The following is a 115,343-nucleotide window of genomic DNA, read 5'->3' on the forward strand; positions in this document are numbered from 1 at the left end:
TATAACACTTATTAATTTTGGCACGGTGTCTGCACTACCACTAAGTAGGTATACAAATATTAGGAGTTGAATATGTTTGTAGTTATTTCAGTGGGTTTATCCCTATTAGTACTTGCGGCCCTGTTTCATTTCTCAAGGAAGAGACAAACAGCGTTATCACACAGGTTTGAAACCTTAGTTCTGCTTCGAGAGTTATTGTTGTTATCACGCAAACATCGCGCGGCAACGCATTACGCTCTAGCTTATAAATTGTCTAGCGACTCGATTCGTAAAGTGAACGAGATTTACGACAACATACTTGAGGTATCTGAGCTACTTCAGTCTCATGTCTCGTTCGATAGTCGCCCTATGTATCGTATCTTTCACCTCAAGCTCATCGCCATGCACAGTGACTGGCAAAACCGAACTTTGGTACGTAACCAATCAATTCATGGCAAAACAATTCGCCATAGCATGTTCTTGATGGATGAAGTGATGATCATCTGGCTGATTCAGTCTGAGCGTGAAGACATGAGCCGTGAATATCACATGAATTGGCAACAGATCTTAGACTGCATGGAGATATTGACCAAGCTGAGAATGTGTATACCTGATATGGAGAAGCCAGAAGAGTACGCGAGATTCAAATTCTACGCCTCTCAGACACACAGAAAACTTAACCAATTATCGATTATCTGCCCTATAAGCAGTGGGTCACCCATTTGCACACGTGCGATGCATGCACTTACCGAGATCGCATCAAGTACCGAAGCAAATCAACCGGCAGATACCATGTACGAATTGACAAGCGATATATCAACCGTCGTTTCAAAAGTGTACGACCAAGTATTAACGGACATTACCCGAAGCTTGTATCGACCTTTACCTGACATTAACGAAAAGGCGATAGACACCCGATTATCCGTACATCATTACATGTAAAGACTTCGTGAGAGGAGAGCGTGCTGGAACTCTGGATTATTGAGTTCAAATCCGATATCACCTTTGATATCGGATTTTTGTATTTATGGACTTTTAAATTTCTATCGCTATGTAACATTGCCTATAAAGTTTCAAACATCTCCAGACTTGATATTGTAAGTCAGAGGTGAATTAGCCGAACACTATTTGGGAAAATCGACACTGTCACTGGGCGAGATATCCTTCTTACTGGGATTCAAAGAAGCGAACTCATTTATTGGTGCCTACAGCAATTGGAAAGGGGTATCACCGGGTATCTACAGAGAACAGGTTCATTGATTTGTTCTCTGAGATTCATTCCAAACCAAAACAATGGCTCAGTCATGGCGCGAGCTAATCGATCGGCAGGTGTCCAGTTTTGACTAAGATGACCGTCTCTTCTTCCACATAAGGGAAATGCTCGCTCATGTGAGGGCTACGCATCCATGTGTGTTTCGGGTACTCGCCGTGTTCATCTTTGAAAGCGCCCGACAACACAAAGATCTCTTCACCACCAAAATGACGGTGTGGCTGAAAACGTTCGCCGACAGGCCACTTCACTAAAGCAACATGTTCGTGCTCAAACTCGTGCAGTGGCATGACTTGTAAGCCACCAATACCCGGAAGCCATTCCGTTTCTAGTGTATTGATACGAACTTGGGTTAAGTCTCTCGCATCAAACTGGTTGAGCTTAACCAAGATTGTGCAGCCATTTTTGCTTGATGGCGAATGCGTGCTGCCCGGCGGATTGCGGATATAAGTGCCCGCAGGGAAATCTCCGGTTTCATCAGAGAAGATACCCTCTAAGACGAAGATCTCTTCACCTTGCGGATGCGGGTGCTCAGAAAACGAAGATTCAGGATCGTACTTCACCACACTGGTCGTGTGACCCGATTCTTTCTCTTCCCTTTCTAACGGCTTACGCCATACCCCTTTGGCAGGGCTCGCGACCCAATCTAGTGGTTCGGTTTCTATAACCAGTCTCTTTGAAAAGTCCATGTTGAACATAGTGGCGACCTTACTCTTGTTATCGTTTTAGTTATTATTGTCTTTCTAGCTTCTATTCTACGCGAATACTCATCAAGGAGGCCATCTCGCTGCTATTTTGCCTGCGCGACAGCCACCTTAAAAGAATCCTAATTAATTGCGGCCAGCAATCACACCACCATCAACATCCCAGATTGCACCCGTTACCCAATCAGCACTGTCTGACAGTAAGAAAGAGATGCTATTGGCGATGTCTTTCGGTAAACCAACTCGACCAATTGGGTGGAACGCATTGAAACCTTCTAGTGCTTGGTCCACCTCTTCCGGCTTAATGAAAGATTCGTAAATCGGCGTTTTAACCACAGCCGGAGACACGGCATTCACACGAATGTTATGCTCAGCCAGTTCCATTGCCATGTGCTGGGTTAATGCGTGCAGGCCAGCTTTAGCCATTGAATAGGCAGAAGATGGCGTCGCTTTGATTGCTTGCTTACCCCACATAGAACCAACGTTAACCACACTGCCACCGCCATTCTTGATCATCAATTTGCTTATCGCTTGAGTGATGAAGAAGGTTGCTTTATTAAGCTGCATGTATTGCTCGTAATCAGATTCTTGGTGTTCAATAAACGCTTTAGGGTTGAAGTAACCTGCAGCATTCACAAGGTAACCAATACCTTCATCTAACGACTCAAGGTGTTCGATAAGGCGAGCCACACTCGCATCATCATAAAGGTTAGCTTGCCAACCTGAAGCGTGACCGAGCGATTGCAGTTCTGACACCGCTTTATCTAACTTAGTTGGGTGATTGCCGACAACCAACACATGGATGTTTTGAGCGACTAACTGCTTCGCTGTTTCAAAGCCCATACCACTTGTGCCACCGATTACGACTGCAATACCATTTTTAGTGAAGTTCATTTTGTTATCTCCTAAGTCATGTGAACGTGGTAATCTTAGGCTTTGAACTAACACTATGAATAGTAAGTACAAATCGGTTAGGTAGGTACTTATTGGTACATCTTTATGAAAAATCAGGAAAACTTTTTTTCAAGAAAATCAGCACCAGAGCGTTCCGCTCGTATGGTGGAAACCATCTATGGCTGTAAATGGCCGCTAACGGTTTACCAATTACTGGCAAATGGCATCAATCGCCCCGGTGAAATGGTGCGCTCGGTCGAAGGGTTATCGACCAAGGTATTGAATGAATGCTTGAAGCGAAATGTGGAGTTTGGGATTTTAGATAAGCAGATGTTCAACGAACTGCCACCAAGAGTTGAGTATCAAGTAACACCCTTTGGTGAGAAGTTTTTGCTGATTCTGGACCAACTGGAAAGCCTGCAAAACGAAATCGACGAGATGTAGCCCAAACCAGTCAAACGAATCGCAGACACAGTAAGCACACTTAGCTGACTGGCATTTGCTCGAAGCGACTTTTTACAAAATCAATGAAGGTTCGAATTCGGCTCGGTTGATAGCGGTCTCGATGGTAGATCGCTGAAAAGTCAACTTTAGGCACCACCCATTCTTCAAACACCTGCAACAGTTGCCCGTCATGGAGCTCTTGTAAGCAATAGATGGTAGGTACACGAATAATCCCGTTGCCTGATTTCGCACCCTGTACCAACACTCGTCCATTCTTACATTGCAGCCTGCCCGTCACATGCACATCAACCGTTTTCTTGGTGTCATCCAACGCTTGAAAACTCCACTTACGCACCGACCCCGTTAAGCAATCATGATGGATAAGATCCTTAGGGTGATTTGGCTTTCCTTTGCGAGCGAAATACTCAGGGCTCGCGAGTGTTCCCATTTCAATATCCAATAGCTTTCTTGCGATAAAGCCTGCATCTTCTAGGCTGCCCATGCGAAAAGCGATATCGAACGCATCTTCAATCAAGTCGACTCGATTACTACTGAAATCAAGGCTAATACTGATGTCTGGGTAGAGTTGCATGAACTCATTCACTAGATCCGCAATGATCACTTCCCCCAAATAACCGCCAACACAGTTTACTTTTATGTCGCCGCGCACTTCTTCGACATCGTCCACAGCAGCAATCAAGGCTTGGTCTATATTATCTAAGGCTTGTTCGCATCTCGCGTACAGGTCTTGCCCTGCGTGAGTCAGCCTCAAGGTTCGTGTGGTGCGGATAAACAGCGTTACACCCATCTGCTTCTCGAGGCTACTCACTTGGCGTGATACATGGGAACGAGACACATCAAGTTCCTCCGCCGCTTTAGTGAAGTTACCTAAACGAGCGATAAGCACGAAAGAACGAATATCAGATAGGTTAATTTGATTGAGCATGGTCGCCAACTTACTTGTGAAATTTGAAGATGATAAAGCTATAGAGTTATGACGCTATAAAGCTATAAACTGAACGCACTTATTGTTGCACTACAGCAACAGTGTTTCACGTAAAGCGCTATATATCAACAATGCTATTTTCCTTAATATACCTCCATCGCAACGAAGCAAGGCAACAAGCACTTGATTCGAATGCACTTAAACAATACGTCGTAGCCAACCGACGCAATTAAAGTACAGAGGAAATAAAATGAAAAAACTAATCGTAATTACAGGTGCAAGCTCTGGTATTGGTGAAGCAATCGCTCGTCGTCTAAGCGATGAAGGTCACCCTCTGCTACTTTTAGCTCGTCGTGTTGACCGCCTTGAAGCGCTGAACCTACCAAACTCATTATCAGTGAAAGTAGACGTAACAGACAAAGCGTCTTTTGATGCAGCAATCGCACAAGGTGAAGAGAAGTTTGGTCCAGTAGATGCGCTTATCAACAACGCAGGTTCAATGCTTCTTGGTCAAATCGATACTCAAGACGCTCAAGAGTGGAAGACAATGTTCGATGTGAACGTAATTGGTCTTCTAAACGGCATGCAGTCTGTACTTGCTCCTATGATGGAACGCAACACAGGTACTATCATCAACATCAGCTCAATTGCGGGTAAGAAAACATTCCCAAGCCACGCGGCTTACTGTGGTACTAAGTTCGCGGTACACGCTATCTCTGAGAACGTTCGTGAAGAAGTAGCAGCTTCAAATGTTCGTGTTACGACTATCGCACCAGGTGCTGTAGAAACTGAGCTTCTGTCTCACACTACATCTCAAGAGATCAAAGACGGTTACGATTCTTGGAAAGAAGACATGGGCGGCGTATTGGCAGCTGACGACATTGCACGCGCTGTATCATTCGCTTACCAACAACCACAGAACGTATGTATCCGTGAAATCGCTCTAGCACCAACTAAGCAACAGCCATAGGCCTTTGCTATTGCTACTAAATCAGCGATGAAATAAAAAAGCGCCGCGACTTAACAAGTCGTGGCGCTTTTGTTTTGATTCAATCTAATTGCTAGCGATAAGCGAGATTAGAACTCAACGCGATAAACGGATGTGCTACCACTCACTTCGTTGCCAACCGCAATAAAGTGGTTACCAGAACGGGCGAAATACTTGATTGACTCTGGGCCTAGGTCACCCGCTTTAGCGTTGTAAGTATCGTTATCGCAATCACCGTCTTCATCAACCTTGGTACACACTGGTTGTGTAAAGTCTCGGTTGTTCAAGTAGCTGATGAAACTTGCGTTTTTAGGCTGTGTTACGTCGTAAATCATGATGCCACCTTGGCGCTCAAGACCAATAAAGGCATAGTGCTTACCGTTAATCTTAGCCACTTCGATCGCTTCAGGCTCAACCCCTTTGTCATCACTGCGATCGTCGCCACTTTGGTTGTTATCATTGGTGCTATTGAAGTTTGCAGGATCTTGCTCAAGAACGATTCGAGCAAAGTCATCACCGCTATCAAACACTAGCTCACCTGACTCATCCCAGATAGAGAAAGAACGGCTACCGAATGCTTGAACTTTTTGGTCAGCTGCCAGTGTTCCTTGTGGATTAATCACCTTAAGACGAGCAAGTTGCTTATTGTCTTTGAGTGCCCCTGCCAATGGGTGGTTAGCATCAACGTCGAGCTTCTTGCCACGCACTTCATCGACATACGCGATACAAAAGTCTTTTTCTGTGGTGTAGTTTTCGGTGCCTTTATAGTCATCACCATCCCACTCAAACCCTTTATCATCACACACTTGTTGTGTCGTCTTAATGCCATATTCACGGCCATCACCTTCGTTTGCTGTCACAATGTAGGTGTGACCATCAACACTGTAGCTGGTGATGCTGTCTGGCATGTAAAGGCCTTCCAACATTGGATAATTTTGTAGGTTACCGATGTTTTTGTCTTTGTTTGACGCATCCAACTGAGCAGTATCCCAAGGTTTTCCGCCTAGTCCCAAAATCACATCCACTTCTGCACTCGCCACGTCAATCGCTGCCAATGCATTGTTTTCTTGAAGGGCAACGTAGAGCTTACCGTTATCCGCAAACGTTAGATATTCCGGTTCTAGATCTTGAGCCACAGTCGCATTAGGCGCTGAAATTCGAACCTTGCCAGTCAATTCTTCATGGCGAGGCTGACCTTGATTGAATGCCTTGAAATCAATTTGAGTCACTTTTGCTTGTAAAGGACCATTAGCTAAATCAACCAGCGTCACAGAGCCTTCAGGATCAATGCTGTAATCTGCATTCGGCTCACCTTCGTTTGCTGATGCGATGTAACGGCCGTCTTTCGAGAAGCTCACCATGTCTGGCAATGCGCCAGCAGTGTATGTGGTGATCAGCTCTAACGTGTCTGAACGATAAAGTACAATGATGCCGTTCTGTTGCTTGTCAGCATTTTCAATCGCGACAGCAACTAATCCTTGGTGAGTCGACACACTGTTCGCTGCACCGATATTAATACCCGAAGCCGCAGCGGCTGATTGAAGGTCGATAGAACCCTCAGATGTCGGTGTGCTATCAGCATTCATCGACAACACATCGACTTTCTGCGCTTGAGCGTTAACCACATAAAGCTTATCGGTACATGAATCGTAGCTGACGATTTCGGCTGCAGAAGTATCAAACGGAGCGTCAGCAATAGAACTGCCCACCAGAGTAAGCCCGGTAACTTCAGCATCACTTGCGATTGGCTGTTGGATGGATTGGCATTGAAGACTAAAAGCATCGAGTGATGCTTGAGATTATGTTGTCGGCTTTGAAGTTGATTGAGAACAACCAACTAAAGCCGAGCTTACTGCGATAGGTAGTAATAAAGTCAGCTTATTAAATTTACGATTCATATATCCTCCATAATTTGAATCGCGATCATAGAGGCCGCTTATGACAGTTATCTTTCCCTTTTGTTAACAATAGGTGACGACAATCAGTTCCTTTTACCCATAACAACAGCAAGTTGGAATGAGCATTCCATTAACAAGCAAGCAAAAAAAAGCGCCCAAGCTGGCTGGGGCTTGAGCGCCTTTAGTAAACTGAGTAGGTGGGTTAGAAGTTGTAACCACCACCGATCATGAATACCCATGGGTCGATATCAACGTCTGTTTTGAACGTGTCTGTAGCCGTTTTGTATGTCGCTGTAGTACCGATGTCTGCGTACCAGACCGATGCGTTTAGGAACCAGTCCTCATTGATCATGTAGTCAATACCAATGTTTGCAGCAAGGCCCCAAGAATCATCCAAAGACACATCCGTTAGGCCTGCATTTTTGCCGTTAGCATTCAATCCTTCGTCAAAGAACACAGTGTAGTTGATGCCTGCACCTACGTAAGGACGGAAGTCGCTGTTCGCTTCACCAAAGTAATATTGAACCATGAACGTTGGCGGAAGGTGTTTAGTGTCAGCAATTTTGCCTAGACCGTTAACAGAAATGCTGTGAGAAAATGGGCTTGCTGCTAGGACTTCAAAACTGATGTTGTCAGTGAACATGTAACCGAAAGTAAGACCAAGTTGAGTATCAGAATCAACTGAGAATTCTAGATCAGGGTTGTTAAGTACAGCGTCACTGCTGTCGTTTGGAGATACCGTTGCTGCACCTGCACGGATTATAAAATCACCTTCTTTATGAGCAAGAACATTCGTTGACATAAGAGCCGCAATAACCGCTATTCCACATACTGTTTTTTTCATTATTATTTCCTTTTGAGGGCTTATTCTTTATTGGTGAATGAGTAATCATTTCTTATTTTGCGTGCAAGGTAACATACAATAACCCTACTTTATTGATGGAAATCAATTTGTGAAAGGTTATGATTATTTGTGTAAATTTATATCGACCCGATCACTTTATTCCTTCATTTTATTGACAGTTTTGTAATGCAACTTTTCCGTGCATCATTTTGTTAACTCTGCCTTTTCACTTTGCTCGGATCTCTTTGGATCAAAATAGAGCAATCCAACATCCCGTACGCATCAATTTGGTGCAGTCTCGCAGAGTTCATTGTCACCTCGTTTAATATTCAATGAGTTACATTTGGCGTGGTGCTTGCAAGTCTATGTTCATAATCATAAATACATTGAGGTTCTGACTATGCAAGACACTCTAACAATCGTTCTGGCCGGCGGTGTTGGCTCTCGGCTTTCTCCCCTCACCGATAACCGCGCAAAACCTGCGGTACCCTTTGGTGGCAAATATCGAATCATCGATTTCACACTCGCGAACTGCCTGCACTCCGGACTTCGCCAAATTCTGGTACTGACTCAGTACAAGTCTCACTCTTTGCAAAAACACTTACGTGATGGTTGGTCGGTGCTTAACCCCGAGCTCGGCGAATACATCACCAATGTTCCCCCGCAAATGCGCACAGGTGACAGCTGGTATAGCGGCACTGCCGATGCGATTTATCAAAACTTGTATTTGCTGTCGCGTAGTGAAGCCAAGCATGTAGTAGTCTTATCCGGCGACCATATCTATCGCATGGATTACGCACCAATGCTCAAGCAACATAAGCAGAATGAAGCTGACTTGACGGTCGCCTGTATGGAAGTGTCAATTGATGAGGCCAAAGAGTTTGGTGTGATGGAGATAGACGAATCTCTGCAAATCAATAACTTTACCGAGAAGCCACGCTACCCCGCGTGCGTACCCGGCAGACCGACCCGAAGCATGGCTTCAATGGGAATTTACATCTTTGATAAAGAAGTACTGACACAGGCATTATTGGCAGACGCAGAAGATCCAGACTCAAGCCACGATTTCGGTAAAGACATCATTCCGAAGTTAGTCGGCAACAACAGCGTTTACGCGTATAAGTTTGGTGACGAAGAAGGACGCGTAACCCAAGACGCATACTGGAGAGATGTAGGTACAATCGACTCTTATTACCAATCGAATATGGACTTGTTGAAACCAGCCTCACCTATCGATTTGTACCAACCGGATTGGGCAATTCGCACCTATGATCCGCAACTGCCGCCCGCACGAACTATTGCTTCGGTCGAAGGTAACCAAGGGATTTTTATCAACTCGATGATCGCGAATGGCGTGGTGATTGAAGGTGGTTCAGCGCAAAACTCTATCTTCTTCCCTAAGGTAAAAGTCAGCAATGCCGCGATTGTGATTGATAGTATTCTGTTTGAAGACGTCGAGATCGGGCGAAACTGTCACATTCAAAACTGCATCATCGATAAGAACGTTAAAATACCGGATGGAACACAAATCGGCATAGATAGCCTTGCCGATGCCAAGCGCTTCCACATATCGAAACAAGGCGTAATAGTGGTGCCCTCTTCTTATCAGTTTGAAGAGTGATGCTTCACTTGAAATAGCTTATCTCTAAACCAACAAAGGCAGCGAATTCGCTGCCTTTTTATTTGCTTAGAAGATCTCAAGCAAAGCTTATCCGGTTAATAACCCAAGCTTTAGAATGGACCCAACTCAATCATTTGAGCGATCACAACCGAAACCAACGCACCCACTGACCAGAACAAGAATAACGGTAAGAAGAAGCGAACCCACTTGGTGTAAGGCACTTTTGCAATCGCCAGTACAGCAAGCAAGCCGCCATTGGTTGGGTAAATGTAGTTAGAGATACCATCGCCCAATTGAGAAGCCAACGCCGCAACTTGACGAGTTACTTTACCAATGTCCGCCAAAGGAATGATGATTGGCATGGTGATAACCGCTTGACCACTGCCCGACGGAATAAACAGATTAATCGCAGCTTGTGAGAAATAGATACCCGCCGCGGCTACAAGTTTAGAACTGCCTGAAATGATCTGCGCAAGATAGTAGATGATTGAGTCGACAATCTTCGCGTCTTCCATAATGGTCAACACTGAGCGCGCAAAGAAGATGATCAACACAGCAACCAATACATCGCTGACACCTTTGGTCCAATATTCACAAATCTTGTTGGGAGACAAACCCGCCACCAAACCTGGAATGATCGCCATCGCCACAAATGCACCCGCAATCTCGGTAAAGCCAAAGCCCATCGTCAGGGTACCGAAGATCATGTATGCGAACACACCTAAGAATGCGATACCTGCGAACTTTTCACGCGTGGTCAGTGTTTTCGCTTCAACATTTGATTCGTAGTGGTAACCCGTGCCGTGTAACAAGCCTTTGGTTGGGTCTTGCTTTACTTTGCGTGCATAACTCAACACATACCAAGCGCCCGTCAAAAGCATGAACATGCCAACAATAAAGCGATACCACATGCCCGAATACATAGGGAGTTCAGCAATAGTGTGTGCAATACCCGTGAAGAATGGGTTTGCCAATGCGGCCGCAAAACCTGCACAACTCGCGAGTAGGACAACACCAAGAGCCGTGATCGCATCGTAGCCAAGCTTGATACAGATAGGGATCATCAGCGAGATAAAAATAACATCAAGCTCACGCATACCAGTGAAGGTTACGTTGAAGAAGATCGCCGTCATGATCACAGGCGCAATCACGTACAAGCCTTGTTTCTTAAGCTTAGTGGTGAGCGCAACAACCGATGCGTCTAGCAGACCCATGTGTTTGATAATACCGAAAGCACCACCAACAAATACCACAACACCCATCACGCCAGAAGCGGATTTGAAGCCTTTAAAAAATGATTCGAAAAAAGAGGCTAATGTTGTTGGATTGCTCGCTAACAGTGTGTAGCTGTCTGGGTCGATAACCGTGCGACCATTCATGACCACTCGTTCAAATTCACCAGCAGGGATAAAGTAGGTTGCGATTGCTGCAACAATTACCATGATGACCAAAGAAAGAAACGGGTGGTTTACTTCTTTCTCTATCGAAGCTGTATTACCAGTTGAAGATGTATTGCCAGCTGGAGATGTAGGTACGGACGTAGATACCGTAGACGTCATATAGACTCCTTACTTGTCAGCAACCAAGAAGTACTTGGCCGCCAAGGGGGATTTTGGGGAAAACGAAACCCTTCACGCTGAACTGAGTTCGCGCTAATTAGGCTGTTTCTAAAAGGCCTTTGATAGATGGTGCTCTCAAATGTACATAGTGAAGTAGTGAGAACTACTCTCTTTGCGTCCGAGCAAAATGCAGATGTTCAGCCAAGTCAGGCCAAACTGAATGAGGTCATTACAAGCAGATAAACAGAAAAAGACTGTTTGGGTAATGCGTTTTTTATCAATTACAAAGACAAGCGGCGCATACTAGCACAACAGGCGGTAAAATGTCAGGAAAGCGTGATTTTTATCACACTTTATCGAACCATAAAAAGCGCCCTGTAAAACAGCGCGCTTCATCGATCATACAGAGAGGTAAATCTAAGAGATTATTTTGGTGCTAGTTCGTAGTTCTCTTGCATCTCATGAGGAGCAATCCCGTACTCATAGTCCGCTAAGTAGCCATCCTTATATACCTTCATTCCTTTTTCATCCCAGCTCACTTTAATCACTGCAGTTTTGCCATCTTTACTGCCCATCAGCTCTAACATTTCAGCATCGATCTTAATCGCTTTGATGGTTTTAATACGCTTAAACGGCTTAAATTCTGTGGTCGATGTTGGTAGCGAACCATAGCTGCTAACCCATGTATCCTTTGGAACCAACCATTGGTTGAAAACATCATCAACAATCGCTTTCGGCATGCTTGCAATAACTACATCGTCTGTCATTACGTTATTGGTTTCTAGCCTGTAACCACCCTTTCCATCTGAAACGTAGGTAGGAAAATCAACGCCAATTTCAGATTCAGCAGGCAAACGGCCTAACGTCACCGACTTCTTAACATACAGTTCTGCAGTATCAAATTGCTGCATGATCTCTGGAATTTTCTGAAACTCAACAGGCGCGGCAAAAACATTAAAAGCGAAAGAAAGTGAAGCTGCGATGGCAGCCAATTTAACAGGCATTTTCATGGTAACGGATCCAAGTTTAACGAAGTTGTTATGGTATCCCGTACTAACAAATACCTCAATAAACTGCAGCGGCTTATATTGCTAATTGTGATATTGAGTGACGAAATCATAAATAGTTACTTTGCCCTTTTCTCCTCAGCTCTACCCGCCTAGTTTCGCTGTTCGGCAGTTCCAACCTAAAAATCTTAGTCATTTTTACCGTACTATCAGCCTTATGTCAGTGGCGCAAAATGGTAAGTTCTGCATTCGAACAAAACTAAAATGAGACCTCGATCATCATTTTGAGGTTCTCATGAAGGCTATTTACATCATTGCTGCCGCGCTATTGCTGAGCAGTTCTTTGGCAAGCGCAAACGTGCACAAATGGAAAAATACCGAATTTCAGACCTACTCAGACAAAACACAGGTCAGGTTTCTATTGGTGAATCGTTACACCAAACAAGCCGACTACTACCTGCGAATTGATGACAAAGAATTTCCAAACAAGATCCAATTGACTGCCAATCAAGAGATTGAGTTGGATATCAATGTGAAGACACCAGCAGGGCAAACGACCAAGAAAAAGATCTGCACACGCATGGTGACGGACTCTCCGAACAGCTACGAAGTGTGCACCAACCTTAAATTCAAGCGCTATTAACCCAATTCAAACGGTACTAACGATGCAAAAAATCATCACAACGCTGCGCAGGGCTTTATTGACTGTCGTAGCACTGGCTGTCGCTTCATTGACCAGTCTTTCTATAACGAGCCCTGCAATGGCGAACCCGATACCGAGCATATCCAACCCGTCAGGAACCGACCGAGTTCGTACCTCTGAAGGGGCTTCGTGTGAGCAAGCCATTTCCACGGGCAAAACCGTTCAGCTCGGTACCTATGGCTCAACGGGTAATGAAAATAGCGACAGCTATTACAACAACTATTACTACCAGAATCAGGATGAAGCAGGCATTTACGCCGCTGTCACACTGCAGTTTGGTGGTGAGGATCGAGTTGACTGTCGTCGACTCTACGAGTTCGAGCTCCGTGAGCGAGAACGTTTAGAAGAGCTGGCTCAAGCGGAACATGAGCTCAAGCTATTACAAATCGAAGCAGAGAAATATCGCCTGTTGAAGATGAAACAAAGCAATACCACTTTTTCGGAGTAAAAGATGCTTAATAAAAAACCATTACTTGGCTTAGCAGCCATATCTATTTTTGCCACTGGATCGGCATTTGCACAACCTCCCGGTGATGGAGATGACAAAACTGGAGATGTCGTGTTCTCGGCATCGGTTGAATCTCAATGCGGTATAGAGGCTACAGAAGATAAAGCTGACCTAGCGTTTGGCGAAAATTACAATGATTCCCATGCGACTGTAAAACTAGTTAGCAACAGAAACGGAATTAAAGTTAGAGCCGAAGAGATAAAAATCGAGTCTTTTGACGGACAAATCCAAAAAACTGATGTCTTTTTCCAATCAACGGGGACCACAGAACTCGACCAATCCGCGATTGGGTGGGAGTCAGGTGTAGACATCACCCGTGATCAGATTCGTGAAGACAACAATATGAACCTATTCGCGCGTGTTGCGGTTGATGAAAGCAACCTGGATGCAAGTGACGATTACGAAGTGAAGACAAAATGGAAGATTGAGTGTAACTAAACATCATCTCTCCCACGGCAAGCCCTCTAATCACGAGGGCTTACTGACTTAGAGGCTTTATGAAAACCTTACTATTATTCTTATCGATCTTATTTATCGCGCCCTACGCTGTCAGCACCGGCTTCGATAGACAAGAAGTCGAACAGTTCAATCAAATATGTGTCGATGGTTCAGAGAATCACGAGCGCCGAATTTTTGATGCACTCTCAAATTCTGAATATATCGACTGGTCGAGTATCGAGTTAATCGACACGGAAAGCCGTGTTAACTACACCGATACCACAGTCGCAGCTAAGCAAAATGGGCGCGTCACTTGTGATCTGATTGTTGAGTACAAGTATCACCATGCCGACATTGTGCTGAGCTCAAGCTATCAGGTATCCCTCAAAGATCAGCAAACCATCAGCAATGTGGTAGTCACCGAACAAGCGGTCACGGACTTTATTGTCCGTGTTATGGTGAACTAACATGCTACGTTTTTTTATCACGTTCATTCTACTTAGCTTATCTAACTGTACGTTTGCATCCAATAATCACTCTACATTGAGCTTTAAAAAGCATGTGCGAGAGCGCTGTGGGTTAGAGGTGATTAACAACCAAGGTGAGATGAGCTTTGGTCAGGACTACGATGGCCGAGCGATCACGCTTAAGCTGGAATCCAATCGAAAAGATTCGCGATTGCTGCTCAAACTGCAACATATTGATCTAGGCTCAATTGATGAGTCTCGTATCTCAGAGCTCGTACGATTCAAAATCGAAACGCCCGTTCGTTATGAAGGTGACATCAATTATTGGCGTCAAGGGGTCGAATTTCCTAGCGAGCAACTCGCATCGAATAAAGAGGTCGCGATTCAAGCGCGTATCACTATCCCAGAGTCACAACTGACAGCGGGTGAGTTTCACTTCAATATGGAGTGGGCAATTGAGTGTCTATAAATTCACAACTTGAGCGCAGCTTTTTATCAAAACCAAAGATATTCCCTAAGTGACAAGTTCGGAATTATAAAACTGATAAAGAGAGATTCACTGGTATTGAGCGCTACGTTAGAGCAAATTATCAAGGATGGGGTATTTTTGAACATGTCTCGAAAACACGAAACATAATATGCGATCAGTTATTCAGACTTTCAAGGGAGGAAGGAGAGATTATTTAATAACACTGAAGTCAATCACACATGTGTACTTTCTCTATTGGTTAATCTATCCGATGTTTGCTACGTTTAAATGACACAGTCATTGGAAAGGTATGATTTATGAAAATAAACGTTCAAACACATCACGTATCAATTAACGACGACTCACGTAAAGACATCGAAGGTAAATTCGAAAAGATATCTAACCATTTTCCATCACTGATTAGCTGCGACATCATCATTACAAAAGAACATGGTCAACATCAGGTTGAAGTGTTCACCAACTACGAAGGTGTACGTGTAAACGCAAAAGCTACAGATGACGTTATGTATCCGGCTATCGCATCAGCGATTAAGAAGCTAGAAGCAGGCCTAAGTAACCGTAAGGGACAATTAAAAGCAGACCTACACGAGAAACCAACAAGTACCAAGCCAGAGATTGCTTCGGACATCATCCAAGAGATGAAATTGGTATAATTCTTCAAGTAGTTCAAGCTTACTAACGAATAGAAGCTTATAAAGAATTGCAAAGCCAGCACACGTTGCTGGCTTTTTCGATCTTGAGACACATAATCCCCTCTCGTTACCAAATCGCTATTTCAACTCAAATCCATATCCTCTTTAAATCCCTTAAGTCTCTGGTTGCTATAACAATCATCAATGGTATTTGATACAGTGATAAGCATAAATCTAGACCAAAACGGAATATTTGTTATGAAGAAAGTCGCGTTGATCCTTTTCCTAGCCACTCAATTAATGGCTTGTACTGAGGTTGGTAGTGAAGCTTGGTGTGCGGATATGAAAGAAAAGCCTAAAGGTGACTGGACGGCGAATGAAGCAGGTGATTTTGCTAAGCACTGTATTTTCTAAGCGCTCGCTTTCCGTTAAATAGAGTTAAATACAGAACACACCGCATAAAAAAACGACCGCTAGGTAGACCGAATTACCTAGGGTCGTTTGAGCTTTAAAATGCTAGATAGACAAGCTCTCAACTTTCACACGAAACACATGTCATAGAAAACATAGTGAACACCACACTCCTATTAGATCAGTTTGTTACGGATATGGATAACCACCGCTTCAGCAACGATAACCACCGCAAAAATACTCACTAATACCATCGAAACCTTTTGCCATTCAAAAAGGTTTTGCGCATCATTTAGCACCACGCCAATACCACCAGCGCCAACCAAGCCCAATACCGCAGATTCACGCACGTTGATGTCCCAACGGAATAACACGATTGAGTAGAACGCTGGCATCACTTGTGGCCAATACCCTTTCAGTAAGATACTCATCCACGAAGCTCCCGTTGCACGTAAAGCTTCGATAGGCCCCATGTTCACTTCGGCAATGGCTTCCGCTAACAGCTTCCCTACAAAGCCGATACTGCGAATTGCAATTGCCATAATGCCTGCGAGAACACCGGGGCCAAACAGTGCGATAAACAGTAACGCCCAAACTAGCGAGTTCACTGAACGTGAAGACACGAGGAAGAATTGAGCGATCCAGTTCAACGCTTTATTCGGTGTAATGTTTGGTGCGTTCAACAACGCCAAAGGAATCGCAAACACCAAAGTAAACAGTGTGCCTAATGTCGCGATGTGTAAGGTTTCAATCATCGCAGCGTGAATCGATTCTGGATAGAAGCCGTAGTCCATTGGCACCATTCGCTCGAACATATCTGCAAACTGAGCAGGCGCGTCATAAAGGAACTCAGGAATCACTTCTACCGTCTGCCAAGACCACACGATGGCGCATACAAGGCTAAGGTAAACAGCGAATCGAGCCACACGCTCGTTGGGTGTAAAGCGCTGCCACTCTCTATCGATAGATGCTGTTGTCATTAGAAGATTCTCCTAACAATGTTGGAAAGAAATTCACCGACAAGAATCAGTGCAATAATGGTGATCAAAATAGCGGCGACGAAGTCGTAATCAAAACGTTGGAAGGCAGAGAAAAGTGTCCCGCCAAGGCCGCCCGCACCTACGATGCCCACCATGGTTGAGTTGCGAAGATTGGAATCCAACTGGTAGCTTGCAAAGCCGATAAAGCGCGTGAAAACCTGTGGCATAACGGCATACAAAATCACACTAGTAAAACTAGCGCCTGTCGCTTTAATTGCTTCAACCGGTTTAAAGGAGATCTCCTCAATTGCTTCTGCAAACAACTTGGCGATAAAGCCAATCGATGCAAACACCAAGGTCAAAATTCCTGCTAGCGCACCAAAGCCCACCGCTTTCACAAACAAGATGGCGATAATCACCGGGTGAAAAGAACGGCACAAGGCAATAAAGCCACGAATTGGCGTTGATACGATTGACGGCATCATGTTTCTCGCGGCAAGCAAGCCTAAAAATAGTGAGATAACGATGCCGAAGAAGCTTGAGATGATCGCGATCTGTAAGCTTTCCGCTAACCCACTCAACAGTAAACTGGTACGCGAGAAATCAGGCGGAAACATTCGAGAGAGTAATCGCTCACTTTCACCAAAACCGATGATCAAACGATCAAACGTCAGCCCTAATGTCGAAAAGCTGTAGAACAGGTAAGCAATAATGCCAACGATGATCGCTCGATTCATCCATGACACCTTAAATGGATTTTCATGGTTCGCTGGCGATGTGTGTGATGAAACGCTTGGCGATGAGCTTGGGTTTAGTCCAGCCATGACTCACCCCCATAAATGATTTTCAGGTCTTCCTCTGAAATGCCTTCAGGACTGCCATCGTAATGCACCTTGCCATTACACATACCGATGATGCGTTTAGCATAACGCTTGGCTAGGTTCACATCGTGGATATTCACCAATACTGGGATATTTTTCTGCTCAGCGAAGGTTTCCATCAACTCCATGATCTCAACCGCGGTTTTCGGGTCAAGTGATGAGGTTGGCTCATCCGCCAATAAGATATAAGGGTCTTGCATTACTGCACGAGCAATACCAACACGCTGCCTTTGACCGCCAGATAAGCTGTCGGCACGTTGGTTTGCAAAGTCTTGTAAGCCAACAAACTCCAGTAGCTCAAACGCCTTTGCTAGGTCTTGCGCTGAATAATTACGACGCCACGCATTCCAAGCGGTCATATAGCCTAAGCGACCACTCAACACGTTTTCGATAACCGTTAAACGCTCTACCAAGTTGTACTCTTGAAAGACCATGCCGATATGACGGCGCTGTTTACGAAGTGCTTGGCCTTTTAGTTGAGTCAGGTCGGCACCATCAAAGATAATCTCCCCTTGGCTTGGGTCATTAAGGCGATTGATACAACGCAGAAGTGTACTTTTACCCGTACCTGATGGTCCGATAATCGCGATGATGCCAGGCTCATCGATATCAATATTAATGCCTTTAAGGATTGGCTTGCCTGCCACATATTCATGAAATAGGTTGTTGATCTTTATTCCGTCATAGCTTGCTACGGCCATACTGCATTTCCTTGTGCGAATTTTTGAATGATCTATGCCCTACCCGCGAGGGCATAGATTTTAATTAAGGTAAGTGTTCTGGGAGACCTAGGCTTGATATGAAACCTAAGTCTTCTTTGGAGCTAAGATCTTCTTTGGAGCTAAGAATTAGCCGTTGTTTGCTTGTTTCGCTAACTCAGCGGCTTTTTTCTTTGCACGTTTAGCGGCGTCTTTTTCAGCCAGTTTTTTCAAACCTGCTTTGGTGTAAGCCGTGCCCGTCGCGTGGGCGATATCACGAATCACGTCCCACTCTTCTTTGTAGCTGATTGGCGAGAAACGGTCTGCACCTTTGAATGATGCACTCATCTCTGGTGTGAAGCGGTAGCTGAAGAAAGCTTCGTTGATCTTCTCAACTAGCTCTGGTTTTAGGTTGTAAGCGTAACCGAAAGCAGACGTTGGGAAGCGAGGGCTGCGGTAGATAATCTTAAGCTCAGAATCATCAACACGGCCTGCTGCCACCATACGGTCGTACACATCAGATGCCACAGGTGCTGCATCATAGTCTCCGTTGAAGACACCTAGAATCGATTGGTCATGTTTACCTGAGTAAAGCACTTTGTAGTCTTCATCTGGTACTAACCCTTTAGCTGGGAATAACGCACGAGGAGCTAGGTTGCCAGAGTTTGATGATGCAGAAGTGTGTGCAACCTTTTTGCCTTTTAGATCAGCCATGGTGTTGATGCCGCTGTCTTTGCGCACAATGGTGATCAGATTGTAGCCTTGGAAACCAGACTCATCGCCTTTTACTGCAATTGGAACGTAACCCGCTAGGTTAACCGCGTAGCCAGTTGGGCCCGTAGAGAAACCAGCAACGTGTAAACGACCAGAACGCATCGCTTCTACTTGTGCAGAGTTCGAGTGCACCGTGTAGTAGATCACTCGCTTACCTGTGATTTTACTTAGGTGAGCTTGGAAGTCGGCAAACGCATCTTTGTACAGCGCAGGGTCCTCTACTGGTGTGTAGGTGAACACAAGCGTACTTGGGTCATTCCACTCATCTGGATTCTTTGGTGAATCTGCCACCAAGTCTTGGTTTTCATCACAGTATCGATCGTCTAACACACCACGGCTAGAGCAGTCGCTTGCCATAGCCATTGAAGGAAGTAGTAATGAGCTAGCGATTAACAGTCCTTTAACACTGATTTTCATATTCAAACCTTACTTTTACTTATTGTTGAAAGTCACCTTCACCATTGCAGCCTTTGTGCCATATTTTTATTTATTTAAATTCAACAGCTTAAATTAAAAATCAAGTTCAACAATCTATTTTGAGTCATTCATGTCCAACCCAAAAGCTTACATTTGGGTCATTTCTGTCCCATCAATTTTAGTGGTAAAAAAAGAGCCCGAAGGCTCTTTGGTTCACTGCTTTTTCTCTTATTATTCTTCAATAATCCAGATAGCTTAGGCGTCGCTGTCCATGCAGTTTGCGTAGTAAGTGACCGTTGCTGGCCAGTCACTGAATACGCCCATCACACCTACATCTTGTGCCAACACATCGAGCATTTTCATCATGTCGCCATCATTGTTGATGCCATCTTTCACGCTCTTGTAGTACCAACCGCCGCCTTGCGCTAGTGGGCCTGAACGTTCCAGAGTCCATGCAATAATGTCGAGGTCTGCACCTTTAGCAAGCTTGGCGTAATTAGACGCAACCAGTTCGTTATTCTCATCTAGATCAACCAGAGCAAACAGAGGCGGCGCGATGATGTTTACACCCGCATCGTGCAGCTCTTTCATGTTCTCAACAGAAGCGACAAAGTCCGCTTGCTCGTAAACACGGTCATCAAGATAAACGGCTTGTTTTCCGAACTTCGGTGTTTCTTTGATCCAATACTTCACATCATCCAGGTTGAATGACTGTAGGTAAGTCTCTGAAGGCTCAAAACCTGCCTCTTTCAGTTCATCCACCAGTTTTTGCGCGTACATTTCTTGGCTGAAGCCATTGAAAGGCATTTCAACCGCTGCCGATTTCAATTCAGGAGTCACTTTCACACCATGCTCTTTAAACAGCGCCGCACTTTCTGCGTGTGTCATCAGCGTACCGCTCTGGCTGTATAGATCCGTTCTCCAACCCGGAGTGCCGTTCATGTACTCTTCGACTGTGGTTGCTTTCGAATTCGCACCGTCCATTTTGCCTTTTAACGTCTTAAACTCCGCCAGCGTGAAATCGGAAGTACGACACTCAACCTGAGCGTCTTCACCTGTTGCTGGGTTCGCTGGTTTAAATGGAACTGAACACTTCTTAGCAAGTTCGGGATGCGCCAACACATCGGTTGTGGTGTGCAGGTCACTTTGAGAATGTCGACACACCAATTCCTTATCTTTAGTAAAAGTAACATCACACTCTACGACACCGGCTCCCATCTGAATCGCCGCTAAGTAAGATTCTTTGGTGTGCTCGGGAAACTGCATTGCAGCTCCGCGATGCCCAATAGAAAAATCGCTACGATGAAAAGGCCCTTCGCTACAACTCAGCAGCTTGGTTTTCAAAGGGCTCTCATCCATATTGTTAACTAAAAAGAGGGGACGAGGTCCTAGGTTTGCTGACTCTGTAGCTGCCCATGCCGTCATTGAGCTAACGCCGAGTATCAGAGCAATCGAACCTTTCAGTATTTGCTTCATGTTTGTATCTCCTTGCAACAAGCAATTATTTTTCTAATTTCCTTAATCCGGTCATTTCTACTTTCTGTGAGATGACCTCATGTGGGCTGATGCCACAATGTAGGGATTGCACGCTTTGTGCCAAATGTTAAAACTCTTTTATTACAATCACTTGAAACAGTTAATCATTCGACTAAATGATAAATGGGTCATTGTTGTCTTGTGCTTTTTTCTTCCGCTTTGTCTTTTGGTTTAGGTTTGCTCTTTGATCCTCAAGAACCAAGTTAGCGAGTTAAGCTTTAAAACTCTCTTTATCCAACTGGTGTTTCTTCATTTTTCGATAAAGCGTTTTTCGGGGCAGATTCAGCTTGCTTGATACCTCATTGATATTGCCTGAGCTCTCTATCAAGGCTTCGGTTAATACATTTCTCTCGTACTGCTCCATCTGCTTTTCAAAGGCAAAATCTTCCTCAGTCGATTCACAAATCGGCGATTGAAGATCAAAGCCATCGCCGACAATACCGAGCACAAATCGGTCGGCAACGTTACGTAACTCACGCACGTTTCCTGGCCATTCATGTCGACACAGCTGCTGTATCTGTTCGGGATAAATCGTCGATGGACGCGTCTTGTACTTGTGGCTTGCTTGAATCACAAAGTGGCGGAACAACACCTGAATGTCCTCTTTGCGTTGGCGCAGTGCCGGAAGGTTTAAGCTCGCAATATTCAGGCGATAGAAGAGATCGGCTCTGAATTCTCCAGATTCACTGAGGCTTGCGAGGTCAGCTTTACTCGCGGCAACCACCACAATATCGACAGGTATCAATTCATTGCCGCCAACACGCTCGATCACTCGTTCTTGAATCACGCGTAGCAACTTAATCTGCACTGCAATCGGCATGCTTTCAATTTCATCAAGAAACAGAGTCCCGCCATTGGCTTGTTCTATTTTTCCGATGCGTTTCTTATTGGCACTGGTAAACGAGCCCGCTTCATGACCAAACAGCTCACTCTCAATAATGCTCTCTGTCATGCCACCACAGTTTATTGCGACAAACGCCTTTGCCTTACGACGACTAAACTGATGCAAGGCGCGAGCAATCACCTCTTTGCCCGTTCCTGTTTCGCCGTTAATGATGGTGTCGACGCCAGTATGAGAGAGCGCAAGCACTTGTTTACGTATGGTGTCCATCGCTTGGGATTGACCGATAACCACAGATTCAATCGGTAGTTCTGTATCCTGATCGTCGTCCAACGTTGCAGGGCTGTTTTGCTGACACTGTGCCAACGCCAAATCGAGCTTTTCCACCAGCTCACTGGCATTGAGGGGTTTCTCCAGAAAGTCGAACGCACCCAACTTCATCGCCTCGATTGCCATCGGAATATCACCATGCCCGCTCATCAGTAATACAGGAACATTGGCTGCGCGATGTTGGATTGAGCTCAACAACGTAAGCCCGTCGACTTGTGGCATCCGAACATCACACAACACCACAGACTGACAGTTCGCTTTGAGGGACTTCAGGCCAAGGTTTGGGTCGGTAAAGCTAGTGACACGAAAACCCTCGAGTTCCAACATTTCGCTCACGGCTTCAACAACGTCGGTTTCATCGTCGATAAGAACTATGTGTTTTTCTGAAGTCATGAGTCTGTGCCTTTTGGTAGAGTGACGATAAAGGTGGTGCCTTGGTGTTCAACCGATTCGACGTGAATCGAGCCACCGAAGTCTTTAATTATGTTGTATGCGATAGACAAGCCGAGCCCGAGCCCTTTGCCTGTGGTCTTGCGGGTATAAAATGGGTCAAACAGATAAGGAATATCCTCTTCGGGGATCCCTAATCCGTTGTCTTTAACTGATATTTGAATGGTGTTCTGGTGTTCTTGAGTGGAGATGCTGAGCTGGGGCCGCTCCCTGTGTTCAACGGCATCCAACGCATTGCTGATCAAATTCACCAGCACCTGCTCCAAGCGAATGCTATTGGCTCGAACCATTTGATCGCTTTGTAGCGAATAATGAATCAACACCCTACTTTGCCGAGTTTCAAAGAGGTCGATCGCATCACCAATCACCTTATCTAATTCGACGTTATCTATTTTGCCATCGCTCTTACGCGAGAATGCCTTCAAGTGACGTGTAATCGCAGCCACTTTATCTAGTAAGATCTCGATCTTTTTCAGGTTCTCTTCTGCTCTGTCTGGCCTTTGCTTACCTAACCATAATTGAGCACTTCGAACGTGACTGTTTACTGCGGTCAGAGGTTGATTGATCTCGTGAGTAATACCCACACTTAACTGCCCCAACGCGGCCAGTTTTCCAGCTTGAATGAGCTCGTCTTGAGTAACACGCAGTTTGGCCTCGGCTAAGGTACGCTCTTCCACCTCTGCCTCCAATTTGCGGTTGGTTTGCTTGACGACTTTGGCTGTGGTTTGAAATACCTTTAGGTACTTCGCCATTTGCGTCACTTCATCTTTGCCACGAATCGCCACTTCGGTATCTAAGTGGCCAGTCGAAATCGCGAACATGTTGTCTTTCAGCTGTAATAGCCTTTCTAAAATACTCTTGCGCACATAGAACCATGAGATAGCCGCGGCAGCTAACACACTAAAAAGAGAGAGAAAAAGTGACAAACGTTGGTTCGATTGCAAAGAGTGTTGCGCCTGCTGAATCGACTGATCAATATTGCGGTTCACTTGGCTGGTATTACGCTCGATTTGCACCGTTAACTGATTCAAATGCTCACGGCTGTTTTGTAAGAAATATTGCTCTTGATAGAGATGGTCGAGCGCTTTGTTTTTCAGCCCGTACAAGCTGCTATCACTTGAGGCTAGGTTGTAAATCACGGTAAGTTGATGATCCAGTTCTGGAAAGGCACTTCTTAAATCGCCACTTATCCATAGCTGCCACCACTCTTCTCCAACCTGCTCGAGTCGTAAGCTGGTGTAATCCAGCTCATTAAAACTGGAATCGTTATACAGTTTTTCTACCAAGCCTAATTGGTAGTACAGCAGGGACTTTAATTGCGTGTATTGAACCTGCTCTTTGGCTGAATCAGGCAAGCTATCGAGTGAATCACTGGCTTGCTGCAATAGCGGGTAAAAGCCTTCGAGTAGATTACGAAGTTCTTGGTTGAGCTGTTCTGACTCAATTTCACTTTGATACAACAAGCTAAGGCTGTTGTTAACTTGGGCGATAAGATCTTTAAAATAGGAGTGATAATCCGGAAACTGAACCATAACGCTATTCATCACGGAAATAGCGTCTTCGATTTTTAGCATCGCCTGTTTGCGCTCTATATTCGATTCAGCGTCACCGAGCTGAGAAGAGGTTGTGATAATCACTCGCACCATATCATTAAGGCGAGCGGCATTATCTAGGGCCGGGATTTCACTCTCCTTTAGCTCAACAAGACGTTGGTTTAAATCATCGAAGGTAAAGCTGGAGACAACTGAGAGGAAGATAGTGGTCATCGATAGCATAGCTAACGCAAGTACCAAGCGCAGCTCAATACCTTTCCAACCAAACCACTTACGACGTGGGATTTTTATCGAAAACGGACGCTCGAAACTATCCTTATTTTCTACAACCTCGGAGACATGACTACTCACTCGCCCCACCTTCTTCTCATCAAATAATCAACAGGAACTGTCAATGATTCAATCAGTTAGGGTGTAAGCCTTACTTGGGCTTGCATCGAATAGCTTTAGTGAAACTATTAAATGAAGAGTAATCATTAACATTTCACATAAGATATCATAACAATTGTTTTATAAAGCTTGAGCTGTCTGTTTTGCGATAATAGAAAGTGACCGCACCGACAGAAACGTGATTACTTTATCAATACGCACTTAAATTATACGAATAGCACTCTCCATCAAGCAGTCAAAACCTACGATTATTTAATAAGTTAAGGTCTAGAGATCGAAAAATCGCACAAGTTTTCACTCATACGATTTCATTTATGTCATGTCATGTCCATCGATTAAACGGGCTCAACGAACTTAGAGAATGATCATCCCATCTAGATAATTCAGTGCAGGCGAAACATCTTTCCCAAGTAATACAGGGCCGTCGAGGTCGACAATTTCAGATTGGACAGCAATTGGCAGCGCTGCACGCATCGCTAATGAGGTCCCGAGCATACAACCCGACATCAGAGTGAAACCGAGCTTTTTGGCTTCTTCTGCGAGTGCTAATGCCTCTGTTAAACCGCCCGTTTTATCTAGCTTGATGTTGACCATTTCATACTTACCTACCAACGATGACAGTTGTGAAGTGGTATGGCAGCTTTCATCAGCACACAACGGAATCGGATGCTTGATGTGTGCCAGCGAGGCATCATGCTGCTGTGGTAAAGGCTGTTCGATCATCGCAATGTCAAACTCAGCCAGTTGATTAAACAGCTCTTCAAGGTTCAGCCCAGTCCATGCTTCATTGGCATCCAGTACAATTTTAGCCCTTGGAGCAGCTTCTCGGACAGCGCGTACACGCTCTACTACTTGCTCACCATCAAGCTTCACTTTTAGAAGTTTCGCACCATTCGCCACATAATCACGAGCTTGTGTTGCCATCGCTTCTGGTGCGCCAATCGAAACTGTCATTGCGGTAACAATCTGCTTAGGTAACTCGAACAAGCTATTCGGAAAGATCTGGTCGTTCTGCTGCGCTTGATAATCCCAAAGCGCACAATCGATAGCATTACGCGCAGCCCCTCCAGTCAATGAAGACTGAAGATGATCTCGTAATTCTTCAGGACCGGTCATACCACGCTCAAAAGCCGTTTCAAGAGAGCTAGAAGCTTGTTGAATTTGCGCCAACACAGACTCGGATGACTCACCATAACGTGGGTAAGGTGTACACTCACCTTGCGCTTGTTTACCATTATGCTCGATGTAAACGCGAACAACATGACACTCTGTTCGGCTGCCTCGAGAGATGCGAAAAGGCGTTTGCATCGCGATAGTAATAGGTTCTGCTGTAATCTTCATAATTTCACTCGGTTGATGTTCGCTTTAACAAATTGAAACGTAGAAATGATGAATCGTTAAAGTGAATGTCGCAAATGATCAGTTATATGTTGTACACCAAATCGCACTGGGTCTGTCACTGGCACTTGATAAAGTGTGGTCCATTCTTGGCACAATGTCTCAGCCTCTTCAATGCTAATCGCCGATGTGTTCAGACAGATACCCACCAGCTTCACATCTGGATTAGTCAGTCTCGCCGCTTGCAAATTAGCGTCAATCGTCTGTTCTATCGTTGGTAATTTAGCATGCGGAAGATTGCGAATATGTAGTCGCCCTACTTCATGGCATAACACCAAAGCATCAGCTTGCGCACCATGCAATAAACCCAAACTTACACCCGCAAAAGATGGATTGAACAAAGAACCCTGCCCTTCAATGATGTCCCATTCGTGGTCGGAAAAATCGGGGCTGATCGCTTCAACTGCGCCAGAAATGAAATCCGCCACCACAGCATCAATTGAAATACCGCTGCCTTCAATCAAGATACCTGTCTGCCCTGTCGCTTTGAATTGAGCCAAAGTGCCCGCTTCTTTTAGCGACTTTTCTATCGCCAGTGCAGAAAACATCTTGCCTACCGAGCAATCGGTTCCGACAGTGAGCAGGCGCTTCCCTTGGCGGGGCTTGCCATTACCAACGTTTAGAACACCATCAAAATGGCGCACATCATGAAGCTTAGCCAATCCTCGCTGCTGCATGTCAGCAAGCGGTGAAAATTCACTCAAGCGCTGGTGCATGCCCGATGCAATCTCAAATCCCATTTCTGCAGCTGCCAGTATGGTTGGTTGCCATGACTCAGGGATCACGCCACCCGGGTTTGCTGTGCCAATCACGAGCGTTTTCGCCCCCTGCGCTTGTGCCTGCTGCAAGGTCAGATCCATTAAACCAAGAGAAACGGTCTGTTCTGTTAAACGTAATTGACCAAGACAAATTTCAGGGCGCCATTGGTAAATACCACGAGCGGTTTTTGCAGCCAGAGGGTCAGTAACATCCCCAAGAAAAAGAAGGTAAGGTTGAGCGATAGACATGAGCGTTCCTAATTAATAAGTCCTTGTATGGATTTACTTTAATTAAGAAACTGAGCACTGCCGAATGCCTATTTATCGCGTGCCTATAACATGATGTTATGGGTAGTAATCGGAGACAGTAAACTAATCAGCTAACAGCACTTAAGCTAGTAACACGAGTGCTGCAGCGCTGAAATGAACTGCTTAGCTGCAATCGACTGTGGCGTATGTTCAGCGCATAGAGTCGATACTGAGAATGGAATAGCTGGCTGCAGTGGTAATACGCAAACGGAGTCGTCGTTTTGGTATTGCTCTGCCGTCCACGGATCAACGATCGCAAAGCCTGCTTGGTGCTTGACCAGTTCCGCCGCAGCGCTGTATCCACGTACTGATATGGGGTGGTGATAATGCTCATCGCGTGCAATCAAGCTTTGATGGAGCAGCAAACCCAGTGGATCACGACTATCAAGCCCGATGATTGGCAACGGATAATTGATCAGGTCATCAAGGGTAAATTCTGTCGGTAACAGATCAACGGTGTTGGATGGAACCAGAACCTTAAGTGATTCGGTCAATAACGTTTCAGCCAATATCGCAGGCGGCGCTTCGTCTCCAAATGCGATAGCGATATCGAGCTCATGCTTCAATAAGCCAGCACACAGTTCGTCGCGATTGGCAGTCAGCAATTCAAAAGAGAGCTCTTGTTTATTGGAATATTGCTCGCGAGACATTTTGGCGATCACTGGAGTCAGCAATTTGGTCGCCAGAATTGGCGGTGCGCCAATACGTAGATGCTGATGACCTTGCTTTACTTTGTTGGTCAAAGACCGAAATTGGCCTAATTGTTGGTAGACCTTCTCCGCTTCTGGTAACAAGGTTTTCGCTTCAACCGTTGGCACCAATCGCCCTTTGACACGCTCGAACAAGCCAAACCCCAACTGCTGCTCGGTGTGCGCCAAAATGCGCGTCACATTAGGCTGGGACACATGCAAACTACGTGCAGCCCCAGATACGGTTCCGGTCTGCATGATGGCGTAAAAGACTTCCAGTTGTCTTAGGTTCAAATTGATGTCCTTTGGTTCACCGAACAGGTTTAGGGCTTGGATTCAGTTGTATTAGCTAAGCTGTCTATCTATCAACTTAGCTGTCTACATGAATTTATTTTAGTAACTCAGCTATCGTAGGTTGAAGCACCTCAGCCCAAGCTTGGTAAGCTTTAGCATTCAAGTGCAAGTCATCGCACGAGTACTCATTCGACAACAGCTTATTAGGTGACAATACTGAATTCACATCTAAGAAAGCAATGCCTTGTTGAGAACAGTGCTCGCTTATTTTGCTATTGAGTAGTTCCACCGAAGGGTTCAAGCTTTGTAGTTTAGACCCTACATAAAGCGTTGATTGCACCAATATTCGAATATCGTTTTCTTGCCACACCTTAAGCATATCAATGTAGTTCTGGTATATATGCTCGACATCGTAACCTTGCGCTAAATCGTTTATCCCTGCCATAAAACATACCAGCTTTGGTTTCACGTTTAATGTGGTATCAATGCGACGCAGCATGCCGGTTGTGGTATCCCCCGCGAGGCCGCGATTGACCATAGAGATATCACGGAAAATATCCGCCCACGGAGCCCATTCAGTGATCGAATCACCAAACATGACTAAGTCTGCATTCGGAGAAAAATGACGATGATTATCTGATGTCATAATGTAACGGCTCATGCTGTGGCCTCGTTGCTGGATCTCAGACTGAAGAGCAACCGCCTTGAGGATTTCACTGTCCGGTGTGGAGCTATCGAACTGAGCCAATAACCCTTCGATGTGAGGCTTAAAAGGACTAAGACGCGTGCTCAGTTGATGATGTTCTTTAAGGGAAGATAGCTTCTCTAACAATACGTACAGAGAGCTGTTTTGACCAACTTCTTGGAATAACTGATATAGATCGAGGACAGGGTGCTGGTGTAGCGCGGCAAGTAATTGCTTGTCTTCCATGGTGTTATCTAACCCTTCAATTATCTGGTGATGAACCCAAGATAATATCCGATTGCGTACGGGATAGATAACACTAGAAGCAGAGAATTACTTTTCTTTGATTAGCAGATGATTTCGGTTATCACGGCTTTTCTTAATCAGCTCGTTGCTCTCGTCCATTTCATCAGATTTAGCAAGGCGATCGTAAAGCAGCACATTCACAGTCGCTGCCAAGTTCATGCAGCCAACTGTTGGAACGTACACAACGTGATCCGCTCTATCAGCAACGTCTTGAGAAATAGAACCATCTTCAGGGCCAAAGATATAGATAGCGTTTTTTGGGTGTTTAAAACGCGGCAGTGGTGTTGCACCTTCAGCTAATTCAACACAAACGATCTTAGTTTCTGGATCAAGATTGTCTAAAAACGACTCAACACCAGTCAGCGGGATAGTACGCGCGGCACTCTTGGTATCAGTGTGAAATTTTGCGGCTTTTTCGTAGCGTTGCCCTGTGTATTTAACTTCGTCGACTTGGTAACAACCAGCCGCACGCATAACAGCACCAACGTTTGTCGGGCTCTTTGGGTTAGTTAAACCAATAGTCACATGGCTTTTGTTCATGAATCTTTCTCACTTAACGAATAGACATAGCAGGGTGCTACAAAGCGTCGCATTCTAACAAAGCAGCGTCGAATTCAAAAGCATCGATACAAACTCACTTTTTCGCGCTTAAGCCTCTAGTTGCAAGGCTTCTCACCCAAAAAATCTAACCGTCATCATATTTATAAAACAAAAATACTCTAGGGTAACAATTAAACAACAAGCCCATTTACATTTTGAAACCACATTAATAATGTGTTGAAAATTGCATGAGACAATCACACAGGAAGCGTGACATGACCCTAACCATCAAAAACCGCCTTTATATTCTCTCTTTCATTCCACTGCTACTGATGGCAATCGGGATGATGAGCGTGACGTATATGAAGAGCACCGAGCTAACCGCACAACAAGTAGAATCGACGCGTAGCAATATGATGGCGATGAAAGAAAAGGAACTCAAAGCGTATCTGCAAATGGCTCAATCTTCTATCAGCCCGTTCTTGGAAAGAGGTGCAACATTAGAAGAAGCTTTACCGACATTAAGAACACTCGAATATGGCGAGTCTGGCTATATTTTTGGTTATGACTCGAAAGGTGTTCGAGTCGTTGTTGGGCAAAACAACGATGGCATTGGTAAAAACTATTACGATCTGCAAGACAAAAAAGGTAATTACCTGATTCGTGACCTCATCAAGAACTCGAAGCTTGGTGAATTCACCACTTACTACTTTCCAAAACTTGGTCAATCTGAAGCCCTACCTAAGCTCAGCTACTCGATATTCATCCCACAATGGGATTTGATGCTGGGCACCGGTTTTTATACTGACGACATTGATGCGGTCATCGCAGAAATGAAAGAGAGCTCGAATGCGGCACTACAAAGCTCACTGACTGCCATCGCTATTTTCTGTGGCTTAATCGCTCTTGTGGTTGCCGTGTTTGCAGTCGCAGTGAACCGCACCATTATGAAGCCACTTGAGCAGTTTGACCGTTCAATCAGCGCGTTTGCGAGTGGTGAAGCCGATTTAACCGCGCGAATGGAAACCTTCAAAGCACCCGAGTTCACTAAGCTCAGCGAGAACTTCAATGCCTTTGTAGCCAGCCTGCAAACCATCATTCGCAGCGTAAGTGATGTAGGCCAGCAAGTGGTAGCCGAAACATCTAGCATGTCTTCTCGTGCAGCGCAGGTCGACGAAATTGCTACAGGCCAACGTGAAGAAACTGAACAAGTTGCAACAGCGATGACTGAGATGACAACGACTGCGCAAGAAATCTCAAGCAACGCAAGCCAAGCCGCGGATTCAGCGAAGCTTGCTGAAGGCAACGCAAAAGAAGCGCAGCAAATCGTAAACGCAGCTGCGGACTCTGTTGCAGGACTTGCTAGCGAAGTGTCAGAAGCCAACACTGTGGTATCGCGTTTAGAAGGCGATGTGCAGAACATATCCTCTTCGTTGGCGGTGATTCAAGACATCGCAGAGCAAACTAACCTACTTGCATTGAATGCCGCAATTGAGGCTGCTCGTGCTGGTGAACAAGGTCGTGGTTTTGCAGTAGTAGCAGACGAAGTTCGCAAGCTGGCAAGCCGAACTCAAGAAAGCACTGGCGACATTCATAAGATGATTGAACAGCTAAAAGCCGCTTCAGACGCCGCGGTAAAAGCAATGGATTCAAGCCAAAACCGCAGTGCTCAAACTGTAGAAGAAGCAAACGCTGCTGCCGCTGCACTGGCGAAGATCCAAGAGTCGATCGATACCATCATGGACATGAACTCACTGATTGCTACAGCAACCGAACAACAAAATATTGTCGGCCAAGAGATATCTCAGCGCATTGTCGTGATATCCGATCAAAGCTCGCAGTCAGCAGCATTGGCAAACCAAAACCGTACAGGTAGCCAAAACCTCAACAGTCGTGCGAATGAGCTTTACCACTTGGTGGATCGTTTCACAGTCTAATATCCCTATATCTTTACCTTCTAAAACACTTCGGGCTTCAGAATCCCCATTCTGAAGCCCGAATTTTTAAGCGCTCTGCTCCAACACATTAAAAACATCTCTCCAATTAACTTCCTATTTATCATAAGCTTTGAGTGCCAATTTACAGAAGTCGGTTAAACTTAGTGAATTCGCAAAGATCATCGATACGAAGATAGGTAGGTAACATGTTTAATTCAGATAAGAAGAAGGTTCGCGATTTACTGATCGCCACTCGCTTTGGCGTATCTGCTTCAGAGATGAAGACCATTATTGGTGTTGAGCAGAACAAAGCGATGAAGTGCATTCTTCAACTCAAAGAGGAAGGCGAGGATATTCATACACTTGGGGAAGGCACCAACCCAGAAGAATTGGTTTTGTATTCAATCGGAGAGATTGAACCTTAAGCGAGTTAAATTTTAGTCTGAGTTTTAGCTTCGATACACGTGCTGTTAAGCGGACAGTCTTGACAGAGACTGTCCTAAATTCTGTGTAACTGTCTAGACTTAAGCCTTAAAGGCTAAGGATGGATAGTATGGATAAGAAAGCACTTGAAGCTTTTGCTCGTGAAGCAGCTAAATCAATTAAGACAGAATCTGATCTTGATGACTTCCGAAAAATGTTAACCAAGGTGACTGTTGAGACAGCATTGAATGTTGAGCTTGATGAGCACCTTGGCTACGAAAAACACTCCCAAAACCCAGCTCCAACTCACGTAATGGGTATACCAGCAAGTCTATTATCACTGATGATGGTGAAGTGCCGATAGACGTTCCTCGTGACCGTGAGTCAAGCTTTGAACCAAAGCTGGTTCGCAAGCACCAAACTCGTTTCCAGTCGATGGATGACAAAATCTTAAGCCTCTATGCTAAAGGCATGACGACCCGAGAAATCGTAGCCACATTCAAGGAAATGTACGATGCGGATGTCTCACCAACCCTTATATCTAAGGTGACGGACTCTGTTCTAGAGCAGGTTGTTGAATGGCAATCTCGCCCATTAGATGAAGTCTACCCAATCGTTTATCTCGACTGCATTGTCGTTAAAATCAGGCAAGATAAACAAGTCATCAACAAAGCTGTTTATCTTGCGCTAGGCGTGAACATGGAGGGTCAAAAAGAGCTGCTTGGCATGTGGTTGTCAGAGACGGAAGGTGCTAAGTTCTGGCTTGCTGTGCTAACAGAGCTACAAAACCGCGGAGTAAAAGACATTCTCATTGCTTGTGTCGATGGTCTGAAGGGCTTTCCTGATGCCATTAATGCCGCATTCCCAAATACTCAGATCCAGCTCTGTATCGTCCATATGGTGAGAAACTCAGTTAGGTATGTACCTTGGAAAGATTATAAAGCTGTGGCTGCCGATCTTAAGAAGATCTATCAGTCGAAGACAGAAGATGAAGCCTTGCTAGCGCTAGAGCAGTTCTCAGATAAATGGGATGGCAAATACCCTCAGATCAGCCGCTCTTGGACAGCACATTGGAATAACCTGAACACGCTCTTCAACTACCCAGAAGATATTAGGCGAGCAATTTATACGACTAATGCCATAGAATCACTTAATAGTGTTATTAGAAAAGCGATTAAAAAGCGTAAGCTGTTCCCGACAGATGAATCGGCAAGGAAGGTGATCTTCTTAGCGATCCAGGATGCCTCCAAAAGATGGACGATGCCAATTAGAAACTGGCGACAAGCCCTGAACCGCTTTATGATTATGTTCGAAGACCGATTAACTGAATATATGTAACCCCGACAGTTACACAGAATTATTTACAGGGTCTCTTGACACTTTGGCTTGGGGTTACAAAACTGCTGTCCATGATCGACCAGCAAGCCATGATAATGGCCGTACCTTTTTGTATTCAAAGGGATTGTGCTTTCCATTAAAGCTCGAAACTTCTCATACGATTTAGGCACATCGAGTCCGTTGCGAGTGAAGATCCTTCTTGCGTACGCATCAATCACAAAAGACGGCTTACCGATCGCATAAACTAGAATCGCGTCAGCCGTTTCGCCACCAATTCCTTTTACTTCCAATAACTCTTTTCGAAGCTGATCTTTATCCTGATTACGAACCACCGACATATCGTATTGGTACTTCGAAAACCATTCGGTCACAGCCTTTAATTTAATGGCTTTCTGATTGTAATAACCACTGGATCGAATCTTTTGGGCAAGCTCATCAAGGTCCATTTCAGCAACTGACCTTGGGTTGCATTGCTCACCTAAGTTAATAAGTGCTTTCTCTGCGTTCTTCCAGTTGGTGTTTTGAACCAAAATTGCGCCTAAAACGATCTCGTAAGGATCATTCCTTTGCCACCAATCAAAATAGCCATAATGCTGTTCGAGTGTATCGAACACACTAAGTATCAACTCACTTTGACTTGCTGAATGACGCTCAATTTCGGTCATAGAATTAGTCCAATTGCTCAGAAAGGAAGTCGACGAGCAAACGAACCTTTGAAGATAGGTTACGGTTCTGAGGGTATAACGCCCAGATCCCCTCTTTATCGTCTCGGTAATCGGATAACACCTCTACCAACTCACCAGAGTCAAGGTCTTCACTCACGTAGTACTCAGGAAGTTGCACCAAGCCGATGCTCTGCTTCGCAGCATCCAACAAAGCTAAACCACTATTACACTTGATGCGCCCATTAACGCGAACCGAACGAAGACGACCATTTTCTTTAAAACGCCAGTGCTCAAAGCCACCGACCAAACACTGGTGATGGCTTAACTCAGAAAGCGTATGCGGCTCGCCATAACTCTCAATATATTCAGGACTCGCACACACGTAGAGTTGTCGTTGGGAGAGCTTCTTTGCCACAAGGCTTGAATCTTCTAAGCGACCAAGACGAATCGCTACATCAACGCCAGAATCGATAAGGTCGAGCTTTTGGTTGGTTAGCATTAGCTCTAATTCTACTTGCGGGTGAAGCTTTAAGAATTGATGAAGTATCGGGGCGAGCTGACGTTCGCCATAAGTCACGGGCGCAGTCACCTTCAACAAACCTTTCGGTGTCGATTGCATCTGCGTTACGGCTAATTCTGCAATTTCTAAGCCCTCGACTAACAACTTACATTGCTGATAATAGAGCTGCCCGGCTTCCGTTAGAGAAACTTTACGAGTCGTTCGATTAAGTAGTTTTACCGCGAGGCGCTCTTCAAGATTAGCCACCCTGCGACTGATTTGAGCCACTGACGTAGCAAGCTTCTGCGCCGCACCAGTAAAGCTCTCACGCTCTGCTACTGCAACAAACTCACTTACCCCTTCCCAATTGGCCATGCCTTTACCTTATATTGAACGATGGTTACTCATACAGTGTATTGAAATTACAAATTGCTGTCACCTTGCTTGATATGCTTTGCGCATAAATCTTCGCCACCTACAATCGTTCAAAATCATTCCAACCAACTGCTGACATTTCTCATTATTCCTTACCGAACACTAACAAAATCGTCGTCTCCCCTGACACTCCTCCTACCACTTTATTGATATGTTGGTTCTGTACCGGAACACAGGTACATCAACACAGTAAGGTACTCCTATGAAAAAATTAATCATACTTGCATCAACTCTTGTACTTAGCACAACAGCGTTCGCAGCAACCAAAACAACGATTCAAGAAACAACGCTAAAATCTGATACATTTGTTACTGAAGCGGAAGCATACGATGCAGGAACTAACCTTATGGATGAGTTAAGCGCAAAGACACCTTTTGAGCTTTCTAGAGAACTGCCACAGTTCCAACAAACAACAAAATACGATTCGTTCAAGATTGATGACGCAAACATGGAAGTGAAAAAAATCACTAACATGAACGGCGATGTTCATTACCAAGCGAACGTAAAAGTTGACTACCGTTACACATACAAAGAAGGTCGCAGCAGCTAACACTGAATGATTGATTAGGTTCAAAACCGTTCACGCATTCAAAAAGAAAGCCCGCACTCATAGAGTACGGGCTTTTTTTCGTTAAGCGCTGATTAATGGAATCCAAAACGAGCAACCATTATTAGCTCATGTTCGTCAGTCTACTTTTGAAGATTAAACTTCAAACTGAGACACAAGGCTATCAAGCGCTTCACATTGTTCTGCTAGTGCCATACACGCGTTCTCTGCGCTACTTGCCATCTCAACCATTTGCATGGTGCTTTCTGCGATGCGTTGAACATTCTTGTTCACTTCTTCAGATACTTGAGATTGCTGAGAAGCTGCCGTGGCGATTTGTGTATTCATGTCATTCATCTTACCGATCGAATTACGAATCTCACTCAAAGAAGACGCCGCCGTACCCGCTTGAACAATGGTTTTCTCGCCGCTGGCTTTACTCTCGTTCATCACGCCAACTGCATGTTTTGCGCCTACTTCTAAGCGCTCAATCATAGATTGGATTTCGCCCGTGCTGTCTTGAGTTTTACTCGCAAGCGCACGAACTTCATCCGCAACCACAGCAAAGCCACGCCCTTGTTCACCCGCACGTGCCGCTTCGATTGCTGCGTTTAGTGCTAGTAGGTTTGTTTGCTCAGCAATGCCTTTGATCACACCAAGAATAGACGCAATGTTCTTCACGTCGGTATCCAGTTCTTGAACCACTCCGCCCGCATTCTCGATATCTTGCGCAAGGCGTTCAATCGATGTCACGGTTAAGCCAAGCGTAGTATCTGCCGACTCCACTTCATGGTTCGCCACATTACTTGCTGTTGCCGCGTCTAATGCGTTACCACTCACCACTTCACTGGTTGCTTGCATTTCATGAACGGCAGCCGCGACCACTTCACTTTCTCGCTGTTGATTAGACGAGAATTCAGCAACACTTTGCGTTAGTGATTTGATGTTTTCCATCTCTGAGCGAACCGCATTCGATGTGAAAATCACTTGTTCTACGGTGACATGGATCTTGCCAACAAACTGGTTGAAGGCAGAACTCAAACGAGCAATCTCGTCATTACCTTCAACCTTCATTCGTTGAGACAGATTACCGTCACCCGAAGCGATTTCATTCATCGCTTTTTCAACGTTCTGAATGGGTTGAATAATGAAACGGTTCGACAACCACATCGCGAAAATTGCAGCAAATACAGCGACAGCCATACCGACTTCGATGATCAACTTACTTGATTCGATAGAGTCATCGGCTTGCTGACGAAGCTCTTTCTGTTTTAGTTCAATCAGCGTTCTGATATCACGCAGTTGCTTACGAATAATCGCAAACTCAGCGTCTAACGCTGGCGAGTAATCAATGTTGTATTGGTGCGCGTTCGCAGGGTCTGCAAACATAGGCTCGTGCAGCGAAACCCATTTACTCATTGCGTTAACTAGCTTTGATAGCTCACCACGAGAGGAAGGATCCAACACACCTGCTCTGTAAAGCGTTTCAACGCTCTCAAAACGAGGAACCGCTTTATAAGCGTTGTCTTTAAATTCGAACTTTTGGTACTCAATCGCTGCCTGATCTTTAGCAAGCAGCAGACCTTGTGCCGAAGCGATTATTTGGTAGATATCGCGGTAGCCGTCTTCTAGGTTATCTAGAACCGGTTGAACCACATTATTGAGCTCGTTATTAATCGCAGCTTGAGCATTTGATCTGATAACGTTGAGCACGGTAACGGTAGAAAAAACAATCACAATCACCAACAGCGGGATCGCGATTTTACTCTTAATCGAAAGATTATTGATATTCATTGGGATTAATAACCACACTTCAAATAGGGATGCGCGCGCAATATACAGCACACATATGAAATCCCGCTAAGCTTTTGTGAGCTTCATCTCATAGCAAACGATACCGTAAAATCGTGTGATGTTTTTTCAATCAAAGGTTAACTTTCGACGGCTAAAATACTCTCGGATTTAGACTTATTTTCCGCTGATACGCGCAAATACTGGAGAAGTGTTAGAAATAACACCATAATGTAGGGCTCTAAAATAAGTAGGTAAGAACATGAAAATTTGTGGTGTTGAAATCAAAGGTAACGATGCAGTCATCTGTCTTCTTTCTCTGTCAGACGGCGTATTTAACATTCCTGATTGCCGAGTTTCTAAGGTTGCGATTAGCGACGCAAACGACACACAGAATATGAAAGACTTTCAATTCTCTTTTGCAAAGTTAATGGAAGATTACCAAGTAGAAAAAGTTGTGATTCGCCAACGCCAAACTAAAGGCAAATTTGCTGGCGGTGGTTTCGGCTTCAAACTTGAAGCAGCAATTCAACTAATCGACGGCCTAGATGTAACTGTTGTGTCTCCAGCTGAAATCAAAGAAAGCCTTAAGCGCAACCCTCTTATGATGAAGTTCAAAGAGACCGGCCTTAAGCAATACCAAGAAGCACCTTTTACAACGGCTTACGCTTGTTTGATGAAGCGCTAATCATCAATTGCTAGCAAAAAAATTGAGTAAAAAAAGAGCCTGCATTGTGAAGTGACCCCGTAAAGTTGGACATTTCTGTTAAGCGGCTTTCAAGGCCTGAGTTCGATATTCCATCGGAGTCAGGCCTTTTAGTTTCGCTTTTATACGTTTGGTATTGTAGTACTCGATGTATTCTTTAATTTGCTCTATCAGAGCATCTGCATCTTCAAAGCTTTGGTTGTGATACATCTCTGTTTTGAGTAAAGCAAAAGTTTTCAGCAACAGCATTATCCAAGCAGTTACCTTTTCTCGACATGCTTTGCGTTAACCCACTCTCCGCTACCTTTTTCTGATAGTGTCGATGACGATATTGCCAACCTTGATCGCTATGTATAATTGGCTTTGAGTTGGGTTTAAGCGTAGATATAGCCTCCGTCAGCATATCCGTGACAAGCGGCAAACAAGCATTTTTGGCCACTCTATAAGCAACCACTTCCTGAGTAAACAAGTCGACAACGGGAGACAAGTATACTTTCTGCTCTTTGACTTTGAACTCCGTGACATCAGTTACCCATTTTTCATCGGGTTGAGTCGCACTAAAATCTCTTTCAAGCACGTTAGAGCAGTTGTTCCAGACTCACCTCGGTATGAACGATACTTTTAATCCTGACCGTCGATTTAAGGTTGAGCTGAGCCATAAGCCTTTGAACCGTTTTATGATTGAGCACGAACCCCTGATTTTTAATTCCAAGTGAATACGGCGGTAGCCGTATCGGCCCTTATGTTCATGATAAATTGACTTTATCAACTGCAGCTCACGGTTCGTAGCTATTTGGGCGCTTGCTTGTTTGAGCCTGATAATAAAAGACACTTTTTGCCAGCTGTAGAGTGTGCAGTAAGTGCTTCAACGGGTACTGGCCTTTAAGAGTTAGAGCTATGACCGCTTTTTCTTTGTTCGACGGTTTTTTTCCTGCTCCAACTCTTCCAACTTTTTTAGAACGGCATTCTCGGTTCGTAAGTAGACCAACTCCTCTTTTAGCTCCTCAAGTGTCATTTCATTATCAGGCTTAGTGGTACGTTGAGGTTGCTGTTTCATTGAGGGTCTTCCTTTCTGGCGCATTTTGAGCCCCTTGATACCGAGCTCATTAAATCGTTTGAGCCAGACAGAGAGTATCCCAGGGATGAGAGGTTTAATACTGCGCTAGTGTGCGTGAGAGACCATTCATTCGTCCACATTAAATTCAATGCTTTTCGTTTTGTCTGAGCAGTAGCAGCATGCTTAGTTGGTAAAAATGAAGCAGTGCCGTGGATGGCAAACACTTGAGCCCAATACCGAACCTGTCTTGACGAAATTGAATATTGTTTGGCTAAGTAGAGAGATGACGTGCCATCTAAGTATTGCTTAGCAATGATACATTTTAGCTCTCGGCTATATTTGGACATAAAAAGACCCCCAATAATTGGTGTCCAACTATTGGGGGTCAGTTCATTGTCAGGCTCTTTTTTGTTTTAACGATTCAAAGCCGCTTGTCTTCGCAACTTGACCAATTCTGGCTTCTTCACCACCAAATAAACCGCGGCGGCAGACAACGCAAAGCCCATTGCGCCATAGATGTCGAACGACTCACCAAAAATAAGCCAAGCTTGAATCGCGGTTGTCGGCGGAACGAGATAGAATACCGATGCCACACTTGAAGATGCACCGTGCTCTACCATGTAAAGCAACAGTAAGATGGCAACACAAGACAGAACGACCACCAGCCAAATTAGAGTCAATGTAAATTCTACCGTCCAGTTCACTTGCATAGTTTCGTAGCGCATCGCAAAAGGCAGAAACAGCGCAGCTGACGCCAAATATTGCACCATCGCACCGCCGACCATATCTGTGCCCTGACAAAAGCGCTTCTGATACAGAGTGCCACAGGTAATACCAACCAAAGAAACCAAACACAACAATGTCGCCAAGCCTTTTTGGTCGTCAGACTGCCATTCAATATTGCCCATCAATACCAAGCTAATCCCGATAAAACCAAGGGCTAAGCCTACCCATTGTGCGAAATTAAAACGCTGCGAAGTGCAGCTGATCATAATCAATGCGGTGAGAATCGGTTGTAAGCCAACAAGTAGAGAACTCAATCCAGCAGGCATCCCCATATCAATCGCCAGATAGGTTCCACCAAGGTAGAAACCATGAATCAAAATACCAACCACACAAGCATGGAAAAATGCTCGACCACGAGGGATACGACGTTTAAGGATTGCAATCAAAACCAAGAACAGCGCCACGTTGGCCACCATCCTAAGTGAAAGTAACGTCGCGGGTTCGGCGTATTCCACGCCAAGACGTGCGCCAACAAAGCCTGACGACCACAATACTACAAACACGAACGGAATCATTTTAATCAGCATTACAAACCTCTGGTCAACTCTTCATCAATGCTGTTACCTTAGTTGGGTACAGATAACTAATAAAGATACAGATACAGATACAGATATAACACTTTAAATGGTTACAGATTGAGTGTGAGCTACGAAGGAGAACAACGTGGAAGAAGAAGTCAGCGGCAATAAATATCTTGCTACCGAACAACATATTAAGGCTCAGATCGATAAAGGGCTCTTTCACCCAGACGACCGTCTCCCCTCTATCCGCCAGTTAAGTGAACAGCTTGGTGTGAGCAAAAATACCGTGATTCGAGCCTATCAAGAGTTGGAGGCTACGGGTTGGGTGTACTCGGTTCCCAAGTCGGGTTATCGCGTTAAAGCACCCAACACCACAAGTTGGGATGCGCCTAGTCAACCTCAAAAAGTTGACCTGTTGTCTGTCACCAAATCGGTACTCTCTCGTCCGAAAGGCCGTATGAAGTTGCTTGCTGGCTCTGCTCACCCGAACATTAACAATCCCGCTATCCGGAGCTTGTATGCCGAGATCGGTCGCCACAGTCGTTTGCAAACTCAGCTTCCTGGTTATTACCAATTGCCCCCCGGAGACGAGCAATTAGTAAAACAATTGTTAAAGATCACCCATGATCTAGGTGTTCCCGCAGGATCGAAAGAGATTGCGATAACTCACGGTGCACAACAGGCGATCAGCTTAGCGTTACGAGCATTAACCAAACCGGGAGACATCGTGGCGGTAGAGTCACCGTGTTACTTCGGCAATTTATTGTTACTTGAGTCACTTGGTTTGCAAGCCCTTGAAATACCGAGCAGTGTTAGCCACGGAATCGATATTCCTTCACTACAAAGCGCCCTAGATAAATGGGAAGTGAAAACGCTACTTTTGACACCCAACTTTACCAACCCGACAGGCTCAAGAATGCCTTTAGCCAATCGAAAAGCGCTGTTAGAAATAACCGGATCTTTGCCAATTATCGAAGATGATGTGTTCGGTAGCTTGGCGTTTGATGCACCGATTGCGAGCTTAAAAGAACTGGATGACCAAGACCGAGTGATCTACGTGAACTCACTATCCAAGACTTTGGACTCTCGCCTTCGTGTCGGCTGGCTGCTTTCGGGGCGTTATCAGCCCTTAGTCGAGAAGTATCTGCTATGTGATAACATGGGCAGCTCAAACCTCATGCAATCCGCGGTCGGGCAGTTTCTCACGACAGGCAAATACCGTAGTCATTTGTCTAAGATGAAACGACTCTATCAAACCAATCAAAAGCAATTCCAAAGCCTATTAATACAAGCATTGGATAGCTACCCGCACCTTGTCGGACGCTACCACTTATCCAAACCGGAAGGCTCATTTCTCGTAACCGTTCACCAAGGCAACTTGACTTCTCATGACTGAGAGGAACGATACTACAGATTAAAAACGTTCGGGTACGGTTTCTTCTCAACAACAGAAGTGATGATTTCACTCAGAACTGACATTGCTGATAGACCGCGCTTTTTGCAGGTTTCGATAAGTGTATGAATACGGCTACGGAATTTATCGCCTGCATCTGAGGTCGTTCCGAAGCTGATTTTCCTTTGAATGACAAAACCTCTAATACATCGTTCAGCTTCATTATTGGTTAAGGGGATTGATGTTTTCTTGAGAAAAACCCACAAGCTCTCTCTATGTTTGAGCAGTAACTTGCATCGGCCCCGATACCGCTTGACCATGACATCTGTCCCTTTGCTCAACCAATGATCGAACGATTTTTGTAGCCTGTGCATTCGCCGCAAGTACAGTGAATAATCCAATTCACCTTGCTCATAACGATGCCGAGTATGGAAAATGGCGTTCGTTAACAAACAAAGATGTTTACCAATATAAGCAGTGTGGCCACCGCCACTATAATCCGCCATTTGCTGAAGGTTGCGCTTCACATGTGCCCAACATAACTGATGACGGTCTGCGGCTATCCAGTTATAGCTTGGACACTGGTCGCTCACCACAATGCCTGCATAGTCTTCATCAATGACCTTTTTCGCTGAGGAGGTCGAGCGCGAATAGAGTATTTGTTCATAGACAAGGTCATCACTTGCCACTAACCAACACCAACGCAGGCTCGTTTCATCATTTCGGTGATGAGAGGTTTCGTCAGCATGAATCAAAGGCGCTTTCTTTAACGCCTTTTTTATCGCTTGATGCAATGGCGTTAACATTGAAGCGACTTTCGTTTGCGCTTCACTAATCGCGCCGACCGAAAAGGTTGTGCCAAGCTGTTCTTTGAGCAGTGATTGGATTTTCCGAACACTGAGGTGATATTGCCCCGCAAGAACCCCAATGTAACTTAATAAGTTCGGCCCTATAATCCCTTGAGATGCATCGTCAGGCTTTTGAGCCTTTACGGTTTCTTTGCAGTGCCGACATTGACCTGAAAACAAACGGTATTCGGTGATATCGACAGTGGGTTTTGGAATATCGAAGACCTGATGGCGATAGTATGGCCCACCTTGTACCTCAATGTCAGATTGAGCGCAGCAAGGACAAGTTTCAGGGAAACAGTCAATAATGACATCCGTTTTCTTTAACGGTGAGAGCTTTCGTTGATGCCCTGTGTGGCCTTGTTTAGCTCCTCTCGAATTGCGACCACCAGAGCTTTCAACTTTTTCCGGTCATGGCGATCTTTAGGATTGTCTGATGAAGGAGATTTTGAAGAGTTTTTGGAGCTAGTGGTTAGCTTATCTTCATAATGTCGGAGCTGTTCCCACAGCTCATCAATAAGCACCTTAGCCTCATTCAAACCGAGACTTCAGGTGGTGCTTCTTGGTATTTAGGTGCTTTTTTTCTAGTCATGAAACTATGATGGCTTCCTAGAAGGATCACTCAATACTAAAAGTGGGATCAAGTGCGTAATGTCACACTTTTTGTGTCAATAGGGTTTGGTGAACACTTACCATTTCTCAACTGGATAACACTGCCAGAATCAGTCGACAGCTATGCCGTCTATCAGGATTGCTTGAAACACAAACTGGGCATATTACCCGGCACTGTGTTTGGCACACACGACCAATACAAACATTGCCTGCGCTTCACCGTTGCCAACATCGAAGAGAGCAAAGATTGGAAAGAAGGGATAGTGATGTTAGCGAAGTTAATCGCGAAGCATGTACATTAGATATTCCAATATTCGACTAATATTCTCAGCCCAGAGTTAATAGCTTTGACCTTACTAACATATTAAACACTAGAGATTCGCTACACTCGCAGCCTTTCTATGCTTGGCAGAGTTAAAACGTGGCAACAATAAAAGATGTAGCAGCACTTGCAGGGGTTTCAACAGCAACGGTTTCTCGTGTATTAAACCGTACCTGCTATGTTGAACCCATTACGCTAGAACGTGTAGAGCGAGCAGTAAAAGAGCTTAATTACCACAAAGACGCCCGTGCAACCGCCTTGGCAAGTAGAAGCAGCAATACACTTGGGTTGCTGACGGGTAACCTTGCGGATCCATTTTTTGCCTTAGTCGCAAAGAGTGTTGAGGAGGTGGCGAGAACCAACGGGTATCAATTGGTCGTGGTAAGTGGCGGACACAATGCTCAGCGAGAAAAAGAAGGCCTCGACTTTCTGATCAGTCAAGGCTGTGAAGCGATGGTCATCCATTCAAAGATGCTTGATGACACTATATTACTGCGTTACTCCGCTCAATTACCTTCAATGGTTTTACTCAACCGTACGATCGCTCAAATATCGAATCGCTCGGTTTGGGTAGATAATCAACTCGGGGCTCAAGTATCGGTGGAGCACCTCATCGAATTAGGTCATCGAAAAATTGCCTATGTCTCGAGCGACCTTCCAATCCAAGACCGAACAGACCGTTTACAAGGCTACCAAGAAGCCATGAAAGCGGCCAATATCGAAATACAACCTAATTGGATCATCAACCAAAACTTTAGTGAATCAGGTGGTGAAGCTGCAGGTGACATCTTGGTAAGCCAATGCCCAGAGGTCACAGCCGCAGTCACCTTTAATGATGTTATGGCAGCTGGATTAATGACGAGTTTACAAGATCAAGGTATCTCAGTTCCCAACGATATTTCAGTCATCGGCTTTGATGACGTTTTGCTCGCTCGTTACCTTTACCCTCGGCTAACCACCATGCACAACCCTATCGACGAGATGTCGACTTACGCGGCTAACCTTGCAATTAAACTTAAAGCAGCAGGATACGCACCTCCCAAGCAACATAGATTCGAAGCAACACTGGTTGAAAGGCAAACAGTTAAGCCAATCAAGCACTAAAATGAGACAAAATGTGACCAAAATCTCATGTACACATCTCATGTAACCGCTTACATGAAAACAGCTTTGAAGTCGCACTTTCGATTTCATAGCAGGCTTATTATCCATTCCGAACAAACCCTACATTCACCTGAGGACAACAAATATGAATAACTCAAAGCCTCTACCATCGTTCGGATTAGCATTAGCGCCTATAGCCGTTATGTTTGCGCTGCTTGCTATTGGATACGGTGTTTTAGGACTTCGCATTGAAGTTCTGCTACTCATTTCTGCGACTTTCACAGCATGTATTGCTTGGAAGATGGGCTACAACTGGGATGACATCATCAACGCGATTGTTGAGAAACTTGCAAAAGCGATGCCTGTTATCTTGATCTTGGTTTCAGTGGGTGGCCTTATCGCCAGCTGGATGATCAGTGGCACCATCCCTTACATGGTTTACTGGGGGCTAAAAGTCATCAGTGCTGAATACATACTCATTGCTGCCTTTTTTGTTACTTCTGTTGTCTCTGTATGTACTGGTACTTCTTGGGGCTCTGCAGGTACCGTTGGTGTTGCACTGATGGGCGTTGCGGCGGGTTTAGATGTGTCACTGGCGGCGGCGGCCGGCGCCGTTGTTTCTGGCGCATATTTTGGCGATAAGATCTCGCCTCTTTCAGACTCAACGAACTTTGCACCTGTCGTTTCAGGCACAACCTTATACGAACACATTCAACACATGCTTTACACAACCCTACCGGGCTTTGTTATTGCTTCTGTTGTCTTTTTCTTCGCAGGCCAAAGTGCCGATATCTCCTCAGTTGGCGAGCCAGAAAAAGTGACTCAAATTCTAGCTGGGTTAGATAGCCTTTATAATTTCAATATTCTTCTGATTATTCCGCCAGTGATGATTCTTTGGGGGGCATTAACCAAAAAGCCTGTTCTGCCACTGATGTTAGGTGCGTCTGCCCTTGCGATCATATTAGGTATGGTTCTACAAGGTTTCTCTCTACAACAAGGTTTCCAAGCTTATGTCGACGGCTTTAATGTCGCTCTGTTTGAAGCAAAAGGCACGGCGATTGATGGCCTAATTCCTGATGTGTCTAAGCTGCTAAACCGTGGTGGTTTGTTCTCAATGATGAGCACTATCCTACTGGTTTTCTGTGCGTTCTCTTTCGCAGGTATTTTAAGCTTAACCGGTGCACTGAATGTGGTACTAGGTCGCTTCTTACATATGATTCACTCAACAGGACAACTTATCGCATCAACAGTGATCGCGACTATTACCGTAGTTTTCACGACATCAGATGGCAAACTCGCGCTTCTTATCCCAGGTGAATTGTTCCAAAACGCTTACCGTAAAATGGGGCTAGATACTAAAAACCTATCAAGAACCATCGAAGACGCAGGCACTATTATTGAGCCACTGGTTCCTTGGACAGCTGCAGGTATTTACATGGCAAGTACGCTTGGTGTAGCAACGTTAGACTACCTACCTTGGGCTATCCAATGTTACACCGGTGTCGTTTTCGCTCTGATTTATGGCTTCACTGGGTTTGGTATTGCACGCGCAAAGCCTGAACAGTCAGAAGACTCCGTAGAAACTTCTCTAGCTCACAGCACTAAGTAAGGCTCACATCTTATGATTTCTTTCGACAATACGATTAGCCGCCGAAATACAGGATCGGTAAAGTGGGACTTTATGGAGCAGAAGCTAGGACTGGAAGGGTCTGACTTGTTGCCTATGTGGGTGTCTGACTACGATTTCCAAGCTCCTCAGCAAGTTCTCGACCGTTTAGCTCAAGATATCGCTCATGGTATTTTTGGGTACTCAGAACGTCAGGATAACTATTACCAAGCTGTGATTGATTGGTTTAGAAACCAACATGACACTGAAATAAAAAAAGAGTGGATAACCACGATACATGGTGTGTTACCGGGTATCGCAATGGCACTGCAAATGCTCACTCAAGAGAATGACCAGATCGTTATTCAAAGCCCAGGTTACGGTTCATTTCGTAAGATCGTCGAACTGAATAACCGCAAAGTTCTAAACAATCCATTAATCGAATCTGATGGTCACTACCAGCTTGATTTTGCTCACTTGGAAGACTGCTTTGCCAGTGGAGCAAAGGCGTTGATCTTCTGTAATCCTCATAACCCAACAGGCAGAGCATGGAATGAAGAAGAGCTAACGCAAGTTGCCGAGCTGTGTAGAAAACACGATGTGTGGCTGATCAGTGATGAAATTTGGAGTGACCTAACGCTAACACCTAATGAATTTCATTCGACATTAAACTTACCAAGTTCGCTAACCGACAAACTTATTGTGGCGACTGCAGCCAGTAAAACGTTTGGCTTGTCATCATTGAGAATCTCAAACTTCATCATTCCAAATTCGGATTTGAAGGAGCAGTTTGTTCGCCGTTTGGATGCTCATGGCATGGATTGCTTCAATAGCCTATCAATGTCAGCGGCAACCACGGCGTATCAAGAGTGTGAAACTTGGTTAGCGGACTTAAAACACTACCTGCAAGACAATATAGAAACGCTGAACGGATTCATAAAAGCTGAATTGCCTCATATTCGCTTCACGAAACCCGAAGCAACGTATCTTGCGTGGCTAGATTGCCGTGCAATGAAACTAAGTGATGCAGAGCTAGAACGTAAACTCATTGCAGCTGGTATTGTACCGAGTATGGGTTATGCCTTTGGCGAAGAAGGTTCAGGGTTTATTCGATTAAATCTAGGATGTCCTGCTGAAGTATTAGCAGACGCATTAGTAAGACTTAAAGCGGCATTAGCTCCAAATAGATAAGCAATAAGAAAACATAACCCAATCAATACCACAAAGCCCCACTCAATCGAGCGGGGCTTTCATCATTCTTGTCTCTTACTTAATCAAAGGTGGATTAACCTTCCCAAGCAAACTGTTCGAATACTTTGTCTACGGGTGTTTGAGCAACATGGTTTACGTAGTTACTGATCACTTTCTGTGACAGGCCAAGAATCACTTCTAAAACTTGCTGTTGGCCGTAACCCGCTGCGAAGAATGCTTCCATTTCGTTTGCTGGCACATTGCCGCGATTACGAACCATGCTCAGTGTGAAGTCGTGCAGAGCTTGCAGCTTTTCTGTTGGCATTGCGGTGCGATTACGCAGTGCTTCAGTGATCGCAGGATCAACCTTCATTGAATGTGCAATGCCTGTGTGCGCAGGTACACAGTAGTGACATTCGTGTTCAACGTTAATAGTTTGCCAAACAACCGTTAGCTCTTCAGCATCGAAAGATGAGTCACTAAACGCTTGATGAAGCTGAGTGTAAGACTTAAGTGTGTTTGGAGATTCAGCTAACACACCCCAGAGCCCCGGAACTCTACCCATCTGCTTTTTAGCGCCTTCAAGAATAGGTTTGCTTTGCTCTGGCGCGGTTTCTATTGAATGAATTTTGAAGTTGCTCATTGTTCTATCCCTATCAATTTATGATTCTAAAATTGTTCAATCACGGAGCAATTATTGAATGTTCTCCGCTGGTGTGAAAACAATATAGATCGAACCAGAACGATCGTTCAAGTATTATTTTGAACATTCGTTCAAAACTTACATTAAAGCATGACGAATATCTTCTACTCATAACAAGAAAGCCCAACAGGCAATGCCTGATGGGCTTTCTCTTTTTCTGAATTTTTATTGCGAGCGGTTACCAGTATTCGGCGTGAGCCAAAGCTATAACACAGCTCGACCGTTCACTCGTCACTCTGATTTCACTGCCAGTTAGCGATTGACCAATCCAACCATGAGGGTAACTCAGCTCAAATGGTGCAGGGATCTGCTCAACCGTGATGCTTTCAAAACCTACTTTTGAATAGTAGCTCGGATCACCGTACGTCACTGCAAGTTCGACACCCTGTTCTTTTAGAGTATCTAAGCCATAGTGAATCAGCTTTTGACCAATACCTCGCTTTTGAACTTGAGTGCTCACCGCTACTGGTGAAAGCAAGTATGCCTTCGTTTCATCATCAAATGTAAGCGGAGTAAAGATAATCGCGCCAACAATCGTACTATCCAACTCACTAGAATCATCTTCCGCGACAAAACAAAGTAGTTCTGCCGAATCCGTGGTCGTCAAAAGATCATTGGCAAGCTTACCAATAGTTTTACCTTCGCTCTCACCTTCTGAATCAGTAAAGGTTTGAGTAAAAAGTTGAGTGATCGTTTCGATCTCGCTTGAATCATATTGTCTAAATTTCATGGTGTTCTTCACTTATTGTACTTTCTTCAACACAAAGAAGTGATAATCAAAATCACGCTTGGCAGAGCCTTGAGGATCTTCAGAGGGTTCACTCTTAGGTTTGTTGTTATCGAAAAATTGTCTAATTTCATTGTCGCAATCTGCGAGTGCTTTTGAGTTAGGCATCGTCGTTTTCAAGACTTCGACTTGCTTCTGGAGAGGCTGATAATAAGCAAGCCAGCCGGCATCACTCATCGCAAATTCGTCCAAGACTTGATAGCCCGCCGCTTTTGCATGTTTGATACGCTCAGAAACCGTCGTCATATCTGGGTACTCTTTCTGCCAGAATGCTTTGATTTGTTTGCTTGGGTTCTCGGTGTTCCACGCCAAGTCATTGACGACCAAGATGCCATCATCAGTCAGTAGCTTTCTCCACTGCTTTAACGCCTTCTGAACACCCATGATGTAAGCGCTACCTTCAGACCAAATTAAGTCGAACGACTTCGCCTCAAATGGTAAATCCATCATGCTTGCACACACAGTTTTTAGGTTGCTTTCTAAGCCAAGAGCCTGTGCTTGCTGAACCAGAATATCTAAGCTTGGTTGATCATTGTCTAACGCTGTTATTTGCACGTCCGTTTGATGTTCAACTAAGGCTTTCGCTAACACCTTAGTCGCGATACCTTTACCACAGCCGATCTCAAGCACATATTTAGGTGAAAACGGAACTTGCGACAACGCCGCTAAGGTATCTTCAATCGTTCCTGGGCCTAAGCGCTCTAAATCCTCAAAGATCACACCAAACTCAGCCATGTATTGATCATGTTCATTCATGTCTTTCGATAACCACTTCAATCGCAAAGCCTGTTTCTCATCAAAACCCTGCTTAATTAACCAATCGAGGTGTGCATCTGGCGCAAGCTTATCCATCGACTCATGCCACTCTTCTAAGCCACTTTCACCAAGCATTGCGGCTAATAGGTCACGTGATTGCTGCTTTTGCAGTAGCTCTTCATCCAACTGCTTGAGTCTGTTTTCCAACAAGCTGCGTTCGATCTTTGCATCTAAGCAGGCTTGGCACTCTTTAAGTGTCAACCCACCCGCTTGCAGTTGCTGTAACAAGCGAACACGTTGCAAGTCCTTCTCAGAGTAGAGACGATACCCATTGTTCTGACGTTGAGCTTCAATCAAGCCTAACTTGCCGTAATACAACAATGTTGAGCGACTCAGCCCAACTAATTCCGCCAGTTCAGAGATACGATACATGTACTTCCCCTCTCATTTCGGTAGCTAAGATAAACTATGAAGCTGTAGTCAGGTCAACAACCTTTTAGAGATTTTTCTCGTCTTTTCCTTGTTCAGCTTCAAATTGGTAAAGTGCTCTGAGCGTATCTTTTAACCACAGAATAAGGGGATTATAGGCGTTGCGTTTATGCCAGATCATGGTGAAGGGGATCAGCAGCTTGTTAGCATTCTCTTCATCTAGGGGGATGGGCAAGCAGGTAAGGTTAGGGTGAAGTTGCTCTATGTAACGTCGACAATAATTGGGCACGACAGTCATCATGGTGTGATTTGATTGAGCCGCCATAAACAAAGATTGCTCAAAACCTGCGAGCGTAAGGGCGATATTTCGCTCTAACTTCAAGTCGGTAAGCACTTCATCCAATGCCCATTTTTCGCTTTTTTCCCACACAATATTGATATGAGAGTATTTAAGGAACGCCTCAAGATTCCACTCTTCCTGTAAGGCTGGGTGATCTTTTCTTAGATACACGACGGGCAAATCATGGAATAAAATCTCGAAGTCGATGAAGTACGGCAGCGCGTCTAGAGATTCTTTCGAACGCGGGTGGCTTTCTCGCCCTGAAAAACCAATATCAGATTCTCCACGCACGATAGAGTCTATCGAGTCATAGTCCCAATTTCGCACTTTGATCTTTGCATCTGGATAGCGTTGATACACGCTTTGCGTCAGCTCGTTAAGCATGATCAGTGACAGAGGGGATTCGGCCTCTAGATTCAAACGCACATCTTTTGGCGCATCGTCGCCGCGAGTCGTAAGAATTTGGCTGCCAATCTGCAGCCAGTCTTGAAGATCCTTCACCATGCTTAGCGCAAGTGGTGTCGGCGTTAAACCTCTTGGTGTTTTCACAAACAGAGGATCATCGAACCAATCTCGAAGCTTGGTCAGTGATTTACTCACCGTTGAAGACGTGACATTTAGCTTTTTGGCAGCTTTTGAAACACTCTGCTCTTGCAACAACAATTGCAGAGTGAACAATAAATTCAAATCAAGACGAGCTAGTGGCTTCTTCATAATCACTTTTAACTTGGGAAGGACCTACCCATAGTATTAGAGCAATACTGATAACTCCACCAGCAGCAAGTATAAATACCAACATATTCAATGCACTGAACCCGAGCACACCCATAAACCAGATAAACAATGCCGAGGTACATACCTGAGAAACGCCCAATATCGAACTCGCGACGCCTGCTCGTTGTGAATAGCAACTCAATGCTTGGCTCATTGCAACACCAAAACCGAGCGAGAAACCACCACACACAAAAGCAAAACCTAACAGCGTCACATAATGCCCTAACCCACCATTAACCGATGCAAGCAGTAAGACAGCCGCTATGACAAAGCATGTTTGAGATGTCAGCATCAAGCTTTTCTGCTTAAACACATTCAGGGCAAACGGTGCTGAAAACGACACCAACATGCTAACCAGTGCTGTGAGCGCCATAATATAAGAGTACTGACCACGGTCGAAGCCAAGCTCAGTCATGATCAACATTGGAGATACATTCACGTAAGTCAGAATCGCCGTCACACCTAAGCTAGTGATGATCACTCGGCTAATAAACAAGGGATCTTTGAACGTTTCGGTTGAAATGGAATGAGACACAGAAGCTTTGGTCACTTCAGAGTCTTGACCATTCGGCTTGGTTTCTTTTAGCACTAACACCGAGAGAAAACACACGATAACGCCCATACTCGCCATCGTCGTGAACAGGCTCGGCCAAGGATAAACAGTCATAATTAAGTGGCCAATCACGGGCGCAATCACTGGTACGATGCAGGTAATGCCGTTCATCATCGACAGCACCTTGGCACGCTTTTGGTCGTCTAACACATCTCGCAAAATAGCGAATGCCACCACATAACATGAACCCGCACCAACGCCTTGGAAAAAGCGTACCGCAAGAAACGGTTCCGCGCTGGTCACAACCCCGCCTAACATCGAAGAGATAGCAAAGATAATCGCACCAAAAATCGCAACAGGCTTTCTTCCTACATTGTCGGCAAATTTACCAGCGAACAACATGGTGGTTGCCATACCTGCAAGATAGATGGAGAACGCGACATGAAGCTGCGCCTCTGAGGCATTTAGATCAGCAGCGATTTGAGGCAAGCCCACCAAATACAAATCAATCGCCGTTGGATACAAGAGAACAAGCGCGAAACTACAAAACAAAAAACGATACATAACACCCCCACATAATTGGTGTGAGGATAATAAGAGCAAAACGCTAAACGACCGAGTGGCATCTACGACAACAGATCTTTCCATTTACGACAAATCATCAGTACATGAACAAAGTAACATTCAAGGGTTCATAAAAAAGCAAGCATCTGAATCGATTTTGATGAAATTACAGCGTGGCCTAACCAGTGATAAATTAGCAAATATTGAGCAGTCAGAAATTTACAGACGTTATAAAAACGCTAAAACAATTAAGGAAAGACATACTTCAATCAGCCTCTCATATTCACTGTAAATTTCTACTTAAATTTTTTAGAAAAATTCAAAAATAATTAGAAATTAACCCCTAACTTTACTGAGTAATTTGTTAGGCTTGGCAACAAATATTTACAATCCAACTAAAAATTAATTGGATACTTTGAGGTTGCTATCTTGAATATGAAATTATTCGGCAGTTCTTTGATTCTTTCAGGAACTGCATTAGGGGCTGGCATGCTTGCCATTCCCATGGTGTTGGCCCAATTTGGCTTCATGATCAGCTCAGTGCTGATGCTACTTATCTTTATCGGCACCACTTACTCTGCACTCCTATTAGCAGAAGCATGCACCAAAACCAAAGACAACAGTGGCATGAGCAGTGTCGCTTACCTAACTCTGGGCAGCAAAGGTAAACACTTTATCAATGCTCTCTTTTACCTACTTCTGGTATGCATGCTCATCGCTTATATCTTAGGTGTTGGCGACATCATTCATAAGCTACTGCTCGATGTTGGAGTCGATGTATCGGCATCCGTTGCGTATACCATTTTCAGCCTATTGATGGGCGCTATCGTCGTCTCGGGTAAATCTTATATCGACAAACTGAACCGCGGGTTATTCATCTTGATGGTAGTCATGCTGTTTATTGTGATTGCTTCTCTATTTAGCAACATTCGCCTTGATTACCTGACGCAAACTAGCAACTACACAGCCAACGACGTGGTTCAATACAGCGCCGTTATCTTTACTAGCTTTGCCTCTATGGTGGTGATCCCATCACTGGTTATCTACAACCGAGAAGCGACTCAAAAGCAGATCCGCAATATGATTCTGTTAGGCTCTGTGATTCCACTCGTGTGCTATCTCACTTGGTTGTTTGCGATTATCGGTAACCTTGGCACAGATGCGATCAGCCAGTTCCACAACATTTCAGAACTGATTTCAGCGTTTAGCGGACAGTCTGCTTGGTTGAAAGTGGTGATTGCGCTGTTCTCAGCATTAGCTTTGGTGACTTCTTTCCTTGGCGTGTCGATGGCGCTTTACGATCAAAACAAAGATGCTGTAACCAACAATAAGCTAATGGCTTATGCTTTGACCTTTGTACTGCCTTTAGTATTGGCTGAGTTGTTTGCTAGCCAGTTCGTCAGCATGCTCGACTATGCAGGCATGGTGTTGGTGTTCCTAGCTATTTGGGGACCACTCGCAATGGTAGTTAAGGTTCGTAGACCTGACTTCCCTCACCTACAAATCGAGGGCAGCTACACAGCAGCAGGTGGCGACACCGCACTAATGGCGACATTCGGTTTTGGCGCGTTGATTTTCGTGTCCTGGTTTATGGGCTAGAGCTTATGGGTTTGCCCAAACATTTCTGATAAAAAAGCCCGTGAATTCTGAGATTCACGGGCTTTTCAGTTTTTACTAAGGCAGCTCTAATCGAACTGCCTTTGGGCTGCTTTAAAAGACTAGCTCTTAAACGTACTAGCGATCTCTTTCAGTGAAGCCGCCAATTCAGCTTGCTCTTTGGCAGTTGCTGCAATTTGTGTTGCGCCTGTGGTCGACTCTGTCGACTTCTGTTCTACCGCCATGACGTTTTGTGCAATATCTTGAGTCACCACCGCTTGCTCTTCTGTTGCTGTAGCGATCTGTTCCGTCATGCTGAAGATCTCACTTATCGAAGCTGAGATACTTTGTAAGGTTTGCTCGACCTCTTTTGAATCTTGTACCGCGTTTGATGACATCTTCTTACTGTTATCAATCACGTTGAACGCGGTCTGCACATCTGATTGTAGAGAACTGATGAAGCCTTCAATCTCCAATGTCGATTCTTGCGTACGCTGAGCCAGTGTACGAACTTCATCAGCAACGACCGCAAAGCCACGGCCTTGCTCACCAGCTCGTGCCGCTTCAATCGCTGCATTCAATGCTAATAGATTGGTTTGTTCTGCTACCGACTTAATCACATCAATCACACTGTTAATGTTATTGCTGCTCTCGTGCAGATGAGTAATTTTTTCGGCTAGGTCATTAATTTCAGATGCTAGTTTTTCGATAGAGTGATAAGACTCTTTAACCGTACTCAAACCTTCTTGCGACTGCTCATCGACCATCTTAGCGGAGCTTGCTGTCTGCTGAGTTTTCGCAGCTACTTCATTTACTGTGGCCGACAACTCTTCCGTTGCCGTCGCAACCAAGCCGATTTGATCTTGCTGTTGAACTAGCGTGTTCGAGTTGTAATGACAAGTTTGCGAGGTTTCTTCAGCAGCTGAAGCTAATGTCAGGCTCGATTGAGACAGATTGTCGATAACGTTCGAGAACTTCTCTAGCGTTTCGTTCAGTGCCGAAGAGATCTGACCAAGCTCGCTGTCACCAACGTACTTAGCACGAACAGTTAGATCGTTGTCATTACGAACTTTAGACAACATCACCGTCAGGTCTTTTACTCTCATCGTTAGGTCACTGATCGCCTTAAAGCTCACAAAGGTTGCGAACAAAGTAATCAAAACAAACAGACCAATACTCATCATCATCGCAGACTGTGCCTGTGACATTTTTTTCTCGGTTAGCGCAATCACTGATTCTGCTAGGTGGTTTTCTGTTTTCTTTAGCTGAACAATACGAGCGGTAGATTGTGAGAACCAGTACACAGGGTCGACATCAAAGCCGCTCGTCTTAGATTCAGCCAAGCTACGAAGCTTTTCGACTTCTGCCACTGAGCGGTCATTTAACTGTTGCTCGAAGAAACGAACGTTCGCTGGATTGCTCAACACTTCAAAGTTCGAGAAATAGGTATTTTGCTCTGTCACCAAAGAGATGAATTTCACCAGCATACCCGGGCCAAATTCATTTTTAGAAAAGGTGTTATTTAGGACAGCACGTTCAATACCCGCTCGCTCTTTACCTTGCAAAAAGTTGTAGTAAGCGATGGTTTCTGTGGTGATGGTAGCATCGGAACTTAGCTCAGCAATTAACGCCGATACACTCAGCAGCTTTGCATTAAGTTTGGTGTAATAAGCCAAAGCTTCAGAAAGCGGAATCGATTGAGAATCCACTCTATTTCGAATCGTTGTTATCTGATTAAGACTTTGGCTTATCTCTGTGTTCAGGCGGTTGATCTGTGGCAGGTTGATATTGGCAGACTGCCAGTAATCATTTCTTTGGTTACGTCGGTTGTCGGCGTTGGTTCTCTGTGCGGCTAATTCACTGACGAACTGGGTACCTTGAGAGCCAATAAAGCCAGCAGTCATGCCTCGCTCTTTTTGCAACTCATGCACTAATTCACTGTACACCACCGACAGGCGTGTTAGTTGATTTAATGAGGACATTTCAGTCTTAGTTTCTACGCCTTTGGATATCGCAGAAACACTGAGCCAGAGAAACCCTAAGATCGGCAAAATAAGCAAAGCGATGATTTTTTGCTTAAAAGACATATCGGTTAATTTCATTTTTATTTCCTAGCGGCTAACGAATCTTTATTTGTCGTGTAATTAGACACACTTCTAAAACGGTGTACCTTTACTGAGATCATAATAATATTTAGTTTTATCAATTACCGTGCCATATCGGACGGTAATCAATAACGCTAGCATTTAACCTTACTGAATTCATTGACTTGTCTATAAAACTGTTAGCTATGCAACTTTATAAAACACAAAAAATGTACAACAACATTTTCCCGACGCAAGTGACTGAAAAATGACAGTTTTTAATAACCCTAAAGGGGTATTCGAGTACCCACAATCCCCTCTGTATTCACTATATATTCAGCACCAACTATGTATAATGCCGGGCTCAAAAAGTTAAGAATTCAATTAACGTAGAAGCAGAATTAGAGGTTTTTATGGACTGTCCCGCTTGCGAAGAACACATTGGTTGGGAATGGGTGGAAGAAGAAGCAATCGAACCCAACGAAGAGTTCGATTGCCCTGAGTGTGAAGAAACGCTGATGTACACAATTGATGAAGGCACCTATTACGGCGCGCAACATAAAACCGTCGAGGTTGTCGATAACTAGTCTAAACCAGACTCGTTATTTAGGTGGGCAAAGTGCTCTTTCAGGTAGTGCGTTCCCACACTTGGTGCAATGGCATCACTTTCCATTGCACTTAAGAAAAACTCCGCAGGCCCAACTCGACTCTCCGGCAATCGTCTTATCACGCTCAATACTAGCTTTCTTATCCAATCGGGAATATAAGTGATTCGCGCCGTTTTGCCCTGAGATTGAAAAGCGATTTCTGCAATTTGTGTGGTACTGAAAGTATCAGGACCGCCCACATCGAGCTCTTTTTCAACGTTAGGGAGTGATGCCAAGATAAAATCGGCCAAGTCCCTACCATGAATTGGGTTCAACCGAACGTCTCCAGAGCCAAAAAGGTACACTCTGCCTGATTGAGCCATGTTGTAAAACTCTTCGATGTCGACAAAAAATCCATTCGGACGAATCACACAAGGCGCTAGCTGTCCTGATGCCAATAAGCGACGAGCAAAGCGTTCTTTTGCTTCAAGTAAGCGCACATTTTTAATCACGTTCGCCTTAAATGCCGACACATAAACAAACTTTTTAACACCTGCTCGTTCAGCTTCTTCTAACAAGTTTAGGTTCGCTTGATAGTCGACATCCATGTAACTCAGCCCCTCTTTTTGACGTGTGATACCAACACAAGAGATAACGATATCAATCCCGTCACAACACCCTTTCAGGCTATTAGCGTCGGTCACTTGCGCGATCTGAATTTGAGAGTCATCCAAACCGAGATCCTTTAATTTGGTAGCAGCGCGAGCAAGGGCTTTGAAATCAGCATCACAGGTTTGGAGTGCTTCGATAAGGTGGCGACCTAAGTATCCTGTTGCCCCTGCCACTAAAATTCGGCTTTTAGGCTTATTCGTTACGTTCATTTATAGATAACCTCATTTATTAAAAAGCCTCATTGATTAGACAGCTTCGTTTTCCGGACGATAAGGTTCTTCTCGTAGAATATGGCTGATCAATAACTTCAGATAGAACACAGGTAAGAACCACTCTAATCCTACGGGTGATTCCACAACATAAAGTGATAAGATCAAGCTCAGTGTATACAGAATTAAAGCAACTGGACGTTGTAGATAGAGTGCTGTTTTCAATACCAAGGCACACGCCAACATCATGTAACCACCGGTCACTGCTACCCACATCAGATTCAAATCCAAGAACAGCCAGCTGAATACTGTTAACTGAATGAAGTGAATGGCGATAAAGGTCATGTGTTGCTTAAAGCCTTCCCCTTCTCTGTGAAACCAGCGCTTGGCACTTGATGTCGCGTTAGTGATCACACCACCCAACATGTCGATGGTTAACAGAACTGCTGCTAGGTATTGCCCCCAAGACCAGCCCAACTCGGCATGATTGGCATACGCGGCAATCAACGCACCCGCTATAAACGGTATGTACAGTTGCAGGTGCTTCTCAGCAGATGTTGCACCCGGACCAATAAATTTATCTAGCCCACCTAAGAAGCCCGCTCTGAATGGGGGGATGTTCCAGTCAATTCTCATAGTTACCTCGGATAATCGTCGTCTGATTTTTATTTAGAGCACTTGGTCTTTTTAAATTAGATCGAAGTTTAACCACTATAAAGAATTATTTTGACCACTTGGACTAATTTAAACTAAGATGACACTCATCAGCTGCATTAAGCTATTGCTTCAGTTGCCTAAATTGACTGCACCTTCAACCAATGAACTGCGAGGAATACTCATGCCAAAGATCGTCGATCATGACCAAAGACGCGAAGAGATCGCACTGAAAGCCGCAGGTGTGTTTTTGGAGTTTGGTTATAAAGAACTGGGAATGAGACAGTTATGCTCACACCTCAACATGAGCAAAAGCGCGGTTTATCACTATTACAAAAGTAAAGATGAGCTGTTCAAGGCTGCGACCGAAGCGATTGTTCGACACGATAGCGGTAACCTCGCCGACTTGCCTCTAGCTGTGGATGCAACCACTGAGCAGAAGATTGAAAACTTCGTCCATATCTTTCAGGCGATAGAATCACGTCACTTCCAAGAAATGAAATTGGTCTTTGATTACATTGATGTGATTGGTCAAGAAGCTGTGGCTGAAGATGCCAGCATCGAGATCGCCAACAATAAGTATCAACAACTGCTTGCCCAATACATCAATGCCGAAAATGCAGTCGAGCTATATAGCATCCTCATCGGTCTGCTGACACACCAAACCTTATGTGGTGGAAAGCTTGAACCTGAGTATGTACGTTCCGTGGCAAGCAAATATTTAACCTAACCAGCCTTTCAACAAAAGAACATAGCTATACAGTATCAAAGGCTTAGTTGCTTTAAGATGTTCAAATAAGATCGTTTACCCTCAAGCGGATCTAATCACCGCTTTACTAGAACGAACGTTCAGCATAAAATATTGAACATATGTTCAGATTAATGAAGTAGATGCTATGGCCAAGACCGCGAAGTTCGATAGACAAGACGTAGTAGATAAAGCAACGAACCTGTATTGGGAAAAGGGCTTTCACGCGACATCTATGCGTAACCTGCAAGATGTGATTGATATGCGTCCGGGTAGCATCTACGCGACGTTTGGCAGCAAAGAAGGTCTGTTTAAAGAGACGCTTGCTCGCTATACCGAACTTGGCATCCTCAACCTGAACCGCTTTCGCAGCGAGACAGACTCTCCAATCAAAGCACTCGAAAGCTTCGTCAAACGTGCTGTAGTCGAATCAAAACAGAGCTCGCCAAATGGCATGTGTATGCTGGCAAAAACGGTCGCAGAACTGACTGATGAGCACGCTGAGTTATTAGAAGAAGCGAAGAAATCACTGAAGATCATGGAAAGTGAATTCGCCAAGCTGATTACCGAAGCGCAAGAGCTAGGTGAGATAAGTAAAGAGCGTGAACCGACTCAACTTGCTCGACATGTTCAGGTACAAATCGCAGGCCTACGTACCTACGCGAAAACCTGTGACGACATCGATTTGCTTAACTCAATGGTTGAAGACGTATTTAAGTATCATCCTTTCTAAAAGCTGAGCTCATTTTGAAGCCATACAAAAAGACTCCACTGTTAGCCTAAAGCACTAGAGCGGAGAGCGCTAGAGCGGAGTCTTTTTAGTTTTGACCTAGTTAACTTTATAGATGATTAACTTTGCGGTCTAACGATTACACCTTTCTCATGATCAACGCCTGCGCATTAAGCATCGCCTCTTTGGTGCTGACATCTAACGTTTTGACGTTCGCAAAGCGCTCGACTTCTTTAATCGCCACATCGTGCGCGAAGATCACCAACCTCGCCCGTTCGATGTCTTTTGGTGTGATGCGATTACCAATCCCGTTAGCACCTTGTGTCTCGACTTTAATCCTAACTCCAAGATGATGCGCCGCTTTTTCCAGAGACTTAGCCGCTAGGAAAGTGTGAGCAACACCAGATGGACAAGAAGTGATCGCGAGTACGTCCGCTTGCCCTTCTTCTGTTACCGAACCACCTGCAAACTGGTTGGCACTCGCCTCACCTTCAACTACATTCTTTTTCAGCAGTATCACGATCAAAGCCGTGGTGAGAGCACCCGTCAGTGTGCCAATGATGTAGCCAATCTTGCCATCAACCACAGGCAGAACAATCCAGCCTCCCCATGGTGCATGGTTTACCACATGGAACATGAAACCAACCACGTTACCGACAATACCACCAGCTACAACTGCAGGTAGAACACGTGCAGGGTCGGCAGCAGCAAATGGAATCGCACCTTCACTGATGCCGATCATTCCCATGATGCCTGCTGCTTTGCCCGCTTCGCGTTCGTCTCGTTTAAACTTCTTCGGCGATATAAAAGTAGCCAGAGCCATGCCGAGTGGTGGCGTACAAATTGCTATCCCAACACCACCCATCAACCAAGGTTGGGTGTTTACCTGAGTTTGAGCAAACAACGTAGCGACCTTGTTGATTGGGCCGCCCATATCAAAGGCCGTCATCGCGCCTAAAATACTGCCGAGCACCATTTTTCCAGAACCTGCCATACCAGTGAGCATTTGGTTCATCTCAAGCATCACTTGAGCTATCGGAGAGCCAATCACCCACATCACGGCACCACAAGTTACAAAGGTGCCGACTAGCGGGTAGATGAAGATAGAGCTCAGCGAGATCATGCTGTCTGGCAGTTTGATCTTCTTAAGCAGATTCACCACAAAGCCAGCGAAGAAACCGACCACAATCGCACCGAGAAAGCCGGTGTTGTATTGATTCACTGCAACCCAAGAACCAATCATACCTGGCGCTAAACCCGGCTTGTCGGCCATTGAGTACGCGATGTAACCGCCGAGTACGGCGGTAAACAGCGTTAAGCCTGCGATGCCCATCTGTGCGATGTCTGCCAGAATACCGCTCTCTGGTACTGCGCCATGACCAGACATCATCACAGACAAAGACAACAACACACCGCCCGCAACCACGAATGGGATCATGTGCGAAGTGCCATATAACAGGTGTTCTTTAAGGCGATTGAGAGATTGTGCCCAAGGACTGATCGGCTCAACGTAAACTTCATGATGGTTAGAGGCGTAGCTATCGAAGGAATCTGAATTGGCTTCAAGAAACAGCTCTTGAGCTTCCTCAACCGACTCGACTGCCTTTAATTTTGTAACAAAGCCATCTTCGATCAATTTGGTCGAGATCTGAGCTAATACCTCGATATGGTGGTCGTCGTTGTTGTCTGGTGAAGCGAGCATAAAGAACACGTCGGACAGTTCACCGCCATCAGCACCATAATCAATACCCGTTCGACTGATGCCTACCGCCACAGCAGGTTTAGCAACCGCAGTACTTTTCGCATGTGGAATCGCAATACCATCATCAAAGCCCGTATTACCAATGGCCTCACGCTTCCAGATATCATCAAGGAATTCACTCTTATTGGAGAGCTTACCGGCACGATCGAGCAGTTCGACAAGCTCTTCAAATACCGCCTGTTTAGAGTCTGCTTGTAGTTCCAAGCAGATAATCTCGCGCTCGATAATGTTAGTGATATCCATGGTCTATTCTGCCTCGCCTGATTTCAGACTGAAGTAATTAGGTTCTTCCGACCTAAATTAAAATTTCGATGTTAATAAGATGAAAAGATTAACGGTGTGAAGACACTCAATATATAGGACGAAAGGTGCATTAACTGGATTATTGTAACCAAGAACTCAGAGTGTGACTTTCACCTTGGAATAAAAAACGCCAATCCATAAAATCCACAGAACCCATAACAATATCGCCCCTCCCCTATGCGAACTTTCCATACTGGTTTCCCATGCAAGGTAGCTTCTGTCTGAAAGGTAGCTTATGTAAGGTAACAGGGACGAGATTAAGCCGAGAATAATAATGAGAATTGTAGCGGTAACTGCGTGCCCTACAGGCATCGCACATACTTATATGGCAGCTGATGCTCTAAATAAAACAGCCCCTAAGTTCAACGTTTCAATCAAGGTTGAGACGCAAGGCGCTATGGGTATTGAAAACTTACTGACAGCCCAAGATATTACCCTCGCAGACAAAGTGTTGATCGTCTCTGATATAGACATCGAACAACCAGGCCGATTTGACCCAGCTAAAACCGTATTTGTTCCAATGGAAGAGGTGTTGTTGAGTGTCGATAAAGTCTTTATTAAGCACTGTCGAACTTAAACTTTTGATGAACGAATACCAGATCACCTTCTTCGTTAACGATCCTGCCGCGAACTCACATGTCGCGCAGCCGCTGACTCGCTTAGCGAAGAAGTTCAAAAGTACCATTCGCATTATCAACATCACTCAAAATCGAACAGCCGATCTCTCCAAATCCGTCGCAATGCTGCAAGTAGGTTTACTTCGTGGTGATTTATGTCAGATCACCGCGGTCGGTATTGATGCAGAACTGGCCTGTTTCGTTCTTAAAGATGTCATTGCCGAGCACTACGCCATGGTTGGGTCGCAAGTGAACCATGAGTTTTCAAACGATCTAATCCAGCGTATGCCTCAGATATGCCCACCTTGTGATATCAAATGGCACCACGCCAAGGCGCAAACTCAACTGACCAAATTTGAGTGCTTGAAAGGCCTCGCTCACCTTGTTTATCCAGAAGATCCAGATGAATTGATTCTGGCATTTATTAAACGAGAAGAACGCTCCTCTACATGTGTGTCACCAGGGATCGCTCTGCCCCATGTGATGTTTGAATCGACTCAAGATCTCTCGATTGCCGTTATTGTTAGTGACAACCCGATTGACTGGGCCTCACGTATTGGTGAAGTACACGTTGCTATCGCTTTGGTATTGCCAACCAAACCACTGCGTGAGCATATTGTGGCGGCGACCAACCTAACTAGGAACCTACTTCACGATCAGGTCAATGAGCGTTTGCAAAAGACCCGAAGCAGCGTCGACCTGCAGGCTCTGTTGATGTACATCTCGTCTCGCCTTATCTAATTTTTCCTTCTAATTCACCCCATCTAATTCAACTATTCTGGTTAAGCTCAAAGAATCCATTTATCTCCTGTTATGACACTTATCCAATCCTTCTATTGCTCATTTGCTCATTTGCTCATTTGCTCACAAAATAAAAAACGGCTGAGCATTAGAGCTCAACCGTTTTATGTTTAATTACTTGTGTAACTGGTTAGCGAACTTAGGCAGTTTTCTTCGCTTGTTTCGCATCCTCAACTGAGTCGTCTACGGCTTTCACTAACAGCAGACCAACGATGAACACGATACCGCCACACAGTACGAACATCATTCTTCCCCAGAATGGGTTCGGTAGAGCAAACATCGCCATCACGGCTACACCAGACACTGCGATCAGAGAACCCAGCATGTGACGTTGTTTGTTATCCAGTTTCTTCTGTGCTGTTGACTCAGAAACCAATGGTGTCGCTAAGTTGTTGAAGAAGGTATCGACATCTTTCTGACGAGACGCTTCCAGTGGTTTGTAGAACAGAGTCGAAAGAATGAAGAAGCCAGCAGTAAAGGTTAAGTGTGCAATCAGGCCTACTGCTACTTTTAAGTCAGACCATTCGCGGCCTGTTAGAGGCTCTAGGTTGAACCAGTTCTGTAGCATCTCAGCGGTAATCACGAAACCAACGATGTAAGACACAATCGCACCGACCACTAGCGTACCCCAACCTGCCCAGTCCGGAGTCTTCTTAAGGAAGAAGCCACAGAATGCTGGAATGGTCATTGGGAAGCCGATTAATGCACCCACGTACATCATTGTGTCGAACAGACTTAAGCCTTTTAGCGAGTTGATGAACAGCGCGATAAGGATGATGGCAAGACCGAAGAAAGTAGACATCAACTTAGACACAATCATCAGCTCTTTCTCTGTCGCGTTTGGACGAAGAATCGGTTGGTAGAAGTTGATTACAAAGATACCAGAGTTTCGGTTTAAGCCTGAGTCCATAGAAGACATAGTTGCCGCAAACATCGCTGCGATTAGAAGCCCCACCATACCCGCTGGCATGTATTGCTCTACGAAGTAAAGGTAAGCGAAGTCGCCTGCTTTAGAACCTGCATCTGGGTAATGTGCAGCAAGATCAATGCCTTGCCCTGCCACGAACCAAGGTGGCATGAACCAAATGATTGGACCGATTGTCATCAGAATACACGCCAACAGTGCCGCTTTCTTCGCGTTCTTAGAGTCTTTTGCCGCTAGGTAACGGTAAGAGTTCAACATGTTGTTGGTGATACTGAACTGCTTGAAGAAGATGAAGAATGCCCAGATTCCGAAGATGCTTACGTAGTTCAGGTTGTTACCAGAAACGAATGATGCACCTTCTTCTACAGGGAAGTCGTTAATGATCTCAGTAACGCCGCCACCTTGCACGATAGCAACAGCTGCACACGTTACGGTTACTGCCATGATGATAACCATCTGCATGAAGTCAGATGCGATAACCGCCCAAGAGCCGCCAGTCACCGACATGACTAATACTACAAGACCCGTCAGAATGATGGTTGTTGTCATATCAAAGCCAAAGATGCCCGATGCGATAATCGCCAAACCGTTGAGCCAGATCCCCGCAGAAACAATACTGTTCGGCATGCCAGACCAAGTAAATACTTGCTCGTTAAAGCTACCAAAACGCATACGAATCGCATCAATAGGAGTTACTACTCTCAATTGACGGAATTTCGGAGCGAAGTAAAGGTAGTTCATCAGGTAACCAAATGCGTTCGCTAGGAAGATAATGGCTACCGCCAAACCATCAGCATAAGCTTTACCTGCCGCACCAGTGAAGGTCCAAGCACTGAACTGAGTCATAAACGCAGTTGCGCCAACCATCCACCAAAGCATGTTACCGCCCCCGCGGAAATAGTCACTGGTTGTACTGGTGAACGTTCTAAACATCCAACCTATTGCGATAAGGAAAAGGAAATAAATTCCTACGATCAGAGTATTGAGTTCCATGTATAAGTCTTCTTTATGATGAATATCTGGAGAGCATATTATCTATAGAATTTTTAATTTGTAGTATTATAAGTCAAGGTTGTGATAGAGCGTATAAACCTGAATATTTGATTTCGAGGTATGAATTACTCGCTAATAAATAAAGAATAAGCCGACGCAAAGTAAACATTTAAAATCAACAACTTAAAAACACTTCAATCAATAAACCAGACGACAATAATGAGATTTTATCGTCTCGATAAGTGGTTTTTAATTTACTTAACATTCATTAAATGCATCGCGTTGATACATCAACTTTCACACGTTTAATTCAATTAATAGAGAGCAAAAAAATAATAAGCAACTCGCAAAACTAACCCTTAATATTATTAATTGGAGTTACTTAGTGAAACACGGTAAATAGAAAAACTAAGCTTAGGTATGAAGCGTAGGAATAAACGGAAGAGGAGAACACAAAGCAAATGGATCACCACAGCTCGGAGTCAGCAATGATGATCTAGTCATACAAATTTCGGTCGTATAAGATCTGGTCAGAAAAGGTAATTTGAAGGGATATTAGATTGAGCCACGATATTCAGTCGGCGTTCTTCCGGTGCGATTCTTAAATACTCGACAGAAGTAGTTCACATCCTTAAAGCCGCAACGTAATGCCACTTCATTGAGCTTGAAGTTGTACTTTTTGAGCATGAACTTGGCACGGTCGACTCGCACGCGGGTGATGTATTCTGCCAGTGTCATGTGACCTTGTTGACGGAACATTCGCGACAAGTGATTGGATGAAATGCTAAAGCGTGAGGCAATGCTGTCTCGGGTGATTTGGCGGTGGAAGTTCTCTTGAATGTAGATACAAATCCCCTGATACACATCCTGCACTCGGCTATGAGATTTCTCGACAGGCGCATCCAACATCGTCTTGCTGTATTGAAGCAGCGCTTGCAGTAGCAGTTCATCCATCGGCTGCTTGTTACTCTCTCTCGCAAGTGAGCTGAGCGCCTCTAGAATGTTATCAATCGCAAAACCCGAGCGAGTCTGAATACTGTGCTTTTGAATATCGTAGAAGCTCTCTTCCCCTTTGCGCTTGCTCACCAAGCTTAAACCAAGCTGACGACGACCAAACAACATACTCAACACCGAGCAATCAGTATCCCAATTCGGCTTATTCCAACAGTTAGGTGGGATGAAAATTGCATCTCCGGCTTTGGCAATAACGTTGGTGATCTTGCGATCATGACTCTCCATTTCATTAATATACTCTCCGTCTAGCACCAACTCTAAGCGTGGAAAGTTCACCTGATAACTGCACGCTGGAGGCGTATGAAAATCTCCAGCAAACCAGATGTTGTGAAACGGTTCTCGCTCATTTAATACAGAGGAGATTAGGTCATGAAATATCATTTTTAAAACTCTTATGGGCAGCAATAAGGCTACGGGAATAGATATACTCCTTAGTGAAACATAGTGCTATTGAGCAAAATCACAATTTGAGATCTAGGTTACAAAAATCCAGTTTTAGAAATAAATTTCCAGTACAGCAACTGATGAAGCACGTTATTTCCTGGATAACGAAATACGCCGAAGCCCTTATAAATAAAAGCCCCAAGGCATGATAGGTCTTGTCAACACAAGCCTAAAAACGACCACTCGACCGATCAAAATCACACTCCATTTATAACGCAACAATCATCCAGTAAATGCATTTTTTCTTCACTACAGAAGCTAAGCCATAGATTCCAAAATACCCCTAACAAAATAAAAATAGAGTAGGGGTTCATTATGATCACAACATTGATCAATCAAGATTTGATTAAGCTTTCGCTTAGCGCTGATTCAAAAGAAGACGTATTTAAAGAGCTGATAGACGTACTTTATGCGCAAGGTCGAATTTCAGACAAAGCACAGTTTCTTGCCGACATTAAGGCGCGTGAAGAACAAGGCAACACAGGGTTTGAAGAAGGCATCGCCCTGCCACATGCGAAAAGCGCTGCGGTGATCAAACCCGCGGTTGTTATCGGCGTCCATAAACAGGGCATCGAATACGGCGCCGATGACGGTCAGCCATCAAAACTGTTCTTCATGATTGCCTCTCCTGATGGCGGCGATAATCACCACATCGAAGTATTGGCAGAGCTTTCTTCAAAACTGATTGAAGAAGGCTTTATTGAAAGCTTTACGAATGCTCAATCTGAACAAGAAGCATTAGAACTGCTGCTTAGCAAACCTGAGCCTTCAGAAACGGAAACCAACGTTGAGAAACAAGGCTTCATCATTGGTGTGACAGGCTGCCCAGCTGGCGTTGCGCACACTTATTTGGCAGCTGAAGCGCTAGAGAAAGGCGCGGCGGCTCTTGGCTACGACATCAAGGTCGAAACTAACGGTTCTATTGGTGTTAAAAACAGCCCGACTCAAGAAGAGATCGAACGCGCCGACGCGATTGTCGTGGCTTGTGATAAACAGGTCGACATGGCTCGCTTTGCCGGAAAACGCGTCATCAGCACCAACGTAAAAGCACCAATCAAAGACGCACAAGGCTTGATTAAGCAAGCGCTCAACGCACCTAGTTACCAAGCTGAACAAACGCCGACCAACCAATCTGTTGCAGAAAAAGCCTCACAAGCACGTTCAGACCTTTACCGTTACTTGATGAATGGCGTATCTCACATGATCCCATTCGTCGTGACTGGCGGCCTATTGATAGCCCTTGCACTGGCGATTGGCGGCGAGCCAAGTGAATCTGGCATGGCGATTCCTGCTGGCAGCATGTGGAACCAAATCCTAGAAGTGGGCGTGGTTGCCTTCACATTGATGATCCCAATCTTGGCTGGCTACATTGCTTACGCGATTGCTGACCGCCCCGCTCTAACCCCAGGCTTGATTGGCGGTTGGATTGCGAACAACGGCTCTTTCTATGGTGCTGACGCAGGTACTGGCTTCATTGGCGCAATCATCGCAGGTCTATTAGTGGGTTACTTCGTTAAATGGATCACCTCGTTTAACTACCACAAATTCGTTCAACCGCTTGTGCCTATCATGATAGCTCCGATCACTGGCTCTTTGTTCATCGCAGGTCTGTTCATTTTTGTTATAGGCGCACCTATCGCTGGGCTGATGGATGCGCTTACTGCACTACTAACGAGCATGAGCACAGGCAACGTGGTTCTACTAGGCATCGTACTGGGTGGTATGGCTGGTTTCGATATGGGCGGCCCATTCAACAAGGTGGCATTCTTATTCTCGGTCGGCATGATTGCCAGCGGTCAAACTCAGTTCATGGGTGCAATGGCGTGTGCAATCCCTGTCGCTCCACTGGGTATGGCGATCGCAACCAGACTTGGTCGTAAGTTCGACCTGTTCGAATCTTCTGAAATTGAAGCGGGTAAAGCAGCAGGCGCGATGGGCTTAGTAGGTATCTCTGAAGGTGCGATTCCTTTCGCGGCTCAAGACCCTATGTCGGTTATCCCTGCCAACGTACTTGGTTCAATGACTGCAGCGGTTATGGCGTTCTCATTTGGCATCACCAACAGCGTTGCACACGGTGGTCCAGTGGTCGCTCTACTTGGCGCAATGAACTACCCAATGCTGGCGCTTCTGTGCATGGCATCAGGTGCGGGTGTAACTGCGGTTACTTGTATCGCGCTTAAAAATCTACGCAAAGCCAAGCTAACGACAGCTGCGGCTTAAGCCATTTCAATTCCAATGGCTTGAGCCCTTCGACTCTCCTTTTTTAGTAGCTGACACTTTAGTTGCAAATAGGCCGAATAGAGCTCAAGCCATGTTTCCCTTCACGGTGATTTCGATGTCTGATTTTTCTTTAGCGAACGACTCGTTCGTACAACGCTTTTTCTACCCTATGACCAACGTGATTCAGAACTACGCATGGGGTAGCCCTTCTTCGTTTAGCCAACTGTTTGGTATTGATAACCAGTCTGGTGAGCCGCAAGCGGAGATCTGGATGGGTGCTCACCCTAATGGTTGTTCGATGGTGACTGACAATGGGCAGCAGACCACGTTGTCGAACCTGATTTCTAAGAACCTAAACCTGTTTTTAAGTGAGAAAGTCGCGAGTCGTTTTGGCGAACTGCCGTACCTATTCAAGGTGTTAGCAGCAGAGAAAGCACTCTCTGTTCAAGTTCACCCAAACAAGCAACAAGCCGAATCTGGCTATGCTCTAGAAGAGCAGCAAGGCATTCCGATGACGGCTGGCAATCGCAACTACAAGGATCCTAATCATAAGCCTGAGCTAGTGTATGCATTAACCGACTACACCGCGATGAATGGCTTTAGGTCGATTAGCGAGATCCTTGAGCACTTCCATTACCTCGATATTCCAGAGCTGCATTCGATGGTCAACGATCTCGCGGGCGATCAAACGCCTAATGGATTAGCGAGCTTCTTCGCGAGCTTATTGTCGTTGCAAGGTGAACAAAAAGGCATGGCGCTGACCATGCTGCTGATGAAGGCGAAGCTTTCGAATACACCAGTGTTCCAGTTGATTTCAGAACTGGAAGATCAATACCCAGGTGATGTCGGCTTGTTCGCCCCGCTGCTATTGAACGTGATTACCCTAAAACCGGGGCAAGCCATGTATCTTGATGCCGAAACACCCCACGCTTACATCAAAGGCACGGGCTTAGAAATTATGGCGAACTCAGACAATGTGCTTCGCGCAGGATTAACGCCTAAGTATATGGACATTAATGAGCTGGTCTCTTGTACTCGATTTAATGAGAAGCCTGCAGATAGGTTGTTACTAAACCCGATAGAGCAAGGTGATGTGATGGAATACCAAATTCCAGTCGAAGATTTCAAGTTTTCTATCGTGCAAAATTCGCATCAGCGACAGATCACTACCGAAGGTGCCGAGATCCTATTGCCGCTCGACGAATCTATGGTGCTCACTCATCAATGTGGCGAAACCTGCGTGATAGAGAAAGGCCAGTCGGTTTTCATTCCCGCTTATGCTGAGAGCTACAAACTGGATTGTGCTGGACGTGTCGCGCGCGCTTACAGCTAGCTCCCTTAGAACTCAGTACAAAGTCTTACTGCCCTGCTCATGCGGGGCATTTTTGTTTCTGAGGGGGTCGCTCGGCGTGTCAAAAACCTAATCAAAAAACGCCATCGAATATGACCCATCTCACACTGCATTAATGATGCAAATCACACTTAGTTTTGCTGGATACAAATGTACAGTGAAGGGCTTTTATTTGCTATTTCGCGAATCGGGTTAATCCATTAATTTTAATTCAAGAACTTCAATAGTGAATGAGTTAATAAATGATCACACAGCTAACCAACGTCAACTTAATTAATAACAACCTTCAAGCAAATAATAAAAAAGAACTGTTTGAAGAATTGGCAGGCATGTTATTTAAGAACAACCGAATCAGTAATAAAGAAGCCTTCTTGGCAGACATCGAAATTCGTGAATCTCAAAGCATTACCTCAATGGACGGCATCGCTTACCCACACTCAAAAAGCAAGGCGGTAACTGAGCCTGCCATTGCCGTCGGTGTTAAGCGCGAAGGCATTGAGTATGGCGATGAAGATGGCATCAATCCAACCGTATTTTTTATGATTGCCTCACCCGATAACGGTGCTGACCATCATATTTATGTACTACAAGAACTATTTGGAAAATTCAGTGATGAATTTATTCAAGATATCCATAACGCAAAAGACGAACAACAAATCCTTAATATTTTAATTAATTCATAAGGCGTAGAAAATTATGAGCACCCTAACAACTCAAGCTACGAATACCAATAATAAAAACAGTAGTAGCGACTTTAAAAAAATCCTTAGTACCATGAAAGGTCACCTGCTGTTCGGAACCTCACACATGTTGCCTTTCATCGTAGCCGGTGGTGTTCTACTGGCTTTAGCGGTCATGGCATCAGGCAAAGGTGCGGTTCCAGCCGACGGTTTGCTGGCAGACATCTCTAACATCGGTATCAAAGGCCTTGTTCTTTTCCCACTCATTCTTGGCGGCTTTATTGGTTACTCCATTGCAGATAAACCAGCACTAGCGCCAGCAATGATCTCATCAGGCATCATGGCTGACATGGGCGGCGGCTTCCTTGGCTGTATCGTGGCTGGCTTTATCGCCGGTGGCGTGGTGTTCCAACTTAAGAAGATCCCGCTTTCTGCAAACATGACCGCGCTAGGTGCTTACTTCATCTACCCGCTTCTAGGCACGTTAATCTCTGCAGGTATCGTATTGTGGGGCATCGGTGAACCAATCAAACTGTTCATGTCTTCAATGAACGAGTTCCTAGCTTCAATGGCTGGCGCGTCTAAGATGGTTCTGGGCACAATCCTTGGCGGTATGACTGCGTTTGATATGGGCGGCCCTATCAACAAAGTGGCAACCCTATTCGCTCAAACTCAAGTAGACACGCAACCTTGGCTAATGGGTGGCGTAGGCATCGCGATTTGTACTCCACCTCTAGGTATGGCTCTGGCGACTTTCCTATTCAAAAACAAGTTCTCTAAACAAGAGCAAGAAGCAGGTAAAGCAGCAGCAATCATGGGCTCTATCGGTATATCTGAGGGTGCTATCCCATTCGCAGCGAATGACCCAATGCGCGTTCTTCCTTCAATCGTAGCCGGTGGTATCGTTGGTTGTGTGTTTGGCTTCATGACAGACGTTCTATTGCACGCACCATGGGGCGGTCTAATCACTGCGCCAGTATCAAGCAACATTCCAATGTACGTCGTCGGTATTGCACTTGGCTCGCTAACCACAGCCGTTATCGTTGGCTTCTGGAAACCAGTAGCGGTTGAAACCGAAGAAGACATGGTTGAAGCGCCAGTACAAGCTCAAACAGCTCCTGTAGCAGGCGAAGGCGAGTACGACATCGTAGCCGTAACATGTTGCCCTTCAGGTGTTGCACACACCTTCATGGCAGCGAAAGCACTAGAGAAAGCAGGCTTAGCAGCAGGCCTTAAGATTAAGGTAGAAACTCAAGGTCAAAACGGTATTCAGAACCGCATCACCGACCTAGATGTAGCAAACGCGAAACTGGTTATCTTGGCTCACGATATTCAAGTGAAAGACGCTCACCGCTTTGCCAATGCGAACGTGATTGAGTGTTCTACTAAGGAAGCGATGAAGAAAGCCGCAACACTGGTCGTCGCATAACCCAACTTCAAGTTAGCTCCTAACTCTAGAGCCCTACCCCCTAAGGGCTCTATTTTTCTCTTCTTTATGAGCTCGTTACATGCTCTTCAGTCCCCACTTCTCAGCGGTTTGCTTGAAGAAACCTTGCGTCTTTTTCAATTCAACCCAGTGGTTAATGTAGTTAATCCAAACCTGATCATCTTGTGGTAGTAGCATCGCAATTGGAGTTGGTTTACGTGGCTCTTTCACCGGAACTATCGCGAGTTGTTTAAACTTCTCTACTAAGGTTGCAGCCTCTACGTTTGAAGTCACAGAGACATCAGCGCGGCGAGCCAAAAGCTCTTGAAAATCCCGTGCTGGCGCTTCAATCACGATGTGTTGTGCCGATGGGAAGAAGTCCTTCACCATTTTTTCTTGTACTGTGCCGAGTGTGGCGGCAACTTTGATTTCTGCTTTGTCAAAGTCACTCCAATCGGAGAACTTCTCTAGGTCTTTCTTTTGAACAACAGGGACAAAAGCCAAATAGAAGTAGGGTTGGCTGTACCCAGCGACTTTTGCACGAGACATGTTGAGCGATGCGCTGCCAGTCACGTCGTATTTGTTGGCAGTGATGCCATTCACCAAGGTTTTCCAGTCTGTTGCGACGTATTCCACTTTAACGCCGAGGTCTTTAGCCAATTCAGTCGTGACATCGATATCAAAGCCGCGGTAGCTATTGGTCGCTGGATCCTTCATTGTCATTGGGTTCCAATCCCCCGTTGTACCAACGCGAAGAACTCCGGCATCCAGTATCTCCTGCAAACGACTTTGTGCATGTGCAATTTGTGTAAAAGCAAGTAAGCACATTCCTAATGCAATTAAGCTTTTCTTCATTTTATATTCCTTCAAAGAATGCTGATTTCTAAGTGATGAATGTAGATATTCTTCTTAATTATTAACCATTAAACAGATTTGGTTGTTAACATGGCAATAACAAATGGAGTTTTTGGGAGTAAATGTGAACTATCGTCACTTATCGCTAGTTTCTCTGCTGTTTCTGACAGGATGTTCAGACTACCAATGGGGATGGTATGTACTCGACCCGTCGACGGAGCAGGGGCGAACTAACATTCAGTTTTTGATAACTGGTTTTAGCGAGACTATTAAGGTTTCGTTGCTAAGCATGTTTTTTGCTATGGCTCTGGGTCTATTGGTCGCCTTTCCAGCGCTTTCCAATTCTCCAATACTCAAGGGGATTAATCGACTTTACGTAGAGGTGATGCGTTCTATCCCTGTGTTGGTGTTGCTATTGTGGGTGTATTACGGAATGCCGACATTACTCGATGTATCTTTGAACCACTTCTGGGCAGGGGTAATATCATTGACCATTGCCGAGAGCGCCTTTATGGCAGAAGTGTTCCGTGGGGGGATTCAAGCGATTAATCGTGGCCAACATGAAGCGGCCGAATCCTTGGGATTGACCTATTGGCAAAAAATGCGATTGGTTATCCTACCGCAGGCATTCCGTCAGATACTGCCGCCCTTGGGCAATCAGTTTGTTTATATCCTCAAGATGAGTTCTCTAGTGAGTGTGATTGGTTTGAGTGATTTAACAAGGCGAGCAAATGAGCTGGTGGTGAACGAATATTTACCTTTAGAGATCTATACGTTTCTGGTTTTGGAGTACCTTGTTCTTATTTTGGTCGTATCGCAAGCGGTTCGTTGGCTAGAAAAAAGGATTGCGATTCCGAGCCATTAAATGGTTCTAGCCCTCAAGAGCGTTTAGCTATCTCCAACAAAAAAGCCTCGAGCACAGTCCCGAGCTCCTGTTGATACTCCCCCCTAAGAAAAATCCCCACTCATATGAGCGGGGATTTCTTTATTTCGAATACTCGACACTTCAAGCTATTCAATCAGTGCATCTTCTGTCTCTAAATCAAACAGGTGACACTGGGAGGTATTGAAGTGAAGCACCGTCTCTTCGCCACTGTTTGCCGTGCGGTCAGCATCGAAAGGTACTCGAGCCACCAGCTTATCAGCACCCAATTTGAAGTATAGATACAGCTCGTTACCCATCGACTCAACCACATCAAGCCTGTGCGTTTGAGTATTTACCTCAGATAACGGTGCATCGTGATTAGCGAGTTGGATATGTTCAGGACGAACACCAAACCATACCCACTCACCCATATTTTCACGAGCGATTGTCTGCTTATCTTGTGGCAGCGTCCAACGAGTACCACTTTCAGAAACCACGTTCATCACACCGTCAATCTCATCCAACCTTACCTTGAGAAGATTCATCGCTGGCGAACCAATAAAGCCTGCGACAAACTTGTTTGCTGGGTATTGATAAAGATTCATTGGCGTATCGACCTGCATAATCTCGCCTTGATTCAACACACAGATGCGATCGCCAAGGGTCATGGCTTCCACCTGATCGTGTGTCACGTAGATCATGGTGGCGTTCTGCCCTTCTTGCTTCAGGTTATTGTGCAACTGAGCAATGCTGACTCGCGTTGAAACACGTAGCTTTGCATCCAAGTTGGACAAAGGCTCATCAAACAAAAACACATCTGGCTTACGTACCATCGCACGACCAAGCGCCACACGTTGCCTTTGACCACCGGACATTTCACCCGGCTTGTTATTCAACAGATGTTCGATATCGAGAGTCTTGGCTGCGTCTTCAATACGCTCATTGATTTCATGCTTTGGCAGTTTCTGTTGCTTAAGGCCAAAAGCCAAGTTTTCGTACACCGACATGTGCGGATAAAGCGCGTAGTTCTGAAATACCATCGAGATACAACGATCTTTAGGTGGCAATTCGTTTACACGTTTATCGCCAATGTAGACATCGCCTTCTGAGATATCTTCAAGGCCTGCGATCATACGAAGTGTGGTGGATTTTGCGCAACCAGACGGCCCAACAAACACCATGAACTCACCTTCGCGAATATTCAGATCGACACCGTGCACGGCCTTAAAACCATTTGGGTAGGTTTTTTCTACCCCTCTCAGTGTGACTTCAGCCATAACCTGTCCTTAAATCAATTCGTTAAATACTATCTTTGCAATCTACCGTTAAACGTTTTAGCCGCGTTCTTGCAGTTGATTGAGCTCAAAATGGGCGACTGATGCGATGACCAGATCCGCTACTGGCTCTAACTCACTGTGTTGTGCAGTCCCCGTCAGTACGCCAACATTGCTTGCACCTGCATTGCGGCCAAATTCCATATCCGAAACCGTGTCACCAAACATGATCACTTCATGTGGCTCAATACCGCATTGCTCACAGAAGGCATTGAGCAGTGCTGGCGCAGGTTTAGGTTCGATATCACCATCGGAATAACCAACATAATCGAACATCTCGCTCAAACCCGATTGCTCTAGCGTGTAGATCGTTGAGTCTTTGGTGTCTGCGGTCGCGATGCCTAAAATCATGCCTTGCTGCTTAAACAGACCGAGCTTTTCAGTCACACCCGGTAGGGCTTCAATCCAACTTGGGTTCTCTTCCACTTCGTCATTGAAAGCGGCTTTGGTCACCTTAGTGAACTCAGCGAGTGAGACATTAGGTTGCAGCATGTTGAACCACGCTGTGGCGGTATCTTCCACTGGATTTGAGGCTAATAGTCCATAGTTATCAACCACATCACCTTCAACACCGATGGCCAAGAGTAACTCAGCAGGTGTGACAGTTTGATTACCTTGATGCTGATCACTGTAAGATTTCACACGCTCACAGGCACCACGAGAAACGTTAAGCCACATCTTGTGGAACTCTAACAATGTGCCGTCTTTATCAAATAACATCGCCTTAAACTTCATCACGGCTCATTCGTTCCATTAGTTCTCCCCAAGTACGCACTAGGGGTTGGTTAAATTCTGGTTGTTTGCCGTCGAATACGGCGTTGATGCAGCCTTCAAACTCACGCTCGTCAGATGCAGATTGAGTGCTGTTGATTAATGCTGAAGAAAGCGCTCCGCGACGAATATCGACACGACACCAACGGTAGCCTTCATCAATATGGATACTTTGTAGTTCATCACTCAAAGCGATTCGATCAACAATCTCGCCATCCACCATGCACTCTGCGTAGTAAGGGTTTTCTGAATCAGAGACAGCGATACGATAAGTGAGTGCCTGCCCTTGAGAATCGTTGCCCGGTAGCAAATCACCTAAGTTGATATCAAACTTCAAGCCGCAACGTCGCTCTAAATACACCTGACCATTACGCAAACCAGACAAGATCCCTTCGCCACTCAAACCATGGCTGTAAACGAATGTTGATGGGTCACCGTAGATAGAAGGCTCGTCCGATTTAGGATTACGTTCATGGGGCTCAAGGTGTGAATCGCTGCCGCCAATCGCCGTAATACGCTGCCCACAATTCCACATTTCATTGAGAACCAATAACGCCTCTTCAGTCGCTTTTGGCGAGGTTGACCAAGTAGGGTCACAACACACTTCAAACGTAGACACTTGGCTGAGATCCACTTGATCGTAATGCCAGTGCCACGGCTTCATCATCGGGTGATTAATGCCAAGGGAACTGTGTCCACTTTTGGCTAAATCCAATCCCGCTTCCATGGTCGCTTGGCTGCTATGTTCAACGTCTCTAAGGTCCAAAGACTTAACTGGGCCATGCACATTGAAGTGCCCGAGATCGGTCGTGACTTCTAGCGCGGGTAGAAACAAACACTGGTTAGAAACAGGCAACTTAGGCTGGCAGATGTTGTGCTCTGTGAAGAAGAAAAAATCGAGCCCTTGTGATTCGACAATCCCTTTAGCCGCTGCCAAGGTATTGTGACCATCAGAAAGCTGAGTGTGGGCGTGTAAATCACCGCGATACCAGCGAGAATCAGAACTCAGCATGTAGCTGTAATCAAACTCGATATCGTGATCAACTGTGACCGTTGAGTTGAGTTCTAGCTCACTCTCAATTCCGTCATTCTTTGGCTCATCAGAGCAAAGGACATCGACTTGATACTGCATCGCACGCTCGGTACGAAACTCACCTTCAAGATTGTAAAGTTCTAAGAACCACTCGCCCGATGGAATCGCACGATCAATCGCGCCTAGGCCTGAGTTTTCCGGTTGGATAGTGAGTGACTTGTGCGTCTTTTCAAATAGCACTTTGCCACGAAATTCTTGGTTGGCATCGTAGGCTGCCGCGTATAAAAAACCTTTTTTCACCGTCGTACCAGTAATCGTTACGCTGTGAGAACCTGCTGGCACATCAAAGGGGATACGTACTCTGCCAAACGGCAGCTCACCTTGAAATTGGGTCATTGTCTTCACCAAATTCGTCCTAATTGAAGAACTGGGTTAAAAAGAGGCCCACCCGAATAGATGGGCCTTGATGCATGCAAAGATAGTTTTAATCACTTTACAGATTAAGAACGATTCGCTCGGTCTAGTGCACGTTGTGCTTTCTTAGCCGCTTGTTTTAGCGCTTTATCCGCAGGCACGTTTTGAATTTGAATCTGATCCGCAGCCACTTTAAGAGCATCCATGATCTTACCGTTGGTCGGGTCTAGGAAGTCTTTAGTGGCCGTGTTCGCTTGCTTCAGCGGGATCAGAGCTTGCGGGTTATCTTTAGTGAACGCTTGGTATTCTGGTACTTCAGAAACGCTATTACGCACTGGGATGTAACCCGTAAACATTGACCATGCCGCCGTATTTTTCGCGTTGGTGTAGAACTCAACAAACTCGAATGCACCTTTAGCCGCTGCTTCGTCTGTGCCTTTTGGCATCACGTAAACCAGCGCACCCGCTTGTGGTGCAGAAGGGTTTGAGCCCCAACCTGGTTGTGTGGTTGCCGAAAGCTTAGTGAAGTCCAAATCACCTTGGTCACCCGATGAACCGGTATAGCCAAGCGCGTTATCTTTCATTACGTCATCGATGGTTTTGTACCAGTATTCCCAACCTTGACCGCCGTAGTGAATACGCATGATTTGATCATCGTGGATCCACTTACGGAAGCTGTCCCACACTTCAACCCATTCAGCCGAATCGATTAACACTGTTTTGCCATCATCACTGATGATCTTCGCACCGTTAGAGAAAGCCGCATCAATCATGTTGTCTTGGCCCCACATTGGCTCCCAGCCGTAAAAGGTCACGTTGCCTTTGTCATCTCGTTGGGTAACTTTCTCCGCGACTTTAGCTACGCCTTGCCATGTGTTTAGGTCTTGCTCGGTAAAGCCGTTCTCTGCCAACACCTGCTTGTTGTAGTAGAACACTTGAGTTGTACCGTAAGCAGGTAGACCTATGATGGTGCCATCATCTGCGGTCACTTGGTCTTTAAACGCGCCAATGAAATCAGAGAAGTTGAACTCTTCATCCATGAACGGCGTTAGGTCACGGCTCAAACCACGCCCATGCATCGCTTCCGCACGACCTGAATCTAGCAGCACAAGTTCAGGTGCAGTTCTAGACGCTAAACCAGCTTGCAGCTTCTGGTAGGTTTCTGTGTAGTTACCTTGCAATGCTGGCTTCACCACATACTCATCTTGGCTCGCGTTGAACTCTTCGATGAGCTTAGTCATCATTTGCTGTGGCTTAGTACCACCGGAATACCAAAAGTTAACTTCGGTTGCGGCAAGAACACTGCTAGAGAACATAGACGCGCTTGCTGCGCCAGCACACACTAGTGCGAGAGTTTTTAGTTTCATTTCCGTTTACTCTTTTACGCCGTTATCGGCGATACCTGAAAGAATCGTCTTTTGACAAATGACGAATAGAATTAACAAAGGCAATACTGCAATGGTGCTCGCCGCCATGATTTGCGACCAGTTCAATCCATAGTTACCTTCGGCAATAAAGTAGTGACGAATCCCGGTCGCAATCAGGTTAAGTTCCTGAGTGGTGATAACCAAGCTAGGCCACATGTAGCTGTTGTAATTGGTAATAAAAGTGATGAGGAACAGTGTTGCGACTGCTGCTCGGCATTGCGGTAAGATGATTGCCCATAAAATTTTGAGCTCACCTGCACCATCAATTCGTGCAGCTTCAATCAGCGACGGATGCACCTTGATAAACACTTGGCGTAGATAGAACACACCGAAAACCGACGCCGCGTTCGACGCCACTAAGCCCATGTGCGAATCCAACAAACCCAGCCTTGCCAGGGTGATGTAAGACGGAATGTAAGTCACAGCGCCCGGCAGCATGTAACAGCCCATCACGATAAAATAGAGCACGGTTTTCGAGCGAAACTTCAGCTGCGTTAATGCGTATGCAAACATCGCCGAGTTCACAATCACCAACAAGGTAGTGAACAAAGCCACACTAAAACTGTTGAAGATGTACAAGCCAAACGGCGCGCTGTGAAAGGTTTCAACAAAGGTTTCCCAGCGAAACTGTTCTGGAATCAAATTCAACGGGCTAGCAAAGATTTCATCGTTGCTTTTCAGCGAACCAGACAGCATCCATAAGAACGGGAATACCATGATGGTTCCGCAGGTTGCCAAGAACAGGTGCTTAGTCAGTGCGATAAACGAACGGCGATCCACTGAGCTTTTCTTTGACGAAATCTCTGATTTGGTCGCTTTGGTTTGGGCTTTGACTTTAGATACAGCCGCTCTTTGATTTAAGACTTGGTTGGCATCCAATACTTGCGTGGTCATAATTCTGTCCTTTCAAAAATCGACTAGTAGTACACCCAGCGCTTGCCGATGTAGGTATTAATAAGTGCCAGCAATCCAGTAATCAGGAATATCACTAACGATGTCGCGGCCGCAGGTCCCATTTCGTAACGCTCAAACGCTTGTTGGTAGAACAAGTACAACAAGGTGCGTGTCTCACCGCCCGGCCCGCCTTGCGTTAGGATCTGGAACTGATCGAATGCCTGCATTGCCGTAATAATGTTGACCACCACCAAGAAGAATGTGGTTGGGGAAATCAGCGGCAACGTTATCTTCAAAAATCGCGTTAAGCTGCTACAACCATCAATCAAAGAAGCCTCATACAAAGACTCTGGAATCTTGTTGAGCGCACTGATGTAAAACAGCATCGTCCAGCCAATCGCCTGCCAAACCGTCACGATAATCACCGCAATTAAGGCTGTGTTTCCGTTCTCTAACCATGGAATCGCGCTAAACCCTGCTGACTCCAATAGGTGGTTTGCCAAGCCCGATTTGGTCTCGAATACCCAAGACCAAACAATCGACACTGCCACCGTTGGTGTAATCCAAGGCGAGAAGATAACCGCACGATAAAACTGGCTACCCTTGAAGTTTTTGTGCAACAACATGGCAAACACGAGACCAAGAATAATGGTGGGAATCACCACACCCACAGAGAACCAAAACGTATTGAGCATCGCTTGGATGAACTCGTAGTCCTCAACCATGTACTCGTAATTTTCTAAACCGACAAACGAATAATCTGGCGAGATGTAATCCCAATCGGTGAAGCTGATATAAATCGAATAACCAAATGGTACGAGCCAAAAAGTAAACAGTGGCACCAACAACGGTGAAGTAAATAGCAGTACCTTTAAGCGGTTTTTCATTGGTTCTGAGAAAGCACTCATGGTGACCTCGTCCTTATTTGTATGCGGTTAAATTAAGGGGTTTGTGTGACAGGTTAGTAAGAGCGCCCTTCATTTTTTTTTATGGCTACCCATTAGAAAATCTTTCTTCCAGTTCACCATCTTCCATCTGGTGATAAAGCCAATCACAAAAGAAATTCACCTTGGCACTGCGTCGGTGTTTAGTAATCAAATAGTGGGCAGATTCAGCAGGCATCGAGGATTCCGTCGCCAGAACAAGATCGTTTTTCTCTAACAACTCAGACACCGCAAGCGAACGTACCAACAGCACGCCAATCCCATGCTTAACCGCTTCTAGAGCGTGCAAAGAGTTACTCACTTCGAGCAGCACCTTCGGTAAGGTCATCTCGAATTGATTGTGACTCAACCATTGCAGCCAGTTCTCTCGGTAGCCTTTAACTTGCACGGTCGGCAGAGCAGAAAAATCATGCTTGGCCAAGGCATCTTGATATTGGTTTTTAAATTCTGGACTGCACACCAACTGCCAATGTTCTTGAAACAGTCGCTCACTATGAGTGTCTTCGCTTTCGACCTTGCCGTTGGTCAGCTCGATATCGACATTCTGACAAGGGTTGGTAGATGGCCAGTCCACCAGCTGAATATCGAGCCTGATAAAAGGGTATTTTTGATAAAAAGATGGCAGGCGAGGTAGCAGCCAGTTATGGCAAAAGGTGTGATTAACGCGCAGGCTCAACACGTCGGTTTCTTTTTCCCCGAACAGGATTTGAGTCTGTAGTTTCAGGTGTGCTAATGAACCCGCAACAATCGGTTGATAATGCTGGGCAGCCGACGTCAGCTTTACGCCTTTGGAGCTGCGTTCAAACAGTGTGGTATCGAGAAAGGTTTCTAAACTTTTAAGCTGCTGACTCACCGCAGCTTGCGTAACGCAAAGCTCTCGGGCAGCCGCGCCAATAGAGCCGAGGCGGGCAACAGCTTCGAACGCAACAAGGGCACGTAGAGGGGGTAACATGGCTTCACCTGATTGAAATAAAAGTGAAAAATACTTCAGTCAGGTTTCAGTTTTTTGCGCTTACCGTTACAGATTAATGACGAAGGGACGTTGATCAGATATTTATGATCAACGTCCCTTTTCTCTATTTCATATTTTTAGCGGTGTGTCGTCGCGTGAATCAAACGCAATTACTCTTTGATGTAGAGATCCTTAGAGTAGATACGCCCTTCTACATTGTTCTTCGCAAAACCACCAACACTTGGTCGTACTAGGCGAGCCTGCATATAGTAGTAAATTGGCGCGATCGGCATATCTTCTGCCAGTAACTGTTCGGCTTGGTCATAGAAACCTTGGCGATCTTGTTCACTGGTAGCAGCTAAGGCGCTGTCCATTGCTGCGTCATACTTGTCATTGCTGTAGCGAGCAAAGTTACCCGAAGAACCAGAACGTAACAGGCTCAAGAAGGTTGATGCTTCGTTGTAATCCCCACACCAAGAGGCGCGCATTACATCGAAATCACCTTGGCGACGTGACACCAAGTAAGACTTCCACTCTTGGTTTTCTAGTTCGACTTGTGCGCCCAAGTTGCCCTTCAACATTGACGCAATCGCCACTGCAATCGACTTGTTCGATTCACTGGTGTTGTAAAGCAATTTGAAATCTAGTGGGTTAGACGCATCGTAGCCCGCTTCTTTCAGTAGCTCTTTAGCTTTTTGGTCACGTTCTTTCTGAGTCCAAGTACTGTACTCAGGTTGTGTCGCATCAAAACCAGCTGTGTACTCATGTGCAAAGGTATAAGCTGGTAAGTTGCCCACCTGAGTCACACCATTGGTGATAACGTCACGCATCATAGAATAAGAGACGGCTTTACGTACTCGCGCATCATCAAAAGGTGGTCGCGTAGTATTGAATGCGTAGTAGTAAGTACACAGCAAAGGCACTGTGGTAAACGCATCTTGGTATTTACTTTTAAGTTGCTGCGCCATATGTGTCGGCACGTCCGAAGTAATATCAACCTCGCCCACGGCATAACGGTTGATCGAGGCATTCTGATTCTCAAACGGAATATAAGTCACCTCGGTTAAGTGCGTGTTTGAACTGTCCCAATAGTTAGGATTCTTCTTCAGCTCAATGCGCTCGTTCACCACCCACTCGTCTAGTACGAATGCGCCATTACCGACAAATTGCTTAGGGTCGCTCCACGGCTTGTCGCTACTTTCTGAGGCTACTTTGTACACTGGCATCATGGAGGTGTGGCCCGTCATCGCCACAAAGTAAGGCACTTTACTATCGAGTTCGAACTTCACCGTGTGTTTATCAACAGCCGAAACACCTAGTTCTTCAATCAGCTTCTTACCTTCTGCCACATCAGCAATATTGTTGATTTGGGTGAGCTTGAGATACCAAACATTCGGAGATGCCGTTTTAGGGTCGACCGCGCGTCTTATCGCATATACGAAATCATCGGCCGTCACCGGATCACCATTCGACCATTTCGCGTCTTTACGCAGGTGGAATACAAAGGTCTGGTTGTCTTCTGTTTCCCAAGACTGTGCAACACCCGGAGTGATATTGCCATCGCGATCTTGAATCACTAAACCTTCAAATAGGTCACGTAGAATGTGCATTTCTGGCAGGCCTTCCGCCTTTGCTGGGTCAAGAGTCGCCGCTTCTGCATCATTCGCGCGCACTAAGTGTTGTTCTTTCGCCAGCGAAGTTCCGGCAGGCAATGTGTCAGCAACGGCAGTTACTGAGATAAAAGGGGTCAATAGAGATGAAATGAGTAAAGCCGTTGAATGTTTCTTAAAATCCATATGTTTTTGCTCTCCTAGCCTATCTTTGAAGCAAGTAATAAAATTAACAATGCGACTGTTGACGAGTTTTAACGCTTTAGTTTATTTAAGTAGGTTTGTGTAATCGTTAATACTTGATAGTACTTGATCAATCAGGAGATAAAGGTGAGTTTAATTCCAAGAACGGAAAGAGCTGCATTTTCAATAAAGCCGCTACCATATGGAAAGTCGGTATTGGGCGCACCCTTGCTCTATTTCCCCGCGCAAGTAGAAAGCGAATCTCGCGGGCTGATTTTAACAGGTACACACGGCGATGAAACCGCCTCTATCGCAGGTTTGTCATGCGCGCTAAGAAGCTTGCCAGCAGCTAACTTGCGACACGATGTGATTCTGTCGATGAACCCAGATGGTAATCAGTTAGGTACCCGTGCCAACGCCAATCAAGTTGATTTAAACCGAGCCTTTCCAACTCAAAACTGGACAGAAAGCGGCACCGTTTATCGCTGGAGTTCTCACACACCAGTCAGAGATGTAAAAGTAAAAACTGGGCAAGCCGACCAACTTGAACCGGAAGTGCAGTCGCTCATCAACTTCATTGAACAGCGCAAGCCTCAATTCGTCATCTCTTTCCACGAACCACTCGCCATGGTCGACGACCCAACCCAATCGGAACTCGCCACTTGGTTAGGCAAACAGTTCAACCTACCGCTCGTCGAGGACGTCGATTACGAAACCCCAGGCTCATTCGGCACATGGTGCCAAGAAAGAAACTTGCTATGTATTACCGTGGAGCTACCGCCCGTTTCTGCAGATCTGACTATCGAACAGTATTTAGATGCGTTTGTGGCTGTGTTGGGGTGTGAGGAAGTTAGCGCAACTCATTTTTGGACATAAACGATTTAGCGCTAATAAAGTTAAAGATTAGAAAAGGTATCCTGCTTTGCTTTACGTTCGTCAATACATGTGTACTAAATAGATAACAATTATTTTATAATACGTTTTTTTCACTTAGGACATAAATAGATGTGGTGGTACACCATTTTAAATAAAATAGGACTAAAATTGTTAATAATCCTGGCGTTTTTTGCTATGTTTGCAATATCTACAGAACCATTAATTATTGATAACAACCTTTTGATCATGATGTTTTCTTGGGGTTTTTCTGGACAAAGTATAATTCATAACCTGTCCCTAGGGATAATAGTTAGCTGGATTTTTTATTTTTTTGTTGTACATATACCAGAAAAGAAAAGGTAACGAGATCTTACCCCGTTTATAAGTGATAAGATTTTCAAAATAACCAGAGAGATTGCCTCTGTTGTTGCTGAAACCGCAAAGTTTGCAGATACTGATAAGTTGCTTTCTACTTTATCAAAAGAAGATTTTCAATTAATTTTCGATAAAATCCCTGCAAGCTCGATAGGTAGGATCTGCTCTTCCGCATCGAAACCTTTAGATGTTGAATCCTTAGATATGTATATACTTAACTCAATAAATAGAGTGCGCGATAATATTGACGAACTTTTTACCTATATCACCTTTATTGATAGCAATATATTAAGAGAAATTAACGATTTACGACACTCTAGGGTTCCATTACATCCTTTTGAAATAAAGATTTTTACGAATGCTATTCGTAAAGGCAAAGGAAAAAAAAGTTACAACTCACTTGGGCATACAATATATTTTTATATCAGAAATGCATTACTTTACAAAGGTTGAATAAAACTGTATACAATCATGAATACACATCAAATTTGGACGCATTAAAACTAGGAAGTAATATTTATTGTGAGGGTGAAATTATTGAAAACTTTAAGAAAAATTTTCAAGAAGGAAACGTATCTTTTGTAAACAACAAAATTCAGGTTGAAACTGAAGTTGATGGTAGTACTGTTCTCTTTTTATTTGATGAGGAGTATAATTATTATGATTTGGTTACATTGACACAATGTATTAAGAAGAGTAATGAAGATCTTATCAAATTAAATGAACAATATAAGAATACAGAAGTTAGATCTATAAGATTTAAATCACCTTACGGATTATCGCTTAATTAATAAAATACAGCAATAAGTACAAGCCTAACGAATCCCCTCATATTTTCCCTAGTCCGGCATTGTGTGAGTCTTTGATATCGCCGATGATTTCGTACCTCTCTTCCTAGACGGGATATGGATAGAACTCGGCGGTGTTTAATGTTGTTGGCTTGGAAGTAAAAATGCCCCTTGGCTTGCACTGCAATGAGGCCATTTCACCACATCAAGATTTCAGCGAGCAACGCAATAAGAAGCAGGATATCCAATCGCTTAATACAACGAGTTCTGTTGTGACGAAGTGCGAACCCATAGGCGGTACTCTTTAGATCGCGGAAGACTTCTTCTATTTGCATGTGCTTGGCGTACAGGTTGGTAGTTTGTACTTCATTTAAAATATGGCGACTCTTCAACACATTACTGGTAATCCGAAAAGCTTGTCAGCGACTTTGCTAAATTAGTAAACCATCAATAACCACAGGTATGATAACTCACTTATTAGATTGTCCAGTATAACTGGAGCAGATCAGTTCTCGGAGTAATCTCATAATGGACATCGGTGCCCGTTTTTTGCTGGATGCACTGAACCCTTTCATAGATAACTCCTTGCGAAGAAACATCGTAAACGTGTAGTTTTAGCAAGTCACTCGCTCTTAACTTGCTATCTATAGCCAGGTTCAATAGCGCGAGCTGCATAAAATCGTTTTCAATCTCCAGCCTAGTTCTGATTCGCTAGATTTCTTCAAGTTTGAATGGTCTTTTGATGCCACTGCATTTTCCAGAAGATAGCTTTCTCATGATGACCTCCTCCCAATATTGTTGGTCAACATGAAGTTTGGCAGTCAAATTTAGTTGACCACTACAGGGAGAGCCGAAACGTCGCTGGACAGGAACGAGTTCGATGGCAACTTCCTGTTCATTACTTTTTAAACACTAACAGGTACAGTGGCGGAGCTTTTAAGCCTAGCAATCCAAAACCCAAAAACAATAAATGCAAAAAACAAAATATGTAACCATAATTTTGGCCCAACATCAGTATTGATTGCTGATAAAGAACTGAGTGAAGGAAATTTTTCTGTTGTCACTAGTTTTACAACAAATTCATTGGCTGGTGTTGCAATAAGTGTTGTCATCCAACCTAAGACCGCTATTTGTATAGCGCTAACAGTAAAAGATGAGTTGAAAATGAAAATAAGATTTGAAAGTGCTGCATAAGAAACAGAAACACCAATATGTACAAGCCACGATAACAAAAGTGCACTCGTTTTGTTGTAGCCACCAAATTCAACATAGGCAGCAGCATGTCGTGAAGTAAGTGTCGACATACCAAAAAGTGGTTGGATTAGTATGAAGGCGATGCTTGCGACAAGGGCAACAATTAATGTAGTAACAATACTATTTTTATTCATATTCTTTAACTCAAATTAAATTAACTTTGATAGAAAAAGTTGAGTACAAAACAACTTAATCTTCAAATATACAAACTGAACGACCGTTCAAATTCACTATTGAACCTAGCATTAACAAGAGGTGTGTGCAAGATTTTGTTCATTTGGTCTGAACAGAAATTGTCAATGACAAACTTTGGGGTACAAACGAGTCAAACAAGCTTGAAGCTACAGTTATCACGTAAAAATAGAAAACTGAGAATAATGTTTGCTGTCGGAAAGCCGCTTTGTAAAGCTTCCAACCCTGCTGGTTACCTGTCAATTTCACCGTGAAATTCGACAATGAAAAGCGACTTAAACACTTGTTTTGTAATGATTAATTGCAGGGCAGGTGCGAAAGTTATCTTTTTTTTAGAAAACGCATTCCGAACTGAAGGCGGTCAATACCAGCCACTATTGACCGCTGGTCGCTCGTAATAGAGCTACTTTTTGTAGTTATGGTCGTTTCTTGTTTTAGAAAAGCTAAGCTAGATTCTTTAGACTTACCACATAAGTGTATGGTTTATAAATACTTTAACGGAAAGATAAGTTCATTTCGCAGGTTGCGTTTCGCACACTGCGAAATGAGCGTCCAACTTGATGTATGGAATCCACTCCCTCTCTGCCAATCTACACTTAGCAGAGTACCGTTATAACGAGGGTTCCAATATGTTGACTAAAAATATTATCGTTATCGACTTAGCAAAAAATGTTCTGCAAGCCTGCCATATCAGTGTTCATGGTGAGTTACTGTCTAACAAGCCTCTGAGCCGTCAAAAAATGAAAGAGTTTCTGGCAAAGGCTAAGCCTTCAATTGTTGCTATGGAAGGTTGTTGCGGCTGCCACTACTGGGAACAATTAGCTGAAAGCCTTGGACACGAAGTTAGGGTCATCAACCCTAAGAAAGTGAAAGGATATTTGGAAGGTCATAAAACTGATCACAATGATGCTCTTGCCATCACCAACGCTGCTATTCACATCGGTATCAAATACAGTCAACCAAAATCACTTGAACAGCAATCTATGCAATCTTTAGAAAGCAGTCGCCGTTTCTTATCACGCAGTGTTGTTTCATTAGGGCTTCACATTAGAGGAACGATTTTGAGTTACGGGATAGCAAATCCTAGAGGTGAAAAAGGCTTAAAGGCGTCGGTTCAAACTGTGCTTGATGGAGACACATCAATACCAACAAATGTCGTATCCGTTCTGTCTATGTTATGGGAGCAATATAATGAACTGAAGGCAAAACTCATAGCGTTCGAAAAAGAGAAAAATGCTTTAACCCGCCAGATAGAACCGTGCCAACGACTAATGGACATTGAAGGTGTTGGTGAAACAATTGCTACGATGCTCTATATAACTCTTGGTGATGGAAAGCAGTTCAAGAATGGAAGACAAGCTTCAGCATTTGTTGGTCTTACACCCAAACAACACAGTTCAGGTGGCAAAGTTTTTATGGTTGGGATCGATAAATCCGGTGGTGTAAAGGAGCTACGTTCGCTTCTTTATCTTGGTGCAATATCTTATGTTGGACGGCTACCTGAAAAACCGAAGACTCAGAAGGATGCATGGTTGAGGAGTATCATAGATCGTATCGGTTTCAAGAAGGCCTGCATTGCACTGGCTAACAAGGTGGTACGGACTGCGTGGGCAATGCTTCGGTATGAGACTGAATACAAACCAGTTTTACTCACCGATTAATCACTAATAAATTGTGATATTTCACAAAATGATGAAGCATAAAAGGTAAGACCAACCTACTGAAAACCTGACCTTTCCGTCATGCTTTCCAAGCTGCTAACTCGATGAGGACAGTAGGTGCGCAAAACATCAAAGGCTAGAGGGTAGCTCCTTCAATAAGAAGCCGAATATACGACCGCATCTTAACTTTCATTGCAAAAATCACTTTGTAAATACGTGGATTCCATATACGAAAAGGGGCAAAAACGAGCTAGAGCCCCTAATGACTCACCGAGTTCGAAAATAGGTTGATAATCACCACACCAGCCAAGACAGAGCTGCGACCAGCACGATCCCTGCCCCACACCAAATCGCATACGCCACCCCCAAAGACATGGTTTGCACTGTTAAAGACAACAGATAAAAGGCACAGCCGTAGCTAGCCAATACTGCGACAGAAGCCGGTAAATAAGTAAACTGCTGCGTTTTAGGTAATAGAGAAGTTGCGACAACTTCAAGCACGATGGCGAGTGACAGCATCACTGGCGGTGGGAGAGATAAAAACATGTTTAGGGTCCACAACATTAAATTCGGCGGCTAGAATATTGTAGTTTTGTGTCAATTCATGTGTTTTTCAGTAAGTAATTATTATGACATACCCCAAGAGAGCTTAACCAGAAAGTCAATAAATAAGTCCCGGCCCACTCATTCACTTAAAAACAAAAGAACCCGCTAACTCATGGCTAACAGGCTCTTTTTTAATCGAGAAATCAAGACACTTAGTCTTTAAAAAAGCAAAGCTGCAACGCTTAGTTTACTGTCGTAGAGCCTCTAAGAATATCGCGCTTCACTTCACCTTTCAGATCGGTCAGTGTTTGCTGGTCGATATCAATCAAGAAGTGGTCACTCGCTTGGCCTGTTGCGAATTTTTCAAGAATGACAAACAAGCTACCAAAACGAGAGCGGAATACCTCTCCCACGGTATATTGGCCAAGGTCACCCAGTTCAGAATCCACCGTACCATCAAATTCTGAAAGCTCTCGGCTTAGCAACTCGTATTGGCGAAGTTGTGTTTCACCGATATCACGGAATGCCAGTTCGTCTGCATTACGTAGTCGGTAGAAATCTGTCGCTAGTAGCTCACCGCTCCACTCTGCAAAATCAGCTAATTCTAGTCCTTCTAAAGAAGCCAGCTTTTGAGCAACAACCTTAGCTGTCTCCCAATCTCGTTGAAACTGTTCGTAATCATCCACACCATTTTCAACGCAAGCCCCTACGTCGTAGCCGAGTTCATTCGCTAGCTGACAAACCGTGAAGTTGGTTTTTAGCTGAGACATGATCATCATCTCTTCACCGTTCATTTCCATGATCATTGCGCGCATCTCTAGCGGCCAGTCACCCGGAAGGAAACGCAGACGCGTTAGTTCACGGATGTGCCAATCAGTCAGTTCGTAGTAGTTTTCTGAATCCAAAATGTCTTTGTTCCAGATTTTCGCTTGTGCTTCTGGGTCTCCGGCTGCAGCTTGAGTAAGGTACTCATGCTCTTCTTCATAGTGACTGAATAACTCGTTGTAACGTGCCACTTGGTCGATAATTACTGTCTCAACTTCGATCTGATTATCTGGGCGAATATTTAAGAGCTTATATGCAGGAACATAACCCGCTAGCGATGGTGCTTGGATATTAAAAAGGGTGTGCTGAACGCCATCAATATTGAAGCTCTTCTTACCTGTATCGTTAAAGTGCATGTGACCGCCAACGTGGATATTTAAGCCAGTCGCTGCCAATGCGCGGCTGGTATTGTCGTCAGGCTCACGTGCAAGTTGGTGGCTACCTTCACCAAACAAGTCTTCAATCTCTTCAGAAGCGCCGTTATAGAAATCGGTCATCGGGAAGTGCGAGAAGGAAACCAGCGTCTTGTTCTGCTCTTTCGCCGCCTTTACCACATCAGAGATCCAATCGATCACATGCTCTTTGTGAGTCAGCATCATGTTGTAACCAGCGTTGCTTGAACCGTCAAACGTACCACCATCGACAGAATTATCAGACGAGTTTTCTTTCGGGCGATAAACGTTCGCGTCAATCGCCAACAACCAAAGTCCTTTCACTGGCTCTACTAAGTAACTGGTATCCGGCACTTCAGAACAGCTTGTGTAACCATTTTCTTTGTAACTGCCACCTGTGCCTTCGTAACAGATCTCATACATGCGTTTATCAAAGGCCGCTTCTTGTTTCGCTAAATCATAGCTGTAATTAGTTCGAGCTTGGTCGGTGCTGTAAGGGGTTTCAAAGTAGAGGTAATCTTGTTGAGGGTAGAAGCCGTGAGTACCAAGGATACTCATGATCTCTTCATAGCCCCACTCGCGTACTTCTTCAGTACAAATCGTGTCTAGGCTGTCACCTTGGCCTGAAATAGTTGTCCATTCATCGTCATAACCAACACACTCTTCTTTACCAAGGCTGAAGATGCGTTGCTCTTTACCACCTTCTCCTAGGTAATCAGATTTACCTGCGGGAATTGTAAATGGACGCACTGGATCGTGGTTACCAGGTGCTGCGAAAAATTCAAGACCGTGTGTATCACGGTAATGGTCAAAAATACTAACCAAACCACGCATATGGACTGGCTGCCCGTCATCACTAAAGTCACCCGGCAAGGCCACATACTTCACACCACGCGCAACCACATCATCAAGTGCCGCTATCATCGCAAAGTAGTTTTCATTGAAAAGACGGGTAGAGTTCATTTGAGATTCCATCGTTCGAATTGTCGCATACTCTCGACTATCCGAGTTGTAGAGTCCTGCGAACGAACCGTCTTCAAATTTACCGTAAACATCATGGAAGTGGATATCTGGCATGAATGCGACTTGTACTGCGCTCTCTAGATTACCGTTGTCATCACCTGGTGAACTATCACTTGGCGAATTCGAATTGCAACCAACCAGCGTGGCGGCTATCAAGCCTGACAGTACGGTCAATGTACTCTTTTTCATTTTCTCTTTCCAAAAGTTAGAACTCAAAATTTGGCGAGGAGATTAGATGAGAAAAATGACACTATTGTTTCTGATATCTTACAAAACGTCGCACGACGAACGCTTATGCGACATTGCTTCAATCATTAAAATTCAATCAGTTAGCCAACATCACAACCATCAATAATTTGATCATACAAATCACATGTAAGTATACAAACCATCACACATCGAGTTTGAGAACATCAATGGTAGCAATGCATCCAAGCGGTTCAAGAGTGACACTCCTTTCCTAAAAGTGGCTTATTGGTCTTAAGGTTTACGACCATTAAGTCGGGCAGGCTCTCAATGCTAACTATCACATATATGTAATAATCATTTTCCATTTAGGGGGATTATCAAATCATAGAGTCACACCTATACTAGCTCCAACAAAACGAGAGAGCGGAAACAAACTTGCTCAACTACGCTTAATACGTTGAGCATATTGAGAATCAAAAAGTCCGCTGTAATGACATAAATAGGAAACATCCAATGACTATCGAAATCAAACCTGGTCAAACTCATATCCAATCTAAAGCTATGGTCGCTTGGAAAGCGGGTGAGCCTCTAAAACGTGAAACTGTTGACGTTGAACTGCCAAAAGCAGGTGAAGTTCTTGTTCGTATCGTAGCGACTGGTGTTTGTCACACTGACGCATTCACACTGTCAGGTGACGATCCAGAAGGTATCTTCCCTTCTATCCTTGGTCACGAAGGTGGCGGTATCGTTGAGATGATCGGCGAAGGTGTTACCAGTGTTGAAGTTGGCGACCACGTTATCCCACTTTACACAGCAGAGTGTGGCGAATGTAAGTTCTGTAAATCTGGTAAAACTAACCTGTGCCAAGCGGTTCGTGAAACGCAAGGTAAAGGCCTAATGCCAGACGGTACAAGCCGCTTCTCTATCAATGGTGAGCCAATCTTCCACTACATGGGTTGTTCTACTTTCTCTGAGTACACAGTACTTCCAGAAATCTCACTAGCGAAAGTAAATAAAGAAGCACCACTTGAAGAAGTTTGTCTTCTAGGTTGTGGTGTGACTACAGGTATGGGCGCGGTACTGAACACAGCTAAAGTTGAAAAAGGCGACAACGTTGCTGTATTCGGCTTAGGTGGTATCGGTCTTTCTGCAATCATTGGTGCTCGTATGGCTGGTGCTGACCGCATCATCGGTGTTGATATCAACGAGAGCAAATTCGAGCTAGCTAAACAGCTTGGCGCGACTGACTGCATCAACCCAATGAAATTCGACAAACCGATCCAAGACGTTATCGTTGAGATGACAGACGGTGGTGTTGAGTACTCTTTCGAGTGTATCGGTAACGTAAACGTGATGCGTCAAGCTCTTGAGTGCTGTCACAAAGGTTGGGGCGAATCGGTAATCATTGGTGTTGCGGGTGCAGGCCAAGAGATCGCAACTCGTCCATTCCAACTAGTAACTGGTCGTGTATGGCGTGGTTCTGCTTTCGGTGGTGTTAAAGGCCGCTCTGAGCTTCCAGAAATCGTAAACCGTTACATGGCGGGTGAGTTTGGTCTTCAAGAGTTCATTACTCACACAATGAGCCTTGATGAAGTAAACGACGCATTCGACCTAATGCACAAAGGTGAATCTATCCGTACTGTTCTACACATGGACAGATAATTCTCCTTGGTCTCGATATTTAGGTGTCGAGACCACAGTTCTGACTTAAACATCAGAGCGAAACTGTCTTCACCACCTCCTGCCCGGTGGGTGGTGAAACTTTAAGTGATATAGACAAATTTACTCCCAAACCATCAACCTAACGGAGCACAATAGATGACAATCGAAAACATTAGCCAAGCAAAGGTTGCTGGTGGTTGGCACAAACAATACACCCACTTTTCTGCAACGCTTGACTGCAACATGCGTTTTGCGATTTTCTTGCCACCGAATGCAAGCAAAGAAAACCCAGTTCCTGTTTTATATTGGTTATCAGGCTTAACCTGTACCGATGAAAACTTCATGCAAAAAGCCGGCGCATTCAAAGCCGCAGCTGAGCAAGGCATTGCCATTGTTGCCCCAGACACGAGCCCTCGTGGCGAAGGTGTTGCCGACGATGAAAACTACGATTTAGGCCAAGGCGCAGGCTTCTACGTGAATGCCTCTCAAGCACCATGGGACAGCCATTACCACATGTATGATTACGTGGTGACAGAGCTCCCAGCGCTAATTGAGTCTTTCTTCCCTGTGACATCTGTAAAATCAATTTCGGGTCACAGCATGGGCGGACACGGTGCCTTAACAATTGGCATCAAGAACGAAGATAACTACCGTTCTATCTCTGCATTCAGCCCAATCACGAACCCAATGCAATGCCCTTGGGGACAAAAAGCCTTCAACCAATACCTAGGCTTAGATATTGAAGAATGGAAACAATACGACGCTTCTGAGCTTCTAAAAAGCCAAGGCACTAAACTGCCAATGTTGGTAGACCAAGGCGAAGCCGATAACTTCCTAATTGAGCAGTTAAAGCCTGAACAATTAGTCGAAGCCGCTAAGGTAACCAATGCCGATTTAGAGCTACGTATGCAGCCAGGTTATGACCACAGCTACTACTTCATCTCTAGCTTTATTGACGAGCATATTGAGTTCCATGCTGCTTACCTAAACAAGTAATCACCGTTATTTAGCCCACACCTTACGGTTGTAAGGTGTGGGCTTTTTTATGGTTCATCGCGGATTAGCGGGAACTAAAAACAAAAAAACGGTAGTAAGTGATATGGTTTAGTCGCCAAACAAAAATCATACACAAACTACCGTTTTCATGCCGAATCATACTTTCCTATCTTCATTCTGGGAAGGCTTTAAAATAGTAAAGTCTCACCAGACAGCATCACTTGTTACACTAACTCTTAAACCTAATTCTGAGGCTAAATGCCTTTGCGGTCTTGAAGCTGAGGCTATCCATGAGTATCAATGGCGTCATGTGAAAGAGGCCATGTTGTTCAATGTTCCTGTTGAGCTTTCCGTTCAAACTCGAAGGATCAAGTGTCGTGACTGCGGCATAAAAACAGAGTTTCTATCTTGGTTAGAGCCTTATGCTCGTATAACGACGCGTCTAAAAAGCTATATAGAACAACTACTGCCTCTTCTTCCCATTAAGCATATCTCCCAGTTAACGAGCGTTCATTGGCACACCATTAAAGAGATAGATAAACGTCGACTTCGCCAAGTGGTACCGTCAGTGAAATGGGAAGGGCTAAGGCAACTCGTCATGGACGAGTTCGCCATCTTTAAAGGGCACCGATATGCCACAGTCATCGCTGATGCTAAGACTCACCAAGTCATTTGGATAGGGTTAGGTCGTAGCCGCAAGGACATACGACCGTTTTTCGAGCAGTTAGGCAAGCATGGTAACAATATCGAAGCGGTCGCAATGGACATGAATACGGCTTTTGACCTTGAAGTTCAAGCGCACTGCCCGAATGCAAAAATCGTTTACGACTTATTCCATGTTGTTGCTAAGTTCGGTCGTGAGGTGATGGATAGAGTCAGAGTCGACCAAGCTAACAAACTCAAGCAGGATAAAAAAGCGAGGCAATGGGTGAAGCGCTCACGCTGGGTACTGCTGAAAAACAGAGGTAATTTAAATGCACGACAAGATAGCTATCTTACTGAAATATTGAATATCAATAAGGACTTGATGGCCACTTATATACTCGGCTCACAACTCAAAGAGCTTTGGTACTGTAAATCAGAAGCACATGCTAAGGGGCTCTGGGAGGTATGGTGGGCACAAGTGCAAGAGAGTGGAATTAAGCCATTGAAAGAGTTTGCACGAAAACTGAGGCCTTATCTTCACGGTATTATTGCATCGGCAACTTATCCGCTCAACACCTGCACATTGGAAGGGATAAACAACAAAATAAAGTTAATCAAGCGAATGGGGTATGGATATCGAGATACAGACTACTTCTTCTTGAAGATAAAAGCGGCTTTCCCCGGAAAGCCGCGATGAACCTTTTTTATGCCTACGGGTTTCATAACTGCTGATTTATAGCTCTTAATTTATAGCTGCTGAATCCGCTGCTTTAACTCTTCTAAATCCACATCATTTCCAACAATCCGCAATCGAACATACTCTGCGGTCATCGCGTCACACGTAATGGCAAAATCGACGCCGGAACACGTCTTAATACCGATCTTCTCAAATAGCTTCGAAAGGTTGGTTCCCTTTTTTCTCAACAGCATAATGGGCGTTGCTATTGATGTACTCAGCACATCAATATTGTATTCAGACAACAAACCGATCATTTGCTGTTTAAAATACTCGGTTTTGCTGCGGTTGGTTTCTAGGAAGTGTTTCGCATTAGGTAGGGTCGCCGATGCGATTTTTATCGAAGGGTAAGTGGGCGTAAACACGCTCACCGCGGCTTCTATCGCCGAAGTCAGGTTTTCACTGCTAGCCAAGTAACCTAATCGAATCCCAGCGAGGCCTAAACCTTTAGAAAATGTGCGTAAAACAATTAAGTTGTCCAAGACCAAGGTTTGATCGAGCATAGATTGTTCTGGAGTCAGGTACTCACCATATGCCTCGTCGACAATCAAAATAGAGCCAGAACGCTCACAGACTTTTGCTACCTCGACCAAATGAGCTCTGTCGTTGATTCGACCCGTTGGGTTGTTGGGATTATCGATATACACCAAGGCTGGCCTTTCTCTGCTGACTTTTGAGGCCAGCACACCAAACAGATCAGACTCGTTTTGATAATCAAACATGTTGATGGACTGGTATTCTCCGCCAACCAAATTGAACTCTGATATTGCTTCAACAAACTGAGGACCAATACCTATCATGGTGCGATTGCTGTGATCGATAAGGTTATTAAAGATAAGTTCTAGCGCCCCGAGAGAGCCCGTAGTGTAGGTAATACGACAGTCTTCAATCCCAATAAACTGACGAGTTAAATAAGTCAGCTCTGAAAGCTCCCTATGACAATAGTACTTATCAATACCGTAAATTATCTCTTTAACCACATGTTCAGGGATTTCTGGTGCGCCAAATGGATTGGAGCCGAGTGAGCAATCGATGCGGAATGAATGATCGACATAAGAATGGTAGTCACCGCTTAACCTTGGATTTAAATGCATAAGAAAACGCTCAAAAAATATTCATGCGTTATTCTTATAGCATTCCACTTTCTCTATATAGGTCATTTCGTGACCGTTGCTCACCCAGTTTCGAGAGACTGGTTAAAGCCACTGATTGGTTCAAATAACGAATCTTCTTAGAGCCATAATCTAAACTTAAGCACTCGTGTTTCCATTTCGAGTTAACCAAACCGCTTTCTTTGCGCTAGGTTAAGCGGAGATAAAATAGAGTAAGAACAGAGCTTGCATCTTTACTCTCCCTAGTTACCATAGCCCCATTAACATCCCCCATATTTTGAAGGTTGCTATGAAAGCAATTAAGACTCTTTTCTTCCTAATGTTTTTACTGAGCGGTCTTTTTACCGCTTGGCTGTTTATCCCGATTCCAGCGACCATGGACAAGCAAACGCTTGATGTTCCATTAACGGAACCGTTCAAGTTAGTGGCGTATCGCAGCAACCCAAATGATGCGAGCAAGCCACTCACTTATCACTACTATGTGATTTCTGATGTGGTTGGCGTAGATGACATGGATCCGTTTCTGATTACGACCGATCAGTTCGTGAAGCTTGGTGAATTCGATGAGAACACATTCAACCTAACGGTTAACGGCAAGATCGAAAGCTACACTAACGATTTGTGGATCAAAAAATCGGACGGCAAGCTTCAACACTGGTACGTGAGTATTAATGCAAACTATATTCGTTAGAGTCGATTCCCAATAGACCCTACTTTAAAACTGCGCTTTGGCTTCCAAGCGCAGTTTTTGTTTCTAGCCTCCCACTTTACACTTCCCTACCTTTCCACTTTCACCCGCGACTGCCTTTGCTCTAAAAATGCTACAAGCAGAGCAGGTGTTATAAGCCCTTAAGATGTTATAAGCTCCACCTATGCTCGACTCCCTATAAATCAAAAACAATAAAGGATCACCCGTGGAATTTACGCTCGACAAATTTAACGGCATCATCATTAACCCGACAACCGCGCCTCAAGATGCTGATTCATTCAACGCCGAACTTAGCGAGATCACCCAATTTTCCAAGCAGAATAACAAAGGCATTATTTGGATTAGTCTGCCTATTTCGCTCTCACACCTTATTCCGGTAGCGACCGAACTTGGCTTTGTGTTTCACAACTGCTTAGAAGACGAAATTACGCTGATTCATAAATCCGAGATTGTCGAGTTTGTGCCTTTCATCCCAACCCATACTTTGGGAGCTGGGGCTCTGATCACCAACGAACACAACCAAGTGCTGATGATCAAAGAACACGGCATGACAGGCTACAAATTACCTGGCGGGCACATTGAGTTAGGTGAAGGCATTGAGGAATCGGTTGTTCGTGAAACCTTGGAAGAGACAGGTATCGAAGCCACATTCGTATCTGTGGTTGGCATGGCGACAAGGCACCCATATCAGTTTGGCAAATCGAACCTCTACTTTATTTGTCACCTTATCGCTCAAACCCAAGAGATTGCGATTCAAGACACCGATGAAATTGCAGAGGCTAAATGGGTTGATGTTGAAGAGTATATTAACACCCCTGACAGTTACCCGTTTAACCGCCAATTAGTCGGTTCTTTGATTGGCAAACAAGGTTTGGAGCTTACCCAGTTAGAAGGTAACTACGGCCCAACTCACAAGCCCGAGATCTTCTTTTCGAAAAGCTAGAATACTTCAAACATAAAAACGCCCAACTCACTGAATTGGGCGTTTTACTTTTACTTTTTCTTTTTCTTTTTCTTTTTCTTAAGCCGACTGCGTTGTTAATTTTCTCTAATTCAGAAAGCTATCTTTAGAACATATCTATTTTAGAAAAGCCTAGTTTAGAAAAAGCCTAACGGATTAGTATCGTAGCTGATCAGCAAGTTCTTGGTGTTTTGGTAGTGATCGAGCATCATCTTGTGTGTCTCACGACCGATTCCTGATTTCTTGTAACCACCAAACGCGGCATGTGCTGGGTAAGCGTGGTAGCAGTTCACCCAAATACGGCCCGCTTCGATATTACGACCCATACGATACGCTAGGTTGGCATCACGCGTCCAAACACCTGCACCTAACCCATATTCTGTATCGTTAGCAATCTCTAGCGCTTCTGCTTCATCTTTAAAGGTAGTGACCGCGATAACTGGGCCAAAGATCTCTTCTTGGAAGACACGCATCTTATTATTGCCTTCGAGCATGGTTGGTTGAATGTAGTAACCGTTACCGAGATCATCCGGTTGCTGCGCGATTTCACCACCAGTTAGCACTTTCGCCCCCTCTTGGCGACCAATCTCTAGGTAGCTTAGAATCTTATCGAACTGCTCTTGTGAGGCTTGCGCGCCAACCTGAGTGTCAGTGTCTAACGGGTTACCTTGCTTGATGGTTTGAGCGCGCTCGACGACTTTAGTGATGAACTTGTCGTACACCGATTCGTGGATCAGCACACGTGATGGACAAGTACACACTTCACCTTGGTTGAAAAACGCCAGCAGCATGCCTTCGACACATTTGTCTAGGTACTCGTCTTCATGATCAAAAATGTCTGGGAAGTAGATGTTTGGAGACTTACCGCCCAGTTCAACCGTTGATGGAATCAAGCTTTCAGCCGCACATTTCAAAATGTGGTGGCCGACTTCTGTTGAGCCAGTAAAGGCCAGCTTAGCCAAACGATCACTGGTTGCTAACGCTTGGCCTGCTTCGCTACCAAAACCATTGACGATGTTGACTACGCCAGCAGGCAGAAGATCGGCGATCTTCTCCATCATCACCAAAATTGAGGTTGGTGTTTGCTCGGCAGGTTTCATCACCACACAACAGCCCGCCGCTAGTGCAGGAGCCAGTTTCCAAGCCGCCATTAGAATCGGGAAGTTCCAAGGAATGATCTGACCGACTACGCCAATTGGCTCTGGGAAATGGTAGCTTGCGGTGTTTGAATCGAGCTCGGCTGCGCTGCCTTCTTGCGCTCGAATACAACCCGCAAAGTAACGGAAGTGATCGACAACCAAAGGAATATCTGCCGCTAAAGTTTCACGAACTGGTTTGCCGTTTTCCCATGTCTCAGCGACTGCGATTTCTTCTAGGTTGGCTTCAATGCGGTCAGCAATTTTAAGTAGGATGTTCGAACGCTCTGTCACACTGGTCGCAGCCCAACTTGCACGAGCAGCATGCGCCGCATCGAGAGCTAAGCTAATGTCCGCCACGGTTGAGCGCGCGACTTGGCAATACACCTGACCATTCACGGGAGACGTATTATCAAAATACTCGCCGCTGACAGGCTTCACCCACTCGCCACCAATAAAATTATCGTATTGGGCTTTAAAGTTCACTACTGCGTTGTCACTACCCGGCTGTGCATAAATCATAGTTAGATCCTTCTTTGATTTGTTGTTCGTTATTGAGCGAGAGCTGTCTTATTTTTGTGGCGACTTCTCTTGAGAAAAGAACTCATGACAAGACGCCCATGTTTATGCTTTCTGTTTAAAACACTGATACTTCGTGTTTTCTTCACAACAAGAACAACGCAAATCACACGCCACAACCTCAAAACTTGTTGTTAATAAATTGTAAAACTATGATTGCCAAACATTTACAACCCACAGTGAGTTGGCATTGAACAGCCGTATGGAAACCACCCCAATGTTCAACTGTTCCAATTTGGTACACCCTCACTGTTACGACATGGAACAGTCATGCACCTTCAACAAGCAAACACCTCAGATTGGCTTTCGTCCTCTTGGCACCGCAGCACTGAAGCGGGGCTAAAACAGAGGCGTCTTCCCGAAGATCTTCGCCTCCCAAAGTCGATTCTTAAGCAGCGACGTCATCAATCATCAAGCTTGATTCAAATCGTCGAGCGCAATGCACTTCCTCTGTTTAACCAGATGTTTGCACGCACCGACAGTCGTTTGATCTTGACCGATATTGAAGGGGTGATTCTGGCTAGTTGGGGGCAAGAGCGGTTTAAGGAAAAGCTGACTTCGATTGCACTCAGCTCTGGAGCGTGTTGGCAGGAGCAACTCAAGGGTACCAACGCCATTGGCACGGCGATTGTGGAAGCAAAACCCGTGACCATCATTGGTGAACAGCACTTTATCCACCAGCATCGGTTTATCAGCTGTTCAGCAAGCCCAGTATTTGATCACCAAGGGAACATGGTCGGCGTATTGGACATTACAAGTGAGCAGCAACAACACGACAGTTCAGTGCAACTGCTGGTTCAAAACATGGTTCAGCTTGTTGAAAATCAGCTATTAAGTCATATCCCACAGGGCAGTACTCGTATTGATCTTGCGTGCGATAAATCGCTACTGCACAGTGGTTGGCAAGGGATTGTGATAGCCAATGAAGCTGGTGAGGTGGTGGCGCACAATCAGGTCGCCTCTCAACTATTGGATCAAACCTCGATCGTCGGCGAATGCATAGATACCCTGTTCAACCGAACCTCATTAGATACGCCTTTTGTGTTTGAGAAACAGCACCTCAAACAACCAACTGCAAAACGCACTCGCTCTATTTCAGCATCGTGTGATTTGCACTATGGGGAGCAACAAATAGAACACGCTTGGCAGCAGGCCAATAAGGTTATCGATAAAGGGATCAGCCTATTAATCCTAGGAGAAACAGGCGTCGGTAAGGGCGAGTTTGTTAAAGCGTTACACAAGCAAAGCCAGCGTAAATCATCGCCTCTAGTGGCGGTGAATTGCGGTGCGCTGCCTAAAGATCTTATCGAATCTGAACTGTTTGGTTACGCGCCGGGCGCCTTTACGGGAGCAAGCCACAAAGGATTCCAAGGTAAGATTCGTCAAGCTGACAAAGGGATCTTGTTTTTGGATGAGATTGCCGACATGCCTTTAGAAGCTCAGTGTCGACTACTGCATGTTCTGCAAGACAAATCCGTGGTGCCAGTAGGTTCCAATCAGAGCTACCAAGTCGATTGTCAGATCATCGCTGCCACACATAAAAACTTAGAGCAGCTAGTCGCAACTGGCGAGTTTCGACAAGATCTGTACTATAGACTAAACGGCTTGGCCTTCACCTTGCCAAGCCTGCAACACCGACAAGATAAGCACGCATTAATCGAGCACATTCATCGTAAATACGCCGAAGCTGAACAATCTATTTGCCCGCACCTAATGAGTTTGCTGCGCGCCTATTCTTGGCCGGGTAATATCCGAGAATTAGACAACTTACTTAAAGTCGCCGCTCTGCTGGCGAGTGATGAACCGCTGCTCACACTCGAACATGTGCCTAGCCACCTTGCTCAACACCTCACGTCATTGGCGCAAGATAATAATCATAAGCTCATCACAACCAATGCCATCGAAGGTAGGCCAAAGTCCGATTTAAAAAGTACCGTTGAAGATACCTTGCTGCAAACCTATCAAGCTAACCAAGGCAACATCAGCAAGACTTCACGAATACTCGGCATCAGCCGAAATACCATTTATCGAAAACTGAAAAGCTTGGGCATCCTCCAATAATCACCATGAAAGATCCTAATCTGCCCTTTCGTTATCAATAAATAAATTCACGTCTAGTGAGACATTTTGCCCTCTGACTCGTAATGCTCTAAAACGAAAGAGGGCTCAGATGCAAACAATCAACGTAGTGTGGCTAAAGCGCGATTTAAGGCTCACCGACCACGCACCTTTACTACACGCTTTATCAGACCAACACCCAACGATATTGCTCTACATTTTCGAACCCATGCTGCTAAACAATGCCCACTATTCTGAGCGACATTGGCGATTTGTTTGGCAGTCGCTGCAATGCATGAACCAGTCATTAAAAAAGCATGGACATCAGATTTCAATACTTCATGGCAGTGCTATAGACTGCTTCGAAACGATCCGAACGCGTTACCACATAAAAAACGTCTTCTCTCATCAAGAGATAGGATTAAACTGCACCTTTGAGCGCGACATACAACTCTCTGCTTGGCTTAAAGAGCACAACATCCCATGGCAAGAGTCCGCACAGGGCGCTGTTGTAAGAGGGTCAAAAGACCGAATAGGTTGGGACAAACACTGGAACAGTGTCATGCGTGCCCCCATTGTAGAAATTCAATTGGTCACAGAATCACTGCATACCCTTGATGCTGAAGAACTTGAGTTGGCAATTGAGCCTCCACAAGCATGGTTAACCAAAGGTAACGGCATACAAACGGGCGGCAGCGCACTGGCTTGGGAAACTTTGCATGATTTCTTTGAACGCCGTGGTCGAGATTACTACCGCAGCATCTCAAGCCCAAAAGCCTCGCGATATGCCTGTACACGTCTATCTCCATATTTAGCTTGGGGCAACATATCGCTGCGTGAGGTTTATCAACACCTATTGGGGCACTGGCAAGTCGCGGGATTTCGTCGCAGCTTGATTGCTCTTTCCTCAAGGCTTCATTGGCACTGTCATTTTATGCAGAAGTTTGAATCGGAATGCGCGATGGAATTTCGCTGCATCAATTACGCTTACGATGCACTATTACAGAAGGAAACGGTGAAAGATCCAGCACATTTGAAGGCATGGAAGGTGGGGATGACAGGCGTGCCATTGGTCGATGCCTGTATGCGCTGCCTGCATCATACGGGGTACATTAATTTCCGCATGCGCTCAATGCTGGTGAGCTTTCTCACTCACCATATGAACATGGACTGGCGTGATGGTGTCACTCATTTAGCGCAGCTGTTTCTCGATTTTGAACCCGGCATTCATTACCCACAATTTCAAATGCAAGCTGGGGTAACAGGCATAAACACCATCCGAATTTACAACCCAACCAAGCAAGCCCAAGAACACGACTCTGATGGAGATTTCATCCGAAAATGGGTTCCAGAGCTTTCAGATATACCCACACCACTTCTGTTTGAGCCTTGGGAAATGACCTCTATGGAAGTCATGATGCACGAGCTTGAACCAGATTCTCCTTACCTTAATCCAGTCGTCGATCTCGAAGCTAGCGCCAAGGAAGCGAGAGTGCGTTTATGGTCATGGAGAAAGCTGACGGAAGTGAAACGAGAACGAAGCCGTATTTTGGCTCGCCATGTCAGGCCGTCGAAAAAGAAGCCTAATCAGAATCCAACTCAACAAGCTGATTGAGCACCTCTTTATCCAATACTGGGTGATGCTTGCTCGCTAAGATCAACACAATATCAACCGAGGGCAGCGGTGGCATGTCGTCGAGGATTTTCAAATCTGGAGTCACACTGAGTTTACCCATCGCTCCAATCGCTAACCCTGCTTTTACGATTGCCCGCTGCGCTGAAGCGGTATTGCTGCAAGCAAACAGTTGATAAGGCGTACCCTGCTTGGTTAAGCCATTCACAGCTGCGGCGTGGTACTTACAATCCGTTTGGAACAGAGCCAATGGCACAGGCTTAGAATTATCAAACATATAATCAGGGCTGCTTATCCAAACGCCCACATCATGAGTAAGCCAGTATCCCTCTTCGCTGTCGGGCGCTCGGGTGACAATCGCGGCATCAAGCCTGCCATCATCTAACCATTCTCTGAGAGTAATACTTGGCAGGCTGAATACTTGGATGGAACAGGTAGGTTCTGCTCGCTGCAACAGGTGTATCACTTTCGGCAAAATAGTGTCGTTATAATCTTCAGGGCAACCCAACCTCAGAGGCTGTTTGTCTTCATAACGCTTTACTTGCTTAAGGGCGGTATTGAGGAGCGCAACCAACTGCTCGGCATGAGATCGCAGCGCTAAGCCGGCTTCGGTCAACACGAGATTACGTCCTTCTTTCTGAAAAAGAGTCACGTTCAACTCCTCTTCCAGCTTACGCATCTGCGCACTGAATGCCGATTGGGTACGATTGATCTGTTTCGCGGCACGCGTGAAACTGCTTGTTTCCACGAACGCGAGAAAGCCTCGCAAAGCATCAATATCCATATTGAAATCACCACCCATCGTTTTTATTAATGTCTGTCATCAAAATTATCCGTTAGTGCGCCGCAATACAATCCCCTAAACTCAAATGCATACCCACCAAACGCAAGGAAGCACCTATGCAGCTTTATATCGCAAACCAAAACTACTCAACTTGGTCACTTCGTGCATGGCTCATATTCGACCATTACAACCTCGACGCAGACATTATTAAGCTAAAGCTGTTCACCTCAGATTTTTATGACACGTTAGCGAAGGTGACACCGACAGCCAAAGTCCCAACCCTAGTCGATGGTGATGTTTCGGTGTGGGATTCATTGGCGATTCTCGAATACGTTAACGATGCCTATTTGGACGGTGTGGCATGGCCAACTTCCATTGCTGAACGCGCTCTCGCCCGTGCAATCTCGGCAGAAATGCACTCTGGTTTTTTCAACATCAGAAATGAGTTACCAATGAATTGCCGAGCCAAAAGAAAGCTCACTTTGAGTGATGGTGCACTGAAAGACATCGCTCGCATCGACGCAATATGGTCTGCACAAATGGAACAACACCCAAAGGGATGGTTGTTCGGTGAATGGTCGATTGCCGATGCGATGTTTGCACCTGTGGCGCTGCGCGTAGAAACCTATGGCATCCAGCTTTCGGAAAAAGCCCAGCAGTATCAACAACGAGTGCTCAACAGCCTATCAATACAAAAATGGCTAACAGAGGCGAGTTTAGAAACTGATGTGGTTGAAGAAGATGAGGCTGGAGAGCCTGTTTAATTTGGATCGAATGAGTCTCGAATAACTTCGAGACTCATTGTTTTCATAAGGGAATACGATCTACTAACTCGCTACTCGGCAGAAGCGCTGTCGTGATGAACGTTCGCTTCAAATTCTAATATATCACCTGGTTGGCACTCTAAAACTTCACACAGCTTATCGAGTGTCGATAGCCTTACCGCTTTGGCTTTGCCATTTTTTAATACTGATAAGTTGGCTTCGGTAATCCCAACTTCTTTTGCCAATGTCTTCAATCGCATTTTTCGTTTGGCCATCATAATGTCTAAATTAATGCGGATAGTCATGACAAGTCCTTTAAATGGTTTGGCTATGTTCGTCAGCCAGAATATAACCTTCTTTCATCACCCATGAGATGATCAAAATAATTATACCTAATATAAGTGTCAAAAAGTCCATACCCACAAAACTAATCTCAAAGATACGCTCACCTGGTGGATTATTGAACGACAAAATCACTGACATCAATGAACCATAGATAACCGACCCAAATACCCAATAGAACAAGCTATATCCGAGCTTCTGGTAGGACATTGCGTTTTCCAAAGAGAAGATTTCGCCTCGCTCATAGTTGCGGAATAAACGTATCAGAACCATTAGTGCGTATATCAGGATGCTGGACATCGCCAAACTTGTGAACGCAGCAACCATTCTTGTTGTCATAGTAAGCGGTAACATCGTGTAATACCCGATGTCATAGGTGAGATAAAAAATACCTGTCGCACTTATAAAGTCATAGGGAGTCTCAACGGTTAACCAGAAGTAGCACACCATGATAGGAGTAAGTACAAGAAAGAACTGCAATAGCATGCGAACACGTCGGCTCTGTTTTTGGATGTTAGACATAATGAATATTCCTGTTAAGTTGACAGGAGGATACTAAGATTAAATTAAATGATGATCAATAATAAATTATCGTTTTTCGATAATTTATTGCCTTTTAACATTTTAATCAAGAAAAAAAATAGCGTTAAATTCATCAGTTAACGATCAAGGCCCTAGCTCGATCTCGAGTCGATTCACTTAACCACCAATCACCTGAACCTTTACCCAAATCGCAATAATTTTGTCGACTGTGATCACCGAATCACAATGTGCAGACCTGATTGTTTATATTCAACAAAATCCAATTCGTTAAGATAAACATCATGTTACGAACCTCTATCGCATTACTCAGTATCACGAGCTTAGCTGTGTCTGCCAATGTCACCCTTCCCTCTGGCGAAGACTGGATCAATCATGCTTCAGAAGGGCTTGCACCTTATTGGCTAATGCCGAGTGCTCAGGGAGAACCAATAGGCAACTTTCCCACTTTCCGCTGTGATGATGGAACATTGCTTGATGTGGCTAACGTTTGTCCTGAACTCGATAGAGGTTGGATCACTCCACACTTCGGCAAAGAGTTCACGCGGATGAAATCACGTCAAACCTATGCCTATGGCGTGCTCTACCATCTGACCGGAGACAAACAAGCATTAGCGCTCGCTAAACAAGGGGCTTACTACCTCATTGAACACTTAGAAGATCAGCAAAATGGCGGTTTTATAAGCTTCACCAAAGACGGCAAAGCGGGACTTGAATGGCAACAGCGAACGGCTCAAGATCAAGCGTATGCACTGGTTGGATTGGCAATGTACTACTACCTCACCCAAGACAAACAGGTAGAGGAAGCGCTCATTGCCCAACAAGCGTTTATCTTTGATAAATATCGACTTAACGACAACCGCGGCCTAACCTGGGTGCTTGCCGATGGTGAAGATGGCACAGCCACACAACGTGAATTGGTCGCGCAACTTGATCAGATTAACGGTTACATGCTGTTAGTCGCTCCCCTGCTAAAAGAACCCACCAAGACAAAATGGCTTGATGACCTGAATTGGCTCACGCAAACCATGGTCAAGCACTACCACTCTGAAGATGAACAACGCTTCTACGGTGCGATTCACAGCGAAGCAGCCAAGATGCCGAATGCCAATCACAACGATTTTGGACACACTATCAAAGCGTATTGGATGACTTACCTTACTGGACAAACTCTGGGTAACTCTGAATGGAAAGAGTTGGGTATGAAAGGGATGAAGCACATCTTAGATCAAGCTCAATATCAAAAAGAGTTCGTCAGCGTATCTCAATACTTTGGCGAAGAACTTCAGCAAGCGTGGAAAGGACAAGAAATTACTGGCTGGCAAAGCAGACCAAACACAAATTGGGCGTCATCATGGGAATGGGCAGAGCTCGACCAAGCTGCGATGACGGTATCGCTAGTCGATGGTTCAATGAAAGACGTCCTGCAATACACGCTACCAACTTTTCATGATGTGTGGGTCGATCATCAGTATGGTGGCGTAGGGCTTGAGCCCAAGCGTACCAAGGCTTTCCATTGGGGCAACGGCTACCATCAATTTGAACACGCTTTGATTGGCTATCTATATGCTCGACAAGGGGAAGGTAAGCCCGCTGTACTTCACTACGCAAGGCCAACCAATAGCGAGATGCCAATGGAGCCGTATTACTATCAAGGTGATGTGGTTAAGTTGAAGAACACTGGAGATGGGACGCAGACAGTCAGTTTTAAGAACATTCGACCTTAGCGTTCATTGTTTGCTCTGAATGAACTTGAGATGCAGGGGAATGGACAAGGTCAAAGAGCTAGCACAATAGTAATGTCGCAGACCAAACAAAAGCCGCTGTTGATCAGCGGCTATTTTGATGGAGTGAACTGAGTTTAGTCGTACAACCCTTTAATTGGGCTCATCGAGTGATAAACAGTGTTCACGTCACCAGTCATCGACAATGAACTCAAAGCATCAATGAAAAAACGGCTGGTCATTGTGTGCTTACCGCCATTGATAAAGATTTCGACCACTGACTTATCGACATAAACTTCGATGGTTTGTTTAGTGCTTAACCTCGGTGCTTTTCTCACAGAGCCAAACTCTTCCGCATAAAGTTGAGACATCTTACTACGATCAAGTATGAATTCCGTCTCTGTAGCACTGAACACGATATTCTCGCCCGCGGCGTTGGCAAGCGTAACCTCAAACTCGTCCGCACCTGTTTCGAGCTCAATCATGAAGCTGGTTGTATTCAGTTCAAGAGTGTTCTCAATCACCACGGCCTCACCCTGCAGCGCTTTCAATTCAGGTAAAACAGATTGAACAAGATAACCATCTTGGATTTTCAACTCACGAGGTAATGACAGCATACCCGCCCATTGGTGCACTACAGATGGAGCGTCGATATCAGGAAGGCCTACCCAAGCAATCAAGATCCGGCGACCTGAATCGTCTAAGTAAGTCTGAGGAGCGTAAAAATCAAATCCGTAATCAGGTTGCGCGATATCTTGATGGTTTTCCAGTTCTACCGAATCTAGATTTAGGCGGTCTCCGACAATATAAGCCACCGAGTAGATGTTTTTAAAATCGTATGGGTTTTCGCTAGATACGCCTTGTGGAGAAAACAACATCACCGACTGATTCTCTATTTCAAAGAAATCTGGGCATTCCCACATATAGCCAAGGTTGTTGTAACGAGTTTGAATTGGACCTTTGTGCTGCCAATTCATCAGGTCTTGGCTGCGATATAGCGCCATTGAGCCAGTCTCTTGAGGCGTTTGAGCACCCACAACCATCAGGTAATCGTCGCCCTGCTTCCACACTTTTGGATCGCGGAAATGTTCGGTGTAGTGATTGTTTTCGATAACCACGCCGTGCTTTTCTATTTTTCCGTCAGCAGACATCTTGGCAAAACATTGAGTTGGCACTCGCAGCCAATTTTCATCGCGCTTGTTACCCGTAAAGAACAACACTGCATTGTCGTTTTCAACCAATGCACCACCAGAGTAAACACCATGAGAGTCGTAATCTTGGTCTGGGTGTAGGCCAATGCCGTGGTCTTCAAAATGAACGAAGTCTTGGGTAGAAAGGTGGTACCAGTACTTCATACCATGGACTGGGCCAACTGGCGTCCATTGGTAAAATAGATGGTGCTCACCATTAAAGAAACACAGGCCATTCGGGTCATTGAGCAGACCAAACTTAGGCGCAATATGGTAGCTCGGATAGCCAGCGTCTTGTTTGCGAAGATTGATCATCTCATCAATGCCGTCTTGGGAAATCTCTTCTATACGACGATATCTTTGCTCTACCGTCCAGTTCGAGTTCAAACTCATACACTCTCCTCGACGACATTCGTATTTGAAGAGTCTTTTTGAATAAACTGAGCAAGAGCGTTTTGCGTTGGAAGTGCCGTCATCGCACCTTTTTGCGTGATTGCTAATGCACCACACCCATTCGCCCACAGGATTGCAGAATCAACGACTTGTTGATTATTCCACTCTTCATGTTGAGAAAGCTTTGCAAGTAAACCGCCAACAAAAGCATCGCCTGCACCCGTAGTATCCACTGGCGTCACTGAGCGACCTGAAATCAATACACCTTGGTTTTCAAATACTCGCCAAACGCCTTTCGCGCCCTGTGTAACCAGAACAAGCGTGTTGTTAAGATCTGCAATGTTAGCCAAACCTTGTTCCATCGACGTTGAATCGGTTAAGAAATCCAGTTCTTCTTCTGAGAATTTAACCACATCAGCCAGCTCGACCGCCTTCATGACCACAGACTTAATTTCAGATGGGTTTTGCCACACTTCATCACGAAGGTTTGGATCGAAGCTGATGTAACCGCCCGCGGCTTTCATGCGTCGGATGGCTTCAAAGGTGCTGCTTCGGCTTGGTTCATTAGCCAAAGAGATTGAGCAGACGTGTAGCCACTCGTTTTGCTTAAATTCGGGAATGTCTTCAACAGACATAAACTGGTCGGCACTTGGCTTAACCATAAACGTAAAACTGCGCTCGCCTTGGTCATCAAGATCAACCACCACGGTTGACGTGCGTTGTTCAGGGTCCTTCACCAAACGCTCGGTATTCACACCTTCCTTTTGCAGAGTCAATTCCATAAAAGTGCCAAACGGGTCGTTACCCACTCGGCCGAAAAATGCACTTTTGCCTAAAAGGCGAGAAATCGCTACCGCGACATTGGCAGGAGCACCGCCCGGACATTTCAATAATGTCGCGTCAGTCTCCGGAATGAAGTCGACGACGGCGTCTCCAGTTACCCAAACTTGATTCATCTTTCTTACCTTAAAACTGAAAATCATGACAACCGAAAGCGATGGCAATCGAAAGCAGTAGCAACCAAAAGCAAGGTGACACTTCACACTGTCATGTAAAAATATAAAAAGGCTAGCTAAGCCAAACCACCTAGCTAGCACCCCAAAGCTTAGGAAATGAAGTGAAAAGGGGGGCTTCACTTCTAGGGAGAAACGTCAAGCTGTTGCTTTAATGTTTTGCTTGCTGCTCTCACGTAGACCTAATACAACGGTCAGCGCAAATGCAGTTACGAACGCGATAATCATACCTACCACGTAGTAGCCAATTTTCTCTGGCGATATTGAGATGATGCCAGGAATACCCGCGGCACCTAGTGCTTGTGCTTTCACATTAAACATGGTGATAAATGCGCTTGAAACCGCAGCAGCACAAACCGCAGCAATGAATGGGTAGCGAAGCTTCAAGTTCACACCGAACATGGCAGGTTCAGTAATACCAAGCAAACCAGTCACACCAGAAGGAATCGCGATACCTTTCATTTTCTTATCTTTACTCATGAAACCAACCGCCAGTGCCGCTGCACCTTGAGACACGTTAGACATCGCCGCGATAGGGAAGATGAACGTACCGCCAGTCGTTGCGATATCCGCAAGCAGCTGAGTTTCAATAGCAATAAAGCTATGGTGCATACCAGTAATAACGAACGGCGCATAAATCAAACCAAACACCGCACCACCAATGAAGCCAGCGCTGTTGTATAGCCAGTTAAGACCGTCACCCAGTAGGAAACCGATATCACGTGTAAATGGCCCCACAACCATGAATGTCAGTAGGCCAGTCACGAAAATAGCCAGTAGCGGCGTTAGCAAGTTATCCAGAACCGAAGGAATAACTTTACGCAGCCCAAGCTCAACTTTCGCTAGAATAAACGCAGAAACAAGAACGGGCAGTACTGAACCTTGATAGCCCACTTTCTCGATTTCGAAACCTAGAATGTTCCAAACTGGAATGCTGCCCGAAACCGATGCGCCACCGAAGCCCCAGCCGTTAAGCAAGTCTGGGTGAACCATCAACATACCCAAAGCCGCGCCAAGGTATGGGTTACCACCAAACGTCTTACTCGCTGAAAATGCTAATAAAATAGGTAAGTACACAAAAGGGGCATTAGCAAATGTATTGATCATGTTTGCTAAGTCGGTCAAACCCGGATTAGCGTCGATTAAAGATTTGCCATCAATGAACAAGCCTTGAGCCGTCAATAGGTTGTAGATTCCCATCAACAAACCACCAGCAACAATCGCCGGAATGATTGGTACAAAGATATCAGACAGACCTTTCACTGCACGTTGCAGGATATTTTGGTTATCAGCACCTGCAGACGCCACATCGTTGGTCGACATTTCCGTCATTTCAGTCAGCTTAGCCAACTCAGCATAAACTTGGTTAACGATGCCTGAGCCAAAGATGATCTGATATTGACCTGCTACTTTAAACTGGCCCTTAACCCCTTCTAGGTTATCAATCGCCTGTTCATCAATTTTATCTTGGTCTGCGACTGCAAGACGCAGACGAGTCGCACAGTGTGCAAGTGCGGTGATATTACTTTTACCACCTAATAGAGAAAGCAGCTCTTTTGCTATTTTTGGATAATTCATTACATACCCCATTGGATTATCATTTGAGCTTTTGAATTTTCGGGAACGTTTGCAAAACAAATTTTTGCCTAGAAATAACAAATGATCAAAGATAACTGCTCAATACTGTGAGAATGATCTTCAAATTATCTCCCTGGGATCAGAAGACAGGGTTAAAATCTCCTAATAACAGGTAAATTTGATGCTCTGTTTGCAAACAATCCCAAAACTAAAATTACAATTGGATAATGAATAATGGCTAGTCTTCATGATGTCGCTCGTCTCGCTGGAGTTTCCAAGTCGACGGTCTCAAGAGTAATCAACGATGAGTATGGCGTAAAAGACGCGACCAAGGTGAAGGTGCGTAAAGCGGTTGAAGAGTGTGGCTATCTCCCAAACCAAGTCGCTAAAGACTTAAAGTCTCAAAAAACCAACCTGGTTGGCGTGATTGTTCCTAGGGTTTCTTCCCACGCCACCTCTCAAGGTGTCGATGGTTTAACCGCCGTCTTAGAGCAAGCGGGCAAGCATGTTTTATTAGCCAGCACGCACCAAACACACCACAAAGAACTTGAATATATTCAAATATTTAACCAAAAACGCGTTGAAGGCATCATCCTGTACGCGACCCACCTCGACAACAAATTAGTCAAAGCGATTCAAAGCTCTGCTGTACCGGTGGTATTGGTGGGTCAAGACGGGTCAATGTTTAACATCCCAAGCATTGTGCACGACGATACTCGCGTAGGGTTTGAAGCGGGCAACCGCCTCATAGCGAAAGGTTGTAAGCATATGGGATTCATCGGCGTGCAAGGCGATGATATTGCGGTTGATAAGATGAGATCGGAAGGCTTCGCTCAATCGCTTCAATTTAATGACCTCACACTGCAATTTCACGCCCGTGGCGACTTCACCATAGAGTCAGGTTACCAACAGGCTAAACAGTCTCTAAAAGAGCACACCAAGCTCGATGGCCTGTTCTGCGCAACTGACCGTATCGCAATCGGTGCGATCAGAGCCATTCAAGAAGCTGGACTCATTCCAGGAAAGGATGTCTTGGTACTCGGCGTGGGTGACGATGAACTTGCTTCAGTATGCACACCAACGCTGTCTACATTTAACTATGCGTTTGATAAAGCAGGAGAAAATGGAGGCAAGCTGCTGCTCGACCGTATTGAGAAAAAAGGCTTTGAAATGAGTAAGATGGTGTTGACCTTCACCACTATTGACCGAGAGTCTTGCTAGCGATTTATTTCAGAGAAAAAGTTATCCCAAGATAAAAAAATGCCAACCTTCGAGTTGAAACGATAAGGTTGGCATTTGATGATGCGACTATCACATTATGAGTAACACTCTCTATCTAGACGATATATCAGGTAATTAGAACCAAGTTTCCATCTGCAGTGCAAACAGAACCTCGCCGCCCTCTCCCATCGTTGCTGCATCTGCCTCAGTACTGATCGAGTAACCGTTCAGGTCTTCACTCCAATCCACATAGCTCACAGCGAAACGCAGTTCTGGTCGGTCAAAGAAACCAGTGCTGGTTGAAAGCTTCAGTGTTGGTGCCACTGTCGCTTTGTAGAAACCGCCGCTTGCTTGCTCTGTCGAGTTGTCTAAATCCATGTATTGCAATGAACCTTCGTAAACCATCTCAAAGTTCTCTGTGAACTCTTGAGCTAATCGAACATTTAAAGAAGCCCATGTGAACTCGTCATTCTTCTTCAAACGGTCTTGGCTATGCTCTGCCATTAATGCAGGTGCTAAGCGCCAGTTGTCGCCAATGCGAGTGACACCGTAGCTAAACAGGCGAACGGCTTTTGCGTCATCCAGTAGATCACCATTTGAACCGATGCCTTTTAGCTCTGCACCTAGGCCGCTACCCACTAACATACCCGTTTTAGAGAAGCCTTCGCTCAGACCAAAGAAGTTGTCTCCATGGTACGCAAACATTGCGTGTACACCGCTTTCAGCTGCGCCATTTAAACGGCTATCGTTGTCTGCTGAGGTCATGCCACTCAACATCACTTGCCATTGGCCAATGCGGTTATTCATGGTCGCAATGTAGTTTTCTACATCTGTTGATGAGCTATCAATCTCGCCAAAATCTCGGCCATAAATGGAGAAATTCGCTTTCCAGTTGTCGCTCATCTGAACATCGTAAACGCCCGCACCAGTACCTGATAAGAAGACAATATCCGAATCGAAAAAGTGAATATCAAAGTTGTTGCGATCGAATCGTTTACCCGCCCAAAACGTTGCTTCAGAAAACGCTTCAGATTCAGAGAACATGCTCAAGCGGTTCAGTTCTGAATACACTTGTCGTACATTCAACTGGCTTTCACTGGCTGTCCATTCGTTATTTGTTTCAGTACTGTCGGCTAACATGATACGAAACAAGGCACTAGAACCATCATCCGCAAAACGCTTATGAATCAAGTTCGCTTCAACGTAATGATCATCTTCCACACCAAGTCGTCCAATAGGCGCACCAATCGCACCCGCCGCTGTCATGTAAGGACCAGTACCTGTCGCGCCGTTTAGGTCGTCGTTGATCAATAACCCAGAGCGCGCATAGCCGTGAAACTCAAACGAAGAAGCCTTTTCATTGGCTTCGGTAGAAACCTGCTCCGTTTGTGCAACTCTTTGTTCTAATTCATTAATACGTTGCTCTAATGCTGCAACGTCTTCACTTGCTAATACCGATGTAGTCATTAGGCCCATTGTTACAGCAACCGCTAAAGTGTGTAGTTTCATTCTTATGTTCTCACGTTAATTGTTTTGGATTTTTTGCAAACGTTCCCAAAATAATTCGTAAGCGCATTTCGGCTTATACTTTTGATGTACAAGCTCTATATCGAAGAAAAAATAGAAATCAGTCGTGTTGATTACTTCACTTTTGTATCTGGGTGGATGATAGATCGATACTTTCGGGAACGTTACCGAAAATACATAATTATAATAACTTTGTCACAAGTGAAATTGATTAATGGGCGAAAAATAGTGTATCGCGCACATTGCTCAACGAATAAAAACGAGCCTATGATTGAGCTTAAGCGTATTAAAGTCTTCCATAGAAGCGAAGGTAACCATTAAGTGAGCATCAATTAGGAAAAACAGAGGCAAAGCCTGAGATGAAGTTTCAGGCTTTTTAAATGCAGAGCATTCTCACCAACAGTGGGAATGTTTTCGAAGTCAGGTTAGCTTTTCTGGCCGTGGTTGAAAAGGCATAAATTCGTTGATGCCGCTACTTTCTTTTACCCTGTTCAACTAACTT

Annotated in this window: 98 protein-coding genes and 10 pseudogenes (1 of these 108 only partly in view); 46 read left to right on the top strand and 62 right to left on the bottom strand. The window is 44.9% G+C overall.

Annotated elements, in window-relative coordinates; all coding sequences use genetic code 11:
- Positions 1 to 72 precede the first annotated feature (72 nt).
- Positions 73 to 921, top strand: coding sequence for a hypothetical protein (locus ITG10_RS25685; RefSeq protein WP_017631583.1), 849 nt, complete (start codon positions 73 to 75; stop codon positions 919 to 921).
- Positions 922 to 1,068: 147 nt separating this feature from the next.
- Positions 1,069 to 1,239, top strand: a pseudogene (locus tag ITG10_RS26550) (helix-turn-helix domain-containing protein); the annotation flags it as partial.
- Positions 1,240 to 1,293: 54 nt separating this feature from the next.
- On the opposite strand, the gene ITG10_RS25690 reads toward ITG10_RS26550, so the two are convergent.
- Together ITG10_RS25690 and ITG10_RS25695 are read right to left on the bottom strand one after the other, a co-directional pair.
- Positions 1,294 to 1,947, bottom strand: a complete 654-nt coding sequence (locus tag ITG10_RS25690) for a cupin domain-containing protein (protein WP_017631582.1) — start codon at positions 1,945 to 1,947, stop codon at positions 1,294 to 1,296.
- A 132-nt stretch (positions 1,948 to 2,079) separates the two neighbouring features.
- A complete protein-coding gene (locus ITG10_RS25695; RefSeq protein ID WP_017631581.1) occupies positions 2,080 to 2,847 on the bottom strand; it encodes an SDR family oxidoreductase in 768 nt (255 codons plus the stop codon).
- Between the two features lie 105 nt (positions 2,848 to 2,952).
- On the opposite strand from ITG10_RS25695, the gene ITG10_RS25700 reads away from it, so the two are divergent.
- Positions 2,953 to 3,291 (top strand): helix-turn-helix domain-containing protein, encoded by a 339-nt coding sequence (locus ITG10_RS25700; RefSeq protein WP_017631580.1) that lies wholly within the window; start codon positions 2,953 to 2,955, stop codon positions 3,289 to 3,291.
- 40 nt (positions 3,292 to 3,331) lie between these two features.
- Here ITG10_RS25700 and ITG10_RS25705 read toward each other — a convergent pair whose 3' ends face one another.
- Positions 3,332 to 4,237 carry a LysR family transcriptional regulator gene (locus ITG10_RS25705; protein ID WP_017631579.1) on the bottom strand — a complete coding sequence of 302 codons (906 nt, stop codon included), beginning with the start codon at positions 4,235 to 4,237 and terminating at the stop codon, positions 3,332 to 3,334.
- 250 nt (positions 4,238 to 4,487) lie between these two features.
- Here ITG10_RS25705 and ITG10_RS25710 point away from each other — a divergent pair, with 250 nt between their 5' ends.
- Positions 4,488 to 5,207, top strand: coding sequence for an SDR family oxidoreductase (locus ITG10_RS25710; protein WP_248387025.1), 720 nt, complete (start codon positions 4,488 to 4,490; stop codon positions 5,205 to 5,207).
- 107 nt (positions 5,208 to 5,314) lie between these two features.
- Here ITG10_RS25710 and ITG10_RS25715 read toward each other — a convergent pair.
- A pseudogene (locus tag ITG10_RS25715) lies at positions 5,315 to 7,123 on the bottom strand (choice-of-anchor I family protein).
- A gap of 202 nt (positions 7,124 to 7,325) precedes the next feature.
- Positions 7,326 to 7,967, bottom strand: a complete 642-nt coding sequence (ompW, locus tag ITG10_RS25720) for an outer membrane protein OmpW (RefSeq protein WP_017631574.1) — start codon at positions 7,965 to 7,967, stop codon at positions 7,326 to 7,328.
- 400 nt (positions 7,968 to 8,367) lie between these two features.
- On the opposite strand from ompW, the gene glgC reads away from it, so the two are divergent.
- A complete protein-coding gene (gene glgC, locus ITG10_RS25725; RefSeq protein ID WP_017631573.1) occupies positions 8,368 to 9,588 on the top strand; it encodes a glucose-1-phosphate adenylyltransferase in 1,221 nt (406 codons plus the stop codon).
- 110 nt (positions 9,589 to 9,698) lie between these two features.
- Here glgC and ITG10_RS25730 read toward each other — a convergent pair whose 3' ends face one another.
- On the bottom strand, positions 9,699 to 11,147 hold the full coding sequence (locus ITG10_RS25730; protein ID WP_017631572.1) for a Na+/H+ antiporter NhaC family protein: 1,449 nt from the start codon (positions 11,145 to 11,147) through the stop codon (positions 9,699 to 9,701).
- Positions 11,148 to 11,572: 425 nt separating this feature from the next.
- The gene (locus tag ITG10_RS25735; protein WP_017631571.1) at positions 11,573 to 12,157 is read right to left on the bottom strand and encodes a hypothetical protein; all 585 of its coding nucleotides are present in this window, start codon (positions 12,155 to 12,157) and stop codon (positions 11,573 to 11,575) included.
- A gap of 292 nt (positions 12,158 to 12,449) precedes the next feature.
- Between ITG10_RS25735 and ITG10_RS25740 the strand changes: the two genes are divergently transcribed.
- The 7 genes from ITG10_RS25740 to ITG10_RS25770 all read left to right on the top strand — a co-directional run bounded on the left by ITG10_RS25740 (position 12,450) and on the right by ITG10_RS25770 (position 15,806).
- Positions 12,450 to 12,797: a hypothetical protein gene (locus ITG10_RS25740; protein WP_017631570.1), complete on the top strand. Its 348-nt coding sequence runs from the start codon at positions 12,450 to 12,452 to the stop codon at positions 12,795 to 12,797.
- Between the two features lie 22 nt (positions 12,798 to 12,819).
- The gene (locus ITG10_RS25745) at positions 12,820 to 13,305 is read left to right on the top strand and encodes a hypothetical protein (protein WP_026084322.1); all 486 of its coding nucleotides are present in this window, start codon (positions 12,820 to 12,822) and stop codon (positions 13,303 to 13,305) included.
- A 3-nt stretch (positions 13,306 to 13,308) separates the two neighbouring features.
- On the top strand, positions 13,309 to 13,803 hold the full coding sequence (locus ITG10_RS25750; RefSeq protein WP_017631568.1) for a hypothetical protein: 495 nt from the start codon (positions 13,309 to 13,311) through the stop codon (positions 13,801 to 13,803).
- A 59-nt stretch (positions 13,804 to 13,862) separates the two neighbouring features.
- Positions 13,863 to 14,270 carry a hypothetical protein gene (locus ITG10_RS25755; RefSeq protein WP_017631567.1) on the top strand — a complete coding sequence of 136 codons (408 nt, stop codon included), beginning with the start codon at positions 13,863 to 13,865 and terminating at the stop codon, positions 14,268 to 14,270.
- A 1-nt stretch (position 14,271) separates the two neighbouring features.
- Complete coding sequence (locus ITG10_RS25760) at positions 14,272 to 14,739, top strand: hypothetical protein (RefSeq protein ID WP_017631566.1); 468 nt, start codon at positions 14,272 to 14,274, stop codon at positions 14,737 to 14,739.
- A gap of 317 nt (positions 14,740 to 15,056) precedes the next feature.
- Positions 15,057 to 15,413 carry a ribosome-associated translation inhibitor RaiA gene (gene raiA / locus ITG10_RS25765; RefSeq protein ID WP_017631565.1) on the top strand — a complete coding sequence of 119 codons (357 nt, stop codon included), beginning with the start codon at positions 15,057 to 15,059 and terminating at the stop codon, positions 15,411 to 15,413.
- 237 nt (positions 15,414 to 15,650) lie between these two features.
- Positions 15,651 to 15,806: a DUF3012 domain-containing protein gene (locus tag ITG10_RS25770; RefSeq protein ID WP_017631564.1), complete on the top strand. Its 156-nt coding sequence runs from the start codon at positions 15,651 to 15,653 to the stop codon at positions 15,804 to 15,806.
- A gap of 173 nt (positions 15,807 to 15,979) precedes the next feature.
- On the opposite strand, the gene phnE (ITG10_RS25775) is transcribed toward ITG10_RS25770, so the two are convergent.
- From phnE (ITG10_RS25775) to ITG10_RS25830, 12 genes are all read right to left on the bottom strand, one after another.
- Complete coding sequence (phnE, locus tag ITG10_RS25775; RefSeq protein ID WP_017631563.1) at positions 15,980 to 16,783, bottom strand: phosphonate ABC transporter, permease protein PhnE; 804 nt, start codon at positions 16,781 to 16,783, stop codon at positions 15,980 to 15,982.
- Complete coding sequence (phnE, locus tag ITG10_RS25780; protein ID WP_017631562.1) at positions 16,783 to 17,607, bottom strand: phosphonate ABC transporter, permease protein PhnE; 825 nt, start codon at positions 17,605 to 17,607, stop codon at positions 16,783 to 16,785. Before phnE (ITG10_RS25780) ends, phnE (ITG10_RS25775) begins: the two co-directional genes overlap by 1 nt.
- Positions 17,595 to 18,365: a phosphonate ABC transporter ATP-binding protein gene (gene phnC / locus ITG10_RS25785; protein WP_017631561.1), complete on the bottom strand. Its 771-nt coding sequence runs from the start codon at positions 18,363 to 18,365 to the stop codon at positions 17,595 to 17,597. Before phnC ends, phnE (ITG10_RS25780) begins: the two co-directional genes overlap by 13 nt.
- A 147-nt stretch (positions 18,366 to 18,512) precedes the next feature.
- The gene (gene phnD, locus ITG10_RS25790; protein WP_008216587.1) at positions 18,513 to 19,553 is read right to left on the bottom strand and encodes a phosphate/phosphite/phosphonate ABC transporter substrate-binding protein; all 1,041 of its coding nucleotides are present in this window, start codon (positions 19,551 to 19,553) and stop codon (positions 18,513 to 18,515) included.
- Between the two features lie 255 nt (positions 19,554 to 19,808).
- Complete coding sequence (locus ITG10_RS25795; RefSeq protein ID WP_017631560.1) at positions 19,809 to 21,029, bottom strand: glycerophosphodiester phosphodiesterase family protein; 1,221 nt, start codon at positions 21,027 to 21,029, stop codon at positions 19,809 to 19,811.
- Positions 21,030 to 21,300: 271 nt separating this feature from the next.
- Entirely contained in the window at positions 21,301 to 22,653 is a 1,353-nt protein-coding gene (locus ITG10_RS25800) for a sigma-54 dependent transcriptional regulator (protein ID WP_248387026.1), read from the bottom strand.
- Positions 22,650 to 24,623 carry an ATP-binding protein gene (locus ITG10_RS25805; RefSeq protein ID WP_026084320.1) on the bottom strand — a complete coding sequence of 658 codons (1,974 nt, stop codon included), beginning with the start codon at positions 24,621 to 24,623 and terminating at the stop codon, positions 22,650 to 22,652. Before ITG10_RS25805 ends, ITG10_RS25800 begins: the two co-directional genes overlap by 4 nt.
- A gap of 384 nt (positions 24,624 to 25,007) precedes the next feature.
- Complete coding sequence (gene dgcA, locus ITG10_RS25810; RefSeq protein WP_017631558.1) at positions 25,008 to 25,994, bottom strand: N-acetyl-D-Glu racemase DgcA; 987 nt, start codon at positions 25,992 to 25,994, stop codon at positions 25,008 to 25,010.
- 56 nt (positions 25,995 to 26,050) lie between these two features.
- Entirely contained in the window at positions 26,051 to 27,058 is a 1,008-nt protein-coding gene (gene dgcN / locus ITG10_RS25815) for an N-acetyltransferase DgcN (protein ID WP_017631557.1), read from the bottom strand.
- A 146-nt stretch (positions 27,059 to 27,204) separates the two neighbouring features.
- Complete coding sequence (locus ITG10_RS25820) at positions 27,205 to 28,101, bottom strand: LysR family transcriptional regulator (RefSeq protein WP_017631556.1); 897 nt, start codon at positions 28,099 to 28,101, stop codon at positions 27,205 to 27,207.
- Between the two features lie 94 nt (positions 28,102 to 28,195).
- Positions 28,196 to 29,032 (bottom strand): SGNH/GDSL hydrolase family protein, encoded by an 837-nt coding sequence (locus ITG10_RS25825; protein ID WP_017631555.1) that lies wholly within the window; start codon positions 29,030 to 29,032, stop codon positions 28,196 to 28,198.
- Positions 29,033 to 29,119: 87 nt separating this feature from the next.
- A complete protein-coding gene (locus tag ITG10_RS25830; RefSeq protein ID WP_017631554.1) occupies positions 29,120 to 29,632 on the bottom strand; it encodes an RNA methyltransferase in 513 nt (170 codons plus the stop codon).
- A 275-nt stretch (positions 29,633 to 29,907) separates the two neighbouring features.
- On the opposite strand from ITG10_RS25830, the gene ITG10_RS25835 reads away from it, so the two are divergent.
- The 3 genes and pseudogenes from ITG10_RS25835 (at position 29,908) to ITG10_RS25845 (ending at position 33,330) form a co-directional block, all read left to right on the top strand.
- Positions 29,908 to 31,569, top strand: a complete 1,662-nt coding sequence (locus tag ITG10_RS25835) for a methyl-accepting chemotaxis protein (protein ID WP_017631553.1) — start codon at positions 29,908 to 29,910, stop codon at positions 31,567 to 31,569.
- 206 nt (positions 31,570 to 31,775) lie between these two features.
- Positions 31,776 to 31,994: a hypothetical protein gene (locus ITG10_RS25840; protein ID WP_017631552.1), complete on the top strand. Its 219-nt coding sequence runs from the start codon at positions 31,776 to 31,778 to the stop codon at positions 31,992 to 31,994.
- A gap of 128 nt (positions 31,995 to 32,122) precedes the next feature.
- A pseudogene (locus tag ITG10_RS25845) lies at positions 32,123 to 33,330 on the top strand (IS256 family transposase).
- A gap of 23 nt (positions 33,331 to 33,353) precedes the next feature.
- Here the strand turns inward: ITG10_RS25845 and ITG10_RS25850 are convergent.
- Together ITG10_RS25850 and ITG10_RS25855 are read right to left on the bottom strand one after the other, a co-directional pair.
- Positions 33,354 to 33,995, bottom strand: coding sequence for an endonuclease (locus tag ITG10_RS25850; protein WP_248387028.1), 642 nt, complete (start codon positions 33,993 to 33,995; stop codon positions 33,354 to 33,356).
- 4 nt (positions 33,996 to 33,999) lie between these two features.
- The gene (locus tag ITG10_RS25855) at positions 34,000 to 34,869 is read right to left on the bottom strand and encodes a LysR family transcriptional regulator (RefSeq protein ID WP_017630355.1); all 870 of its coding nucleotides are present in this window, start codon (positions 34,867 to 34,869) and stop codon (positions 34,000 to 34,002) included.
- Positions 34,870 to 35,131: 262 nt separating this feature from the next.
- Here ITG10_RS25855 and ITG10_RS25860 point away from each other — a divergent pair, with 262 nt between their 5' ends.
- Positions 35,132 to 35,479 (top strand): DUF3316 domain-containing protein, encoded by a 348-nt coding sequence (locus ITG10_RS25860; protein ID WP_017630354.1) that lies wholly within the window; start codon positions 35,132 to 35,134, stop codon positions 35,477 to 35,479.
- A gap of 153 nt (positions 35,480 to 35,632) precedes the next feature.
- On the opposite strand, the gene ITG10_RS25865 is transcribed toward ITG10_RS25860, so the two are convergent.
- Positions 35,633 to 37,270 carry a methyl-accepting chemotaxis protein gene (locus ITG10_RS25865; RefSeq protein ID WP_017630353.1) on the bottom strand — a complete coding sequence of 546 codons (1,638 nt, stop codon included), beginning with the start codon at positions 37,268 to 37,270 and terminating at the stop codon, positions 35,633 to 35,635.
- Positions 37,271 to 37,529: 259 nt separating this feature from the next.
- On the opposite strand from ITG10_RS25865, the gene ITG10_RS25870 reads away from it, so the two are divergent.
- Positions 37,530 to 37,955 (top strand): DUF3010 family protein, encoded by a 426-nt coding sequence (locus ITG10_RS25870; protein ID WP_017061669.1) that lies wholly within the window; start codon positions 37,530 to 37,532, stop codon positions 37,953 to 37,955.
- Positions 37,956 to 38,033: 78 nt separating this feature from the next.
- On the opposite strand, the gene ITG10_RS25875 is transcribed toward ITG10_RS25870, so the two are convergent.
- The 4 genes and pseudogenes from ITG10_RS25875 to ITG10_RS25890 all read right to left on the bottom strand — a co-directional run bounded on the left by ITG10_RS25875 (position 38,034) and on the right by ITG10_RS25890 (position 40,343).
- Positions 38,034 to 38,183 carry an IS3 family transposase gene (locus ITG10_RS25875; RefSeq protein WP_248387030.1) on the bottom strand — a complete coding sequence of 50 codons (150 nt, stop codon included), beginning with the start codon at positions 38,181 to 38,183 and terminating at the stop codon, positions 38,034 to 38,036.
- Complete coding sequence (locus tag ITG10_RS25880; protein WP_248387031.1) at positions 38,161 to 38,550, bottom strand: DDE-type integrase/transposase/recombinase; 390 nt, start codon at positions 38,548 to 38,550, stop codon at positions 38,161 to 38,163. The genes ITG10_RS25875 and ITG10_RS25880 overlap by 23 nt, the downstream gene beginning before the upstream one ends.
- A gap of 318 nt (positions 38,551 to 38,868) precedes the next feature.
- Positions 38,869 to 39,377: pseudogene (locus ITG10_RS26555) on the bottom strand (helix-turn-helix domain-containing protein).
- 66 nt (positions 39,378 to 39,443) lie between these two features.
- A complete protein-coding gene (locus tag ITG10_RS25890; RefSeq protein WP_017632398.1) occupies positions 39,444 to 40,343 on the bottom strand; it encodes a DMT family transporter in 900 nt (299 codons plus the stop codon).
- Between the two features lie 136 nt (positions 40,344 to 40,479).
- On the opposite strand from ITG10_RS25890, the pseudogene ITG10_RS25895 reads away from it, so the two are divergent.
- Positions 40,480 to 41,694: pseudogene (locus ITG10_RS25895) on the top strand (PLP-dependent aminotransferase family protein); the annotation flags it as partial.
- 50 nt (positions 41,695 to 41,744) lie between these two features.
- Here ITG10_RS25895 and ITG10_RS25900 read toward each other — a convergent pair.
- Positions 41,745 to 43,170 (bottom strand): annotated as a pseudogene (locus ITG10_RS25900) (IS66 family transposase).
- A 103-nt stretch (positions 43,171 to 43,273) separates the two neighbouring features.
- Here ITG10_RS25900 and ITG10_RS25905 point away from each other — a divergent pair.
- From ITG10_RS25905 to ITG10_RS25920, 4 genes and pseudogenes are all read left to right on the top strand, one after another.
- A pseudogene (locus ITG10_RS25905) lies at positions 43,274 to 43,492 on the top strand (PLP-dependent aminotransferase family protein); the annotation flags it as partial.
- Between the two features lie 119 nt (positions 43,493 to 43,611).
- Positions 43,612 to 44,616, top strand: coding sequence for a LacI family DNA-binding transcriptional regulator (locus tag ITG10_RS25910; RefSeq protein WP_017631660.1), 1,005 nt, complete (start codon positions 43,612 to 43,614; stop codon positions 44,614 to 44,616).
- Positions 44,617 to 44,761: 145 nt separating this feature from the next.
- Entirely contained in the window at positions 44,762 to 46,225 is a 1,464-nt protein-coding gene (gene nhaC / locus ITG10_RS25915) for a Na+/H+ antiporter NhaC (RefSeq protein WP_017631659.1), read from the top strand.
- A gap of 12 nt (positions 46,226 to 46,237) precedes the next feature.
- Complete coding sequence (locus tag ITG10_RS25920; RefSeq protein WP_026084332.1) at positions 46,238 to 47,413, top strand: MalY/PatB family protein; 1,176 nt, start codon at positions 46,238 to 46,240, stop codon at positions 47,411 to 47,413.
- 94 nt (positions 47,414 to 47,507) lie between these two features.
- Here ITG10_RS25920 and ITG10_RS25925 read toward each other — a convergent pair whose 3' ends face one another.
- From ITG10_RS25925 to ITG10_RS25945, 5 genes are all read right to left on the bottom strand, one after another.
- The gene (locus tag ITG10_RS25925) at positions 47,508 to 48,056 is read right to left on the bottom strand and encodes a carboxymuconolactone decarboxylase family protein (RefSeq protein WP_017631657.1); all 549 of its coding nucleotides are present in this window, start codon (positions 48,054 to 48,056) and stop codon (positions 47,508 to 47,510) included.
- Positions 48,057 to 48,294: 238 nt separating this feature from the next.
- On the bottom strand, positions 48,295 to 48,858 hold the full coding sequence (locus ITG10_RS25930; protein ID WP_017631656.1) for an N-acetyltransferase: 564 nt from the start codon (positions 48,856 to 48,858) through the stop codon (positions 48,295 to 48,297).
- The gene (locus tag ITG10_RS25935) at positions 48,859 to 50,091 is read right to left on the bottom strand and encodes a MerR family transcriptional regulator (RefSeq protein WP_017631655.1); all 1,233 of its coding nucleotides are present in this window, start codon (positions 50,089 to 50,091) and stop codon (positions 48,859 to 48,861) included.
- Positions 50,092 to 50,155: 64 nt separating this feature from the next.
- Entirely contained in the window at positions 50,156 to 51,142 is a 987-nt protein-coding gene (gene yidZ / locus ITG10_RS25940) for an HTH-type transcriptional regulator YidZ (protein WP_017631654.1), read from the bottom strand.
- Positions 51,117 to 52,319: an MFS transporter gene (locus tag ITG10_RS25945; RefSeq protein ID WP_017631653.1), complete on the bottom strand. Its 1,203-nt coding sequence runs from the start codon at positions 52,317 to 52,319 to the stop codon at positions 51,117 to 51,119. Before ITG10_RS25945 ends, yidZ begins: the two co-directional genes overlap by 26 nt.
- Positions 52,320 to 52,754: 435 nt before the next feature.
- On the opposite strand from ITG10_RS25945, the gene ITG10_RS25950 reads away from it, so the two are divergent.
- Complete coding sequence (locus ITG10_RS25950; RefSeq protein WP_017631652.1) at positions 52,755 to 53,918, top strand: aromatic amino acid transport family protein; 1,164 nt, start codon at positions 52,755 to 52,757, stop codon at positions 53,916 to 53,918.
- Positions 53,919 to 54,037: 119 nt separating this feature from the next.
- Here the strand turns inward: ITG10_RS25950 and ITG10_RS25955 are convergent, their stop codons facing one another.
- Positions 54,038 to 56,017, bottom strand: coding sequence for a methyl-accepting chemotaxis protein (locus ITG10_RS25955; RefSeq protein WP_017631651.1), 1,980 nt, complete (start codon positions 56,015 to 56,017; stop codon positions 54,038 to 54,040).
- Between the two features lie 395 nt (positions 56,018 to 56,412).
- Here ITG10_RS25955 and ITG10_RS25960 point away from each other — a divergent pair, with 395 nt between their 5' ends.
- Positions 56,413 to 56,586, top strand: a complete 174-nt coding sequence (locus tag ITG10_RS25960; protein WP_017631650.1) for a hypothetical protein — start codon at positions 56,413 to 56,415, stop codon at positions 56,584 to 56,586.
- Here ITG10_RS25960 and ITG10_RS25965 read toward each other — a convergent pair.
- Positions 56,583 to 57,467, bottom strand: coding sequence for an SDR family oxidoreductase (locus ITG10_RS25965; RefSeq protein ID WP_017631649.1), 885 nt, complete (start codon positions 57,465 to 57,467; stop codon positions 56,583 to 56,585). The genes ITG10_RS25960 and ITG10_RS25965 overlap by 4 nt on opposite strands.
- 36 nt (positions 57,468 to 57,503) lie before the next feature.
- A complete protein-coding gene (locus ITG10_RS25970; protein WP_017631648.1) occupies positions 57,504 to 58,103 on the bottom strand; it encodes a hypothetical protein in 600 nt (199 codons plus the stop codon).
- A gap of 202 nt (positions 58,104 to 58,305) precedes the next feature.
- Between ITG10_RS25970 and ITG10_RS25975 the strand changes: the two genes are divergently transcribed.
- Together ITG10_RS25975 and ITG10_RS25980 are read left to right on the top strand one after the other, a co-directional pair.
- Positions 58,306 to 58,851, top strand: coding sequence for a TetR/AcrR family transcriptional regulator (locus ITG10_RS25975; RefSeq protein ID WP_026084331.1), 546 nt, complete (start codon positions 58,306 to 58,308; stop codon positions 58,849 to 58,851).
- A 166-nt stretch (positions 58,852 to 59,017) separates the two neighbouring features.
- Positions 59,018 to 59,602, top strand: a complete 585-nt coding sequence (locus ITG10_RS25980; protein ID WP_017631646.1) for a TetR/AcrR family transcriptional regulator — start codon at positions 59,018 to 59,020, stop codon at positions 59,600 to 59,602.
- 136 nt (positions 59,603 to 59,738) lie between these two features.
- On the opposite strand, the gene ITG10_RS25985 is transcribed toward ITG10_RS25980, so the two are convergent.
- Positions 59,739 to 61,604, bottom strand: coding sequence for a fructose-specific PTS transporter subunit EIIC (locus ITG10_RS25985; RefSeq protein WP_017631645.1), 1,866 nt, complete (start codon positions 61,602 to 61,604; stop codon positions 59,739 to 59,741).
- A 334-nt stretch (positions 61,605 to 61,938) separates the two neighbouring features.
- Between ITG10_RS25985 and ITG10_RS25990 the strand changes: the two genes are divergently transcribed.
- Both ITG10_RS25990 and ITG10_RS25995 read left to right on the top strand, forming a co-directional pair.
- Positions 61,939 to 62,241 (top strand): PTS fructose transporter subunit IIB, encoded by a 303-nt coding sequence (locus ITG10_RS25990; protein WP_016798679.1) that lies wholly within the window; start codon positions 61,939 to 61,941, stop codon positions 62,239 to 62,241.
- A 7-nt stretch (positions 62,242 to 62,248) separates the two neighbouring features.
- Entirely contained in the window at positions 62,249 to 63,022 is a 774-nt protein-coding gene (locus ITG10_RS25995) for a PTS sugar transporter subunit IIA (protein ID WP_016798678.1), read from the top strand.
- 199 nt (positions 63,023 to 63,221) lie between these two features.
- On the opposite strand, the gene ITG10_RS26000 is transcribed toward ITG10_RS25995, so the two are convergent.
- Positions 63,222 to 65,000 (bottom strand): sodium:solute symporter family protein, encoded by a 1,779-nt coding sequence (locus tag ITG10_RS26000; protein ID WP_017631644.1) that lies wholly within the window; start codon positions 64,998 to 65,000, stop codon positions 63,222 to 63,224.
- 555 nt (positions 65,001 to 65,555) lie between these two features.
- The gene (locus tag ITG10_RS26005) at positions 65,556 to 66,395 is read right to left on the bottom strand and encodes an AraC family transcriptional regulator (RefSeq protein ID WP_017631643.1); all 840 of its coding nucleotides are present in this window, start codon (positions 66,393 to 66,395) and stop codon (positions 65,556 to 65,558) included.
- 378 nt (positions 66,396 to 66,773) lie between these two features.
- Here ITG10_RS26005 and ITG10_RS26010 point away from each other — a divergent pair, with 378 nt between their 5' ends.
- From ITG10_RS26010 to ITG10_RS26025, 4 genes are all read left to right on the top strand, one after another.
- Positions 66,774 to 68,678, top strand: coding sequence for a fructose-specific PTS transporter subunit EIIC (locus ITG10_RS26010; RefSeq protein WP_017631642.1), 1,905 nt, complete (start codon positions 66,774 to 66,776; stop codon positions 68,676 to 68,678).
- Positions 68,679 to 68,793: 115 nt separating this feature from the next.
- Entirely contained in the window at positions 68,794 to 70,011 is a 1,218-nt protein-coding gene (manA, locus tag ITG10_RS26015) for a mannose-6-phosphate isomerase, class I (protein WP_026084330.1), read from the top strand.
- A gap of 260 nt (positions 70,012 to 70,271) precedes the next feature.
- Positions 70,272 to 70,712: a PTS sugar transporter subunit IIA gene (locus ITG10_RS26020; RefSeq protein ID WP_017631640.1), complete on the top strand. Its 441-nt coding sequence runs from the start codon at positions 70,272 to 70,274 to the stop codon at positions 70,710 to 70,712.
- A 13-nt stretch (positions 70,713 to 70,725) separates the two neighbouring features.
- Positions 70,726 to 72,138 (top strand): fructose-specific PTS transporter subunit EIIC, encoded by a 1,413-nt coding sequence (locus ITG10_RS26025; protein WP_017631639.1) that lies wholly within the window; start codon positions 70,726 to 70,728, stop codon positions 72,136 to 72,138.
- A 75-nt stretch (positions 72,139 to 72,213) separates the two neighbouring features.
- Here ITG10_RS26025 and ITG10_RS26030 read toward each other — a convergent pair whose 3' ends face one another.
- Positions 72,214 to 72,990, bottom strand: coding sequence for a transporter substrate-binding domain-containing protein (locus tag ITG10_RS26030; RefSeq protein WP_017631638.1), 777 nt, complete (start codon positions 72,988 to 72,990; stop codon positions 72,214 to 72,216).
- 124 nt (positions 72,991 to 73,114) lie between these two features.
- Between ITG10_RS26030 and ITG10_RS26035 the strand changes: the two genes are divergently transcribed.
- Positions 73,115 to 73,855, top strand: coding sequence for an amino acid ABC transporter permease (locus ITG10_RS26035; protein WP_026084329.1), 741 nt, complete (start codon positions 73,115 to 73,117; stop codon positions 73,853 to 73,855).
- 146 nt (positions 73,856 to 74,001) lie between these two features.
- Here ITG10_RS26035 and ugpC read toward each other — a convergent pair whose 3' ends face one another.
- From ugpC to ITG10_RS26075, 8 genes are all read right to left on the bottom strand, one after another.
- A complete protein-coding gene (gene ugpC, locus ITG10_RS26040; RefSeq protein ID WP_017631636.1) occupies positions 74,002 to 75,132 on the bottom strand; it encodes a sn-glycerol-3-phosphate ABC transporter ATP-binding protein UgpC in 1,131 nt (376 codons plus the stop codon).
- Between the two features lie 57 nt (positions 75,133 to 75,189).
- Positions 75,190 to 75,924, bottom strand: coding sequence for an HAD family hydrolase (locus ITG10_RS26045; RefSeq protein WP_017631635.1), 735 nt, complete (start codon positions 75,922 to 75,924; stop codon positions 75,190 to 75,192).
- Positions 75,914 to 77,389, bottom strand: a complete 1,476-nt coding sequence (locus tag ITG10_RS26050) for a CehA/McbA family metallohydrolase (protein ID WP_248387032.1) — start codon at positions 77,387 to 77,389, stop codon at positions 75,914 to 75,916. The genes ITG10_RS26045 and ITG10_RS26050 overlap by 11 nt, the downstream gene beginning before the upstream one ends.
- A gap of 104 nt (positions 77,390 to 77,493) precedes the next feature.
- Positions 77,494 to 78,774 (bottom strand): extracellular solute-binding protein, encoded by a 1,281-nt coding sequence (locus ITG10_RS26055; protein WP_248387033.1) that lies wholly within the window; start codon positions 78,772 to 78,774, stop codon positions 77,494 to 77,496.
- A gap of 6 nt (positions 78,775 to 78,780) precedes the next feature.
- Entirely contained in the window at positions 78,781 to 79,728 is a 948-nt protein-coding gene (locus ITG10_RS26060) for a carbohydrate ABC transporter permease (protein ID WP_017631633.1), read from the bottom strand.
- 23 nt (positions 79,729 to 79,751) lie between these two features.
- On the bottom strand, positions 79,752 to 80,636 hold the full coding sequence (locus tag ITG10_RS26065; RefSeq protein WP_017631632.1) for a sugar ABC transporter permease: 885 nt from the start codon (positions 80,634 to 80,636) through the stop codon (positions 79,752 to 79,754).
- Positions 80,637 to 80,721: 85 nt separating this feature from the next.
- The gene (locus tag ITG10_RS26070; protein WP_017631631.1) at positions 80,722 to 81,624 is read right to left on the bottom strand and encodes a LysR substrate-binding domain-containing protein; all 903 of its coding nucleotides are present in this window, start codon (positions 81,622 to 81,624) and stop codon (positions 80,722 to 80,724) included.
- 170 nt (positions 81,625 to 81,794) lie between these two features.
- Complete coding sequence (locus ITG10_RS26075; protein ID WP_017631630.1) at positions 81,795 to 83,420, bottom strand: ABC transporter substrate-binding protein; 1,626 nt, start codon at positions 83,418 to 83,420, stop codon at positions 81,795 to 81,797.
- A gap of 144 nt (positions 83,421 to 83,564) precedes the next feature.
- Between ITG10_RS26075 and mpaA the strand changes: the two genes are divergently transcribed.
- A complete protein-coding gene (gene mpaA, locus ITG10_RS26080; protein ID WP_026084328.1) occupies positions 83,565 to 84,293 on the top strand; it encodes a murein tripeptide amidase MpaA in 729 nt (242 codons plus the stop codon).
- 863 nt (positions 84,294 to 85,156) lie between these two features.
- Complete coding sequence (locus ITG10_RS26085) at positions 85,157 to 85,459, top strand: hypothetical protein (protein ID WP_128644314.1); 303 nt, start codon at positions 85,157 to 85,159, stop codon at positions 85,457 to 85,459.
- On the opposite strand, the pseudogene ITG10_RS26090 reads toward ITG10_RS26085, so the two are convergent.
- From ITG10_RS26090 to ITG10_RS26100, 3 genes and pseudogenes are all read right to left on the bottom strand, one after another.
- Positions 85,456 to 85,809, bottom strand: a pseudogene (locus tag ITG10_RS26090) (hypothetical protein); the annotation flags it as partial. The gene ITG10_RS26085 and the pseudogene ITG10_RS26090 overlap by 4 nt on opposite strands.
- 154 nt (positions 85,810 to 85,963) lie before the next feature.
- A pseudogene (locus tag ITG10_RS26095) lies at positions 85,964 to 86,233 on the bottom strand (integrase); the annotation flags it as partial.
- Between the two features lie 128 nt (positions 86,234 to 86,361).
- Positions 86,362 to 86,844, bottom strand: a complete 483-nt coding sequence (locus ITG10_RS26100; protein WP_017629413.1) for a hypothetical protein — start codon at positions 86,842 to 86,844, stop codon at positions 86,362 to 86,364.
- A 687-nt stretch (positions 86,845 to 87,531) separates the two neighbouring features.
- Here ITG10_RS26100 and ITG10_RS26105 point away from each other — a divergent pair.
- Complete coding sequence (locus tag ITG10_RS26105) at positions 87,532 to 88,563, top strand: IS110 family transposase (RefSeq protein ID WP_248387034.1); 1,032 nt, start codon at positions 87,532 to 87,534, stop codon at positions 88,561 to 88,563.
- Between the two features lie 259 nt (positions 88,564 to 88,822).
- On the opposite strand, the pseudogene ITG10_RS26110 reads toward ITG10_RS26105, so the two are convergent.
- Both ITG10_RS26110 and ITG10_RS26115 read right to left on the bottom strand, forming a co-directional pair.
- A pseudogene (locus tag ITG10_RS26110) lies at positions 88,823 to 89,109 on the bottom strand (SMR family transporter).
- Between the two features lie 242 nt (positions 89,110 to 89,351).
- Positions 89,352 to 91,538: a hypothetical protein gene (locus ITG10_RS26115; RefSeq protein WP_017632808.1), complete on the bottom strand. Its 2,187-nt coding sequence runs from the start codon at positions 91,536 to 91,538 to the stop codon at positions 89,352 to 89,354.
- 513 nt (positions 91,539 to 92,051) lie between these two features.
- Here ITG10_RS26115 and ITG10_RS26120 point away from each other — a divergent pair.
- From ITG10_RS26120 to ITG10_RS26130, 3 genes are all read left to right on the top strand, one after another.
- Positions 92,052 to 93,200: an S-(hydroxymethyl)glutathione dehydrogenase/class III alcohol dehydrogenase gene (locus ITG10_RS26120; RefSeq protein WP_017632807.1), complete on the top strand. Its 1,149-nt coding sequence runs from the start codon at positions 92,052 to 92,054 to the stop codon at positions 93,198 to 93,200.
- 156 nt (positions 93,201 to 93,356) lie between these two features.
- Positions 93,357 to 94,196, top strand: coding sequence for an S-formylglutathione hydrolase (fghA, locus tag ITG10_RS26125; RefSeq protein WP_017632806.1), 840 nt, complete (start codon positions 93,357 to 93,359; stop codon positions 94,194 to 94,196).
- 148 nt (positions 94,197 to 94,344) lie between these two features.
- Positions 94,345 to 95,538 (top strand): ISL3 family transposase, encoded by a 1,194-nt coding sequence (locus tag ITG10_RS26130; RefSeq protein ID WP_248386810.1) that lies wholly within the window; start codon positions 94,345 to 94,347, stop codon positions 95,536 to 95,538.
- A gap of 50 nt (positions 95,539 to 95,588) precedes the next feature.
- Here ITG10_RS26130 and ITG10_RS26135 read toward each other — a convergent pair whose 3' ends face one another.
- Positions 95,589 to 96,671 (bottom strand): pyridoxal phosphate-dependent aminotransferase, encoded by a 1,083-nt coding sequence (locus ITG10_RS26135; protein WP_017630689.1) that lies wholly within the window; start codon positions 96,669 to 96,671, stop codon positions 95,589 to 95,591.
- 307 nt (positions 96,672 to 96,978) lie between these two features.
- Between ITG10_RS26135 and ITG10_RS26140 the strand changes: the two genes are divergently transcribed.
- Together ITG10_RS26140 and ITG10_RS26145 are read left to right on the top strand one after the other, a co-directional pair.
- Positions 96,979 to 97,380: a hypothetical protein gene (locus tag ITG10_RS26140; protein WP_017630690.1), complete on the top strand. Its 402-nt coding sequence runs from the start codon at positions 96,979 to 96,981 to the stop codon at positions 97,378 to 97,380.
- Positions 97,381 to 97,603: 223 nt separating this feature from the next.
- Positions 97,604 to 98,341, top strand: a complete 738-nt coding sequence (locus tag ITG10_RS26145) for an NUDIX domain-containing protein (RefSeq protein ID WP_017630691.1) — start codon at positions 97,604 to 97,606, stop codon at positions 98,339 to 98,341.
- A 155-nt stretch (positions 98,342 to 98,496) separates the two neighbouring features.
- On the opposite strand, the gene ITG10_RS26150 is transcribed toward ITG10_RS26145, so the two are convergent.
- Positions 98,497 to 100,017, bottom strand: a complete 1,521-nt coding sequence (locus ITG10_RS26150; RefSeq protein ID WP_017630692.1) for an aldehyde dehydrogenase family protein — start codon at positions 100,015 to 100,017, stop codon at positions 98,497 to 98,499.
- A 327-nt stretch (positions 100,018 to 100,344) separates the two neighbouring features.
- On the opposite strand from ITG10_RS26150, the gene ITG10_RS26155 reads away from it, so the two are divergent.
- Together ITG10_RS26155 and ITG10_RS26160 are read left to right on the top strand one after the other, a co-directional pair.
- Positions 100,345 to 102,135 (top strand): sigma-54-dependent Fis family transcriptional regulator, encoded by a 1,791-nt coding sequence (locus ITG10_RS26155; protein WP_248387035.1) that lies wholly within the window; start codon positions 100,345 to 100,347, stop codon positions 102,133 to 102,135.
- Between the two features lie 109 nt (positions 102,136 to 102,244).
- Complete coding sequence (locus ITG10_RS26160; RefSeq protein WP_017630693.1) at positions 102,245 to 103,747, top strand: deoxyribodipyrimidine photo-lyase; 1,503 nt, start codon at positions 102,245 to 102,247, stop codon at positions 103,745 to 103,747.
- Here the strand turns inward: ITG10_RS26160 and ITG10_RS26165 are convergent.
- Positions 103,716 to 104,567 (bottom strand): LysR family transcriptional regulator, encoded by an 852-nt coding sequence (locus ITG10_RS26165; protein ID WP_017630694.1) that lies wholly within the window; start codon positions 104,565 to 104,567, stop codon positions 103,716 to 103,718. The genes ITG10_RS26160 and ITG10_RS26165 overlap by 32 nt on opposite strands.
- A 98-nt stretch (positions 104,568 to 104,665) precedes the next feature.
- Here ITG10_RS26165 and ITG10_RS26170 point away from each other — a divergent pair, with 98 nt between their 5' ends.
- Positions 104,666 to 105,313 (top strand): glutathione S-transferase family protein, encoded by a 648-nt coding sequence (locus ITG10_RS26170; protein ID WP_017630695.1) that lies wholly within the window; start codon positions 104,666 to 104,668, stop codon positions 105,311 to 105,313.
- A gap of 71 nt (positions 105,314 to 105,384) precedes the next feature.
- On the opposite strand, the gene ITG10_RS26175 is transcribed toward ITG10_RS26170, so the two are convergent.
- Positions 105,385 to 105,618, bottom strand: coding sequence for a helix-turn-helix transcriptional regulator (locus ITG10_RS26175; RefSeq protein WP_017630696.1), 234 nt, complete (start codon positions 105,616 to 105,618; stop codon positions 105,385 to 105,387).
- Positions 105,619 to 105,628: 10 nt separating this feature from the next.
- Complete coding sequence (locus ITG10_RS26180; RefSeq protein ID WP_017630697.1) at positions 105,629 to 106,177, bottom strand: DUF2975 domain-containing protein; 549 nt, start codon at positions 106,175 to 106,177, stop codon at positions 105,629 to 105,631.
- Positions 106,178 to 106,479: 302 nt separating this feature from the next.
- On the opposite strand from ITG10_RS26180, the gene ITG10_RS26185 reads away from it, so the two are divergent.
- Positions 106,480 to 107,922, top strand: coding sequence for an N-acylglucosamine 2-epimerase (locus ITG10_RS26185; protein ID WP_017630698.1), 1,443 nt, complete (start codon positions 106,480 to 106,482; stop codon positions 107,920 to 107,922).
- 134 nt (positions 107,923 to 108,056) lie between these two features.
- Here the strand turns inward: ITG10_RS26185 and ITG10_RS26190 are convergent, their stop codons facing one another.
- The 3 genes from ITG10_RS26190 to ITG10_RS26200 all read right to left on the bottom strand — a co-directional run bounded on the left by ITG10_RS26190 (position 108,057) and on the right by ITG10_RS26200 (position 112,093).
- Complete coding sequence (locus tag ITG10_RS26190; RefSeq protein ID WP_017630699.1) at positions 108,057 to 109,502, bottom strand: sucrose-6-phosphate hydrolase; 1,446 nt, start codon at positions 109,500 to 109,502, stop codon at positions 108,057 to 108,059.
- Positions 109,499 to 110,458 carry an aminoimidazole riboside kinase gene (locus ITG10_RS26195; protein WP_017630700.1) on the bottom strand — a complete coding sequence of 320 codons (960 nt, stop codon included), beginning with the start codon at positions 110,456 to 110,458 and terminating at the stop codon, positions 109,499 to 109,501. The genes ITG10_RS26190 and ITG10_RS26195 overlap by 4 nt, the downstream gene beginning before the upstream one ends.
- A gap of 195 nt (positions 110,459 to 110,653) precedes the next feature.
- On the bottom strand, positions 110,654 to 112,093 hold the full coding sequence (locus tag ITG10_RS26200; RefSeq protein WP_017630701.1) for a sucrose-specific PTS transporter subunit IIBC: 1,440 nt from the start codon (positions 112,091 to 112,093) through the stop codon (positions 110,654 to 110,656).
- A gap of 234 nt (positions 112,094 to 112,327) precedes the next feature.
- Between ITG10_RS26200 and ITG10_RS26205 the strand changes: the two genes are divergently transcribed.
- Positions 112,328 to 113,314 carry a LacI family DNA-binding transcriptional regulator gene (locus ITG10_RS26205; protein WP_248387036.1) on the top strand — a complete coding sequence of 329 codons (987 nt, stop codon included), beginning with the start codon at positions 112,328 to 112,330 and terminating at the stop codon, positions 113,312 to 113,314.
- A 135-nt stretch (positions 113,315 to 113,449) separates the two neighbouring features.
- Here the strand turns inward: ITG10_RS26205 and ITG10_RS26210 are convergent, their stop codons facing one another.
- On the bottom strand, positions 113,450 to 114,823 hold the full coding sequence (locus tag ITG10_RS26210; protein ID WP_017630703.1) for a carbohydrate porin: 1,374 nt from the start codon (positions 114,821 to 114,823) through the stop codon (positions 113,450 to 113,452).
- Between the two features lie 490 nt (positions 114,824 to 115,313).
- Positions 115,314 to 115,343: the end of a hypothetical protein gene (locus ITG10_RS26215; RefSeq protein ID WP_017054885.1), read on the bottom strand. It continues 378 nt past the right edge of the window; 30 of the gene's 408 nt are visible here — the last part of the coding sequence; the start codon falls outside the window, past its right edge; its stop codon occupies positions 115,314 to 115,316.

The sequence above is a fragment of the Vibrio sp. ED004 genome (genome assembly GCF_023206395.1).
In the GTDB taxonomy this organism is placed as follows: domain Bacteria; phylum Pseudomonadota; class Gammaproteobacteria; order Enterobacterales; family Vibrionaceae; genus Vibrio.

What these genes read in the sequence shown, in the direction of transcription:
- ITG10_RS25685 (WP_017631583.1), top strand. Translation starts at nt 73, where the DNA reads ATGTTTGTAGTTATTTCAGTGGGTTTATCCCTATTAGTACTTGCGGCC.
- ITG10_RS25690 (WP_017631582.1), bottom strand. Translation starts at nt 1,947, where the DNA reads ATGTTCAACATGGACTTTTCAAAGAGACTGGTTATAGAAACCGAACCA.
- ITG10_RS25695 (WP_017631581.1), bottom strand. Translation starts at nt 2,847, where the DNA reads ATGAACTTCACTAAAAATGGTATTGCAGTCGTAATCGGTGGCACAAGT.
- ITG10_RS25700 (WP_017631580.1), top strand. Translation starts at nt 2,953, where the DNA reads ATGAAAAATCAGGAAAACTTTTTTTCAAGAAAATCAGCACCAGAGCGT.
- ITG10_RS25705 (WP_017631579.1), bottom strand. Translation starts at nt 4,237, where the DNA reads ATGCTCAATCAAATTAACCTATCTGATATTCGTTCTTTCGTGCTTATC.
- ITG10_RS25710 (WP_248387025.1), top strand. Translation starts at nt 4,488, where the DNA reads ATGAAAAAACTAATCGTAATTACAGGTGCAAGCTCTGGTATTGGTGAA.
- ompW (WP_017631574.1), bottom strand. Translation starts at nt 7,967, where the DNA reads ATGAAAAAAACAGTATGTGGAATAGCGGTTATTGCGGCTCTTATGTCA.
- glgC (WP_017631573.1), top strand. Translation starts at nt 8,368, where the DNA reads ATGCAAGACACTCTAACAATCGTTCTGGCCGGCGGTGTTGGCTCTCGG.
- ITG10_RS25730 (WP_017631572.1), bottom strand. Translation starts at nt 11,147, where the DNA reads ATGACGTCTACGGTATCTACGTCCGTACCTACATCTCCAGCTGGCAAT.
- ITG10_RS25735 (WP_017631571.1), bottom strand. Translation starts at nt 12,157, where the DNA reads ATGAAAATGCCTGTTAAATTGGCTGCCATCGCAGCTTCACTTTCTTTC.
- ITG10_RS25740 (WP_017631570.1), top strand. Translation starts at nt 12,450, where the DNA reads ATGAAGGCTATTTACATCATTGCTGCCGCGCTATTGCTGAGCAGTTCT.
- ITG10_RS25745 (WP_026084322.1), top strand. Translation starts at nt 12,820, where the DNA reads ATGCAAAAAATCATCACAACGCTGCGCAGGGCTTTATTGACTGTCGTA.
- ITG10_RS25750 (WP_017631568.1), top strand. Translation starts at nt 13,309, where the DNA reads ATGCTTAATAAAAAACCATTACTTGGCTTAGCAGCCATATCTATTTTT.
- ITG10_RS25755 (WP_017631567.1), top strand. Translation starts at nt 13,863, where the DNA reads ATGAAAACCTTACTATTATTCTTATCGATCTTATTTATCGCGCCCTAC.
- ITG10_RS25760 (WP_017631566.1), top strand. Translation starts at nt 14,272, where the DNA reads ATGCTACGTTTTTTTATCACGTTCATTCTACTTAGCTTATCTAACTGT.
- raiA (WP_017631565.1), top strand. Translation starts at nt 15,057, where the DNA reads ATGAAAATAAACGTTCAAACACATCACGTATCAATTAACGACGACTCA.
- ITG10_RS25770 (WP_017631564.1), top strand. Translation starts at nt 15,651, where the DNA reads ATGAAGAAAGTCGCGTTGATCCTTTTCCTAGCCACTCAATTAATGGCT.
- phnE (WP_017631563.1), bottom strand. Translation starts at nt 16,783, where the DNA reads ATGACAACAGCATCTATCGATAGAGAGTGGCAGCGCTTTACACCCAAC.
- phnE (WP_017631562.1), bottom strand. Translation starts at nt 17,607, where the DNA reads ATGGCTGGACTAAACCCAAGCTCATCGCCAAGCGTTTCATCACACACA.
- phnC (WP_017631561.1), bottom strand. Translation starts at nt 18,365, where the DNA reads ATGGCCGTAGCAAGCTATGACGGAATAAAGATCAACAACCTATTTCAT.
- phnD (WP_008216587.1), bottom strand. Translation starts at nt 19,553, where the DNA reads ATGAAAATCAGTGTTAAAGGACTGTTAATCGCTAGCTCATTACTACTT.
- ITG10_RS25795 (WP_017631560.1), bottom strand. Translation starts at nt 21,029, where the DNA reads ATGAAGCAAATACTGAAAGGTTCGATTGCTCTGATACTCGGCGTTAGC.
- ITG10_RS25800 (WP_248387026.1), bottom strand. Translation starts at nt 22,653, where the DNA reads ATGACTTCAGAAAAACACATAGTTCTTATCGACGATGAAACCGACGTT.
- dgcA (WP_017631558.1), bottom strand. Translation starts at nt 25,994, where the DNA reads ATGAAGATTACAGCAGAACCTATTACTATCGCGATGCAAACGCCTTTT.
- dgcN (WP_017631557.1), bottom strand. Translation starts at nt 27,058, where the DNA reads ATGTCTATCGCTCAACCTTACCTTCTTTTTCTTGGGGATGTTACTGAC.
- ITG10_RS25825 (WP_017631555.1), bottom strand. Translation starts at nt 29,032, where the DNA reads ATGGAAGACAAGCAATTACTTGCCGCGCTACACCAGCACCCTGTCCTC.
- ITG10_RS25830 (WP_017631554.1), bottom strand. Translation starts at nt 29,632, where the DNA reads ATGAACAAAAGCCATGTGACTATTGGTTTAACTAACCCAAAGAGCCCG.
- ITG10_RS25835 (WP_017631553.1), top strand. Translation starts at nt 29,908, where the DNA reads ATGACCCTAACCATCAAAAACCGCCTTTATATTCTCTCTTTCATTCCA.
- ITG10_RS25840 (WP_017631552.1), top strand. Translation starts at nt 31,776, where the DNA reads ATGTTTAATTCAGATAAGAAGAAGGTTCGCGATTTACTGATCGCCACT.
- ITG10_RS25850 (WP_248387028.1), bottom strand. Translation starts at nt 33,995, where the DNA reads ATGACCGAAATTGAGCGTCATTCAGCAAGTCAAAGTGAGTTGATACTT.
- ITG10_RS25855 (WP_017630355.1), bottom strand. Translation starts at nt 34,869, where the DNA reads ATGGCCAATTGGGAAGGGGTAAGTGAGTTTGTTGCAGTAGCAGAGCGT.
- ITG10_RS25860 (WP_017630354.1), top strand. Translation starts at nt 35,132, where the DNA reads ATGAAAAAATTAATCATACTTGCATCAACTCTTGTACTTAGCACAACA.
- ITG10_RS25865 (WP_017630353.1), bottom strand. Translation starts at nt 37,270, where the DNA reads ATGAATATCAATAATCTTTCGATTAAGAGTAAAATCGCGATCCCGCTG.
- ITG10_RS25870 (WP_017061669.1), top strand. Translation starts at nt 37,530, where the DNA reads ATGAAAATTTGTGGTGTTGAAATCAAAGGTAACGATGCAGTCATCTGT.
- ITG10_RS25875 (WP_248387030.1), bottom strand. Translation starts at nt 38,183, where the DNA reads ATGTATCACAACCAAAGCTTTGAAGATGCAGATGCTCTGATAGAGCAA.
- ITG10_RS25890 (WP_017632398.1), bottom strand. Translation starts at nt 40,343, where the DNA reads ATGCTGATTAAAATGATTCCGTTCGTGTTTGTAGTATTGTGGTCGTCA.
- nhaC (WP_017631659.1), top strand. Translation starts at nt 44,762, where the DNA reads ATGAATAACTCAAAGCCTCTACCATCGTTCGGATTAGCATTAGCGCCT.
- ITG10_RS25920 (WP_026084332.1), top strand. Translation starts at nt 46,238, where the DNA reads ATGATTTCTTTCGACAATACGATTAGCCGCCGAAATACAGGATCGGTA.
- ITG10_RS25925 (WP_017631657.1), bottom strand. Translation starts at nt 48,056, where the DNA reads ATGAGCAACTTCAAAATTCATTCAATAGAAACCGCGCCAGAGCAAAGC.
- ITG10_RS25935 (WP_017631655.1), bottom strand. Translation starts at nt 50,091, where the DNA reads ATGTATCGTATCTCTGAACTGGCGGAATTAGTTGGGCTGAGTCGCTCA.
- yidZ (WP_017631654.1), bottom strand. Translation starts at nt 51,142, where the DNA reads ATGAAGAAGCCACTAGCTCGTCTTGATTTGAATTTATTGTTCACTCTG.
- ITG10_RS25945 (WP_017631653.1), bottom strand. Translation starts at nt 52,319, where the DNA reads ATGTATCGTTTTTTGTTTTGTAGTTTCGCGCTTGTTCTCTTGTATCCA.
- ITG10_RS25950 (WP_017631652.1), top strand. Translation starts at nt 52,755, where the DNA reads ATGAAATTATTCGGCAGTTCTTTGATTCTTTCAGGAACTGCATTAGGG.
- ITG10_RS25955 (WP_017631651.1), bottom strand. Translation starts at nt 56,017, where the DNA reads ATGAAATTAACCGATATGTCTTTTAAGCAAAAAATCATCGCTTTGCTT.
- ITG10_RS25960 (WP_017631650.1), top strand. Translation starts at nt 56,413, where the DNA reads ATGGACTGTCCCGCTTGCGAAGAACACATTGGTTGGGAATGGGTGGAA.
- ITG10_RS25965 (WP_017631649.1), bottom strand. Translation starts at nt 57,467, where the DNA reads ATGAACGTAACGAATAAGCCTAAAAGCCGAATTTTAGTGGCAGGGGCA.
- ITG10_RS25970 (WP_017631648.1), bottom strand. Translation starts at nt 58,103, where the DNA reads ATGAGAATTGACTGGAACATCCCCCCATTCAGAGCGGGCTTCTTAGGT.
- ITG10_RS25975 (WP_026084331.1), top strand. Translation starts at nt 58,306, where the DNA reads ATGCCAAAGATCGTCGATCATGACCAAAGACGCGAAGAGATCGCACTG.
- ITG10_RS25980 (WP_017631646.1), top strand. Translation starts at nt 59,018, where the DNA reads ATGGCCAAGACCGCGAAGTTCGATAGACAAGACGTAGTAGATAAAGCA.
- ITG10_RS25985 (WP_017631645.1), bottom strand. Translation starts at nt 61,604, where the DNA reads ATGGATATCACTAACATTATCGAGCGCGAGATTATCTGCTTGGAACTA.
- ITG10_RS25990 (WP_016798679.1), top strand. Translation starts at nt 61,939, where the DNA reads ATGAGAATTGTAGCGGTAACTGCGTGCCCTACAGGCATCGCACATACT.
- ITG10_RS25995 (WP_016798678.1), top strand. Translation starts at nt 62,249, where the DNA reads ATGAACGAATACCAGATCACCTTCTTCGTTAACGATCCTGCCGCGAAC.
- ITG10_RS26000 (WP_017631644.1), bottom strand. Translation starts at nt 65,000, where the DNA reads ATGGAACTCAATACTCTGATCGTAGGAATTTATTTCCTTTTCCTTATC.
- ITG10_RS26005 (WP_017631643.1), bottom strand. Translation starts at nt 66,395, where the DNA reads ATGATATTTCATGACCTAATCTCCTCTGTATTAAATGAGCGAGAACCG.
- ITG10_RS26010 (WP_017631642.1), top strand. Translation starts at nt 66,774, where the DNA reads ATGATCACAACATTGATCAATCAAGATTTGATTAAGCTTTCGCTTAGC.
- manA (WP_026084330.1), top strand. Translation starts at nt 68,794, where the DNA reads ATGTCTGATTTTTCTTTAGCGAACGACTCGTTCGTACAACGCTTTTTC.
- ITG10_RS26020 (WP_017631640.1), top strand. Translation starts at nt 70,272, where the DNA reads ATGATCACACAGCTAACCAACGTCAACTTAATTAATAACAACCTTCAA.
- ITG10_RS26025 (WP_017631639.1), top strand. Translation starts at nt 70,726, where the DNA reads ATGAGCACCCTAACAACTCAAGCTACGAATACCAATAATAAAAACAGT.
- ITG10_RS26030 (WP_017631638.1), bottom strand. Translation starts at nt 72,990, where the DNA reads ATGAAGAAAAGCTTAATTGCATTAGGAATGTGCTTACTTGCTTTTACA.
- ugpC (WP_017631636.1), bottom strand. Translation starts at nt 75,132, where the DNA reads ATGGCTGAAGTCACACTGAGAGGGGTAGAAAAAACCTACCCAAATGGT.
- ITG10_RS26045 (WP_017631635.1), bottom strand. Translation starts at nt 75,924, where the DNA reads ATGAAGTTTAAGGCGATGTTATTTGATAAAGACGGCACATTGTTAGAG.
- ITG10_RS26050 (WP_248387032.1), bottom strand. Translation starts at nt 77,389, where the DNA reads ATGACCCAATTTCAAGGTGAGCTGCCGTTTGGCAGAGTACGTATCCCC.
- ITG10_RS26055 (WP_248387033.1), bottom strand. Translation starts at nt 78,774, where the DNA reads ATGAAACTAAAAACTCTCGCACTAGTGTGTGCTGGCGCAGCAAGCGCG.
- ITG10_RS26060 (WP_017631633.1), bottom strand. Translation starts at nt 79,728, where the DNA reads ATGACCACGCAAGTATTGGATGCCAACCAAGTCTTAAATCAAAGAGCG.
- ITG10_RS26065 (WP_017631632.1), bottom strand. Translation starts at nt 80,636, where the DNA reads ATGAGTGCTTTCTCAGAACCAATGAAAAACCGCTTAAAGGTACTGCTA.
- ITG10_RS26070 (WP_017631631.1), bottom strand. Translation starts at nt 81,624, where the DNA reads ATGTTACCCCCTCTACGTGCCCTTGTTGCGTTCGAAGCTGTTGCCCGC.
- ITG10_RS26075 (WP_017631630.1), bottom strand. Translation starts at nt 83,420, where the DNA reads ATGGATTTTAAGAAACATTCAACGGCTTTACTCATTTCATCTCTATTG.
- ITG10_RS26100 (WP_017629413.1), bottom strand. Translation starts at nt 86,844, where the DNA reads ATGAATAAAAATAGTATTGTTACTACATTAATTGTTGCCCTTGTCGCA.
- ITG10_RS26105 (WP_248387034.1), top strand. Translation starts at nt 87,532, where the DNA reads ATGTTGACTAAAAATATTATCGTTATCGACTTAGCAAAAAATGTTCTG.
- ITG10_RS26115 (WP_017632808.1), bottom strand. Translation starts at nt 91,538, where the DNA reads ATGAAAAAGAGTACATTGACCGTACTGTCAGGCTTGATAGCCGCCACG.
- ITG10_RS26120 (WP_017632807.1), top strand. Translation starts at nt 92,052, where the DNA reads ATGACTATCGAAATCAAACCTGGTCAAACTCATATCCAATCTAAAGCT.
- fghA (WP_017632806.1), top strand. Translation starts at nt 93,357, where the DNA reads ATGACAATCGAAAACATTAGCCAAGCAAAGGTTGCTGGTGGTTGGCAC.
- ITG10_RS26130 (WP_248386810.1), top strand. Translation starts at nt 94,345, where the DNA reads ATGCCGAATCATACTTTCCTATCTTCATTCTGGGAAGGCTTTAAAATA.
- ITG10_RS26135 (WP_017630689.1), bottom strand. Translation starts at nt 96,671, where the DNA reads ATGCATTTAAATCCAAGGTTAAGCGGTGACTACCATTCTTATGTCGAT.
- ITG10_RS26140 (WP_017630690.1), top strand. Translation starts at nt 96,979, where the DNA reads ATGAAAGCAATTAAGACTCTTTTCTTCCTAATGTTTTTACTGAGCGGT.
- ITG10_RS26150 (WP_017630692.1), bottom strand. Translation starts at nt 100,017, where the DNA reads ATGATTTATGCACAGCCGGGTAGTGACAACGCAGTAGTGAACTTTAAA.
- ITG10_RS26155 (WP_248387035.1), top strand. Translation starts at nt 100,345, where the DNA reads ATGCACCTTCAACAAGCAAACACCTCAGATTGGCTTTCGTCCTCTTGG.
- ITG10_RS26160 (WP_017630693.1), top strand. Translation starts at nt 102,245, where the DNA reads ATGCAAACAATCAACGTAGTGTGGCTAAAGCGCGATTTAAGGCTCACC.
- ITG10_RS26165 (WP_017630694.1), bottom strand. Translation starts at nt 104,567, where the DNA reads ATGGGTGGTGATTTCAATATGGATATTGATGCTTTGCGAGGCTTTCTC.
- ITG10_RS26170 (WP_017630695.1), top strand. Translation starts at nt 104,666, where the DNA reads ATGCAGCTTTATATCGCAAACCAAAACTACTCAACTTGGTCACTTCGT.
- ITG10_RS26175 (WP_017630696.1), bottom strand. Translation starts at nt 105,618, where the DNA reads ATGACTATCCGCATTAATTTAGACATTATGATGGCCAAACGAAAAATG.
- ITG10_RS26180 (WP_017630697.1), bottom strand. Translation starts at nt 106,177, where the DNA reads ATGTCTAACATCCAAAAACAGAGCCGACGTGTTCGCATGCTATTGCAG.
- ITG10_RS26185 (WP_017630698.1), top strand. Translation starts at nt 106,480, where the DNA reads ATGTTACGAACCTCTATCGCATTACTCAGTATCACGAGCTTAGCTGTG.
- ITG10_RS26190 (WP_017630699.1), bottom strand. Translation starts at nt 109,502, where the DNA reads ATGAGTTTGAACTCGAACTGGACGGTAGAGCAAAGATATCGTCGTATA.
- ITG10_RS26195 (WP_017630700.1), bottom strand. Translation starts at nt 110,458, where the DNA reads ATGAATCAAGTTTGGGTAACTGGAGACGCCGTCGTCGACTTCATTCCG.
- ITG10_RS26200 (WP_017630701.1), bottom strand. Translation starts at nt 112,093, where the DNA reads ATGAATTATCCAAAAATAGCAAAAGAGCTGCTTTCTCTATTAGGTGGT.
- ITG10_RS26205 (WP_248387036.1), top strand. Translation starts at nt 112,328, where the DNA reads ATGGCTAGTCTTCATGATGTCGCTCGTCTCGCTGGAGTTTCCAAGTCG.
- ITG10_RS26210 (WP_017630703.1), bottom strand. Translation starts at nt 114,823, where the DNA reads ATGAAACTACACACTTTAGCGGTTGCTGTAACAATGGGCCTAATGACT.